At 63.9% G+C, this 114,261-nt stretch carries 102 protein-coding genes (1 of these 102 only partly in view); 56 read left to right on the forward strand and 46 right to left on the reverse strand.

All coding sequences use genetic code 11. The features are described 5' to 3' along the window. From WJU17_RS18185 to WJU17_RS18195, 3 genes are all read right to left on the reverse strand, one after another. On the reverse strand, positions 1-260 hold the start of the coding sequence (locus tag WJU17_RS18185; protein ID WP_346328806.1) for an MATE family efflux transporter. 1,141 nt of this gene lie to the left of the window's left edge; 260 of the gene's 1,401 nt are visible here — the first part of the coding sequence; the start codon lies at positions 258-260; its stop codon lies off the left edge, out of view. Beyond that, positions 257-2,023, reverse strand: coding sequence for a solute carrier family 23 protein (locus WJU17_RS18190; protein ID WP_346328807.1), 1,767 nt, complete (start codon positions 2,021-2,023; stop codon positions 257-259). The genes WJU17_RS18185 and WJU17_RS18190 overlap by 4 nt, the downstream gene beginning before the upstream one ends. Before the next feature lie 136 nt (positions 2,024-2,159). After that, positions 2,160-3,233 (reverse strand): LLM class flavin-dependent oxidoreductase, encoded by a 1,074-nt coding sequence (locus WJU17_RS18195; RefSeq protein ID WP_346328808.1) that lies wholly within the window; start codon positions 3,231-3,233, stop codon positions 2,160-2,162. Positions 3,234-3,308: 75 nt separating this feature from the next. Here WJU17_RS18195 and WJU17_RS18200 point away from each other — a divergent pair, with 75 nt between their 5' ends. Next, positions 3,309-4,319 (forward strand): LLM class flavin-dependent oxidoreductase, encoded by a 1,011-nt coding sequence (locus tag WJU17_RS18200; protein WP_346328809.1) that lies wholly within the window; start codon positions 3,309-3,311, stop codon positions 4,317-4,319. Here the strand turns inward: WJU17_RS18200 and WJU17_RS18205 are convergent, their stop codons facing one another. Next, positions 4,320-5,483, reverse strand: a complete 1,164-nt coding sequence (locus WJU17_RS18205) for a GGDEF domain-containing protein (RefSeq protein WP_346328810.1) — start codon at positions 5,481-5,483, stop codon at positions 4,320-4,322. It lies immediately after the preceding gene. 140 nt (positions 5,484-5,623) lie between these two features. Between WJU17_RS18205 and WJU17_RS18210 the strand changes: the two genes are divergently transcribed. From WJU17_RS18210 to WJU17_RS18225, 4 genes are all read left to right on the forward strand, one after another. Beyond that, a complete protein-coding gene (locus WJU17_RS18210) occupies positions 5,624-6,715 on the forward strand; it encodes an HPP family protein (RefSeq protein ID WP_346328811.1) in 1,092 nt (363 codons plus the stop codon). A 43-nt stretch (positions 6,716-6,758) separates the two neighbouring features. Further along, positions 6,759-7,463 (forward strand): phosphatase PAP2 family protein, encoded by a 705-nt coding sequence (locus tag WJU17_RS18215; protein ID WP_346328812.1) that lies wholly within the window; start codon positions 6,759-6,761, stop codon positions 7,461-7,463. A gap of 84 nt (positions 7,464-7,547) precedes the next feature. Beyond that, entirely contained in the window at positions 7,548-8,384 is an 837-nt protein-coding gene (locus WJU17_RS18220) for a hypothetical protein (RefSeq protein WP_346328813.1), read from the forward strand. An 87-nt stretch (positions 8,385-8,471) separates the two neighbouring features. Continuing rightward, on the forward strand, positions 8,472-9,668 hold the full coding sequence (locus WJU17_RS18225) for a patatin-like phospholipase family protein (RefSeq protein ID WP_346328814.1): 1,197 nt from the start codon (positions 8,472-8,474) through the stop codon (positions 9,666-9,668). Here WJU17_RS18225 and WJU17_RS18230 read toward each other — a convergent pair. Continuing rightward, positions 9,635-11,071 carry a protein adenylyltransferase SelO gene (locus WJU17_RS18230; RefSeq protein WP_346328815.1) on the reverse strand — a complete coding sequence of 479 codons (1,437 nt, stop codon included), beginning with the start codon at positions 11,069-11,071 and terminating at the stop codon, positions 9,635-9,637. The genes WJU17_RS18225 and WJU17_RS18230 overlap by 34 nt on opposite strands. A 146-nt stretch (positions 11,072-11,217) precedes the next feature. Here WJU17_RS18230 and WJU17_RS18235 point away from each other — a divergent pair, with 146 nt between their 5' ends. Further along, entirely contained in the window at positions 11,218-11,961 is a 744-nt protein-coding gene (locus tag WJU17_RS18235) for a hypothetical protein (RefSeq protein WP_346328816.1), read from the forward strand. A 92-nt stretch (positions 11,962-12,053) separates the two neighbouring features. Then, positions 12,054-12,386, forward strand: coding sequence for a hypothetical protein (locus WJU17_RS18240; protein WP_346328817.1), 333 nt, complete (start codon positions 12,054-12,056; stop codon positions 12,384-12,386). 6 nt (positions 12,387-12,392) lie between these two features. On the opposite strand, the gene WJU17_RS18245 is transcribed toward WJU17_RS18240, so the two are convergent. The 3 genes from WJU17_RS18245 to WJU17_RS18255 all read right to left on the reverse strand — a co-directional run bounded on the left by WJU17_RS18245 (position 12,393) and on the right by WJU17_RS18255 (position 14,854). Next, positions 12,393-12,596 (reverse strand): hypothetical protein, encoded by a 204-nt coding sequence (locus WJU17_RS18245; protein WP_346328818.1) that lies wholly within the window; start codon positions 12,594-12,596, stop codon positions 12,393-12,395. Positions 12,597-12,671: 75 nt separating this feature from the next. After that, positions 12,672-13,307, reverse strand: a complete 636-nt coding sequence (locus WJU17_RS18250) for an endonuclease/exonuclease/phosphatase family protein (RefSeq protein WP_346328819.1) — start codon at positions 13,305-13,307, stop codon at positions 12,672-12,674. 83 nt (positions 13,308-13,390) lie between these two features. Continuing rightward, positions 13,391-14,854, reverse strand: coding sequence for a phospholipase D-like domain-containing protein (locus WJU17_RS18255; RefSeq protein ID WP_346328820.1), 1,464 nt, complete (start codon positions 14,852-14,854; stop codon positions 13,391-13,393). A 121-nt stretch (positions 14,855-14,975) separates the two neighbouring features. Between WJU17_RS18255 and WJU17_RS18260 the strand changes: the two genes are divergently transcribed. Next, complete coding sequence (locus WJU17_RS18260) at positions 14,976-15,878, forward strand: phytanoyl-CoA dioxygenase family protein (RefSeq protein WP_346328821.1); 903 nt, start codon at positions 14,976-14,978, stop codon at positions 15,876-15,878. A gap of 21 nt (positions 15,879-15,899) precedes the next feature. On the opposite strand, the gene WJU17_RS18265 is transcribed toward WJU17_RS18260, so the two are convergent. The 5 genes from WJU17_RS18265 to WJU17_RS18285 form a co-directional block, all read right to left on the reverse strand. Then, on the reverse strand, positions 15,900-16,085 hold the full coding sequence (locus WJU17_RS18265; RefSeq protein WP_346328822.1) for a hypothetical protein: 186 nt from the start codon (positions 16,083-16,085) through the stop codon (positions 15,900-15,902). A gap of 94 nt (positions 16,086-16,179) precedes the next feature. Beyond that, positions 16,180-17,109, reverse strand: coding sequence for a tetratricopeptide repeat protein (locus WJU17_RS18270; protein WP_346328823.1), 930 nt, complete (start codon positions 17,107-17,109; stop codon positions 16,180-16,182). Positions 17,110-17,166: 57 nt separating this feature from the next. Then, on the reverse strand, positions 17,167-17,664 hold the full coding sequence (locus WJU17_RS18275) for a hypothetical protein (RefSeq protein WP_346328824.1): 498 nt from the start codon (positions 17,662-17,664) through the stop codon (positions 17,167-17,169). Between the two features lie 93 nt (positions 17,665-17,757). Then, positions 17,758-18,786: a hypothetical protein gene (locus WJU17_RS18280; RefSeq protein ID WP_346328825.1), complete on the reverse strand. Its 1,029-nt coding sequence runs from the start codon at positions 18,784-18,786 to the stop codon at positions 17,758-17,760. Positions 18,787-18,788: 2 nt separating this feature from the next. Then, positions 18,789-19,622, reverse strand: a complete 834-nt coding sequence (locus tag WJU17_RS18285) for a CsgG/HfaB family protein (RefSeq protein ID WP_346328826.1) — start codon at positions 19,620-19,622, stop codon at positions 18,789-18,791. Positions 19,623-20,124: 502 nt separating this feature from the next. Between WJU17_RS18285 and WJU17_RS18290 the strand changes: the two genes are divergently transcribed. Beyond that, complete coding sequence (locus tag WJU17_RS18290; protein WP_346328827.1) at positions 20,125-20,535, forward strand: hypothetical protein; 411 nt, start codon at positions 20,125-20,127, stop codon at positions 20,533-20,535. Between the two features lie 7 nt (positions 20,536-20,542). Here WJU17_RS18290 and WJU17_RS18295 read toward each other — a convergent pair whose 3' ends face one another. The 3 genes from WJU17_RS18295 to WJU17_RS18305 all read right to left on the reverse strand — a co-directional run bounded on the left by WJU17_RS18295 (position 20,543) and on the right by WJU17_RS18305 (position 22,617). Then, positions 20,543-21,211, reverse strand: a complete 669-nt coding sequence (locus WJU17_RS18295; protein ID WP_346328828.1) for a response regulator transcription factor — start codon at positions 21,209-21,211, stop codon at positions 20,543-20,545. Between the two features lie 596 nt (positions 21,212-21,807). Then, complete coding sequence (locus WJU17_RS18300) at positions 21,808-22,110, reverse strand: hypothetical protein (protein WP_346328829.1); 303 nt, start codon at positions 22,108-22,110, stop codon at positions 21,808-21,810. A gap of 177 nt (positions 22,111-22,287) precedes the next feature. Beyond that, entirely contained in the window at positions 22,288-22,617 is a 330-nt protein-coding gene (locus WJU17_RS18305) for a helix-turn-helix transcriptional regulator (RefSeq protein ID WP_346328830.1), read from the reverse strand. Positions 22,618-22,710: 93 nt separating this feature from the next. Between WJU17_RS18305 and WJU17_RS18310 the strand changes: the two genes are divergently transcribed. From WJU17_RS18310 to WJU17_RS18335, 6 genes are all read left to right on the forward strand, one after another. Then, entirely contained in the window at positions 22,711-23,097 is a 387-nt protein-coding gene (locus tag WJU17_RS18310; RefSeq protein ID WP_346328831.1) for a hypothetical protein, read from the forward strand. A gap of 8 nt (positions 23,098-23,105) precedes the next feature. Continuing rightward, positions 23,106-23,516 (forward strand): hypothetical protein, encoded by a 411-nt coding sequence (locus WJU17_RS18315; protein WP_346328832.1) that lies wholly within the window; start codon positions 23,106-23,108, stop codon positions 23,514-23,516. A gap of 20 nt (positions 23,517-23,536) precedes the next feature. Beyond that, the gene (locus WJU17_RS18320; protein ID WP_346328833.1) at positions 23,537-24,079 is read left to right on the forward strand and encodes a hypothetical protein; all 543 of its coding nucleotides are present in this window, start codon (positions 23,537-23,539) and stop codon (positions 24,077-24,079) included. A 114-nt stretch (positions 24,080-24,193) separates the two neighbouring features. Next, positions 24,194-25,171 carry an NADPH:quinone oxidoreductase family protein gene (locus WJU17_RS18325; protein WP_346328834.1) on the forward strand — a complete coding sequence of 326 codons (978 nt, stop codon included), beginning with the start codon at positions 24,194-24,196 and terminating at the stop codon, positions 25,169-25,171. Positions 25,172-25,187: 16 nt separating this feature from the next. Further along, a complete protein-coding gene (locus tag WJU17_RS18330) occupies positions 25,188-26,363 on the forward strand; it encodes an aromatic ring-hydroxylating dioxygenase subunit alpha (RefSeq protein ID WP_346328835.1) in 1,176 nt (391 codons plus the stop codon). Positions 26,364-26,430: 67 nt separating this feature from the next. Continuing rightward, positions 26,431-27,144 carry a 2OG-Fe(II) oxygenase gene (locus WJU17_RS18335; RefSeq protein WP_346328836.1) on the forward strand — a complete coding sequence of 238 codons (714 nt, stop codon included), beginning with the start codon at positions 26,431-26,433 and terminating at the stop codon, positions 27,142-27,144. Positions 27,145-27,147: 3 nt separating this feature from the next. Here WJU17_RS18335 and WJU17_RS18340 read toward each other — a convergent pair whose 3' ends face one another. From WJU17_RS18340 to WJU17_RS18360, 5 genes are all read right to left on the reverse strand, one after another. After that, positions 27,148-27,696, reverse strand: a complete 549-nt coding sequence (locus WJU17_RS18340; RefSeq protein WP_346328837.1) for a tetratricopeptide repeat protein — start codon at positions 27,694-27,696, stop codon at positions 27,148-27,150. Positions 27,697-27,904: 208 nt separating this feature from the next. Then, positions 27,905-28,414, reverse strand: coding sequence for a fasciclin domain-containing protein (locus tag WJU17_RS18345; RefSeq protein ID WP_346328990.1), 510 nt, complete (start codon positions 28,412-28,414; stop codon positions 27,905-27,907). A gap of 299 nt (positions 28,415-28,713) precedes the next feature. Next, complete coding sequence (locus WJU17_RS18350; RefSeq protein WP_346328838.1) at positions 28,714-29,895, reverse strand: NAD(P)/FAD-dependent oxidoreductase; 1,182 nt, start codon at positions 29,893-29,895, stop codon at positions 28,714-28,716. Between the two features lie 64 nt (positions 29,896-29,959). Then, positions 29,960-30,232, reverse strand: coding sequence for a hypothetical protein (locus WJU17_RS18355; RefSeq protein WP_346328839.1), 273 nt, complete (start codon positions 30,230-30,232; stop codon positions 29,960-29,962). An 11-nt stretch (positions 30,233-30,243) separates the two neighbouring features. Next, on the reverse strand, positions 30,244-31,236 hold the full coding sequence (locus WJU17_RS18360) for a TerC family protein (RefSeq protein ID WP_346328840.1): 993 nt from the start codon (positions 31,234-31,236) through the stop codon (positions 30,244-30,246). Between the two features lie 292 nt (positions 31,237-31,528). Here WJU17_RS18360 and WJU17_RS18365 point away from each other — a divergent pair, with 292 nt between their 5' ends. Both WJU17_RS18365 and WJU17_RS18370 read left to right on the forward strand, forming a co-directional pair. Beyond that, entirely contained in the window at positions 31,529-31,969 is a 441-nt protein-coding gene (locus WJU17_RS18365) for a DUF4112 domain-containing protein (protein ID WP_346328841.1), read from the forward strand. Beyond that, positions 31,966-32,319, forward strand: coding sequence for a hypothetical protein (locus WJU17_RS18370; protein ID WP_346328842.1), 354 nt, complete (start codon positions 31,966-31,968; stop codon positions 32,317-32,319). The genes WJU17_RS18365 and WJU17_RS18370 overlap by 4 nt, the downstream gene beginning before the upstream one ends. Positions 32,320-32,324: 5 nt before the next feature. Here the strand turns inward: WJU17_RS18370 and WJU17_RS18375 are convergent, their stop codons facing one another. Beyond that, on the reverse strand, positions 32,325-32,852 hold the full coding sequence (locus tag WJU17_RS18375) for a copper chaperone PCu(A)C (protein ID WP_346328843.1): 528 nt from the start codon (positions 32,850-32,852) through the stop codon (positions 32,325-32,327). 152 nt (positions 32,853-33,004) lie between these two features. Between WJU17_RS18375 and WJU17_RS18380 the strand changes: the two genes are divergently transcribed. Then, complete coding sequence (locus WJU17_RS18380; RefSeq protein ID WP_346328844.1) at positions 33,005-33,721, forward strand: superoxide dismutase; 717 nt, start codon at positions 33,005-33,007, stop codon at positions 33,719-33,721. A 57-nt stretch (positions 33,722-33,778) separates the two neighbouring features. Here the strand turns inward: WJU17_RS18380 and epsC are convergent, their stop codons facing one another. Further along, positions 33,779-34,783: a serine O-acetyltransferase EpsC gene (gene epsC, locus WJU17_RS18385; RefSeq protein ID WP_346328845.1), complete on the reverse strand. Its 1,005-nt coding sequence runs from the start codon at positions 34,781-34,783 to the stop codon at positions 33,779-33,781. 130 nt (positions 34,784-34,913) lie between these two features. Here epsC and WJU17_RS18390 point away from each other — a divergent pair, with 130 nt between their 5' ends. From WJU17_RS18390 to WJU17_RS18415, 6 genes are all read left to right on the forward strand, one after another. After that, the gene (locus tag WJU17_RS18390) at positions 34,914-35,102 is read left to right on the forward strand and encodes a hypothetical protein (protein WP_346328846.1); all 189 of its coding nucleotides are present in this window, start codon (positions 34,914-34,916) and stop codon (positions 35,100-35,102) included. Between the two features lie 214 nt (positions 35,103-35,316). Continuing rightward, the gene (locus tag WJU17_RS18395; protein ID WP_346328847.1) at positions 35,317-39,792 is read left to right on the forward strand and encodes an autotransporter domain-containing protein; all 4,476 of its coding nucleotides are present in this window, start codon (positions 35,317-35,319) and stop codon (positions 39,790-39,792) included. 255 nt (positions 39,793-40,047) lie between these two features. Then, on the forward strand, positions 40,048-44,913 hold the full coding sequence (locus WJU17_RS18400; protein ID WP_346328848.1) for an autotransporter outer membrane beta-barrel domain-containing protein: 4,866 nt from the start codon (positions 40,048-40,050) through the stop codon (positions 44,911-44,913). A gap of 143 nt (positions 44,914-45,056) precedes the next feature. After that, a complete protein-coding gene (locus WJU17_RS18405; protein ID WP_346328849.1) occupies positions 45,057-47,174 on the forward strand; it encodes a sulfotransferase in 2,118 nt (705 codons plus the stop codon). A gap of 1 nt (position 47,175) precedes the next feature. Beyond that, positions 47,176-47,649: a Cys-tRNA(Pro) deacylase gene (gene ybaK, locus WJU17_RS18410; protein ID WP_346328850.1), complete on the forward strand. Its 474-nt coding sequence runs from the start codon at positions 47,176-47,178 to the stop codon at positions 47,647-47,649. Between the two features lie 67 nt (positions 47,650-47,716). Next, entirely contained in the window at positions 47,717-49,078 is a 1,362-nt protein-coding gene (locus WJU17_RS18415; RefSeq protein ID WP_346328851.1) for a GH1 family beta-glucosidase, read from the forward strand. Here the strand turns inward: WJU17_RS18415 and WJU17_RS18420 are convergent. Continuing rightward, on the reverse strand, positions 49,065-50,744 hold the full coding sequence (locus WJU17_RS18420) for an ABC transporter ATP-binding protein/permease (RefSeq protein WP_346328852.1): 1,680 nt from the start codon (positions 50,742-50,744) through the stop codon (positions 49,065-49,067). The genes WJU17_RS18415 and WJU17_RS18420 overlap by 14 nt on opposite strands. 204 nt (positions 50,745-50,948) lie before the next feature. Beyond that, entirely contained in the window at positions 50,949-51,806 is an 858-nt protein-coding gene (locus WJU17_RS18425; protein ID WP_346328853.1) for a PA2169 family four-helix-bundle protein, read from the reverse strand. 198 nt (positions 51,807-52,004) lie between these two features. On the opposite strand from WJU17_RS18425, the gene WJU17_RS18430 reads away from it, so the two are divergent. Together WJU17_RS18430 and WJU17_RS18435 are read left to right on the forward strand one after the other, a co-directional pair. Then, complete coding sequence (locus WJU17_RS18430) at positions 52,005-53,174, forward strand: PepSY-associated TM helix domain-containing protein (RefSeq protein WP_346328854.1); 1,170 nt, start codon at positions 52,005-52,007, stop codon at positions 53,172-53,174. Then, on the forward strand, positions 53,171-53,362 hold the full coding sequence (locus tag WJU17_RS18435; protein WP_346328855.1) for a hypothetical protein: 192 nt from the start codon (positions 53,171-53,173) through the stop codon (positions 53,360-53,362). Before WJU17_RS18430 ends, WJU17_RS18435 begins: the two co-directional genes overlap by 4 nt. A 52-nt stretch (positions 53,363-53,414) precedes the next feature. On the opposite strand, the gene WJU17_RS18440 is transcribed toward WJU17_RS18435, so the two are convergent. The 4 genes from WJU17_RS18440 to WJU17_RS18455 all read right to left on the reverse strand — a co-directional run bounded on the left by WJU17_RS18440 (position 53,415) and on the right by WJU17_RS18455 (position 57,381). Next, positions 53,415-53,948 carry a sigma-70 family RNA polymerase sigma factor gene (locus WJU17_RS18440; protein WP_346328856.1) on the reverse strand — a complete coding sequence of 178 codons (534 nt, stop codon included), beginning with the start codon at positions 53,946-53,948 and terminating at the stop codon, positions 53,415-53,417. Positions 53,949-54,249: 301 nt separating this feature from the next. Then, on the reverse strand, positions 54,250-55,161 hold the full coding sequence (locus WJU17_RS18445; protein ID WP_346328857.1) for a tetratricopeptide repeat protein: 912 nt from the start codon (positions 55,159-55,161) through the stop codon (positions 54,250-54,252). Positions 55,162-55,321: 160 nt separating this feature from the next. Further along, a complete protein-coding gene (locus tag WJU17_RS18450; RefSeq protein WP_346328858.1) occupies positions 55,322-56,644 on the reverse strand; it encodes a hypothetical protein in 1,323 nt (440 codons plus the stop codon). Positions 56,645-56,724: 80 nt separating this feature from the next. After that, positions 56,725-57,381, reverse strand: a complete 657-nt coding sequence (locus tag WJU17_RS18455) for a TetR/AcrR family transcriptional regulator (protein ID WP_346328859.1) — start codon at positions 57,379-57,381, stop codon at positions 56,725-56,727. A 216-nt stretch (positions 57,382-57,597) separates the two neighbouring features. Here WJU17_RS18455 and WJU17_RS18460 point away from each other — a divergent pair, with 216 nt between their 5' ends. The 5 genes from WJU17_RS18460 (at position 57,598) to WJU17_RS18480 (ending at position 65,726) form a co-directional block, all read left to right on the forward strand. Then, on the forward strand, positions 57,598-59,952 hold the full coding sequence (locus WJU17_RS18460) for a TonB-dependent receptor (RefSeq protein WP_346328860.1): 2,355 nt from the start codon (positions 57,598-57,600) through the stop codon (positions 59,950-59,952). Between the two features lie 57 nt (positions 59,953-60,009). Beyond that, positions 60,010-60,792 carry a glucose 1-dehydrogenase gene (locus WJU17_RS18465; RefSeq protein WP_346328861.1) on the forward strand — a complete coding sequence of 261 codons (783 nt, stop codon included), beginning with the start codon at positions 60,010-60,012 and terminating at the stop codon, positions 60,790-60,792. A 58-nt stretch (positions 60,793-60,850) separates the two neighbouring features. Beyond that, a complete protein-coding gene (locus tag WJU17_RS18470; protein ID WP_346328862.1) occupies positions 60,851-62,107 on the forward strand; it encodes a cytochrome P450 in 1,257 nt (418 codons plus the stop codon). 101 nt (positions 62,108-62,208) lie between these two features. Beyond that, positions 62,209-63,423 (forward strand): aromatic ring-hydroxylating dioxygenase subunit alpha, encoded by a 1,215-nt coding sequence (locus tag WJU17_RS18475; protein WP_346328863.1) that lies wholly within the window; start codon positions 62,209-62,211, stop codon positions 63,421-63,423. Positions 63,424-63,788: 365 nt separating this feature from the next. Continuing rightward, positions 63,789-65,726 (forward strand): PQQ-binding-like beta-propeller repeat protein, encoded by a 1,938-nt coding sequence (locus WJU17_RS18480; RefSeq protein WP_346328864.1) that lies wholly within the window; start codon positions 63,789-63,791, stop codon positions 65,724-65,726. Here WJU17_RS18480 and WJU17_RS18485 read toward each other — a convergent pair. Continuing rightward, positions 65,723-66,571, reverse strand: coding sequence for a hypothetical protein (locus tag WJU17_RS18485; protein WP_346328865.1), 849 nt, complete (start codon positions 66,569-66,571; stop codon positions 65,723-65,725). The genes WJU17_RS18480 and WJU17_RS18485 overlap by 4 nt on opposite strands. Positions 66,572-66,694: 123 nt before the next feature. Between WJU17_RS18485 and WJU17_RS18490 the strand changes: the two genes are divergently transcribed. The 6 genes from WJU17_RS18490 (at position 66,695) to WJU17_RS18515 (ending at position 73,536) form a co-directional block, all read left to right on the forward strand. Continuing rightward, complete coding sequence (locus tag WJU17_RS18490; protein WP_346328866.1) at positions 66,695-67,309, forward strand: NAD(P)H-dependent oxidoreductase; 615 nt, start codon at positions 66,695-66,697, stop codon at positions 67,307-67,309. Between the two features lie 96 nt (positions 67,310-67,405). Beyond that, a complete protein-coding gene (locus tag WJU17_RS18495; protein WP_346328867.1) occupies positions 67,406-67,885 on the forward strand; it encodes a MarR family transcriptional regulator in 480 nt (159 codons plus the stop codon). Beyond that, the gene (locus WJU17_RS18500) at positions 67,882-69,318 is read left to right on the forward strand and encodes an efflux transporter outer membrane subunit (protein WP_346328868.1); all 1,437 of its coding nucleotides are present in this window, start codon (positions 67,882-67,884) and stop codon (positions 69,316-69,318) included. Before WJU17_RS18495 ends, WJU17_RS18500 begins: the two co-directional genes overlap by 4 nt. A gap of 3 nt (positions 69,319-69,321) precedes the next feature. After that, a complete protein-coding gene (locus WJU17_RS18505) occupies positions 69,322-70,479 on the forward strand; it encodes an HlyD family efflux transporter periplasmic adaptor subunit (protein WP_346328869.1) in 1,158 nt (385 codons plus the stop codon). Further along, entirely contained in the window at positions 70,476-72,026 is a 1,551-nt protein-coding gene (locus tag WJU17_RS18510; RefSeq protein ID WP_346328870.1) for a DHA2 family efflux MFS transporter permease subunit, read from the forward strand. Before WJU17_RS18505 ends, WJU17_RS18510 begins: the two co-directional genes overlap by 4 nt. Positions 72,027-72,153: 127 nt before the next feature. After that, a complete protein-coding gene (locus WJU17_RS18515) occupies positions 72,154-73,536 on the forward strand; it encodes an aromatic ring-hydroxylating dioxygenase subunit alpha (protein ID WP_346328871.1) in 1,383 nt (460 codons plus the stop codon). A gap of 54 nt (positions 73,537-73,590) precedes the next feature. Here WJU17_RS18515 and WJU17_RS18520 read toward each other — a convergent pair whose 3' ends face one another. Then, positions 73,591-74,229 (reverse strand): TetR/AcrR family transcriptional regulator, encoded by a 639-nt coding sequence (locus tag WJU17_RS18520; RefSeq protein WP_346328872.1) that lies wholly within the window; start codon positions 74,227-74,229, stop codon positions 73,591-73,593. Between the two features lie 201 nt (positions 74,230-74,430). Between WJU17_RS18520 and WJU17_RS18525 the strand changes: the two genes are divergently transcribed. Genes WJU17_RS18525 through WJU17_RS18535 form a run of 3 tightly spaced genes read left to right on the forward strand, consistent with a single transcriptional unit; the run spans position 74,431 to position 80,179 of the window. Continuing rightward, on the forward strand, positions 74,431-75,591 hold the full coding sequence (locus WJU17_RS18525) for an efflux RND transporter periplasmic adaptor subunit (RefSeq protein ID WP_346328873.1): 1,161 nt from the start codon (positions 74,431-74,433) through the stop codon (positions 75,589-75,591). Positions 75,592-75,627: 36 nt separating this feature from the next. After that, entirely contained in the window at positions 75,628-78,756 is a 3,129-nt protein-coding gene (locus tag WJU17_RS18530) for an efflux RND transporter permease subunit (protein WP_346328874.1), read from the forward strand. Continuing rightward, a complete protein-coding gene (locus tag WJU17_RS18535) occupies positions 78,749-80,179 on the forward strand; it encodes an efflux transporter outer membrane subunit (protein ID WP_346328875.1) in 1,431 nt (476 codons plus the stop codon). The genes WJU17_RS18530 and WJU17_RS18535 overlap by 8 nt, the downstream gene beginning before the upstream one ends. On the opposite strand, the gene WJU17_RS18540 is transcribed toward WJU17_RS18535, so the two are convergent. Genes WJU17_RS18540 through WJU17_RS18550 form a run of 3 tightly spaced genes read right to left on the reverse strand, consistent with a single transcriptional unit; the run spans position 80,146 to position 81,445 of the window. Next, complete coding sequence (locus WJU17_RS18540; protein ID WP_346328876.1) at positions 80,146-80,649, reverse strand: SRPBCC domain-containing protein; 504 nt, start codon at positions 80,647-80,649, stop codon at positions 80,146-80,148. The genes WJU17_RS18535 and WJU17_RS18540 overlap by 34 nt on opposite strands. Then, on the reverse strand, positions 80,646-80,987 hold the full coding sequence (locus WJU17_RS18545) for a metalloregulator ArsR/SmtB family transcription factor (protein WP_346328877.1): 342 nt from the start codon (positions 80,985-80,987) through the stop codon (positions 80,646-80,648). Before WJU17_RS18545 ends, WJU17_RS18540 begins: the two co-directional genes overlap by 4 nt. Next, a complete protein-coding gene (locus WJU17_RS18550; RefSeq protein WP_346328878.1) occupies positions 80,984-81,445 on the reverse strand; it encodes a VOC family protein in 462 nt (153 codons plus the stop codon). Before WJU17_RS18550 ends, WJU17_RS18545 begins: the two co-directional genes overlap by 4 nt. A gap of 138 nt (positions 81,446-81,583) precedes the next feature. Between WJU17_RS18550 and WJU17_RS18555 the strand changes: the two genes are divergently transcribed. After that, on the forward strand, positions 81,584-82,099 hold the full coding sequence (locus WJU17_RS18555) for a DUF4142 domain-containing protein (RefSeq protein WP_346328879.1): 516 nt from the start codon (positions 81,584-81,586) through the stop codon (positions 82,097-82,099). A 23-nt stretch (positions 82,100-82,122) separates the two neighbouring features. Here WJU17_RS18555 and WJU17_RS18560 read toward each other — a convergent pair whose 3' ends face one another. Then, entirely contained in the window at positions 82,123-82,647 is a 525-nt protein-coding gene (locus tag WJU17_RS18560; RefSeq protein ID WP_346328880.1) for a hypothetical protein, read from the reverse strand. 197 nt (positions 82,648-82,844) lie between these two features. Here WJU17_RS18560 and WJU17_RS18565 point away from each other — a divergent pair, with 197 nt between their 5' ends. Together WJU17_RS18565 and WJU17_RS18570 are read left to right on the forward strand one after the other, a co-directional pair. Next, entirely contained in the window at positions 82,845-83,402 is a 558-nt protein-coding gene (locus WJU17_RS18565; RefSeq protein WP_346328881.1) for a hypothetical protein, read from the forward strand. Between the two features lie 521 nt (positions 83,403-83,923). Beyond that, positions 83,924-84,241 (forward strand): hypothetical protein, encoded by a 318-nt coding sequence (locus WJU17_RS18570; RefSeq protein ID WP_346328882.1) that lies wholly within the window; start codon positions 83,924-83,926, stop codon positions 84,239-84,241. Here WJU17_RS18570 and WJU17_RS18575 read toward each other — a convergent pair. Then, complete coding sequence (locus tag WJU17_RS18575) at positions 84,238-85,506, reverse strand: cytochrome P450 (protein ID WP_346328883.1); 1,269 nt, start codon at positions 85,504-85,506, stop codon at positions 84,238-84,240. The two genes, WJU17_RS18570 and WJU17_RS18575, sit on opposite strands and share 4 nt — an antisense overlap. 126 nt (positions 85,507-85,632) lie before the next feature. Between WJU17_RS18575 and WJU17_RS18580 the strand changes: the two genes are divergently transcribed. Further along, a complete protein-coding gene (locus WJU17_RS18580; protein ID WP_346328884.1) occupies positions 85,633-86,397 on the forward strand; it encodes a LuxR C-terminal-related transcriptional regulator in 765 nt (254 codons plus the stop codon). A gap of 89 nt (positions 86,398-86,486) precedes the next feature. On the opposite strand, the gene WJU17_RS18585 is transcribed toward WJU17_RS18580, so the two are convergent. Then, entirely contained in the window at positions 86,487-89,156 is a 2,670-nt protein-coding gene (locus tag WJU17_RS18585; protein ID WP_346328885.1) for a TonB-dependent receptor, read from the reverse strand. 472 nt (positions 89,157-89,628) lie between these two features. Next, positions 89,629-90,516 carry a class A beta-lactamase gene (gene bla, locus WJU17_RS18590; RefSeq protein ID WP_346328886.1) on the reverse strand — a complete coding sequence of 296 codons (888 nt, stop codon included), beginning with the start codon at positions 90,514-90,516 and terminating at the stop codon, positions 89,629-89,631. A 576-nt stretch (positions 90,517-91,092) separates the two neighbouring features. On the opposite strand from bla, the gene WJU17_RS18595 reads away from it, so the two are divergent. Further along, positions 91,093-93,525 (forward strand): TonB-dependent receptor, encoded by a 2,433-nt coding sequence (locus WJU17_RS18595; RefSeq protein WP_346328887.1) that lies wholly within the window; start codon positions 91,093-91,095, stop codon positions 93,523-93,525. A 56-nt stretch (positions 93,526-93,581) separates the two neighbouring features. On the opposite strand, the gene WJU17_RS18600 is transcribed toward WJU17_RS18595, so the two are convergent. Continuing rightward, a complete protein-coding gene (locus tag WJU17_RS18600) occupies positions 93,582-94,598 on the reverse strand; it encodes a DNA topoisomerase IB (RefSeq protein ID WP_346328888.1) in 1,017 nt (338 codons plus the stop codon). Positions 94,599-94,914: 316 nt separating this feature from the next. Here WJU17_RS18600 and WJU17_RS18605 point away from each other — a divergent pair, with 316 nt between their 5' ends. The 3 genes from WJU17_RS18605 (at position 94,915) to WJU17_RS18615 (ending at position 99,419) form a co-directional block, all read left to right on the forward strand. Continuing rightward, complete coding sequence (locus tag WJU17_RS18605; protein ID WP_346328889.1) at positions 94,915-97,350, forward strand: TonB-dependent receptor; 2,436 nt, start codon at positions 94,915-94,917, stop codon at positions 97,348-97,350. Positions 97,351-97,470: 120 nt separating this feature from the next. Beyond that, entirely contained in the window at positions 97,471-98,850 is a 1,380-nt protein-coding gene (locus WJU17_RS18610; protein ID WP_346328890.1) for an aromatic ring-hydroxylating dioxygenase subunit alpha, read from the forward strand. Positions 98,851-99,002: 152 nt separating this feature from the next. After that, a complete protein-coding gene (locus WJU17_RS18615; protein ID WP_346328891.1) occupies positions 99,003-99,419 on the forward strand; it encodes a hypothetical protein in 417 nt (138 codons plus the stop codon). Positions 99,420-99,649: 230 nt separating this feature from the next. On the opposite strand, the gene WJU17_RS18620 is transcribed toward WJU17_RS18615, so the two are convergent. Further along, positions 99,650-101,959 carry a DEAD/DEAH box helicase gene (locus tag WJU17_RS18620; protein WP_346328892.1) on the reverse strand — a complete coding sequence of 770 codons (2,310 nt, stop codon included), beginning with the start codon at positions 101,957-101,959 and terminating at the stop codon, positions 99,650-99,652. Positions 101,960-102,213: 254 nt separating this feature from the next. On the opposite strand from WJU17_RS18620, the gene WJU17_RS18625 reads away from it, so the two are divergent. From WJU17_RS18625 to WJU17_RS18645, 5 genes are all read left to right on the forward strand, one after another. Continuing rightward, a complete protein-coding gene (locus tag WJU17_RS18625; protein ID WP_346328893.1) occupies positions 102,214-103,206 on the forward strand; it encodes an alpha/beta hydrolase in 993 nt (330 codons plus the stop codon). Between the two features lie 97 nt (positions 103,207-103,303). Further along, entirely contained in the window at positions 103,304-104,269 is a 966-nt protein-coding gene (locus WJU17_RS18630) for an IclR family transcriptional regulator (RefSeq protein ID WP_346328894.1), read from the forward strand. 12 nt (positions 104,270-104,281) lie between these two features. Continuing rightward, complete coding sequence (locus WJU17_RS18635) at positions 104,282-105,442, forward strand: acyl-CoA dehydrogenase family protein (RefSeq protein ID WP_346328895.1); 1,161 nt, start codon at positions 104,282-104,284, stop codon at positions 105,440-105,442. After that, positions 105,439-106,425: a YhdH/YhfP family quinone oxidoreductase gene (locus WJU17_RS18640; RefSeq protein WP_346328896.1), complete on the forward strand. Its 987-nt coding sequence runs from the start codon at positions 105,439-105,441 to the stop codon at positions 106,423-106,425. The genes WJU17_RS18635 and WJU17_RS18640 overlap by 4 nt, the downstream gene beginning before the upstream one ends. 8 nt (positions 106,426-106,433) lie before the next feature. Beyond that, positions 106,434-106,607, forward strand: coding sequence for a hypothetical protein (locus WJU17_RS18645; RefSeq protein ID WP_346328897.1), 174 nt, complete (start codon positions 106,434-106,436; stop codon positions 106,605-106,607). A gap of 28 nt (positions 106,608-106,635) precedes the next feature. Here the strand turns inward: WJU17_RS18645 and WJU17_RS18650 are convergent, their stop codons facing one another. The 3 genes from WJU17_RS18650 to WJU17_RS18660 form a co-directional block, all read right to left on the reverse strand. Beyond that, the gene (locus tag WJU17_RS18650; RefSeq protein ID WP_346328898.1) at positions 106,636-107,061 is read right to left on the reverse strand and encodes a hypothetical protein; all 426 of its coding nucleotides are present in this window, start codon (positions 107,059-107,061) and stop codon (positions 106,636-106,638) included. Between the two features lie 74 nt (positions 107,062-107,135). Next, a complete protein-coding gene (locus WJU17_RS18655) occupies positions 107,136-107,480 on the reverse strand; it encodes an antibiotic biosynthesis monooxygenase (RefSeq protein WP_346328899.1) in 345 nt (114 codons plus the stop codon). A 64-nt stretch (positions 107,481-107,544) separates the two neighbouring features. Next, positions 107,545-107,985 carry a VOC family protein gene (locus tag WJU17_RS18660; RefSeq protein WP_346328900.1) on the reverse strand — a complete coding sequence of 147 codons (441 nt, stop codon included), beginning with the start codon at positions 107,983-107,985 and terminating at the stop codon, positions 107,545-107,547. A gap of 303 nt (positions 107,986-108,288) precedes the next feature. Here WJU17_RS18660 and WJU17_RS18665 point away from each other — a divergent pair, with 303 nt between their 5' ends. Then, positions 108,289-109,317 (forward strand): NADP-dependent oxidoreductase, encoded by a 1,029-nt coding sequence (locus WJU17_RS18665; RefSeq protein WP_346328901.1) that lies wholly within the window; start codon positions 108,289-108,291, stop codon positions 109,315-109,317. Between the two features lie 2 nt (positions 109,318-109,319). Here the strand turns inward: WJU17_RS18665 and WJU17_RS18670 are convergent, their stop codons facing one another. Further along, the gene (locus WJU17_RS18670) at positions 109,320-110,720 is read right to left on the reverse strand and encodes a PLP-dependent aminotransferase family protein (RefSeq protein ID WP_346328902.1); all 1,401 of its coding nucleotides are present in this window, start codon (positions 110,718-110,720) and stop codon (positions 109,320-109,322) included. 92 nt (positions 110,721-110,812) lie between these two features. Between WJU17_RS18670 and WJU17_RS18675 the strand changes: the two genes are divergently transcribed. Continuing rightward, the gene (locus tag WJU17_RS18675) at positions 110,813-111,052 is read left to right on the forward strand and encodes a DUF1127 domain-containing protein (RefSeq protein ID WP_346328903.1); all 240 of its coding nucleotides are present in this window, start codon (positions 110,813-110,815) and stop codon (positions 111,050-111,052) included. Here WJU17_RS18675 and WJU17_RS18680 read toward each other — a convergent pair. Continuing rightward, positions 111,049-111,573: a hypothetical protein gene (locus WJU17_RS18680; RefSeq protein WP_346328904.1), complete on the reverse strand. Its 525-nt coding sequence runs from the start codon at positions 111,571-111,573 to the stop codon at positions 111,049-111,051. The genes WJU17_RS18675 and WJU17_RS18680 overlap by 4 nt on opposite strands. 206 nt (positions 111,574-111,779) lie before the next feature. Between WJU17_RS18680 and WJU17_RS18685 the strand changes: the two genes are divergently transcribed. Next, complete coding sequence (locus tag WJU17_RS18685) at positions 111,780-113,012, forward strand: acetyl-CoA C-acetyltransferase (RefSeq protein ID WP_346328905.1); 1,233 nt, start codon at positions 111,780-111,782, stop codon at positions 113,010-113,012. Between the two features lie 91 nt (positions 113,013-113,103). Here WJU17_RS18685 and WJU17_RS18690 read toward each other — a convergent pair whose 3' ends face one another. Beyond that, positions 113,104-114,153 (reverse strand): alkene reductase, encoded by a 1,050-nt coding sequence (locus tag WJU17_RS18690; protein ID WP_346328906.1) that lies wholly within the window; start codon positions 114,151-114,153, stop codon positions 113,104-113,106. Between the last annotated feature and the right edge of the window lie 108 nt (positions 114,154-114,261).

The raw sequence follows: 114,261 nt of genomic DNA on the forward strand, positions 1-114,261 counted from the left end.
GCGCCCACGTACTGGGCGATCAAGGTCGATCCGGCGATGGAGAAACCAGCGCCCAGGGCGAACATCAGGAAGGTGAAGGGAAAGGTCACCGCTACCGCCGCCACCGCCGCGCCGCCCAGCCGGCCCACCCAGAAGGCGTCGATCAACTGGTAGGCGACCTGAAGGGCGTTGCCCATGACGATCGGCGCCGCCAGGACCAGCAGCGACCGCAGGATGGGTCCTTCGAAAGCCGAGGCTCTCCCGGCCGCGGGCTGTATCATGTGTCTCCCGGGGTGCCTTGCGGATGGCTGAGCGCACTGTCCATTCGGATCAGCAGATAATCCGTGGTCTGGAACTGCACATGCTTTACGTCCTTGGCCAGGCCCCGGATCAGACGCAGGGACAACTGGTCATCGATATCGTCGTCGAAATTGGCCGGCGGCATGTCGGCGATCACCTGCTCGATATTGTCCGCCAGCCGCCCGGCCACGAACTCCAGTTCCGCTTCGCCATCGATATGGCGCATGACGAGCCGCAGTTTCTGTTCGGGCTGCCTGTCGCGCGTCCGCTCCGCCTGCTCGAGGAAGAACAGCAGCGCTTCCTCGACGACCAGCATCAGCCGGTTCTCGGCCTGCTGGTCCCACCCCAGACGGGCCGCGAAGCGTTTCACCGTCTGGCGGATCGGCCCGAGCGATTCCGGTTTCAACGGCACGTCGAGCCGGTCGCGGCTGCGGTGGCGCAGCGAGAGCATCGCCGTCAGCAGCATGGCGGTGAGGCCGCCGGCGGTCGTCGCGTTGCCCAGGAACACCTGCATCCACTGGGGCAGCAACTCGTTATAGAACCGGCCTTCCTGGAAACCGACGCCGACCCAGAACGACAGGCAGACGACGAGGCCGATCTCGTAGCCCATGCCTTCCTCGTTCAGCAACCGGATGCCATGACCGAACAACAGGACCAGCAGCAGCAGGATGTACGCGCCGGCGACCGGGCTGGGAATAGCGTTCAGCAGGGCGGCGATCTTGGGCGAGAACGCGAGCAGGATCAGAAGCGCGCCGCCCCACAGGCCCACGCGCCGCGCCGCCACACCCGTCAGTTCGGTGACCGCCACGCTGGTTGAATAGACCGTGTTGGGAACCGTGCCCGCGAGGCCGGAGACCATGTTGCCCATGCCATCGGCGTAGATCGCACCTTGGACGACGCGGAAGTCGATCGGCCGCTGCTTACGGTGCGCGATACGCTGGACGGCGACCGCATCGCCATAGGTCTCGATGGCGCCGACCAGCGTGACCAGGGTAAAGGCGGGAATCAGCGCCCAAAACGAGGCGTTGAAGGAGAGATCGAAGCCTGGCCACGCCCATTCCGGCAGGCCGATCCAGGCGGCCGACCAGACCGGGGACAGGTCCATCAGGCCGATGGACAGCGCCACGATGCAGCCTGTCAGCACGCCGATCAGCGGCGCCCAGAGACGGAACACGCCCCGGTCGAACAGTGAGATCAGCACGATCGGCACGAGAGTGGACGCTATGACCCAAGGAACCAGCGAGGTGCTTTCATATCCGGCAGGCAAGGTGCGCATCTGCCGCCACACGATGGGCGCGACGCTGACAGCGATCAGCATCACCACGATGCCACCGACAGCCGGGGTCAGGATGCGGCGCAGCGCGCCCAGATTGGCGGCGAAGGCGAACTGGGCGAACGACGAGATGACGATCAGGGTCATCATCATGGCCAGCCCGCCATCCGTGATCGCCTGGACGCACAGGGCGATATAGGCGGAATTGGAGCCCATGAAGAGCACGTAGCCCGATCCGAACCGGCCGATCGGCTTGGCTTGCAGCAGGGTGATCAGCCCGGATACCGCGAGGGCGAAGCACAGCATCCAGGCCGTGTCGGCGGGGCTCAGACCGGCCGAGCGGGCGACGACGATGGGCGACAGCACGATGGCCGTCAGGATGAGGGCGACGATCTGTCCGCCCATGGCGATGGACAGGAGATGGGAGGGTTTGTCGTCCGGCTCGTAGCGGACCATGGTGTTGGCGCTCATGTCGTGATCCCGTGAAAAAATGACTTACGCACGCGGAGATCGGCTCCGCGCGCGTCCTTCCATCAGGGCACGCCGCGGCAGCGCGCCGATCCGGAAAGCGCGATGGTTATTCCTCGTCTTGCACTGATCGGACCCGCTAGGCCGCCCGGCGCCAGCCTCGCACCTCCGGAAGCACCTTTTCCGCGAACAGACGCATGCTGCGTTCCGCATTCTCGGTGCTCATGCCGCCATAGCTGACCTGGACCGTCAGATCGAAATCGCCGATCGCCTTCTGACGCTTCTCCAGCTTGTCGAGGATCTGCTGCGGCGTGCCCCAGGTGTTGATGTCGACGAAGCCGTTGGCGGCGTCGGCGAGGCCGGTGTCGCGCAGGATTTCCGCGTTGGTGGCGTAGTCGCCATAGCCTTTCATGTTCTTGAAGTGATCGCCGGCCATGTCGTAGTGCTCCATGACCGTCAGGTAGTAATTGGCCATGTGCTCGCGCGCCAGTTCCTCGGCCCGCTCGCCGCTCTCGTCGCAGCACATGAAATCGACGCAGACCGGCGGCGGCGCGGCCTTGCCGTGCTCGGAGCGAAACAGGTCGCGATAGCCCTGGATGTGTCCGGCCATCTGCTCCCAGGGTTTCTGAGCGAAGCTCATCATCTGCGCGCCCAGCCGCGCCACGACCGGCACGGAGTCCGACGACATGGCAACGGCGTAGAACCGGTCCTTGAAGCTGGCGTAGGGACGGGGGCGCACTTCAGTGCGCTTGTACGGGTAGTATTTACCGTTGCCCTCGACGATGCCGGTCTCGAGCCCGCGCATGATCAGTTCGGCGGCCTCGTCGAAGCGGTCGCGGGCTTCGTTCATGTCGACGCCGAACAGTTCGTACTCTCGCTTCGCGAGGCCCCGGCCGATGCCGAACAGGGCGCGGCCCTGGCACATGTGATCGAGCAGGATCATCTTTTCGACGACGCGCAGCGGGTTGTTCCACGGCAGGATCACCGCGCCGGTGATCAGCTTGATCCGCTTTGTGCGGCCGGCCATGTAGGCCAGGAACTGCATGTTGTCGGGCGACATGGCATAGTTGAAGAAGTGATGCTCCACGCCTCCCAGCGTGTCGAAGCCCAGCGGCTCGGCCAGATCGGCCAGATGGAAATCGCGCGCATAGGCTTCCGCGTCGGTCGACCCGTCCCGGAAATTCTGGAAAACCATCAACAAACCGACCTGCATGATTCTTCTCCCCGTGTTCGTTCCCCGCGATATGATCCACCTGTCAGGTATGGATGTCCAGCGGAGGGGAACGCGATGGGACGGTCGGTGAACTTCGGGCTGTGGTACGACTTTCGCAATCCCGCGCCCTGGTCGATGCCCGCCGAGCGCTTCCACGCCCAGGCGCTCGACCAGATCGCCGCCGCCGAGGGTCTGGGCTTCGACAGCGTCTGGCTGACCGAGCACCATTTCACCGACGACGGCTACACGCCGTCGCCGCTGGTGATCGCCGCCGCCATCGGCGCGCGCACCACGCGCATGCGCATCGGCACCAATCTAATGATCCTGCCGCTGCAGGATCCGCTGCGCATCGCCGAGGACGCGGCGACCGTCTCGCTGCTGACCGGCGGACGCTTCGACCTCGGCGTGGGCGGCGGTTACCGCCAGTTGGAATTCGACCAGTTCGGCCGTGACCTGCGGCACCGGCCCAGCCTGATGGAGGAAGCGGTTGCTATTATCCGCGCGGCGTGGAGCGGCGAGCCGGTGGACTTTCACGGCAAGCGCTTCGACGTCGCGGGCCTGCGGGTGACGCCGGTGCCCGAGCATCCGCCGCGTCTGCTCCTCGGCGGGCTCAGCGCGCCGGCCATGGCGCGGGCCGCCGCCATCGGCGATGGCTTCCTCTCGACCGGCGGGATCGGGCACGACGTCTATACGGATGCCTTGCGCGCGCAGGGCAAGCGGCCGGAGGATGGCGCGATCTATGCGGGGCACTGGGGCATCATCAGCGACGATCCGGAGCGCGAGGCGGCCAGGGTAGGCCCGCATGTGCTCTATCAGGCGAACACCTATATCCGATGGGGCGCGTTCGGCCCGCCCGAGACCACCCCGGAATTTCTGGATGCGCCCGCCGCCATCGCCGGCGGGCTCTATGAATTGTGGGATGTGGAAACGGCGGTCCGCGAGCTTGGCGCGCTGCTCAAGGCCTGGCCGCAGATCAAGGACATCCATTTCTGGGCCAAGTTCCCCGGTGAACGCTTCGAGGACGGCTGGAAGCGGATCGAGTTGCTGGCGAACCGGGTGTTGCCGGCTCTCAGGGCAACCCTCTGATCAGGCGCGCGCCGAGACGACGACCTGGTCGCGGCCATTGGCCTTGGCCGCGTACAGCGCCTTGTCGGCGCGATTGACCAGCGCATCCCAATCCACATTCTCGGAAGGATAGGCCTCGGCCAGTCCAATGCTGATGCTGAGGGCGCGCTCGAATTCCCCGGGCAGGATCATGGTGGCGACGGCGCGCAAAAGCCGCTCGCTCAGCGCCTGGGCGTCGGCGACCGACGTATCGGGACAGACGACGCAGAACTCTTCGCCGCCATGGCGGCCGAGTGTGTCAGTCCCGCGGCATGTACCAGCCAGCGCTTCGGCGATCAACACCAGGGCGCGGTCGCCGGCTTCGTGACCAAGCGTATCGTTGACCGACTTGAAATGATCGATGTCGATCAGCAGCAGGGTCACGGGGGTTCCGCGCGACGCGCATGCCGCGAGCGCCTTCTTTCCTGCCTCGGTCAGCGCCCGCCGGTTATACAGCCTGGTGAGTTCGTCATGATTGGCGAGGTAATCCTTCTCGTCGATGGTCCGTTCGAAATACATCAGCAACATGCCCACCGAACTCAGCAGCCCGCCCGCCATGGGCAACAGGTACAGCATGGCGACATTCAGCGTGCTGTCGGTCAGTGGCGTCATCTGCCGCCCGGTGGCCAGCAGGATGCTCGCCCTGATGATGACCGGAGCCAGCGTGATCGCATAGGCAAAGACCACGAGACGCCGGGCGATGGTCATCGGTTTGCCGTCGCCGCGCACGATTTCGAACATGATCAGGCTGACCGCCACCGTGACGGCCACAGCAAAGCTGATGATACGCCAGACGGCTTGATCGCTGGCCATGAACAGGGCCGCGACGAAGAGGGCGTGGCCCCACGCCAGCGCCCAGCCGGACAGTTTCGGCTCACGGTCGAAGAAAACGCGGGTGCCCTGCCACATCCAGATCAGGCCCGCGACGATGGCGCTGGTGCCAAGCCAGATCGCCGCCAGGCTCAAGCCGGTCGCGATGAAGGGAAAGGGAAGGATGACGCCGATCGCCACCAGGGCGCTGGCGATGGACCAATAGCGGGTGCAGGGGTCACGGCGGGCGGCGAGGTACAGCCCGAACATGAACAGCGCGACGGCGGCTTGAGTGAGCGCAAAGGCCACGCTGCCCGTCAGTGCCTGAAATTCCACCTTGTCCCCTCCGCCTCGTGCAGAGCATACAGGCCGCCACCAATGCGCTCAACGATCATCCCTGACGGCCCCGTAAGGATGAGGCTCTTCACGCCCGGCGGGGAATGCTTATGATCCGCGCGCCTGTGGCGGAGTTTGCGATGAAGCAATGGTTGCTCGCCCTTATACCCCATCAGCCGCCGGCCTCGTTCGCCGAGCGGGCGCGTGCCGCTGTCGGGGCATTGTTCGGCCTTGCGCTCGCTTCGGTGGTGACTCTGCTTGTCGCCGGTCGGACGGACGGCATGGCGCTCCTGATCGCGCCCATGGGCGCCTCGGCGGTCCTGCTTTTCGCCGTACCGGCCAGCCCGCTGGCACAGCCCTGGTCCATGTTGGGGGGCAATGCGGTGTCGGCGATCATGGGGGTCAGCTGCGCGCTGCTGATCGCCGACCCCCTGTGGGCGGCGCCGGCCGCCGTCGCGGCCGCCATCGCGGCCATGTCGCTCCTGCGCTGCATGCATCCACCGGGCGGAGCGGTCGCGCTGACGGCGGTGATCGGCGGTCCGGGCATCCTGGCGGCCGGCTATGGGTTCGTCCTGAACCCGGTCCTGCTCAATTCCGCCCTGCTGCTCGGGGCCGCGCTGGCCTACAACAACCTGACCCGCCGGCCGTATCCTCACGTGACGCCGGTACCGGCCGCGCACCGGACCGGCGATCCGCCGGCCCAGGACAGGGTCGGCTACACGCCGGCGGATATCGACGAGGCCCTGAAACACTTCGGACAGCTGCTCGACGTCGATCGGGATGATCTGGACGCCCTGTTTCGGGAGGTGGAGGCGCAGGCGCACCGGCGTCTGCACGGCGAGATTGCCTGTTCAGCGATCATGTCGCGCGACGTGGTGACGGTCTCGCCCGACAGCACCACCGCCCTGGCGCTGGCGCTGCTCCGGGCGCATGCCCTGAACGTCCTGCCCGTTGTGGATGCCGAAGGCCGGCTCGTCGGGCGTATCGGCTACGCCGAACTGGCGGAGTCCACGGGCGATGTCCTGCACGCCATGAGCCACCACATCGAACGGACGGCGCCGGAGACGGCGATCGACCGTCTGCTGCCCCTGCTGTCGCGCGGCCATGTCCACGAGGTCATGATCGAGGATGGCACCGGACGGCTTGTCGGCGTGGTCACGCAGACCGATCTCCTCGCCGCGCTTTATCGCTCCCATGTGGTCGAGGCCGTCGCGGGCAGCACGCGGCGCTGACGCTGGACATTGAATTCGGTCGGGATCGGTGCGAATTGTAGGCATGATCAATATCATGGCCAAACTGCGCCGGATCCTGCCCGGTGAACTCGGTGAACTTTCGGTGCTGGCCGGCATCTCGCTCGTCGCTGGTTCCCTGCTGGGCGTGATGCTGCTGACGGACGAGGTGCTGGAAGGTGAAACTCACGCCTTCGACCGTGCTGTGCTGCTCGCCTTGCGTGAACCGGACAACGTGGCCCTCCCCATCGGCCCGGACTGGCTCGCCAGCGTGGTGCGGGATCTCACCAGCCTGGGCAGTACCGCGGTTCTGAGCCTGATCGTCGCGGCAGCGGCGCTTTACCTGCTGCTGGACGGAAAGCGCCTGTCGGCTGCCCTTGTGTTGGTCTCGACCCTCGGCGGGTGGGCGATGGGCAATGGCCTGAAGCTTCTCATGGGGCGCGAGCGGCCCGACGTGGTGCCCCATCTCATGCATGAGATCACCTTGAGCTATCCGAGCGGCCATGCGCTCATGTCCGCCGTGATCTATTTGACCTTGGGCGCCTTGCTGGCCCGCGCCGAACGGCGGCCGGCCTTCAAGGTCTACCTGTTCGGCGTAGCCGTATTCGTGGCCTTCATCGTCGGGCTGACGCGCCTTTATCTCGGCGTGCATTGGCCTACCGACGTGCTCGCGGGATGGGGGTTGGGCGCTGCCTGGGCCATGGGCTGTTTGTTGGTCGCCGGGTGGTTGGAGCGCCGCTGGCGGCGCTGAGTTTTCCGGAACAAATCGAACCTGGGTTGGTTGGAAGCAATGACGGGGTCGTTGATTTTCGATCAACCAGGAAAGGAAGACTCAATGGTTGGGTATCGCGAACATCTGGAACGGCGCGAGCGGGAGCGTTCGGAAAGCGGACGGCGTCCGTGGGAAGGCTATCGCGGCAGCGACGACAAGCAGGTCGAGGACTACGGCAGTGCCGGTGGGCAATACAGCACGCCGAACGGTCCCGACCAAAATCCCTACAATGACGAGGAAGAGGACCGTCGTCGCTTTTCGCGCGACCAGGGCGAGCAATACAGCCGCAGCTGGGAAGAGGAACGGGCACCGCGATACCGTGGCGACCGCGACTATGATCAGCGCCAGCAATGGTCCGACCGGGGGCAGGGCGCCGGTGGCTACACGGCGGGTGGCCAGTATGGCCAAGTCGGCTCGGTGCGCGAGGAACCCCGAGACCGGGGCGGTTACAGCAAGGCCAGTCATTACAACGAAGGCGGCAATCGTCGGGGCTATGGACAGGGCGGGTTCCAGCAGAGCCGCTATGGCCAGGAGATGGACCAGAGCGGCGGCTATGGCGCTGGTGGCTATGCCGGATACGGCAGTCCCGCGCAGGACCAGGCCTCGGGCCAGCAGCATGATCCGGAATATGCCCAGTGGCGTCGGGATCAGGGCCGCAAATATGATGATGACTACAAGTCCTGGCGCGAAGCGCAGCTGAAAAGCCACGACGATGATTACGAGAACTGGCGCAAGGAGCGGCACGAGCAGTTCGGCCAGTCATTCAACGAATGGCGTCAGAAGCGTGAGACCACCGAAGCCGGGGGACAGTCCAGGGACGAGCCGTCTGGGCAATCCTCCGCCAAGCAAAGTCCACCCTCGGGGTCGCCTGTCCTGCGCGCGGAAAAGTCGCAGGGCTGATCCATCCGCGATCCGTAAAGGCCGTCCCGTCGGGGCGGCCTTTTTGCGTTGGGCGAGGAGATGGCGGCTGGATTATAGTGCCGCTTCATGGAGATGGCTGCGTCACCACGATCCGAACCACTCCCCCGCACGGGTCTCATTCTCGCGGGCGGCGGCGCGCGCGGCGCGTATCAAGTGGGCGTGCTGAAGGCTATCGCCGAGCTGTTTCCGGGCGTCGCCAATCCGTTCCCGGTGATCTGCGGCGTTTCGGTCGGCTCGATCAACGCCGCCTTCGTGGCCAGCCAGGCCCATGATTTTCCCAGCGCCATCGAGCGCCTGGAACAATTGTGGCTGGCGCTGCGAAGCGACAAGGTATTCCGCACCGATGTCGCGACCGTGACGACGACGGCGATGCATTGGCTGCTGACCCTGACGGTGGGCGGCATCGGTGGCGGGAACCCCATGGCGCTGCTGCACAACACGCCACTTTACCATCTGCTGGTCCGGGACATCGACTTCGCGGGCATCGAACGCCGCCTCGACGAGGGCGCCCTGGATGCGCTCGCGATCACGGCGTCGAGCTATGCCAATGGTCGGGCGATGACCTTCTTTCAGGCGGCGGACGGTCTGCCGGACTGGCGCCGCGCCCGGCGCGACGGCGTGCATTGTCGTGTCGGCGCCGACCATCTGATGGCCTCGGCGGCGCTGCCGATCATCTTTCCGCCCTGGAAGGTGGACGGCGATTACTATGGCGATGGCTCGCTGCGCCTTACCGCGCCGCTCAGCCCGGCGATCCATCTGGGCGCCGAGCGGATTCTGGTTGTCGGCACGCGCGACCGGCTGGTGGAAACGGCGCAGGGAGGCGAGCGACACCAGCGTCCGCCAACGCTCGGCGATATCGCGGGCCATCTCCTCGATCTGCTTTTCAACGACAATCTGAACGAGGATGTGGAGCGGCTACGCCGGATCAACCGAACCCTGTCGCTGGTGCCCGGCGACAAGGCGCGGGACAGCATGCTGCGCAATATCGAGGTCCTCATCGTCCAGCCGTCGAAGAATATCGGCGAGATCGCGCGCAAGCACGTCCGCGAGATTCCGTGGACCATCCGCGGCCTGTTGCGCGGCGCCGGCGCTTGGGGCTCGGGCTGGCGGGTGCCCAGTTATCTGCTGTTCGAGCCCGGCTTCTGTGGCGAACTCATCGAACTGGGCTATACCGACGCCATGACGCGGCGTGACGAGATCGCCGCGTTCCTCGCCGGAGAGGCGCCCGTTCAGTCGGCCGACACGGACGCCAGCCCGGTGTAACAGTCCCCGGCCAGCCGGATCTCCTCGATCTTCTCGTGCAGCCCCGACCAGTCGTCCCGGTTGGCGATATCCGCCCACAGTGCCTCGACTTCCTCGATGAGCAACGTCGACGGCGCGCCGCGCTGCAAATAGGCGTGCGATAGCGCCCGGTCGGCCCCAGGCGCTGGCCGGGCGGCACGCAGCCGCTCCACAATGGGCACCCACTCCGGGGCGCCATACACGTCCCGATGCGGGCTGGCGGCGACGCGGTTCGCCCGCGCGCCGCCGACGAGATCGAAAAACGCCCGTTCATAAGGCACGCCGGTTTTGTGCAGGGCGTCGTAGAAGCCCTGCACCAGTTCACGGTCGGCGTCTTCCCCCGAAGGCGCGAGTGCCAGCTTGGCATGGGTACGCAGCGCCAGTCGGCTCCAGAAGCGGGTCTGAAACTGGTTGAGGCCGTCGACCAGGGCGGTCTGGCTGGACAGGTCGAGGAGGCACCCGGCCAGGCGCTCACAGTTCCAGAAAAGGGCGCCGGCCTGCCTGCCGAAGGCGTACAGGCCGCTGTGATCAAAGTATGCGGCGGTGAAATTCGGGTCCAGCGTGGGCAGAAAGCGCCACGGGCCATAGTCGAAGCTTTCGCCGGTGATGGTGGTGTTGTCGGTATTGAGGACGCCGTGCACGAAACCGGCGACCCACCAGTCCGCCGCCATGTCGGCGATGGCGCCGACGGCCAGGGCGAAGAACGCGGCGACCGGATCGGCCGCTTCTCGCGCCTGGGGCCAATACTGCTCGATGCAGTAGTCGACGAGCCGTTTGAGATCGTCCTGCTTGTCCAAGGCGGAGAGGCGCTGGAACGTGCCGATCCGCACATGGCCGTGGCTGAGGCGCACCATCACGCTGGAGCGGGTTGGCGAGGGTTCGTCGCCGCGCACCAGAGCTTCCCCCGTTTCGATCAGGCTGAACGTCTTCGAGGTGTAGACGCCCTGGGCCTCGAGCATTTCGGTCGCCAGGATTTCCCGGACGCCGCCCTTCAGCGTCAGGCGTCCGTCGGCGGTGCGCGACCAGGGTGTCTTGCCTGATCCCTTGGTGCCGAGATCGAGCAGGCGACCATCCTTCGCATCGCGCATCTGAGCGAACAGAAAACCGCGCCCGTCGCCAAGGTCCGGATTGTAGCTGCGGAACTGATGACCGTGATAACGCAGCGCCAGTGGGCGGGGAAAATTGCCGGGCAGCGGCTCGAACCGGCCAAAATGGCTGATCCATTCCGCGTCGCTCAAGGTCTCCAGCCCGACCCGGGCCGCCCAGCGGTCGTTGCGGAACCTGAGGATCGTCTGCGGAAAGTCCGCCGGGGCGACGGGGTCAAAGAATTCGGCGCCCAGGCGGTCGTGGCGCGGATCGGGCAGGTAGCTTGTCGAAACGGGCACCGGTCATTCCTTCTCTTGGTCTGTCTGTGTGCGGGATGAGGGGTGGCGAGTCAACGCCTGCCAGGGTCCAAGTCTGCGCGCCCCAATGACTTGCGCTTTTGTCCGCGCGCGCGGTGCCGTATGATGGAGGTCGGCTGGGGGCTGACATGCGACTGAAGAAGATGTTCCGTTTGGTGGCGGAGGGCTTGCGGCGCGGCCTGACGGGCGAGCGCGTCAGCATCGCCATGTCCGGCGACGCGGTGGCGCGGTCCGTGTTCGAAGAGTGGTCCGCGCCGCATCCGCGCTTCCGTTTTATCGCCAAGAAGCAGTGGGGTCCCGCGCTGATCTCGCTGGCGGCGGAGGGCGAGACCTATCTGAAGGGCAGCCGGTACGCGGATGCCCGCCGTAAGGCGCGACGGGCCGAGAAGGCCGGTTTTGTCGTTCGCTCGTGTGTTGCGGCTCATCACCGCGCTGAAATCCTCGCCATTCATCAGTCCGCGCCCAAGCGTCAGGGCAAGGCGGTATGGGATGACTTCGTATCCGAAGCCGACGTATCGGCCTATTGCGACAAGCCGTTCATGTGTACCGGCGTGTTCGACGCCGCCGGCCGGCTGCATGGTTATGTGCAGTGGGCCGAAGCGGGTGACATCATCGTCTTCTGCCGGTTGATGGGGCATCATGACAGCCTGAAGCTGGGGATCATGTATCTGCTGCTGACCACGCTGATCAAGGATGCAGTGGCCGACGCGCGGCTGCCTGGCCGCCCGCGCTGGCTGCAATACGCGATTTACTGGGATGGCACCGATGGTTTGCGCCAGTTCAAGCGGGAACTGGGCTTTCGTCCATACCGGGTGAAATGGCGCTGGCGTCCGCAAGCGGACCAGACACCGTTACTAAAGATGGCAGCCTGACCATAAAAACTTCACGAAACCGTCGCTCGCGCCCCGGAGCATTAGGCCTATATCCAAATCCACGGCGCAACTCGGTGGACTGGAGGTCGCTCATGACTACGCTGTATCATCTCACGTCCCGCAGCAACCTTCGCAGCATTCTGGCTGAAGGCTTCCGCGACAGCGGCTACAGGTCGCGCGCGGGCCATGCCGGAGTACGCTTTTGCGACCGTCGCGGCGCGCTTTCCATGACCGGCGCGTTGGCCGCCGTCGAGGTTGAGGTGCTGTTGTCCGACGAGGAACTTTCCGCTTTCGAGTGGGTTGACGGAACATCGGGACAGCGTGAGTTCGTCATTCCGGCGAAGCGGGTCAACGATCATTGCCTTCTCCACGTGATCAGCGAGGCCGAGGCGCGCGCTCTGGCACTTTCCTCGGCCCTACGCTGAACCCGTCTAGTGAAGCGGCGGAACCTGTGCGCCGTCCGCGGCCGACGTCGGTGAGATGCCTTCCTGCGGCGCGGTGCCGGTGATCGGGGCCGTGCGCTTGGAGGGTGCGGTCTGGGGAGCAGCGTCGGCGTTGTTGCTGGATTTACTGCGGGCAACAAGTCCGGCGGCGAGGGTAGCGCCGGCCAGCGCGGTGAGCAGTCCGATCTTCATGTCATGGGTCCTTTCTAACTAACGGGATATGGCATGAACCATGCCGCTTACCGTTAGTTCCGCTGCCGCCTGATTTTACTCGGCGGCCACCGGCCAGGCCTGGTGATGATGCTCGGGCCGCAAGTGAAGCACGATAGGATGGTGGTCCGATGCGCCGCGCGCCAGCGTCGTCGCGGAAACGCAGCGTATGCTTCTGGCAAGGCACCGGTCGAGACGGAGCGGAATCATCCGTCCGCACATGTGGGTGCGCTCGCGGGGGCCGATGTCACGGAAGCCGGGAAGTATCGTAGGCCCGACCGCATTATAGTCGCCGATGATGGCGGCGGGTCCGGTCAGCGAGGTGCACAGTCGATGCAGCTGCCAGCGGTTGAGCCACTGGCCATGAGACAGATGCACGTTGGCGAAGGTGATTTCCCCAACATGAAGAATCTGGGCAATGCGCGGCGGCAGGCGCCCGGGCATGCGTGATACCGGCAGGGTGAATGTTTCGCCCGGGGTGACCTCGTGAGGGCTCCATGCGGCCAACCCGTAGATCCGGCGATCCATAGGCTCGTGAAACAGTGTACCCCCGGCGAGATCGGGAAGCCGGATCACCTGAGACGTTGCCTCCTGCATCAGAACCAGATCGGGCTTTTCCTGTTGGATCAGTTCCGCCACATCCTTTACGGCGGCGCCTGTACGGCGCAGGAGATTCCAGCTGATGATTTTCAACGTGACGATCCTTGGTCGCGAGTATTCAAGCGGGATAAGCCCCAAATGGGAACGTAAGTTCCCCGACGCAAGGAGATAGTCGGTTAAAGATAGGGCAGCAGCAGACGGGCCGCGGCGTCGCGGAACTGCCGCAGCGGCGGTCGACCGGAGATTTCCTCGAGCGTCAGCGGACGCGACTTCGCAATCTTGCGGTCGATCAGCGCGTCCATGGTGCTGGTGATGTCCTCGCCGTAACATTCCAGATTGAACTCGAAGTTGAGCCGCAGGCTGCGGACGTCCCAGTTGGCGCTGCCGAGCAGGCACCACTGGCTGTCGACCGTGACGAGCTTCGAGTGGTCGAACGGCGCGGGCGTAAGGAAGCAGGCGACGCCGCGCTGTAGAAAATTGGCAAGATGCGCCCGCATCGCCCAGTCCAGCAGGATATGATCCGACGCCTCGGGCAGGATCAGCTCGACGCGGACGCCGCGCAGTGCGGCGAGCACGATGGCCGATGACAGTTCGCTGTCCGGCAGGAAATAAGGTGACACGATCCTGAGGCGCTGCTTGGCCTCGCACGCGGCGACACCCATGACGGCCTCGAGCTTGCCCAGGTCTTCGTCCGGGCCGGAACTGATGCCGCGCGCCGGCATATCGCCCGCCGCCTTGAGCGCCGGCCACCATGCCGGTCCGTCCAGCGTCTCGCCCCGTGTGAAATGCCAGTCCTCGGCGAAGGTCAGCATGAGTTGGCCGACGACGGGGCCGCGTACCCGGAAGTGCACATCCTCCACCTGGCGCGGCCGATGCAGGACGCGGGTGTTCTCGGCGCCCAGATTCAGGCCACCGGTGAAGCCCAGTTCGCCGTCGACGACCAGGATTTTCTTGTGGCTGCGCATGTTCAGGAACGGCATCCGCCACGGCAGGACATGATGCATGAAACGGGCGACCGGGATTCCGGCGGCGCGCAAGCGGCGGACCGCGGGTGACCAGATGTAGCCGCTGCCGATGCCGTCGACGATGACCCTGACATCGACGCCGCGCTTGTGCGCCTCTGCCAGTGCCTCGATGAAAGACTCGCCCACCCGATCCGCTCGGAAGATATACGAGGCGACCGCGATGGTGGAGTGCGCGGCGCGGATGGCACCCAGCATGATCGGGTAGGCGGCGTCGCCATTGCCCAGCATGTCGATCTGGTTTCCCAGCGAGAGCGGGCGCTCTGTTACCCGCGCCGCCACGGCGGCGATGGTGGCGATCTGTTCGCTGAGACGTTCGCCAATCAGGTCCCTGTCGGCCGCCCCGGGATCCACCTCCGCCGACTCGCTGCTCGCGGCCCGCGCGCCGCGGCTGGTTTGCCCGGGCCGATCAGGCAGGGCGAGCCGCATGGCGCGGCGGGTGACCCGATTGATGCCAAAGGCGTAGTAGAGGAACGGGCCGAGCAGGGGAGACAGCCACGCAATGCCGATCCAGCCGATGGCCGCGCGCACGTTGCGCTTGCTCAGCAGGGCATGCCCCGTCACCAGCAGCGCGGCGATGATATGAGCGGCGATGAGAAACAGCTTCATGAACGCCATGGTAATTCCATACCAGGGATTGGCGACATGAATAACGTTGCTGAATGGCCTTCGGTTCGAGGCACCCATTGACCGCGCATGTCGGCTCGGCCAGCATGAACGGGTAAACGGGGAGGTTTGCATGGGCGAAGTCGCTGCGAGAGAGTACACCGATCCTGTCGTCGCCGCGTCCACAGGGACTGATTGGCGCGGCCTGATCACGCCGGAGGTCCGGGAACAGTACCGGCGCGACGGGGTGATTTTCCTCCGACAGGCGCTTCATCCTGAATGGCTGTTGCTGATCGAGCTGGGGTTGCAGCGGATCCTGTCCAATAGCGCGCAGACCAAGCACAAATTCTTCCAGGGTGAATCGGGCGAGTTCATCGAAACCGTCCGCAATTTCGAGCACAGTTTCGAGCTGCAGCGACTGATGTATGATTCCCCCATCGCCGACATGATGTCCGTGTTGTTGGGCTCCGAGCGCATCTGGCTCTATTCGGACGAATTCTTCCTCAAGGAAGGTCTGGGCAAGCGCACGCCCTGGCACCAGGACATGCCGTACTGGCCACTGGAAGGCGAGCAGATCGCCTCCATGTGGATCAGCCTCGATCCGCTGCCCAGGGAACAGTGTCTGGAGATGATTCCCGGTTCGCACCGGACGACCCGATATGACGGCTTCAGCCCGCGCGACGTCTCGGTCGATCCGACGCTGCCATATTATGGCGAGGACTTGCCCCCTCTGCCGAATATCGAGGCGGAACGGGACAAGTGGAACATAACGGCCTTCGACATCGAGCCGGGCGACGTGATCCTGCTCCACCCCGGTGTCCTTCATGGCGGCGGATGGACGCCCGAGGGCGGTCGGCGGCGCACGATCACCATCCGGTGCTATGGCGAGGATGTGGTCTACGCCAAACGGCCGGCCTCACGGCCGACCGTACCCCTGACGCCGGGGCTGTCGCTGCAACTCAAGCCGGGAGAGCCGCTGCGTTCCGCCTGGTATCCGCAGCTCAGACCGTTGCCGGCGCATCAGATCGCCCGCTGATCTCAGCGGGGGTTCGCAGGTTCAGTCGAAAGCATCGCGGCGGCGCGGCGTCATGACGCGTTCGACGTCTTCGCCGACGGCGTGCGCGACAGGCAGCACCAGCTTGAACAGAAGTCCGACCGCGCCCAGGAAGACGAACAGCAGGCCGATCGGGGACGAGAGCGCGATCAGGATGAAGCCGCAGAGAATGAGAAAGACAGGGGTCATGTTCGGTCTCGTTTGAAGGGCACCACGGGTGCGTGTTCTGGTTGCTCAACGCGGCGCCGAGACGTCAGTTCCGGTGGCTGGACCGTGGCGGTCTCTATTGGGTCTTGACCTGCTGCCATTGGCGTTTCGTCAGCCATTGCTTCGACAGTTCCCCGGCGTCGATGACAGCGGCGTTGCCGATTGTCGGCGTCAGGCGCTTGACGGTTTCACGCGCCTGGCTGGCCAGCGGCCGGTCCGCGCCGACGGCGGCGATCAGCAGCCACTTCATGCCTTCGCGCGGGTCGGCGGCGATGAATTTTCCCGTCACCAGATGCAGCCCGTATTCGTACTGGGCCCGCTGATTGCCGGCCTCCGCCGCCTGCGAGAACAGGGCCTGCGCCTTTGTGGGGTCCGCCGGGACGCCTTCACCGGCGGCGTAGGCGGCGGCGAGGTTGTACTGGGCGCCGGGCAACCCGGCGTCCGCGGCTTTCGTCAGCAGCGCCAGGCCTTTCCCGGCATCCTGTTGCACGCCGTCGCCGCGCAGGTACATCAGTCCCAGATTGGTTTGCGCGACCCCTGATCCCTTGTCCGCCGCCTTCTGAAACCATGTCGCCGCGGCCTGCCTGTCGCGCGACAACCCATTGCCGTCATACAGTGCCCGGGCCAGCGCGATCTGCGACTGGATGTGACCGGCTTGCGCCCCCCTCGTAAAAAGGGCGGCGGCGCGGACCGGGTCCGCCGGCATATTCCAGCCCTTGAGCTGCAGCGTTCCCAGAAGAAATATTGCTTCCCGATGGCCCCGACCGGCGGCCGACGACAGCAGCCGAATGACAGATGCCGGCTCCTGCTTTCCCAGTTTGCCGGTAAGACCCAGCACCGCGAGCGTGTACTGGGCGTCCGGATCCTGCTCCTTCGCGCGTTGCACCAGCAGATCGATCGCGGGCGCGGATGGGGGCCCACCGGAAGCCGCTGCAGCCGTTTCATCCGCTTGGGCGGGCGCGATGACGGCTTCCGGTGGCAGGACCGCCAATAGGCTGGCGGTCAAAAGAAGGGCGAGGGTGCGGGTCGGGGAAAATGCTGAGGTCGGCATGAGGGCCTCCGATCAGAAGTTGTCGCTGGCTGCTGGCTGTTGATTTTCGGCGCCGAACCAGCTGCCTCTCGTGAAGGCGGCGCTCGGCGCCTGCTCGGTCTTCGAGGCGGTCGCGGAATTGACGCTTCGACCCTTGCCGGTCACGGCGACATTGTCGCTGCCGTTGGACGTTTCGTTGCCGGCGGTGCTCGATTCCGAACCCTGGGTGCCGCTGTTGCTCTGTTCCGCATTCTGCGTCACCGAGCCGGTCGCGCCATCGCCCAGGTTCTGGACGACCTCGGTGTAGTTGCCGATGGAGGTCGAGCTGGAATTGTAGTTGGTGACATACTGGGTCAGTGCGCCCATGCCGCCGCTGCCGCCGCTCATCTGGCGCTGAAACTGGAATTGTGCGGAGAGGCTGGCAGAACGGGCCGAGTCCCAGGGTGTCTTGCCGATCTGCTGCGCGCTCGCCGGAGCGACGCCGGTGATGACGGCGACAGCCATGACGCAGATGGGAAAAGAAGCCTTCATCGGAAATCATCCTGTGCAAGAGGCTGTGGGGGGAGCCGCCGGGGAAGAGAGGGGGTCTTCCCCGGCGAAACCCGTTGGCTCGTCGTCGAGGCGTTACTCGCCGCCGCCCGTGTCGCCGCCCGGGTTGACCGAGGGAACATTGACGCTGATCGACTTGTTGTTGCCCACCGCGGTCGCAACCGAGTTCACCAGCGGGCGGTCGAGCGCGCCCATGTTGGTGTAGTTGTAGACGTTGATGTCGTAGACGTCCGACTTGGCGCTGACGTCGGCGATTGCGATCTGCTTCACGTCCGCGATGGCAAGCCGATCGTCGCCGGTGGCTTCGATATCGACGGTCAGGTTGTTGCCAACGGCGGTGGCCGAGCTGTCGACCGACGCGTTCAGGATGTCATAGACTTCCGACGTCGCCTTCACCTTGGCCGGCTCGACACTGCCGAGAGAACCCAGGCTCAGACCGTCCGAGGCGCTGTTTTCTCCGCCCAGCGTGATATCGCCAACGGCCCACTGCTCTTCATGAAGCTGGAGAGCCGTGTCGCCGCTGATGCTGGTGTTGTTGGCGACCGCGGTCGCGGCGCTGATCACTTCCGGCAGTTCGGTCAGGGCGTCCAGCGGTTCGGATTCGCCGGGCTCCATCTCGACGGTGATGCTGCCCAGATCGATCGTGGTGGAAACGCTGCCATTGACGCCATCGGCGGGAATGTCGGTCTCGTTGACATTGCCGTTTTCGATGGTGCCGGTGACCACGTCGCCGGTCGCGGTGCCGCCGGGGAGGAAATCGCCGCCGAGGCCATATTGAGCGTCGACGTCGATCGAACCCAGATCGACTTCCATCGGGCCGCCTTCACCGGGGCCAGAAGGTTGGTGGTTGTAGATGCCGCTCACGGTGGAATTCGCGGTCACGTCACCGATCGAAATCTGGAGATCTTCGAGCATGACCATGCCCGTGGGTTCCAGGGTGAAGTTGATGACGCCGGTTTTGGTGATCGTCTCGTTGATCTGGGCGTCCCAGCGCCAGTTGACGTCGTCGAACGCCTTGGCGGGCAGAGCGCCCATGGTCGCGAAACCCAGCACGGCGGCGGATACGCCGGCCAGAAGCCCTGCCTTATTGATGTTGATCGACATGATCAGAGTCCCTTTCTTTTTTCGAGGTAAGTGTTCATGAAATCGGTCCGCTCCAGCGCGCACTCCGGCGACGCGGGAAGACCGAGATATTCCGTCATGAATTGGTACACGGACATTTCCACGACGGACCGTACGCCGAGTTGCAGCGGTTCGTTCTTGATACGACCCGCGTCGAACTCGACGAGTTGAGAGCCGAAGAAACGGAAAACGTTTGCTTCGATCTCAAATCCATAAATCTGTTTCTGAAGAGAACTGACGTAAATGACGTCGAAGGTCTGCGCGTTTATCATGCGCAGATCGAGTCCGACATTGATGATGACTGTCCGCCCCTTGGCGCCGGCGCCCTGAATGAACAGTCCCGCCCCTTCGCTCAAGATGTTGTAGTTGAGCTCGGTGAGTGCGCCGAGGACCACGAAGTCACTGGCCCGGACCGGACCGACCGGCTGGCTTGCCTGCTGCGTGATCATCTTGGTTTCGGTCATCTTGTTTTCGGCCAGCGGAATCCGCAGATCGAAGCGTTCGACCATCCGTGTCTTGCCGGACTTGTAGAAGGCGCTCATCACCATCTCGCTGATGCCCTGGCTGGCGACGGAGCTTTCGCCCAGGCCTTCGCGCTGTCCGGTCTTGTCGGCGACCTCGCCGACCGAAATCACCGGCAGTCTGTTACCCGGCTGGCTCGCCAGCGCGGCGAGGCAGCGCGTGTACGGCGTGTCGTTGTTGGTGACGGGGAAACTGAGGGTCGGCTCAACACCTTTGCTGCCGTAGATCTGGGTTGCGCCACAACCGGCCAGCGTCGCGCCGAGCAAGGTTGTGATGACTAGTCTTGCGATAAACATAGGCCCTCCCGTTTGACAAAGTGCCAAACGCCTAACAGTGATTGTGAATTCAGGATCCGTTGGCTCAAGACCCATTCTGGGTAGCTGGAAGATCGCTTCGTAAACTCGATTTAGGCAAGATAGAGGCAAATAAAGGCGGATAGTAAGGGCTGCATTGTGGGTATTACATTTGATATTTATTGAGATGATATTTTCCCTAAAGGGTAAAAATGGATATTTTTTGGATTTTATGATCCGCTAGGCGGCAAAATTATCGCCGCCGCGCCCGCATTGGAAAAGCCGCGCCGCAAATTCCACACGGATTGTGATGTTTCATGATTCAGGAAGCCGTTTCGGCGGTGGTTGGAGCTTTTCCAGACTCCGGCGGCGGCAAGACCGCTCTAGTCCTCGTCCGGGCTAAGAAGCGGAAATTACGAGGTAGACGGCTTGCATGTCTTCAAAGCGGGCTCCAGGTGAGGCAATTAGCATTTCGGTGCACGGCACCGTCACTGGAGGTATGAAGATGTTGAGGTTAGGGCTGGTTTTGGGCTTTGCGGTCTTTGCGCCGGTTTCCAGCGGCTTCGCCGGAGAACCTATCGCGGATGTCACGTCCATCGACGCACCCGAAGGGGTGCGACCGCAGCCTGTTCGTCCCACCGTGGGTATCAGGCCGCCCCAGTCAGGCGTGCCTGGGCAACTCGATTCCTCGGCTCCGCCGGCAAGCGTGCCTGCGGAGGGGCCGCGTCCAGGCGACGAGACGGCGATCCCTATCGAAAAAGTGGCGGCCTCCAGGGACGATGCCCCCGATGATCGTCAATCGAGCAGCGCTCCCGTCGATGGCTGGACCGGATTATTGAACGGGGATGATGCCGAAGCGGCGGAAGGGGCGAAACCGGAGGACCATCAGGATGACTGGACGGCGGAGTTTCGCTAGCGGATCCTCAGGAGGCGCATGAGCTGTCGTGGCCATAGCCATGATTGAGGGCCCAGATCGCCGCTTCGGTGCGATTTCTCGCACGGATCTTCTTGAACACGGTCTTGATGTGAACCTTAACGGTTCCCTCGGCGATATTCAGCCGCTTGGCGATGATCTTGTTGGGATAACCGTGGGCAAGGCAATTGAGGATGCACTGCTCGCGCGCCGACAAATCCGGGGGAAGATCGTTCGCCGGCTCGGCCATCCGCAATGACCGACCCGATACCAGGACATCGACGAGGTCGCTGGGCAACACTTTCTCGCCGGTGATGACGAGCATCAGCGACTGCTTGAGCGCATCAGGCGTGATATCGCGCAGCAGATAACCGTTGGCCCCGGCCTTCATGGCGGCCTTGAGCTGCTGCAGTGACATCTGGTCCGACAGCACCACGACTGGGGTCTCGGTGGAACTGCAGAGATGCGTCAACTGCTGTTCCTCCTCGCTGGCTTGTTCGAGTTGCGTGGTGAGCGCGACCAGGATGAGGGAAGGCTGCTGCTCGGCCGTCAGGTCTTCGGTCTGACTGATGTCCGGCGCTTCAAGCGTCACGGTGAAAACAGAATCGCGAAGCAGCATTTTGAGCCCTTCGCGAAAGAGTTTGCTTCGGTCGACAAGCCATATGGCATGTTGCCCCATTCGTCCCCTCTTGGATCGAATTCACATTAAACTTTAAGCAGTTGCTCAGGCGATAATCCCGCCTGTCCAACGCTCTGGAACTAACCCAAGGTGCCCATCACATCCTTGTGATGCCGGAGAAGTTTGGTTCGATTGTGTCAGAATAATGGTTTGAATGCGCTCCTTGTTGCGAAAATCGTGGGCGCGAGACTTTCTGCCTCCTGAAGAGAAGAACTAATCTAGATCAGTCTTTGATATGTTCTATATTGAATCGGTATCATGATACAGACAGTGTGCTGCGAGAAAATGTCTTCAGCGGTGCTGCTGGAATGAAATCCATCAATACTGCCTACAATCTTGCATTCAGTGAGAGACTTTGCCCTTTATCGGCAGGCTGTGTGACGCGGGATTTCGTCCTGCGGCTGTAGCGGCGGTCCCGCGCTCAGGGCCCAAGCAAGCCGAAAATTTTTTGATGGGCCCAGGAACTCAGCCGGAAAGATCGCGTTTCAACAATATCCCTCCCCCGGGGATACCGCTTCTGCGGTGACTTCCTAGACTTCCGACCTCCGCCACATGCGGGGACGGCAGGGCGCCCGGATCCCCCCTCCCGGGCGCCCTCATTTTTTCTCGCGTTCCGTTGCGTCGTACTGCAAGGCGGTGGCCATTCGCCAGCCGGCCTGATCGGTCAGAAACGCGAAATCATTCCCCAGCTCCACCGTTTTCCAGAACCTGCAGGCTCTCGGCGCGGCGCTCCCGGTTGGGCGGATCACAACGTCGAATGCATGGCCATCCCGATCCGTCCAGGCAAACCCGCCGCGCTGACCGTCTGGACCCGACTCCGACCATGGCTCGATCCCGCCGGTCAGGTCGCGCAGGCGGTATACGACATCAAGCATCATTTCCGACCGCATCGCATGCATTCTCGATTCCCTCACGCTGCGTGAGCCCCATCCTTTGTCGGACTATGGCTCTTGGGCAAGAAAGAATAACTTTTAGTGATGTGGTTTGACCGGTGAAGATTGAGGGCGATATAGTATGTTCATGAAATGTTCCTATAGGCGGCGTGCTTTGGACCGGTGGCAAAATCCCTCTTCGAACTACCCCTCCATTAACTGGATCCGGCGATAAAGCGCCAGGGGAAGCCCTGATACGTCGCCGAAGTAGAGGTAGTCGGCGGTTGCGCCGGTAAGCTGGCGAATGCGGCCGAGAGTCTCCGGATGGGGATAGCTTTCGCCCCGCTCGTACTTGCCGTAAGCGCCTTCCGCCACGCCCAGGGCCTCGGCGAACGCACGCCGCGTCGCATATGAACTCGCCTCTCGAACGGATTGGAGGCGCCGGGAAAAGTCAGCGAGATGGGGCGAAAGGAGTTTGGGCATTGCCAACCTGAGCGTAAGCGACGGAGACATATGGCGGAATTCGTTCGCCATTGGAAATATAACCAAAAGTAATATTACTGGATAGCGGCGTGAAGTGACGACGCCATCGTCCTGGCCGCCCCGTGCATCACGAAAGGACCGAACATGCCCATGATGGCCGTTCCGCCGGAGTCCCGTGAAGTTCTTCTTCACCGGGAGGCGGTTGATCTGCTGACCTTCCTGGAGCGTCAGGAACGACTCACCTTTCTCCATCCCGCGGATGGTCAGGCGCTGGCAGGAAGTCCGCGTGAGCGGGACGCCGCCATCTCGCGCTTCCGCCGTCTCGGTATGCGGGGCGGCGTTCCCGACCTGATTGTCGCCGCGCCCGGCGGCATGACCGGCTGGGTCGAGCTCAAAACGGGTGGCGGATGCCTCTCGGCGGCGCAGGCGGGCTGGCGCGAGAGCCTTCGTGGGCTCGGCCACAATCACAAGGTGGTGCGTGACATGGACGGTCTGGTCGCCATGCTGCGCGGCCTGGGCATCATGGCCTGAGCGCGCCCATGACGGCGAAACGAAACATGAGCCCGGAATACCGCCGCTATCTGGCGGGAAAGCTGATGCAGATGGCCGGTTCGGGCCGCACGCAGGGACAAGCCGGCCGCGCGCTCGGCATCGCGCCGCGCGTGACGGGACAGATCTGCCGCGAGAACGGCATCGAGTTCCTCGCCATCGGCCTGCGCCGCCGCACCGAAACCGGCCCGCCGGTTCTGGTGCCCGAGTTGCAGGAGGCCGTCGATGAGTTACGGCGGCATCACGCGCCCGTCTGCGCCGAAAACACCATTCGCCGGCCCCACATGATCCCGCGCCCTTACACGGCGCGAACACTCTTTCGTGTAGGCGAGCGATGGGGCGTGACGGCGGAGGAGGTGTTGGCGCTCGCACGTGAACGCCGATCGAGCCGCGCATCCTGACCCTGACGGAGTAGAATAGAATGGCAAGACGCGGCAGGCCGCGAAATCCCCAGGCCAAACGGCGACAGACCACGCTGGCGGGCCGGGCGCCGGACCGCGATCACGGCACGCTGCAGCAGCAGATGCGACGTGCCGAAATGGTCGGCGCGCGATTGGTCCTGATCGAGAACGGTCGTGTTCTCGCGGACCGGGACGCGGACCTCTCCTACTCGCGGCTCGCGATTCTACTCGCGGGCGGTGCGATCACGCGCCGCCAGTTCGAGGCGGGCGAGAAGTACCAGCACCTGGCATGGACCGCCCATGGCCGTCCCTTCGTGCGCGGATTGGACATCGCGAGGCCGCGCGACGGTGCGCGGTCGATGGCGGAACCCGACATGCTCGATGGCGACGACCGTCGCCGCACCGTGGCGCGGCGACTGCTGGCGAAGGTGGACGACTATGTGAAGGCGCTCGACAGAGAGGCCGCGGACTCGGTGAAGCGCGCCTGCCAGTTCGACCGGGACGCCGATGTCGCCTCGCTCCGGCTGGGTCTGACGGCGCTGGCGGCCTGGTGGGGTCTGTAGCGCCGTTCGTCTTCCAATCCCCTTGCCCGTGCCGCGTCCGCCGTCCTACCCTGCGCGCCGGATAGACCGGACGGTAACGTCCGGCTGGACTCAGGATTTGTAAAGGGGATCGAGATGCGGGCATGGCGGGCCGAGACGTTCGGCGAGGCGATTGATGTTCTGAAGCTGGTCGATGCACCGGTGCCGGAGCCGAAGGGCAATCAGATTCAGGTGAAGGTGACCGCCGCTGGCGTGGGTCTGCCGGATGTGCTGATGATCCGCGGCAACTACCCGGCCGTCGCCGCGCCGCCGGTGACCCCTGGCCAGGAAGTGGTCGGCGTGGTGACCGCCGCCGGTCCAGAGGCGGATGTGAAGATCGGTCAGAAGGTCATGACCTCGACCCAGTTCGCCAGCGGCGCGGGCGGCTTCGCCGAATACTGCCTCGCCTCGACCAATTCGGCGATGACCATCCCGAAGAACATGAGCGACGAGGAAGCCGCCGGTTTCTTCGTGCCCTATCACACCGGCTATGTCGGCCTGGTGCAGCGCGGCCAGATCAAGGCGGGCGAGACGCTGCTGGTTCTGGGCGGCGCCGGCTCGTCCGGCTCGGCGGCGATCATGCTGGGCAAGGCCATGGGCGCGACCGTCATCGCGACGGCGAGCAGCGCCGACAAGGCCGAGTTCTGCCGCAAGCTCGGCGCGGATCACGTGATCAACTACAGCGAACAGCCGATTCACAAGGCCGTGCGGGAACTCACCGGTGGCGCTGGCGCCCAGATCGTCTACGACCCGGTTGGCGGCAGCGCCTACGAGGCAGCGACCAAGTGCATTGCCCAGCATGGCCGCATCGTGTTCATCGGCTATGGCAGCGGGACGTGGCCCAAGGTCGATCCGCTGCATGTCGTGCTGAAGTCCTACACGCTGATCGGCGCCTTCGCCGGCGCCCGGACGACGGAAGAAACCCGCGCCCACCACGCGCATCTGGTCGAGCTTGCCGAGGCCGGCAAGATCGGCGTGCCCGTGGACAAGGTATTCGATTTCGATCATGTGCCGCAGGCCATCGACCGCCTTGCCAGGGGCGAGATGCTCGGCAAGGTCGTGGTCAAGCTGTAACGGGGGGAAGAGCGGGATGGACCGGTTCGAGGACTATAACCAGATCGCTGACCGGCTCGCCGATCACGCGCGGGACGGCACCACCGATTCCGCGCCGGACATCCTGCGCATTCCGGCCTCGTACTATCTCGATCCCGAGCTCTGGAAGATCGAGGTCGAGCGGATTTTCAAGCGGGTGCCGCTGCTGCTCGCCTTCACGGGCGAGCTGCGTCAGCCTGGCCGGTACAAGGCGATGAAGGCGGCCGGCGTGCCGGTGGTGATGATCCGTGGCCGCGACGGCGTGGTGAGGGCCTTCCTGAACGCGTGCCGTCATCGCGGCGCGCGGGTCATGGAGGAGGGGACTGGCAAGTGCGTGCGGATGGTCTGCCCGTATCACGCCTGGGCCTATGACGAACGCGGCGCGCTGGTGAAGGTGGCCGATCCGGAGAAGTTCGGCGATTTCGACACGGCGGGCGAAGGCCTGACCGAGCTGCCCTGCGCCGAAGTGGCCGGCCTGATCTTCGTCAGCCTGACGCCGGGCGCCGCAATGGACATCGACGCGTGGCTGGGCGGCTTCCGCGAGGAACTGGAGAAGCTGGAGATGGCGGACTGGGAAGTCTGCGCCACCCAATCTCTGGAGACGGCCAACTGGAAGCTGGCTCATGACGGTTATGTGGACGGCTATCACATCGCCTCGCTCCATCCCAAGACCATCGCGGCGTTCTCCCAGTCCAATGTGCTGACCTATGATGCCTTCGGCCCGCATCAGCGGATCGGCTTCGCGCATCACAACATCCTGCCGGTAACCGAAAAGCCGCCGGCGGAGCGGACGCTGAATGACGGCCTTACCGTGATCCGCACCATCTTCCCGCATGTCTCGCTGGCGGTGCGCCATGGCGAGGGCGGCGTGGTGTCCCAGCTGTTTCCCGGCCCGACCCACGATACGTCCTACACGATCCAGGCCTTCCTGGCGCCCAAGGTGCCGGAAACCGAGGAAGAGAAGGCCATGTTCGGCATGCGCACCAAGATGCTCTACGAGGTGGTGCGGGACGAGGACTACAAGACCGTGGACGGCGTGCAGGAAGGCCTGGCCTCGGGCGCGATCCCGGATGTGATTTTCGGCCGCAACGAGATCGGCAACCAGCGGCTGCACAAGTGGATCGCCTATTACTGCCAGGAAACGCCCGACCCATCGGCGAGGCCCGATCTCTAGGCGCAAGCAACGGGATGATGTCCGGTCTTGGCGGCGGTAGACTGGCGGCTTCAGCATTGGAGCGCCCATGACATCCTCTCTCGCCCATCGGATTGAGGCCATCGACTGGCAGGCAATTGCCACCGACCTGGACGGGCAGGGCTGGGCGCTGGTGCCCGGCTTGCTGTCGGTCTTGGAGTGCACCGGGCTCATCGGTCTTTATGACCGCGAGGATGGGTTCCGCAAGCAGGTGGTCATGGAGCGCCACGGCTATGGGCGCGGCGACTACAAGTACTTGTCCTATCCGCTTCCCGGGCCGGTCGCGGCGCTTCGCGAAAACCTCTATCCGCCGCTGGCGCGCATCGCCAATGGCTGGAATGGCGCGCTGGGGGTCGACGTGCGGTTTCCGGACGTCCATGCCGACTTCCTGCGCCGGTGCCATGAGGCGGGCCAGCGGCGACCGACACCGCTCCTGCTGCGATATGGCGCGGGCGACTACAATCATCTCCATCAGGACCTTTACGGCGAACAGGTGTTCCCGCTGCAGGCGGCGTTCCTGCTGTCCTCGCCCCAGGACGATTTCACCGGCGGGGAATTCGTGCTGACCGAACAGCGGGCGCGCATGCAGTCACGCGTCGAGGTCGTGCCGTTGCGGCAGGGAGACGGAGTGATCTTTCCGGTCAACCAGCGTCCCGTCAGAGGCGTGCGCGGCATCTCCCGCGCGGTCATGCGTCACGGCGTCAGCCGGTTGCGCTCGGGCGCGCGGTTCACGCTGGGTGTCATCTTCCATGACGCCGCCTGACGTTCAGTTGAGCAGGCCGCCCAGCTTCTGGTTAAGGTCGGCGACCGCGTCGCGCATGCTGTCCAGGTGCGGGTGGATGCGCAGCGCTTCCTCGAAGGCGATCAGAGCGCCGGCTTCATCACCCCGGCGCAGGCAGATCTGTCCATAGCCGGACAGCGCCCCGAAATGGCGCGGCTCGAGCCGCAACGTCTGGACGATGTCGGCGACGCTGTCTTCGTCACGGTCCATCAGGAAAAGAACGGTGGCCCGCTTGTTCCAGCCTTCCGCCCACATGGGAAAAGTGGCCACGACACGGTCTAGCTCGCGTTCCGCCACTTCATAGGATCCGGCGCGCATCATACGCAGCGCCCGCGCCATGCCGTCGGCGGCGTTCGGGTGAGGATGCGACGTCCATACGCTCCAGATCATGGATTCGGTTTCGTCGACGGGACGGGGCGGATGCGGGGCCGCCAATTCAGCAAACAGCGAGTCCAGCATGCGGGGCACGCCGCCAGCCGGTTTGCGATCCGGCGCTGTGACGATCAGGTCGATGACCTGGCGGTAGACATCCATGACTGCGCCTCCCTGCGCGTGACGCGTAGGCCGAACCTACGCCCGATCCGCGGCCGAGGGAAGAAGCCGCTTGCGGCGGCGCCGGAACAATTGCGTATTTATCGTTGAAATCGCATGGAAATCCGGCGAGGAGCTTGTGCTGTCATGAAAACGGCGGCGCCATTGGCGCCGCCGTCTCTTGCATGTCGTCTGGTCTCTGACCGACGGATTACGGCATCAGCACCGTATCGATGACGTGAACGACGCCATTGGACTGGTCAACATCGGCGATGGTGATCTTGGCCTTGTTACCCTTGGTATCCTTGACCCACCAGCCGCCGTCCTTTTCCATCAAGGTGATCTTGCCGCCTTGAACGGTGGTGAACTCGGCCTTGCCGCCATTGGCCTTGGCCGCTGCCGCGATACTGGCGGCGTCATGATCGCCAGCCACAACGTGGTAGGTCAGAATGCCGGTCAGCTTTTCCTTGTTCTCGGGCTTCACCAGCGTGTCCACCGTGCCGGCGGGCAGCTTGGCGAAGGCGGCGTCGGTCGGCGCGAAGACCGTGAACGGGCCAGGACCCTGCAGCGTCTCGACCAGACCGGCGGCCTTTACAGCCGCCACGAGAGTGGTGTGATCCTTCGAGGCGCTGGCGTTCTCGACAATGTTCTTTGACGGCGACATGGCGGCGCCGCCGACCATCTTCGTCGCGGACGAGGCCTGCGCCGCGGGAGCGCCCATGCTTTCCGCGAGAACAGCGGTCGGCGCGGCGGTCAGGGCAACAGCGGCGGCCAGCATCAGGGCGCGATGAGTGGTGTGAATACGCATGAGTGTCTCCTATAGACCTTCCAGTTCCTCCCTATAGAGGAATGTATAAGTTACGGGGGGTGAGCGATTATGGATGACCGAGTGTCCCAATAATTTTCTAATATTAAAATATTTTGCTGAATTTTATATTTGTCGGAACTTTAGTCGATCATGGTGGTTTGTGTCTGTTGGCCAATAAGATCCCCACTATACGGCGGGTATGCGCCGCAGGATCACGCGGCCTGTCCCGCGCTCCACCCCGACGACCAGGCCCACTGGAAATTGTAGCCGCCCAGCCAGCCGGTTACGTCGACCACTTCCCCGATGAAGAACAGCCCCGGCACGTCGCGCGCCTGCATGGTTCGAGAGTCCAGATTCTGCGTATCGACGCCACCGGCCGTGACCTCAGCGGTCCGATACCCTTCCGTGCCCGCCGGGACGATACGCCAGTCATTGACCGCGGCCTCGATGGTGCGCAGCCGCTTGTCCGACAGATCGCCCATGGTGCCGGTGATGGCCTGACGTTCCACAACCGCTTGCGCCAGGCGCTTGGGCAGCAGCGTAGACAGGGCGGTTTGCGGCGCCTGCCGTCCATTGTCGGCCCTGGCTTGCCGCAGGGTGGCGTAGACATCTGTCTGGGGCAGCATCGATACGGCGATTTCCTCGCCGCCGCGCCAGAACGAGGAAATCTGCAGGATTGCAGGCCCGCTCAGGCCGCGGTGGGTGAACAGGATCGCTTCCTGGAAACGGGTCTTGCCGCAGCGTACCGCCGCGCCATCGACGGAAACGCCTGCCAGAGGCTTCAGGCTTTCCAGCATTTCCGGCGTGAATGTCAGCGGGACGAGCGCGGGGCGGGGCTGGACGATCCGCAGGCCGAACTGGCGGGCGATATCGTAGCCGAAGCCCGTCGCGCCCATCTTGGGAATGGACAGACCGCCGCAGGCGACCACCAGTGATTGCGCTCGCCATTGGCCCACGGGGCCGGTCAGGATGAATTCCGCGTCGCGGCGTTCGACCGTGTCGATTTTTGTACCCAGGCGAAGCACGGCGCCGTGGCGCTTCATCTCGGTCACCAGCATGTCGACGATCTGGGTCGCCGAACCGTCGCAGAAAAGTTGCCCCAGCGTCTTCTCGTGCCAGGCGATGCCGTGACGCTCGACCATGGCGATGAAGTCGCGCTGTGTATAGCGCTTGAGCGCCGAGATGCAGAAGCGGGGATTCTCCGACAGATAATTGGCCGGCCCCGCGCCCAGATTGGTGAAGTTGCATCGGCCGCCGCCGGAAATGCGAATCTTCTCGCCCGGCGCGAAGCCGTGTTCGATGACCAGGACCGAACGACCCCGCCGCGCCGCCTCGATCGCGCACATCATGCCGGCGGCGCCGGCGCCGATCACCACTACGTCGAAAGAGTCCAAGGCCGCCTGCGTCTCCGATTACCGCTGCGCGGTTCATAGCACGGCTTCACAAGCGGCGCGCGGCTCAACCCATATAGGGCCGCGCCGCGGCGATGGCCGGCCCGCAGGACGGGACAACTTCGGCCACCACGCTCTCGGCGCTGGTCATGCCGAACGCCACGCCCAGCGCGGTCGCGGCGCTCCAGCCCCACCGTTCCGACACGCGTTCCGACAGGGCGGCGGGCGCCTCACCGAGGCACGTGGTGACCTGAGCGATCACCTCGCGCGGGGCAGAGGCCAAGGTTTCGCTGAGTTCGGCCTGAAATGGCTCGAGGACGAAAATGCTCAGCATCGACATGAGGAATTCGTTCACGGGACGGCCTTTTCATGAGGGGGCGGCGCGTTACGCGTTTTCCAGAGACTGTACGCGACGCCCGAAGCGAGGATGGCGAGGGTGATGCCCAGCGACGCGGCCGCCGGGAATTTTTCCATGCCCAGCAGGTCCGCGACGAAGACCTTGCCGCCGATGAAGATCAGCAGGATGGCCAACGCGGTCTTCAGGTAGTGGAACCGGTCGACGATGGCCGCCAGGGCGAAATACAGCGCGCGCAGTCCGAGGATGGCGAAGATGTTCGACGTGTACACGATGAAGGGATCGGTCGTGATCGCGAAGATCGCCGGGACGGAGTCGACCGCGAAGATGACGTCGGCGATCTCGATCAACACCAGCGCGAGGAAGAGGGGCGTCGCGAACCAGACCGCCTTGCCGCTGACAGGGTGGGGCTTGCGCACGAAGAAGTGCTGGTCGTGCAGCTCGTCCGTCACATTGAAGCGGCGGCGGATGAACTTGAGCAGTGGGTTGTCGCCAATGGATCGGGGCTTGTCGTCGAACATCAGCATCTTGATGCCCGTCAGGATCAGGAATGCCGCGAACAGGTACAGCACCCACGAAAATTCCGAGACGATCGCTGCGCCGAAGCCGATCATGATGGCGCGCAGGACGATGACGCCCAGAATGCCCCAGAAGAGCACGCGGTGCTGATAGAGGCGCGGAATGGCGAAATAGGTGAAGATCAGGGCGATGACAAAGACGTTATCCATCGCCAGGGTCTTCTCGACCGCGAAACCGGTGAGATAATTCATCCCGGCTTCCGCGCCGAGATACCACCATACCCAGGCGCCAAACGTGATGCCAAGGCTGATGTAGACGCCGGACATCAAGAGGCTTTCCCGCACGCCGATCTCCCGCTCCTTACGGTGCAGGATACCAAGATCAATCACGAGAAGGCTGATGACGATGCCGATGAACGACAACCACATCCACAGCGGCTTGCCGAGCCAGTCGGCAAACAGAAACTCCATGTCCAAAATGGGCACTCCCTCTGCTGTCGGCTTGCGATATCGAAGAAGGTCCGACATCGCGGGAGCGCCGACAAATCCCGCCAGAGGGGCCCGGACCACGGGTTGAGCGCGAATTGGGGATGCGAGCGGCCGTCGTCAAGGGCGTGCGGTAGATTTTTTTCGCACCTTGAATTTGTCTCCGGAATCGCCACTTGAACGGCACTGGGTCCGGGCCCCTCTGGCGGCGGTTGCCGCGATGTCGGACTCTTCCACCTGACGGGCGCTTGTGGCGTCTGAATTCTGGGAGTTTCCCATGGCTTATGCCGGATCGACGACTTTCGAAAACTATCAGCCCGCTGACGAGACTCACGCCGCGGCACGCGTTCGCCTCGACGCCATTGCGCGATTCTTCGACAGCGCCTTCACCCTACCCGGAACCAACATTCGTTTTGGCGCGGATGCCCTGCTGAACCTGTTCCCGGGTGCCGGCACGTTGCTGTCCAGCGGCGTGTCGGCCTATCTGGTCTGGGAGGCCCGGCGCCTCGGGGCGCCCAAGATTCTGATCGGGCGGATGCTGGCGAATGTCGGCGTCGACACGGTCATCAGCGCCGTTCCCTTGGTGGGCTGGGTCGGCGATGTGTTCTTCCGGGCCAATCTGCGCAATATGAAACTGCTGCGTGACCATCTGGACAAGGTGGCGCGCAACCGGGTCGAGGAAGAGTCGATCACGACCACGTGGAGGGTCGTGCGTTGAAAGCGTTTCTCTGGATCGTGACGTCGATCTTCATTGCGTTCTGGACGATCTCGGCGTGGGTCGCCTATGCCGTCATCGATGTCTCGGGCAACTGGGCGTCGGGGAACGCCGACGCCGTCACGTCGCACCCCGAAACGGTCGAGACCCTTTCCTGGTTGGCCCGCGTACTGGCAGGCACCGGTGAATTCATCGTCATCGCTGTCTGGGCCGTGGGTACGCTGATAATGGCGGCGGTGCCGTGGCTGCTGGGCAAGCTGATCGATCGCGCTCGTCCGAAGCCGGTGTTGCAGTGGCATCCGGACGACCCGCGCGCGGCCCCGCGTAACCCCGGTTCGCAGCGGATACCCTGATCCGTTCAGTGACCCATGTGATCGTGCGCGTCATGGTGTTCGGCGGGCATGGTCGGCGCGGTCGCGCCGGCGCCCTCGACACTGAACACCACGTCAACAGTGCCGGCGTCTCGAAATGTCAGCGTACCGGGAAAGGATTCACCCTCTTTGAGGGGCCGTTTCAGATTCATCAGCATCAGGTGGTACGAACCCGGCTTCAGAGCGACCGTAGCGCCCGGCGCCAGTTCAATGCCATTCATGAGATGACGCATGCCCATCACGCCATCCCTCATGGTGGATTCGTGAATCTCGACCTTCTCGGCGATGTCGGCTGTCGCCGAAATCAGCCGGTCGGCCTTGTCGCCGCGATTGACGACGTCCAAGTAGCCACCGGCTACCTTGGCGCCGCCGGGCGTGGCCCGCGACCAGGGATGGATGATTTCCAGGTCGCCCGCCGCGGTTGCATGCGCGTGCGGCTCGGCGGCGATGGCCGGCGCGGCGGCGAGAAGAACCAACGCGGCGAGAGCCGAACGAATCCTGCTGTAGCGAAACATGACACCTCCTGGGCTGGTTCGGGCGGAGTTTCCATGCCCCCATGCGCAGGGTCAAGCCGCAAGGGGGTCGTCAATCCCATGATGGCTTCCTATGATACCGCCGCGCGGTGGCGCCGGAGCATCGCGGGCACTTACATCCAAGGAGAACATCCATGAATCCCAAAATGTTGGCTGTTTCGCTGTCGCTGGCCTTCGCTGCAGCCGTGCCATTTGGCGTCATGGCGGCGGAAACCGCCGCGACGACCGCGCCGTCGGCGGCGTTCGAGCAAGCGCCTTTGCCCTATGCCTTCGACGCGCTCGAGCCGGTCATTGACCGGCAGACCATGGAAATCCACCATGGCCGCCATCATGCCGCGTATGTGAAGGCCCTGAACGCAGCGATCACCGACACGCCCGCCCTGCAGGGCAAGACCCTTGATGAGATCCTGGCGTCCGTTTCATCCGCCTCTCCGGCGGTGCGGAACAACGCGGGTGGCCACTATAACCATACGCTTTTCTGGACGCTGATGGCCCCGGCCGATCAGCGCGGCGCGCCGTCCGATGCCTTGAAAGCCCAGATCGACAAGGATTTCGGCTCCTGGGACAACTTTAGCAAGGCCTTCGAGGAAGCGGGGACCAAACGCTTCGGCTCGGGCTGGGCGTGGCTGATCTGGTCGGACGGGAAGTTGAGGGTCATCTCGACACCGAACCAGGACAATCCCCTGATGGACATCGCCGAGGTCAAGGGCACGCCGATCCTTGCGAACGATGTCTGGGAGCACGCCTACTATCTGAAATATCAGAACAAGCGCGCCGACTATCTGAAGGCGTGGTGGCAGGTCGTGAACTGGGCCAAGGTGAACGAGCTGTTCGCCGCCGCGACGGAGTAAGATCCAGAGGCATTCCGGCCCGGGCCGGAATGCCTCGTTCTCTCGGGGCTGGCCGGCTCAGCCCAGCGCGCCGTCCTCGTCCTTGCGGGAGCAGATTTCGTAGAGCATGGCGCAATCGTTGCGCATCTGTGCCTGGGTGACATTGCTTCCCGGCGGCACGCTTTGCGTCAGCCAGACATTGCCGCCGATGGTCGATCCGGCGCCAATGGTGATGCGACCCAGAATGGTGGCGCCGGAATAGATAACGACGTCGTCCTCGACGATGGGATGACGGGCGATGCCCTTGATCAGGGTGCCGTTCTCGTCGGCGGGGAAGCTCTTCGCGCCCAGGGTCACGGCCTGATACAGCCGCACCCGGTCGCCGATGATCGCGGTCTGGCCGACCACGACCCCGGTGCCGTGATCGATGAAGAAAGCTTCGCCGATCTCTGCCGCCGGATGGATGTCGATACCCGTGCTGGAATGAGCGATCTCTGAAATCAGCCGGGCCGGCAGCGTGGCGCCCAGCTTGTATAAGGCGTGCGCCACGCGGTAGTGGATGACAGCCGTCATTCCGGGGAAGCAGATCAGGATTTCCGAAATGCTCGTGGCCGAGGGGTCGCCCTTGTAAGCCGCATGCAGGTCGCTGACCAGCATGTCCCGGATCGCCGGCAGTTGCTCGCCAAAGGCCCGCACGATCCGCGTCGCCCGTGCGCGAATGTCGCTATCGCTGTCATTATCGGAATCCGCCGAGAACATCAGGCCGCGCCGGACCTGTTCGGTCAGCGCGTTGAGCGCCGTGTTCAGGGTGCTGCCGACGAAATAGTCGATGCTGTCGTGGTTGAGATCGGGACGACCATAATGCGTGGGAAACAGCGCCGCCGAGATCAAATCCATGATGCGGGAAATGGTATCCCGCTCCGGGAGTTCGCTGATCCGGCCGCGAAACCGGATATTGTGCTTGATCTCGCGCGATTGGCGCAGGCCATCGACGATACCATCAAGGTTCCAGTCGGTCTGGTGGGCCTGGTCGTGACTGGCCGGCGCCTGGGCGTCAAAAGTCGGCTTTATCTGGACTGACATTTCGGCTTCCGAGAATGAAGAAAGCCCGGCTTTCCGAGGTCCGCCAGGCGCATTGTTGGCGTCAGTGTACCGGAGATAGCCCGATACGGGCTAGAGACAATTGCCGATCAGCGGCTTGGCGCGCCGCCGCATGCTTCTGCTGCTGGGCCAGCTGCAACCGGAGTTGCGCCGCGCCGACGCGCCCATACTTCCTCCACGTCTTTCGCAGGCGGTTGGCGACGACGTATTTCCGCCGCATCGCGGACACAAAACGGCGTTGATCGGCCTGCATCATTTTTTTACCGGATGGCCGGAACAATTTGTCGCGCGCATCGTTTGAAGGCCTTCGGAAGGTTGTGCGAGTGGCCTGTTTTGCCGCTAACGTTAATTTAATAATATAAAATGTTACGGTAACGAATTGATAAAATTCACAAATCTTTACTGCGTGGGTTCATTTTTTTCTGGCGCTGGACGCTCGCATGGCTATTTCTTGTGAAAATGCCGTTTAGACGGTTTTACGAATCCATTGGGTCAAATTAGCAAAGGGAGCTCCCATGAAGCGCTTGGACAACAAGCTCAAGCTATCGGTGTCGCTGCTTGCATTGATGAGCGGCGGCGCGTTGCTTGCTTCAACCGCGCAGGCTGTCACCATCAGTGATGCGCAGAATTCCGTCGTCATCACCACCGATGCTTCCGACCTCACCGTCGAGGAAACTGGCGACGTGTCGCCGGGTGGCATCCTGGTTCAGGGTGGCGTGGACGGTGATGTCCTCAACGACGGGTCCATCGAATTCGTCGACAGCCCCATCGCGTCGGACAGCAACAGTGTCATCGCCGATGCCGTCGCCCTCGAGATCCTGGGTAACGTGGGTGGAGACGTCACCAACAACGGCGCGATGATCGCCACGTCCGATGCGGGCGTGAGTGTCATTTCCGATTTCTCGGACACCATCGCCATCGATGAAGATAGCTCGTCCAGCGCCATGTCCTACGCGACCGGCCTCTGGTTGAACACGGTCGACGGCGACGTCACCAACAATGGCGACATCACCGCGACGGCGACGGCCGACGCCTCTTCCGACATCAGCGCCGATTCCGATCTGGATTCGGCCCTGGGCGGCGGTTCGTACTCCGAAGCCGAAGCCTACGGTGTCGATGTGACCCTGGGCGAGGATAGCGGCTTCACCAATGCCACCGACGCGACCATCGTCGCCGACGCCAGCGCCTCGAGCGACGTGGTCGCCGATGTGACCGGCGACAATGCCTCGCTGTTCGACAGCGAAGGCGGCGACGCTGTTCAGTCTTATGCTTACGCGTACGGTGTTGATCTTCTGGGCGGCGGCGACATCGTCAACGATGGCAGCATCGAAGCCATCGCCGAGGCCAGCGCCGTTCTCGACGGCACGGTCACCGCGACAGCCGGCTCGGCGACGCTGGTGGATGTCACCGACTCCTACGCCGAGGCGACGGGCGTGTGGTCGGAAGGCGACATCGACGTCTTCGACAACACCGGCACGATCTCGGCCACGTCCACCGCGACCAGCACGGCCACGGCCGATGCGATGGCGACGGATGGCACGGCGACGATCATCGGCGAAAACTCGGCCCATGCCTATGCGGGCGGCGTCGATCTCGACACGACCGGCGCGTTCCTCAACGATGGCGACATCTCGGCCGACAGCGCCGCGGTTGTCGATGTCGATGGCATCGCGACCGGCGAACTCGGTTCGGCGGTTTCGCTCGGCAACTTCGCCGAGGGCGAATCGTGGGGCGTGTACATCGAGGATCTCGATGGAGATTTCGACAACAATGGTTCGATCAGCTCGGTTTCCAGCGCTGACGTGACCGCTATCCTGGATGCGGATTCCGCCGACACGGGTACTGGTGTGGTCTCCACCGGCGGCGGCGCCATTGCCAGTGCGTGGGGCGTGCAGGTCCAGAACCTGGACGGTGAATTCAACAACGGTGCCGATGGCGAAATCTCCGCCGACGCCACTGCTTCCACGTCATACGACATTGCCGCGAACGGCGTGTCGTCCGGTACCTTGAACGAAACCACCACCCAGGCGAATGCCGTGGGCGTTTATGTCGCTGGTCTCAGCGACGGCGAAGAGGGCGACACCGACGTCAACATGATCACCAACGCGGGGACCATTTCCGCGACGGCGAGCGCGACGTCCGACCTGATCACCTCCTCGACGGCCGAAACGACCGCCGGTGCTGGCGGCATCTCCAGCTATAATGGGACCGGCGCTCTCGCGGCGGGTCTGTTGAGCGAAGGCAACACGACCGGCTTCGACAATTCCGGCGACATCTCGGCGTCCGCGACCGCGGCCTCGACCGTGACGCAGGACGTTGCCGGCGACGATGGTGCCATGGGCGGCAGCTCCAACATCCTGTATGCCGCTGCCATTGGCACGGCCTTCACCTCGCCCGTCGATGGCGACATCGTCAATTCCGGCACGATCGACGCCACCGCGTCGGGCACGCTGGACATCGGCATGACGGCCACTGACCCCAGCGAAACCGGTTCGCAGAACCTCGGCGGCGTCGTCGCTGTCGGCCTCTACGCCGACGTCGAAGCGCCGAGCGATGACGAGGATACCGCGAACACCTTCACCAACAGCGGCACCATCAGCGCCACGGGTGATCTCACCATCGACGTCACCCAGCCGACCTCGTCGGATACGGTTGGCACCTTCCAGCAGACCTACGGCGTTCTCGGCGTCGCGGGCGCGGTCGTCGCCGGCGATGCCAGCGTGATCGACAACAGCGGCGACATCACTGCCACTGGCTCGCTGAACACCACCGGCATTACCGGTGAAGACAGCCTGACGGCCGCCGCGGCCATCGGCCTGTGGTTGCCGGAAGCCAATGACGGTCTGGTCGTCAACAACAGCGGCGACATCACCGCCGAACTCACCGGCAACGCGGACGAGTCCGTGGCTGTTGGCCTGATGCTGGGTCCGGTTCCGGATGGCCTGCTCGACGGACTGATCGGTGGCGAAGGCGGTCTCGGCGATCTGCCGATCGGTGGAATTCTGCCGGGCGAAGGTGAAGGCGACGATATCCAGGTCCTCGCGGCCGGCGTCATCACCGTCAACAATACCGGCAACATCTCCGGAAACAACGAGACGGAAGGCGGCTACGGCTACGGCATCTTCGCCGAAACCGCGCCGGTTCCGGTCGTGATCAACCAGATGGGCGGCTCGATCTCCGGCTCCACGGCGGCCATCGCCATGGATCAGGGCGCGGCTGACGTGCTCAACTGGTCGGGTGGCTCGATCAGCGGTCTGGTCGACGCCGACTCCGCCGATGTGGTCAACGTCATCCAGAATGGCGAGAACGCGACCACCGTCACGGCGGGCACGGACTTCGTTCTCGAAGGCGCCGGCCAGCTGAATATCGGTGCCGAAGACGCGCCGGTGACCTTCGTGATGAATGGTACCGTCAACAATGTCGGCGAAGCCAATCTGAACACCGATGGCACGCTGGTCGTCGGTCCGACGGGTGAAATCAACGTCGGCACCTACAACCAGGATCCGGACAGCACCCTGATCGTCCAGTTCGGCCCCACCGGCGGCGGTCTGATCACCACCGTGGGCGATGCCAACATCGACGGCAACTTCCAGGCCCAGGCCGTGGCCGGCCTGTACGGCGACAGCGGCAGCTACGTCGTCATCGACGCCGGCGGTGCCGTGGTCGGTGAGTTCGACAGCATCGACAATGTCGGCGATACGCTTCTGCTGGACTTCACCACCGAGGTGAATCCGTCGGACGTGACCGTCACGTGGAACCGCAACGCCTTCGACGAAGTCGATGGTCTCAGCGACAATTCCGCTTCGGTCGCCGGTGCGCTGGAAGACGGCTACGACCCGACCCGTCCTCCGTCGGGCAACACTCCCGAGCTGAACGACCAGATCGGCGGCCTGTTCACCCTGACCGACCCGGTCCTCTATGACCGTGTTCTGAACTCCTGGTCAGGTGCCGAACATGCCCAGGTCATGCGGGCGGCGACCAATCTGTCCGAGCCGTACCTGATGGCCCTGACCGAGCACCTGAACGACAACCGCAATACCGGCTTCAAGCAGCAGCGCGTCGTGATGCTGCGTCCGGACGGTTCGTCCAACTCGATCGCGCCGGCGTCGTCGGTCGGTCAATCGGGCGCCGAAGAAAGTGGCATCGCGTTCTGGGGCCGTGGTTTCGGTCGCTGGACGGATGTGCGCGGCGATCTGAACGCCGGTGGGTATGAAGAAGATACCTATGGCGCGGTCCTGGGTATGGACTTTCGGGTTGCCCCGACCGTCCTGCTGGGTGTCCTTGGTTCGTACATCGACAACGACATCGACTTCGACGATGGCGACTTCGGTTCGATCCGTCGCTGGAGCGTTGGCGGTTACGCGTCGGCCCAGTTCGATGCCTTCTATCTCGATGGCTCGTTCACCTACGCCAAGGACAAGTACCGTGTGGACCGCACCATCATCACGGGTGGCATCGCCAACCCGCTGTATGACGGCACGGTCGGCGCCTCGTCCCGCTACAAGGGTGATGGCTGGATCGCTCATGCCGAAACCGGTTTCAACTGGGATCTCGGCGAGAGCGCCAAGCTGCAGCCTTTCGCTGGCATCAACTACACCAGCCTCGACAGCGACGGCGTCACCGAAACGGGTGCGGGCGATCTTGGCCTGAACGTTCTGGATGGCACCGGCAAGTCGCTGCAGTCCCGCCTCGGCGCTCGTCTGAGCGGCGAATGGGGTTCGGGCGACGTGGTATGGGTCCCCGAGCTGCGCGGCGAATGGCGCCACGAGTTCAAGGACAATCCGGCGTGGATCGAAGCCTCGCTCATCGGTCTTCCGGGCCAGCCGTTCCAGACGGTCGGTTCCAAGATCAGCCGTGACCTCGCGGTCATCGGTGCGGGTATCTCGGCCCAGTTCGCTGGTGGTTGGGGTCTCTACGTCGACTATCAGGGCGCGTTTGCTTCTGGCTACAAGAGCCACATCGCGCAAGCCGGGGTCCGCGTTAAGTTCTGACGCGGTCAACATGGGGTTAAGGCGGGCACCCTCGGCTCCCGCCCGCCGACACCCCAACAGCAGCAGCAAGGGCACGGCGTACCGTTATTTACGGTGCGCCGTGTTCGCGTTTGGCGCCGGTTGAGGTTCGACACGGCGCGCGCAACTTTTACAGACCGCACGTTTTACAGGTGCGAACAGGTCGTTCCGGCTCTAGAATGTTTTACAATGTCGCCCAATAAAGGCGGCTCTAACTCATTTCCTTTGGGGGAAACATTGATCAATCGCTTTAACGGCAGGCTTCGGCTGTCCGTATCCATTCTTGCTCTGGCCGCCGGCGGCACCTCGTTACCGATGACCGCGCAGGCCTTGACGATCACCGGCAGTCAGACCGAGGTCAATCTGGGTCCGCTGGTCGAAAACGTCACGATCGCGACGGGCGCCACCGTCACGCCGGACGGTGTGGGAATCTTGTCCATTGATGGATTCCTGGTCAATAACGGCACCGTGACAGGGTCGGACAGCGATCTGCTCGCCGAGGATTTCAGCGCGGTCACCAACGTTACCGGGCTCTTCGTGTCGGGTGCCGTCACGGACGGCGTCACCAACGCCGGAGCGATTTCGGCCAACGCCAATTCGTCGGTGAACGCCGACTACGAAGCCGTGGTCGATGGAAGCGTCAGCGGCAGCGGTTCGGCGGGCGCGTCGTCGCTGGCCAACGCTGTTCTGCTGAGCACGGTCGAGGGCAATTTCACCAATTCCGGCGATATCGCCGCCGACGCCAGTTCCTCAATCTCCGGCGACGTGGTGCTTGATGCGACCGGCTCGATCGACGTGTCGGCCGGCGCCGAGCTGTTCAGCCAGGCCTATGGCGTGGCGATCTACAGCATCGACGGCTCGTTCCTCAACGCGGTGGACAGCACGATTTCGGCCGAGGCCATGAATCAGGTCGCCTTGACCCTTGATGCGACGGCGCTGAGCAGCGACGCCGATCAACTGGCCATCGACTCGCTCGTCGTCGCCTCGGGCGTGCAGATCACCGAGGCCGATGCCGTCATCAATGCCGGCACGGTCACCGTTTCAGCCGCCCATGACATCGACGTTGTCGGGAGCCTTGAGGCCACCGACGGCGCCGGCGTTCTTTCTCTCGGCAACGACGTCGATCAAAGCGTCACCGCCGTGGGCATTGCTGCCGCTTTCACTACCGAGCTTTCCAATAGCGGCGCGATCACCGTGAGTGCCGATGCCAATACAAACGTCGCGCTCGAGACCAGCGCGTCGCTGACCTCCTATGCCGGCGTCTATGGTCATACCGTTTCCGCCGGGTCGGTCGGCGTCCTTGGCGTCGTCGATGGCGATGCGGCCAATTCCGGCGCGATCACGGCGACGGCGTCTTCGGTTCTCGATATCGAGTTGGACGCGACCGGTGACGAAGGCGATGTCACCTCCCAGGTTTATGGCGGTCTGGTAACGGCCGACACGAGCGGTATCGCCCTCGACGGCGATATCGACAGTTTCTCCAATTCCGCGGCGGTCACCGCCACGGCCACGGCCATGCTGACCTTCGATGGGACGTCCACCGACATCGACGGCGAAAGCAGCGACTGGAGTTGGGTTCACCATGATGAAACCTCGGTCGCGGCCAGCGCCGCCGGCATAGAGCTGGGCGGTGATGAGGAAGGCTTGATCGGCGATGTCTCCAACAGCAGCGACATCAGCGCTCAGGCGACCGCGAGCCTGACGAACACGGGCGTCGCGCTCGGCGATTCGGGCTGGGTGACCTCGACCAATGGCGTCCTGGCCGAGGCCATCGGCCTGTTCGCCAAGAACGTGAATGGCGATGTCTCCAACACGGGGACGATTTCCTCGACCGCATCAGCCAGCAGCCTCACGGACTCCACCACCGGCGCAACCGGAACCGAAGTCTGGGGCTTGGCCACGGCCGACGAGAATGTGGTCGCGAGCGCCTGGGGTGTCCAGGTGGATGGTTTGGAAGGCACGTTCAGCAACGCCGCCGATGCGGCCATCGCCGCCACGGCCAGCGCCGTTCTGGATGTTGACCTGAATGCCTTCGGCGAAACGGCCTATGCGACGGCCTTCACAGCGGAAACGCTCGCCATCGCCCAAGGTGTCCTGCTCACCGGTGGCGTTTCCTCGCTTGAGAATACGGGCGCGATTTCGGCGACCGCGACGGGGACCTCGACCATCGATGCCTCGGCCGTCGGCGAGGTCGGTGCCTATGCCGAATCGGACCGGTTCCAGGGGGTCTATGCGGCCGGCATCTACGTGGATGGCGTCTCTTCGGGTCTCGACAACGCGGGCGATGTCACGGCCACCGCGACGTCCTCGGTCCTGCAGACCCTGTCGACGACGGGCGCTGACGTCAACGATGTCAGGGTGACCAACGAGCTGTACGCGACCGCCGAAGGCATCATTTTCGATGCCCCCATCTCGGGCGATGTCGTGAATTCCGGGACCGTTGCCGCCACCGCCGCGCTGACCCTCGACCTGACCGTCGTCTCCGGCACCGCCGAAGATCCGGGCGTGGTCCTGGTCGATAATTTCGTCGGTGTCTATGCTGCCGGCGTCTCCGGAATCTTCGCCGCGCCGCCGGTCGAGGAAGACGACGAAGAAGACGAGCAGAGCGAAGCCGCCGTACCGGTTCCCTATAGCTTTACCAATAGTGGCGATATCACCGCGGCGGGCACCCTCACGCTCGACCTTTCGGTCCCGGCGGGTACGGAAGAGTCCTACCACGTCACGACCGCCTTGCTCAGCGTGGTCGGCGCCGATATCGGCGGCGATGTGGGCGTCGTCACCAACAGCGGCACCATCTCGGCGGCTGGAACGGTCAACGCCGTCGGCGCGGGCGACAATATCGTGTCCGCCAGCGTTGTCGGCCTCTGGCTGCCCGACGCGGATGCGGGTCTGGACGTGATCAACAGCGGTACCATCTCGGCCAGCCTGGCGGGTACCGGCGCGACCGATACGGGCGCCGCGGCGATTGTCCTCGGCGGTATCACGGTGGTCGAGGAGCCGGACCCCGATGACGAAGGGGGCGAGGACGACCCGGACCAGGGCGAAGGCACGATCGAACTGTCCGTGTTGGCCATCGACGAAGGCGAGGGCGACGGCGGCGAGGAGACCGCTGGCGAAACCGGCCTGCCGACCGATACGCTGATCTACACCACCGCCGCGACCGACGTGATCACGCTGACCAACAGCGGCACCATCTCCGCGACCAACGCCCAAGGCATCTCCTATGGCGTGTATGCCGAGAACGCGCCCGCGCCGGTTGTCATCAACCAGCAGGGCGGCACCATTTCGGCCGAGGTCGCGCTGGCCCTGTTCCAGGGTAACGCGGATACGGTCAACTGGACCGGCGGCACCATCGCAGGCATCGTCGATGCCGACGAGTTCGACGTGGTCAATGTGTTCGACGGCACCGGTACGCCCGCGAACAAGACCATCGTGGCGCCGGAAGACTTCCTGCTGCTCGGCGGCGCGGCGCTGAACATCGGCGGCGAGGACGCCCCGGTCACCTTCATCCTGGATGGCGGCGTCATCGGCACCGAAGTGGTGAACGTCAATGCCGATGCCAATCTGGTCATGGGTCCGACCTCGGGCATGGTGATCGGCACGTTCAACATGGACGAAGACTCCACCCTGACCTTCGAAATCCTGCCCGACACGGCCGGCTTCATCGGCACGGTCGGCGACGCCAACATCGACGGGACGCTGGTGGTTTCGGCCCTGCCGGGCCTCTATGGCGACGAGGGTAGCCATCTGGTGATCGAGAGCCTTGGTCTCGTCAACGGCACGTTCGACAACGTCAACGTTCTCGGCGACACCCTGCTGCTCGACTTCGCCGCTGTCATCGGCGAACAGGATGTCACCATCGTGTGGGAACGCACGCCTTTCGATGGCGTGCCAGGCCTGACGATCAACGCATCGTCCGTCGCGGGAGCGCTCGAAGCCGGCTACGACCCGCTCCGGCCGTCCTCGACCAACGATCCGGAACTGAACGACATCCTGGCCGGCCTGTTCACCCTGACCAATGGCGCGACCTATGACCGGGTGCTCAACTCCTGGTCGGGTTCCGAACATGCCCAGGTGATGCGTGCCGCGGCCAATCTCTCCGAGCCCTATCACATGGCGGTTTCCGAGCATCTGAACGACATTCGCCGTTCAGGCGCGCCGGACGGTCAGGTGGTGATGCTGCGTCCGAATGGATCGTCCACTTCGATCGCTCCGGCGTCGGCGGCGGGTGCCTCGGGCGCCGAGGAAAGCGGCATCGCGTTCTGGGGCCGTGCCTACGGCCGCTGGGCGGATACGCGCGGCGACATCGAAGCCGATGGCTACGATGAAGAGACGTTCGGCGCGGTACTGGGCGCTGACTTCCATCTCGGTCCGAACGTGGTGCTCGGTGTCGTCGGTGGCTATGGCGATGACAGCATCGATTTCGACGATGGCGACGAAGGCAAGATCAAGCGCTGGAGCATCGGCGGCTATGTGTCGGCGACCATGGACCGGTTCTACATCGATGGCTCGCTGACCTATGCCAGCGACAGCTACAAGGTGAACCGGACCATCGTCTATGGCGACACCAGCTGCCTCGCTTTCAACTGCACCGACGGCGCGTCGTCCAAGTATGATGGCGACGGCTGGTTGGCGCATGCCGAGGTCGGCTATGTCTTCGCCATGGGCGAAGGCACGAGCCTCCAGCCTTTCGCGGGCCTGAACTACTCGACCGTCAGCCTCGATCCGTTCTCGGAAGCGGGCGGCGGCGATCTGGGCCTCGACGTGCTGGCCGGCAAGGGCAAATCCCTGCAGTCCCGGCTCGGCGCGCGCCTGACCGGCGAATGGGGCAGCGGCTCGACCAAGTGGGTGCCGGAGCTGCGGGTGGAATGGCGTCATGAGTTCGAGGACCAGCCGGCGTGGATCGGTGCCAGCCTGAACGGTCTCTCGGGCAATCCGTTCACCACCATCGGTTCGGAAGTCACGGAAGACCTGGCTGTCATCGGAGCGGGTGTCACCGCGATCATGAGCAACGGCGTCGGGATCTTTTTCGATTACCAGGCGGCGTTCGGTTCTGGATATAACAGCCATATCTTCCAGGGCGGTGTCAGGGTAAAGTTCTAAACTGGCGACAACCGGCGCCGGGCGGCCATAACCAGCTCCACTGGATCCAACCGGAACCGGTACAGGACGCAGACACGGCGCCTCCGCGAGGAGGCGCCGTGTTCGCGTTTCGACCGCGCTATACTTCAGACTGGTTGACACCCATGGCCGAGCAAAGCCCTCCCCGCAAGCCGCTGACCCGCGACCAGGCGATCGCCATGGCCATCGATCTGGCCGACAAGGGGCGTCTGCCGGCGGCGGAAGATCTGTCGAGGCAGGTGATCGCGCGTTTCCCTGACGATCCCGACGCGGTCGCCATGCGCGCCTATGTGTTGCATCGTCAGGGCAGGCTGGAAGATGCTATCGCGGTGCTGGAGCAGGCTGTTCAGGGCGATGCGGCACTGCCCGTGTTTCACGGCAATCTGTGCGAGATGCATCGCCAGGCCAAACGCCTCGATAAAGCCCTCGCTCACGGCCTGCGGGCGATCCGCCTGGCGCCGGATTACGCCGATGCGCACAGCAATCTGGGCATCGTCCAGTTCGAACTCGGCCGGCATGACGACGCGGAAGCGTCGTACCGCCGGGCGCTCGCCCTCAACCCCGGCTTCGCCGAGGCACACAACAATCTCGGCAATCTGCTTCGTCTGCGCGAAGACTATGGTGCGAGCCTCGCCAGCTACCAGGAGGCGATCCGACTCCGGCCGTCCTATGTCGAGGCGCTCGCCAACGCGGGCAAGGCTTACCTGTCGCAGCACGAATTCGCCGCGGCCGAGGCCTTGTTCCGGCGCGCGGCGGCCTTGCGCCCCGACTACATGGATGCGCTGACCGGCACCGCCGCCGCCGCGCATGGCCAGGGCAAGTCGGATTACGCCATGGCCGTGGCCTCGCGCCTCACCGCCCAGTACCCCGGGCGCATCGAACCGTTTCTGTTGCTGGCACAGCTGCTGCTGGATGATCACAAGCTGCAGGGCGCGCTGGCGGCGGCCGAGCAGGCGCTCGCGAACGATGGGCGGGATCAGCGGGCCATCGCCCTGATGGGCCGTCTCATGCGTGAACTGGGCCGGGCCGAGGACGCGGTAACGTGGTTCGAGAAGGCGCTGGCGATCGATCCCGGGGGCGCCGAGCACCATAACCAGCTGGGCGTGTCGCTGATGGAACTGGGGCGCATGGACGACGCCCGCGCCGCCTTCGAACGCGCCATCGCCCTGTCACCGGAGACACTGCGCCTGTACACCAACTTGGCGGCAGCGGGTCGTACGCGCCGTGAGGACCCGCATTATTCGAGATTCGTCGAGGCGGCGGGCAGGATCGAGAGCCTGTCGCCGCGCGACCGCACCGGCGTCTACTATGCGCTGGGCAAGATGCATGACGATGTGGGCGAACATGCCCTGGCCATCGATGCGTTCATGGCCGGCGCGCGGCTCAAGCGCGCGTCGCTGGACTATAACAGATCCTCGAGCCTGTTCCTGTTCGACCGCATCCGCGAGGCGTTCACCCGCGAGACGATCGAGGCGCGCCGCGCCTTGGTCACGGGGGCGGAGACGGCTGCTCCGATCTTCATCGTCGGGATGCCGCGTTCGGGCAGCACCCTCACCGAACAGATCCTGTCGAGCCATTCGCAAGTGTTCGGCGCTGGCGAAATCCGGACCTTTCATGATGCCATGGCCGGAGTGTTCTCGCGCGATTTCGGCACATCGATCCGGTTTCCCGAAGTGTTCCGCTTCCTCTCGGCGGGACATGCCGGACGCATCGTCGCTGACTACCTGGCAAATGTGCCGAACCGTGACGGCGCGCCGCGGTTCACCGACAAGATGTTGACCAACTTCATGTATGTGGGCCTGATCCACGTCATCATGCCCCACGCGCGGATCATCCATATCCGGCGCAACCCGATCGACACCTGCCTGTCCTGCTTCACGCGGCTGTTCCGGGAGGATCTGCCCTATACCTACGACTTCGACGATCTGGCCGACTATTATCGGAAGTACGCGGAACTGATGGCGCACTGGCGTGCCGTTCTGCCGTCCGGATCATTGCATGAAGTCAGCTACGAGGATCTGGTCAACCACACCGAAGCAACGACGCGCGGCTTGCTCGCCTATCTGGGCCTGCCTTGGGAGGATCGCTGCATGTCCTTCCACGAGAGCCGGCGCGCGGTCCGCACGGCGAGTGTCTCGCAGGTGCGCGAGCCCATTTATACCGGCTCGCTCGATCGCTGGAAGAAGTATGGCGCCGCGATCCAGCCGCTCGTCGATCGGCTTGCGGATCTCGAGCAGGCCTGACATGTCGAGAACGACCCGGGCGACACAGGCCCTGCAACACGCCGGCGTCCCGTTCACTGTCCATACCTACGCCTACGATTCCGGCGCCGAGAGGATCGGTCTCCAGGCGGCCGAGGCGTTGGGCGCGCCGCCGCAAACCGTGCTCAAGACCCTGATGACCCTGGTGGACGGCAAACCCGTCTGCGTGGTCCTGGCCTCCGACCGGGAGGTCAGCATGAAGAAACTGGCGGCCCTGTTCGGCGGCAAGGCGGCGCAGATGATGAAGCCCGCCGACGCCGAACGCCTGACCGGCTATGTGGTGGGAGGCATCAGCCCGTTCGGACAGAAACGCGCGGTGCCGGTGGCGCTGGACGAAGCGGCCCTCGCCGAAGCGCAGGTCTTCATCAATGGCGGCCAGCGCGGCGTACAGGTCCGCCTTGATCCGCGGGATGCAATGGCCGTGCTCGGGGCGAGAACGGGCTCTATCGCCGTCTAGCCTTTCGCAAGGCCGGGGTCGGGGTGGTATGGTGCTATGACTGATGAAGCCTGGGGACCGAGCCGCCATGACCTCACCCGCCGAATTGGAGTTCCCCGACCACTTTCTCTGGGGTGTTTCCACCTCCAGCTACCAGATCGAGGGCGCGGCGCGCGAGGACGGGCGCGGCGCGAGCATCTGGGACACGCGCTGCCTGATGAAGGATCGGGTCGCCAATGGCGATACCGGCGATGTGGCTTGCGATCACTATCACCGGTATCCGGAGGATATCGCCCTGATGCAGCGGCTGGGTGTCGGCGCCTACCGCTTCTCGGTGGCGTGGCCGCGAGTGCTTCCGGCGGGCAAGGGCGTCGTCAACGAGCAAGGGCTGGCCTTCTACGACAAGCTCATCGACGGCGTGCTCGAAGCCGGCATAGAGCCTTGGCTGTGCCTCTATCACTGGGATCTGCCGCAGGCCTTGGACGATCTCGGCGGCTGGACATCGCGCGACAGCGCCGGCTGGTTCGCCGACTATACGGCGCTGATCGCCCGCCGTTACGGCGACCGCGTCAAACGCTGGGCGACATTCAACGAATTCGGCGTGTTCACCCTGTTCGGGTACGGCTTCGACTGGGGTGCTCCGGGAAGTACCGACCGTGATGCTCACCTGAAGGCGATGCACCACGCCAACCTCGCTCATGGCGATGCGGTGGCCGTGCTGCGCGCGACCGTGTCCGGCGCGTCCATCGGCGCGGTCCACAACTATCAGCTCATTGTGCCGGAAAGCCAGACGCCCGAGAACATCGCCGCCGCGGCGCTGCTCGACGAGCACTGGAACCTGGCGTTTCCGGACCCGCAGCTGCGCGGCCATTATCCACCGATGACCGCGCAGGCGCTGGATCATTTCGTCCAGCCCGGAGACCTGGCCCGGATTTGCCAGCCGCTCGACTGGTTCGGTCTCAATCACTATGGGCCGATCTTCGCCAAGGCTGACCCGTCCATGGTCTGGGGCTACGCGTGGGGCAGCGCGCCCGCAGACATGCCGTCGACGGATATCGGCTGGTCCATTCACCCGGAGGCGTTCCGCGACACCCTGCTGACCCTGACCGAACGCTACAGGCTGCCGATTTTCGTGACCGAGAATGGCTGCGGGGGCAAGGATCCGGTGGCGGCGGATGGCACGATCGACGATGCCGGACGCGTCGCCTATCTGGACGCCTATATCCGCGCCATGCACGACGCCATCGTCCGGGGAGCCGACGTCCGGGGCTACTTCGTCTGGTCGCTGCTCGACAATTTCGAGTGGGGCGCCGGATACAGCAACCGCTTCGGCATCGTGCATGTCGACTTCGCCACCCAGAAGCGGACGCCCAAATCCTCCTACGACTGGTACGCCACGTTGGCGAGAACCGGTCGTCTGCCGGTCAAGGCCGTCGTCAGGGACCGTTGACGGCGACGATCCGTGTCATTCTGTCCTCCAGCGCCGGACGGTGCCCGATGATCAGCACCCCGGCTCGCGGGCATGACGCATCAATGAGATCCATCATGTCGCGCTCCTGCGCGCTGTCGAGGCCGGTCGCCGCGTTGTAGAGCACGATCCAGGCAGGGCTCTGCAGCATCAGGCGGGCAAAGGCCAGGCGCTGCTGGTCCCCGAAGGACAGGGTATCCTCCCAGGCGGCGTTCTCCTCCAGATGGTCACTCAGGCGAGCAAGGCCGGCGCGGTCGAGCGCGCCGATGATCGCGACCAGGCCATGTGCCTCGCGGCTGTCCGGATAGCAGAGCGCGTCGTGCAGAATCCCTTGCGGGATATAGGGCTGTTCGGGCATGAGGCGTATCTCATCGGACGGCGGCACCATGATCCGCCCGCTGCCCCAGGGCCAGAGCCCGGCGATCGCGTGGAACAAGGGACCGAGCGCGGCGTCGTCGCCGGTCAGCATCATGCGCTCGCCGGGGTGTAGCGTCAGGTCGAGATGTCCCGTCACCGGCGTCCCGGCGGCGTCGGTCAGCGCCAGGTGGCGAAACCCCAGCTCCCTGGTGCGCGCCTGTGTGAGCGTGATGCGTCCGGCCTTTCCGGGCTGGCGCAGGCTGTTCAGTGCCTCGTCCAGTTGCCCGACCCGCTGGGCCGACGCCCGCCACTCGGCCGCCTTCGCCAGATTGTCGATGGGCCAGGAAAGGGCGGCGACGACCTGCCCGAACGCCTGCGCCGATTGCATCAGCACCCCGAGCGAGATCGTGCCGGCGATGTAGCGGGGCGCGGCGAGGAGGATGGGAAAAATCTGACTCACCAGAGGCCAGCTCGACAGGTAGTAGAAGAATTGCCGCAGGGCTTTCGTCTGGCCGTCCCAGGCACGGACCACCCGATGAAACAGCCGCGTGAACCGCCGGCGTTCGTCACCTTCGCCCCGCATCAGTGCGATCGCCAGCCCGTGGGAGCGGGCACGGGCCATGCTGAAGCGGAAATCCGCCTCGCTCGCCTGACGCCGGTTCGCCGCCCTCGTCAGCGGCCGCCCGAGACGAAGCGCGATCCAGGCGCCGACCACGGTATAGATCAGGGCCGTCCAGACGAGATAGCCCGGCAGGTCGCCGTCGAGGCCGATCCCGGACAGCGGCACCGTGCCGGAGATCGACCACAGGATATTGATGAAGCTCACGAGGAGAATGGTCGAATAAAGCCCCGAGTGGCCGATATCGACGGCATATTCGGTGGCGACCCGGATGTCCTCCGCGATGCGCGCGTCTGGATTGTCCTGACGGCCCGGCGCGAATGACACCATGTAGTGACGTCCCCCGCCCATCCAGCCGCGCAGCATCTGCCGCGTCATCCAGCGGCGCCAGCTCACCTGAAGGCGGCGCTTGATCTGCAGATGGGCGACGGTTACCCCGATATTCGCCGCCAGGATGAGGGAAAAAGCGCCGATCAGGGCGAGGAACCGATCCATCGCCCTTTGTTCCAGGGCATCGAAGAGGCGCAGGTTCCAGAAATTCAGCGCCACGGCGATCGCCACCTGCATGGCGGTGAGAGAGACCAGCGCCGCCGTCAGAGTCGCCGCCTTCCAGCGCTCGGACGACCGCCACCAGCCACCGGCGAAGGCGATGAAGAACTTCAGGAAATTCAACCAGCCCGCGATCCCGTCCGCGGCCGTTCGTGATGAGAATGGTTTCGGCGACATGCGCGCGGCCCGGCAAAGCTGTGCTGGTTGGCCCAGCGGACCCCGCGATCATACGTTGTTTCGCGCCTCAAACGAACGGCCGTCCGAGAGCGCGGCGGCCATGGAAAAACCGCCCGGCTTTGCGGCCGGGCGGTTCTGGATAAAAGGGGCTTAGCGGTGGCGGCGGAAGAAGTCGCCGAAGCGCGGCTTGGGCTGAGGCCGGAGCCGTTCGATCAGCGCGGTGGCGGCCGCGGTCGTTGCCGCCAGCGATGGCAGCGAGGCATTGGACAGGGCCGGCAGGCTGGGCGCCGCCGAGGCGACCTGACGTGCCGACGGCAGCTGCTCCAGCGCCCGGTCGATCGCCTTGCGTGCGTTGCGCATGGCGGTGGAGACGGCGCCGGTGCGGCGCTGCTGGACCACGGCGGCGCCGATCACTGCGGCGGCACCCACGGCGATCAGGGCGATGAGGGCAGGCTTGCGATATTCCATGGCCTTGTCCTTCACGGCTTTGAGCCTGCTTTCGCGGCTGATCTCGCCGCTGAAGCGGTCGATGGCGCTCTGGATCTGCCGCTTTTGACGATCCAGCGCGCCGCGCAGCGTGGCGGGCAGGGGCTGGCGCAGCGCCTTTTCGATGGCGTCGGCGAACTGGGTTTCGCCCCGCACGACCTCGGCGATGACCGCCTTGGCGTCACCATTGACGAGACGCGCCTTTAATTCGGTGAAATGGCGATTCATGGCGCCGCTCATGCCCTCGTCCGGCGCGACGTCGAGACCCAGCGAGCGCAGGCTGAGCTCGAGCTGTCCGGCCATGGCGCTACGGCGCCGGGCCAGACCGAAAAACCGGGCTTTCATGCTGCCATCCGAGGCGTCGTCGGCTGCGTCCCGGTACCCCCTGGCGCTGTCGCGCGCCCGCACATACAGATCGTGCAACAGGTTTCCCGCCTCCGCCGATACGGAGCTGATGTCTTCCCCTTTGGGATATTTGTTCTCGGCGGAAGAAAGGACCGTCACTTTGTCGGATCGGCTCATCGATACCTCCTTGAGCTATGGGTTGTGCTCCATAAAGGCTGGCGCCAAGGCAATGTTCCCTTTCTTCCGCGAGCGAAACCACTTATCCGGCGGATCGGACAAGCCGATTGTTGCGAACGTGTCGCAACGATGGTATCCGTTGCGTGCAATTGAAACTGATTCACATATTTGGACGCCGCGCCGCGGCGGGAGACCAGAATGACGAGCGGAAAAATCCGGGCCTGGTACCTGGTACACAAATGGTCCAGCATTATCTGCACGCTGTTCCTGCTGATGCTGTGCATTACGGGCCTGCCGCTGGTTTTCCACGAGGAGATCGACGAGCTCCTCGGCAGCCATCCCGCCGCCGCGCCCATGCCGGACGACACGCCGTTGGCCAGCTTGGATGCAGTCGTCGCCAACGCGCTGGCCAACCGGCCGGGCGAGGTCATGACGTTCCTGAGCTTCGACGATCACGAACCGCTCGTTTACGCGACGACCGCTCCAGCCGTCGATTCCCAGGACTTTCATCTGGCGGTGTTCGACGCCCGTACCGCCGAAAAGGTCGAGGCGCCGCCCTTCGACGAGGGCTTTCTCTACGTCATGGCGCGGTTGCACATCGACATGTTCGCCGGCTTGCCCGGCACGCTGTTCCTCGGCGTCATGGGCCTGCTGTTCTGCGTCGCGGTGATCTCGGGCGTGGTGCTTTACAGCCCGTTCATGCGCAAGCTGGACTTCGGTACGGTGCGCGCGAACCGCAGCACCCGGCTCAAATGGCTCGATCTCCACAACCTGCTCGGCGTCACGACGATCGCCTGGGTCTTCGTCGTCGGCTTCACCGGTGTCATCAACACGCTGGGAGAGCCGATCATCAAGCTCTGGCAGCATGATCAGCTATCGCGGCTCGTCGCCCCTTACGCCGGTCTGCCCCCTGTCTCCGAACTGGGGTCCGTCGACGCCGCACTGAAGACGGCGCGGAACGCGGCGCCCGATATGCGCCCACAATTCATCGCCTATCCGGGTACCGCGTTTTCCAGCCAGCATCATTATGGGGTCTTTCTGCAGGGGACCACGCCGCTGACGTCCAAACTGCTGACACCGGCGCTTGTCGACGCCAGGAACGGTTCGCTGACGGCGCTCGAGGAGATGCCGTGGTACGTGCAGGGCCTGTCGCTGTCCCAGCCCCTGCATTTCGGGGACTATGGCGGGCTTGCCATGAAGATCATCTGGGGCTTGCTCGATGTCGCCACCATCATCGTGCTGGGCAGCGGACTTTATCTGTGGCTCGGCCGCCGCCGGTCATCTCTTGAGGTCCGCCTCGCGGAACTCGAGCGCGGAGGCGTCTTGCCGGACGGCATGGCGGCGGCGCGCACGGGCGGTGCATCGTGAGGGCGCGCCCGTCGGGAAAGCGTTCCTTTGGACAGGTATGGGGCGCGCCCATCGCGCTCGGCGTCCTCGGGAGCATCGGCCTGGTGTCGGCGCTCATCGGCGACGGGTTCTATGATGCCGCCTCCTGGGCGACGCTGGGTTTGCCGGTCCTTGTCATCATCTGGGCGATCATGCGCCGGACCCGCTAACGAAAAAGGGGCGGACCAAAGTCCGCCCCTTTTGGGTATCTGTCGAACGCGCTCAGGCGGCCATACGGGTTTCCGGGCCGTCGATCAGCTCACGCAGCCGTTCGCGGGCGCGGAAGACGCGGGATTTGACCGTGCCGATCTCCAGCTTCAGCCGAGCTCCGGCGCTCGCATAGGAGCGGCCTTCGACACCGACCATCTGCAGGATTTCACGGTCCCGGGGCGCCAGCGCGTTGAAGGCGCGGTTGAACTCGTGCATTTCGATCGCTTCTTCCTGACCGCCGCGTACGCCAGGGTCCAGCCAGTCTTCCAGGGGCACCGAGTTGCCGCGGCGGGAGCGGCGGCGAATTTCGCTGATGAATTCGTTATGAAGGATAGTGAACAGCCAGCTGCGCAGATTGGTTCCCTCCTGGAACATATGGAAGTTGCGCAGAGCGCGCTCGAGACAGGTCTGAACGATGTCAGCCGCATCATCGGGATCGTGAGCTAGCTTCTGGGCATAACGGCGCAGTGCCGGGATGTGTTCTTCGAGGCCGGAAACATCGCGGAGACCGGAAACATCGCGCTGAATGTTGGCAGTGCTCGACATTGAACCCTCATTTTTTTTGGCCGAAGCGAATTCTCACAGCGTGCTTCGGAAGGTTGCTGATGTGAGGGACAACGTGCCAATTGTGTCCGGAATCTGGCAAACGCCCGGTATTCTGGTGTTCCGAGCATTTTTTTCCGCAATCAGGCAACTTTTCTCGTGCGGTAGCTGATTAACGCAACCGGTAGGTTCAACGTGTGCTCGTTTCCACAACCGGTCCCGTTAAATAAGAAACCCCGCCCGGGACGTGGCGTCCGGGGCGGGGTGATGGCCGTCAGCGGGACGGCCCGTCCGTTACTCTGGATCAGTTGTTGGCGCTGGACGTCTGCAGGCGCATCTTGTCGCTGTTGTCGGACTTCCACTCGCGCGCCTTGGCTTCCGCCTTGGCGATCTGTTTGGGCTTCATACGCTCGGCGACCAGCGCCCGGGCATCAGCGGCGGCCTGCGACCCTTGGTCGGCGGCCAGCGTGTACCACATGTAGGCGGCGACATCGTCCTGATCGACACCCATGCCCACACGGTATGCCTCGCCCAGCGCGGCCTGGCCAGCAGGGCTGCCGTTCTTGGCCGCCTTCTTGTACCATTTGACCGCCTTTTCAGGATCGGGCGCCGCGGCCGCCTGCGAGACCGAACGCGGCTCGGCCAGAATGGGGCCACTCGGTTCGCCACTGCTGCCCGCCGTGCTGCCGGCACTCGCCTCTGCCAGTTCATTGCTCGGCGAGGTGTCCACGTACAGGGTGCCCAAGGCAACCTGCGCGCCCTTGTGCCCCGCTTCGGCGGCCTTGCCGAGCCACTTCGCCGCCTGTTCCGGATCCTGCGCGACGGCCTCACCCTTAAGGTACATGCCGCCGAGGAGCGCGGCAGCCGCGATGTTGCCATCATCAGCGGCGGCATTAATCCAGCGCGCGGCTTCGTTATCGTTCTTGGGGAGACCCTTTCCGTGCAGGTACATCCATCCAAGGGCAGCCTGCGAGCCGGTATCGCCGTCCTGCGCCGCTGCGGCACAATTCATGGCCGCCTTGTTGTAGGCATGCGACTGGAAATATTTCTTGCATAGATCCGAGGAACTGGAAGCGGCGAATACGGGGGCCGACGACATCAGGTAAACGGTCGCGATCGCCGCGCCCGCAGCCAATGCCCCGAGCATGCGCAGGTTGCGGCGCGCCTTGCGGGCTTCAGGATCGAGAGAAGAAAAAACCAGGGTGCGGTCGTTCATTGTCGTGTCCTCTTGAGAGTCTTCAGGCGATACGGGTGCCTGTAATTTCTTGAGGGCTTCCGCGGTCTTCAGCAGTGGCGCCTCTGATCATGAAAACTCTGACGCGACGTGATTAGTTCCTGTTGTCAAGGGAAAATTAAAAAATATAAATCTTTTTTGGTCATCTTTCTCCGCGCGCATACTCCAACCAGCGTGATGGCGACTGGGTAGCGGCGAGGGTGGCGCCGTCCGTGCGTAAACGGGAGTCCCAGACCGCCAGTTCCTCCAGCGCGGCGCGGCTCTCGTGAAAAGTGGCAGCCGCCTGTGCGTCCTCGAAAATCACGGCGCCGCGCCAGTCTACCTCGTAGCGGCCGCTCTGCGCGGCCAGAACACCCAGGATGGCCTGCAGCTTCTCGCGTGCCCGGGTCAGCAGCTGGATGCGCGCCCGGTAGTGGCTCCGATAAGACTCCGTCTCCTGGGCAAAACGGGTCGCGACCCTGGACCGCATGGGCTGTGGCAGGTCAGCGATGATCCGCTCGCGCTCGACCGTGAATTGGTCAAGAAGCAGATCCAGGTCATGGATCGCGTCGCGCGCGGCGGTACCAGTCTGGGCCGTCCGAAGCCGAGTAGACGCGACGGCGTCGGGATCGACGACCCTGGCGGGGCCTAGCACCGTCATGAGCGGGAAAGGCGAGACGCCGAGGGTGCGTGCTTCGGCCCGTTCGATGAAACGGTCGCGCGCGTCCCGCAACGCCTTGGTCAGGCGGCCGGCGTCGCTTGGCATGCGCTGCAGCGACAGGGTGAATCCCGGGCGGTCGGCGAGCGGCGTATCGCGGAGGGCGTCGGCGAGCGGCCGCCAGTCGCGCAGCTGCTGGATGGTCGGGAGGCTTGCCACGATCAGCCCGGCGGCGACGGCAAGGGGCAGGAACGACCAGCGCAGGGGTACGCGGCCCTTGCGCGCGGCCACGAAGCCGATGACCACCACGAACAGGGCCGCGATCCCCGCTTGCGCGCCCATCACCGCGAGCACATCGCCGGAAAGGCGGTCGATAAACCAACCGAGGCACAGAATGGTGGCGGCCAGCACGCCGAGCGAGATCGCCATGGGCCACGGCGTCCTGTCGGTCTGTGCCGCCCGCACGGCCCTGACTTTCGGGGACATCAGCAAAGACCACAGGCCGTAGGCGCCCCCCGCCAGCATCGCCAGGCTCATGGGCAGGGTCGCGACAACAGGGCGGATGCCGGCCAGCGCCCAGTCCAGCAGTGGCTCGATGCCGGCGACAAGGCCGCCCGCGAAAATCAGCACCGAGGCGAACCAGGCGAGGCGGGAGCCTTTCAGCAAGCCAAAGGCGGCGGCGAGGAAGCCGCCGTAGAGCAGGGCCTCCAGCCACCAGCCGGGCCGGACAAGGCTTCTGCCCAGATCGATGGCCAGCCACAGCAGGCTGACCCCGGCGAAAGCCGCGATCATCACGGCCGTATTGCGCAGATGCCGCTGGCCCGACATGGCTCCTCCGATCGCTGTGTAAAAGGATTTGCGATCATAAGCCCCCCGATCCGGAGCGTCACCACTCCGCGTGCCTCGGGTCAGTCGGCTGACATGATCTCCTCGATCATCCGCTCGGTATCCTCACGGGTAAAGCCGAACGCCAGCAGCAGGTGGAAGAAAAAATCGCTGATCAGGCTGGCGACGGGACGTTCACTGCCCTCGACGATCCGGGCCATGGTGAAATACATGGACCCGATGAAGAAATCGTAGATGGCATCGACGGATCGGTAGGCGATGAAGCCGGACTCGCCAAGCCTGGTCATGAACGAGAAAAAGATCTCGGGATCGTGGGTTCCCATGAACGGACGCTCCGCGCGCTCCGAGGCGAACACTTCGTTGATCAACCTGCCCCAGTCCGGCTTCTCGTGGGCTTTGCGCAGGAAACGATTCTGGCACCGAAGATATGCGACGAGGTTTTCGCGCATGCCGGCGTCCTCATCGACCTGAAACGGCATTTCCCCGAGCATGTCGTGAAATCGGTCCGCCATGTCGGTGATCAGCGCGCCGCGATCCGGGTAGTAATTGTAAAACGACCCCCGTGAGATGCCGGCTTCGGTCACCACATCGTCGATGGAAAAGTGATCCAGGCCCTTGTCGGCGATCACGCGCAGGGCGGCATCGACGATACGGCCATTGGTCCTGTGGCGCTTCAGGCGGCCGATCTCGGCTCGTCGCTGCGGATTTATCCGTGCCATCAATGTTTGTGCTGTCCGTTGGCTGGGCCTGTTATCGCGCCGGTTTCATGGACTTGTCAATTCTGACAGGGGAGTGTTCCCGTTAGTTCAAATTAGACATAATTATCAATTTGACAATAACGTCACTCCGGATCACCGTCGAGACATCTCTGGGGAGAGGTGCGGTGCGGCGGCGAAAGTCCGGCACCGATGAAACAAGGGAAGGGGAAACTGCTCATGAGAGTACTTCCGGCAGCTGCGTCGCGCGCGGCGGTCATCGCGACGGTGCTTGTATCCATCGCGCCGGGCGCCGTTTGGGCGGCCGAGATCGAAAACGTCGTGGTGACGGCCCGAAAGCGCGAGGAACCGGTACAGGAGGTGCCGCTCGCCATCACCGCCATTTCCGGAATCCAGATGGAGAAGGCAGGCATCGACGATCTGAGCGACCTGCAGTACCAGACGGCGAGTCTGTTCCTGCGGCCGGCGTCCGCGGCGTCATCGTCGCTGTTCCTGATCATTCGCGGCCAGTCCCAGGCGGATACGCTGCTCACGACCGACAGTTCGGTGGGTGTCTATATCGACAACGTCTATGTCCCGCGTCAGCTGGGGCTCAAGGCCGCGCTCTACGATATCGAACGGGTCGAGGTCATCAAGGGACCGCAGGGCACGCTCTTTGGCCGAAACACCACGGGCGGCGCCATCAACATCACCACGCGCCGGCCGCACTACGATGGTGTCGACGGCTTTATCGAAGGCGAGTATGGCCGCTTCGACCGGACCGTGCTGGGAGGCGCCGTCAATATTCCTGTGGTCCAGGACAAGTTCGCCGTGCGCCTGACCGGCAAGTTCGATCAGCGCGACGGCTACGGCAGATCGCTCATCGACGGCAGCGACCGTGCCGATAACGAGGAGTATCTCGGCCGCATCGGCATCACCATCGACCCGACCGAGAACGTCAATATCTCGATCACTGGCGACTACCAGCACCTCAAAGGCCGAGGCGCGGTGCACCAGCTTGTCTATCCAGGCCAGTTCAATCCGGGCGCGGGTATCATTCCCGCCGGCATTCTGGCCGCGGGCATCGACGTGGGCGGCCTGAACCCGGCGGACATTCCGAACGGGCCCACCTTCCTGCCGGGCGTCACGGCAGGGTACAACTACCTGAACAGCATTTCCGTGGGGCAGCGCGGCCTGTCCTATGACAATTACGCCCAGCCCTTCGAAGGTGTCGGATTCGAGACGTGGGGGATAGGCGGTACCGTCACGGTCGATCTGGGCTGGAGCGAGTTCAAGTCGATCACCGGCTATCGGGAATTCAACCGCTTCAGCCGGCTCGATCTGGATGCCTCGCCGGTGAACCTCTTCCGCGGCGACAACTTCACCAGGGCGCACTTCTTCTCGCAGGAACTGCAGCTGCTCGGCACCGCGTTCGATGACAGTCTGGAATGGGTATTCGGCGGGTTCTACAGCGACGAGGGCGGTAACGACGTCAACACCAACTATGCGCTCAACGCCGTCAATGCGTTCAATCCCAACATCAGCGACGGCCTTGTGACGAACAAGAGCTGGGCTCTGTTCGCGCAGACCACCTACCATTTGACCGACGCGCTAAGCCTGACGGCCGGCGGGCGCTATACGAAGGAGAAGAAGAGCCTGATCGCGCGGAACCGTTTCTATAACGGCGCCGGTGGCTTCAATTGCAACATTCCGAACGATCCGGCGATCAAGCCGGACCCGAATGTGTGCGAAGGCTACTTCTCCAACACCTTTGATGGCTGGTCGTGGTTGTTCAGCATGGACTACAAACTGAACGACGATGCGCTTGTCTACGCCAAGACCTCGCGGAGTTTTCGGGGCGGCGGGCAGAACCTGCGCGGCACCACGGACCCGACCTCGTTCACGCCCTTCGCGCCCGAATTCGCGCAGGACTACGAGATCGGCGTGAAGGCGGACTTCCTCGACAATCGGGTCCGCCTCAACCTGGCCGGATACATCACCGACTACTCCGATATCCAGCGCAGCGTCATCAAGTCGACGCCTCAGGGCGGCATTGTCACGCTGCTGCAGAACGCGGCCAAGGGCATCATCAAGGGTGTGGAGTTCGAGGCGACGGCGGTCCCGACCGATGGCCTGACGCTGAAGAGCTCGCTGGCCCTGACCGATGCCAAGTACAAGGAATTCACCGACATCAACCCGTTGACGGGCCTGCCGCGTGACCGGTCGGCAGAACCTTTCGTGATCCCTAAATGGACTTACAGCGTCGGCGCCCGTTACGACGTGCCGGTCGGCGATAACACGCTGGGCTTCCAGGTGGACTGGTACTACCAGTCGGGCATCAACTTTCTGCCATCCAAGAACGCGGCGATCCCGGCGAATACGGGCTTCCAGAACGGCTACGGACTTCTGAATGCCCGCATCGATTTCCAGATCGAGGCGTGGGACCTGGAAATCGCCGTCTACGGCAAGAACCTGACCAACGAGAAATATCTGGTCGACGCGGTGGACTTCACCAATTCGGCACTGAGCCACGCCTCTGGCGTGATCGGCGAGCCGCGCATCTGGGGTATCCAGTTCAAGAAGCGGTTCAACTAAACCGGACCACGGCCGTCGCCTGGAGCCGGGCGGCGGCCGGTCCGTCGGAGGATGATCATGCAGGGTCTGTTGCAGGACAAGGTCGCGCTCGTCACGGGGGGTGCGCGGGGGCAGGGCGAGGCGACGGTCAAGACATTCGTCGAGGCGGGCGCCCGGGTGGTTTTCGTCGATGTGCTCGAGGAAGGTCATGACACGGCGCGGCGCATTGGCGGCGATGCCGAATTCCGCCATATGGATGTCACCGATGAACGCGGCTGGCGCCAGACGGTGGAGTATGTGGTCGCCCAGCATGGACGTCTCGACATCCTGGTGAACAACGCGGCCATCACCTTCATCCGGCTGATGATGGAAACCTCGCACGATGAGTTGCAGAAGGTGCTGTCGATCAATCTGGCGGGTCCCTATCTGGGGATGCAGGCCGTGGTGCCGCATATGGTGCGTCAGGGGAAAGGATCGATCGTCAATGTGGCGTCTGTGAACGGGTTTCGCGGCACGACCCGCATGACGGCGTACGATGCCAGCAAATGGGGGCTGCGCGGGCTCAGCAAGGCGGCGGCGCTGGAGCTGGCGCCCAACGGCATTCGAGTGAATTCGGTGCATCCCGGTGCCATCGACACACCCATGCTCAATCCCGAGGGTGTGGATCCCGAAGAATTCGGTTTCCTGCGCATTGGTCTCGGGCGTGTGGGACGTCCCGAGGAAGTGGCGCGCGCGTCGGCATTTCTTGCCAGCGATCAGGCCTCCTACATCTCGGGCGCCGAACTGGCGGTGGACGGGACGTGGTCGGCCGGCGTCTATCTGGATGGCGACCCGCACCCCTATTACAGCGCGTCATTATGACTCTGGCACGGCGGGGCAGGCGCGTTATCATGCGGCTGAATAATGGGGAGACTTATTCATGACCACGCAGCCGGCCGGGCAGGTGATGCCCTTCAATCTGATGGACCGCGAGGTGCAGCAGTGTCCCTATCAGGCCTATCGCTGGCTGCTGGAAAACGCGCCGGTCTACCGTGATCCCAACACGGGCATGGTGATGGTGACCGGATACGAGCTCCTTCGTGAAATCGTGCGTGATCCCGTCACCTATTCAAGCGATCTGGACTGGATTTCGCTGCGGCCGGGTGGGGTGCCGGAGCGCAGCGAGGCGCTGTTCCGCGAAAAGGGGTTCAAGACCTATCCCTCGCTGTCGCGCATGGATGATCCCATTCACAAGTCCAAGCGCTCGTTGGTGGACGCGGTCTTTGCCTCCTCGCGCATCAGGAAGATGACCCCGGACATCGACCGGATCGCGCACGACCTGATCGATGCCTTCATCGACCGCGGCGCGTGCGAGTTCATGCATGAATTCGCCTTTCCGTTGCCATGCATCGTCATAGCCGGCCAGATCGGTGTGCCGCGAGAGGACATCCACCTGTTCAAGGTTTGGTCCGACGCCTCCATGTCGCGCATCTCGAACATGCTGAGCGACGACGAGGACTTCAAGGCGGCCGAGCTCCTGGTCGACGCGCAGTACTATCTCAAGTCCATCGTCGACAAGCGCCGCGCCGCGCCCGAGGACGACATCGTTTCCGGTCTGATCCACACACCGCTGCCGGAAGGCCGCTTCCTGGACGACGCGGAAATCCTGTCCATGCTGAGCGAGATCCTCGTCGGCGGCAACGAGACCACCACCAGCGCCATCGGCGCCGGCATGAAGATCATGCTCGACCGTCCTGACGTGGTTGACCAGATGCGCGCCGAGCCGGCCCTGATGAAGAACTTCGTCGAGGAAGTGCTGCGCCTGGAGACGCCGATTCAGGGTCTCTATCGCGTGACGACCAGGGATGTGGTGCTGGGCGGCGTGCCGCTCCCGAAGGGGACGCCCATCAACATGCGCTGGGCGGCGGGCAACCGGGACGAGGCCATGTTCCCCGACGCGGAAGAAATCGACCTGAAGCGCAAGAACGCCGGCGCGCATGTCACGTTCGGCTCCGGCATTCATCACTGCCTTGGCGCGACCCTGGCGCGGGTGGAGATGGCGGCTTCTTTCACCGCGATCATCGGGCGCATGCGGGATTTCCGCTATCCGGCGGCTTTCGAGGGCGTAACCTATTTGCCCAGTCTGCTGCAGCGGACGATCATCAGGCTGCCGATGACGTTCCGGAAGACGGAGTGACGCCGTCAATCCAACACCCGTTACATTGACATTTCGGCCTTCAACGCCGATGATCTTTTTCTTCGCGGGGAAGGCGAAACGGAATTTGCAGGAGATGCACCATGGATAGAGCCACGCTGATCGAAATGACCCAGGACGCGCTTGCGCACGGCAAGGCGGGCACCATGCGCCTGGCGCCGGAAGTCATGAAGGTGAAGGCGGATATCTATACCGACGAGGAACGCTTCGAGCGCGAGAAGAAGCTGATCTTCCGCCGCATGCCCCTGATGCTGGCGCCGACGGCCGAGCTGCCGAATCCGGGCGACTACAAGGCCATGGAAGCGGTCGGCGTGCCGGTTCTGCTGACCCGCGGCAAGGACGGCAAGGTCCGTGCGTTCCTGAACTCCTGCACCCATCGCGGCACCGCCGTGGCGCTGGGCACGGGCAACACGTCGCGTTTCATCTGCGGTTATCATGGCTGGACGTTCAACCGCGAAGGCAAGCTGATCGGCGTCGCCTCGCGCGATGATTTCGGCGATGTGAACACGGACGAGCTGGGCCTGCAGCCTTTCCCGGTGCTCGAGAAGGCCGGCCTGATCTGGGCGATCCTCGACCCCAATTCCACGCTGGACATCAGCAGCTTCCTGTCGGGCTATGACCAACTGCTCGAGGGCTTCGGCTTCGAGAGCTGGAAGTTCTTCGAGAGCCGCACCCTGCGCGGTCCGAACTGGAAGATCGCCTATGATGGCTATCTGGACTTCTATCATCTGCCGGTGCTGCACTCCGAGACGTTCGGCCGCAATATCCCGAACCGGGCCCTGTTCTATCCGTTCGGCCCGCATACGCGGGTGATGGCGCCGTCGACCGTTCTGCCCATGCCGGCTGGCCTCGACTTCGCCGATCTCGAACAGCAGGACAGCAGCGAGTGGCCGACCGAGGCACTGATGAACGGGGTGTGGACCATCTTTCCGCACATCTCCATCGCCACCTTCTATGGCGGCCAGCGCGGCGTGATGATTTCGCAGCTGTTCCCCGGCGACAATGTGAGCGAGAGCTTCACCACCCAGATCTACCTTTCGGAAAAGCCGCTGACCGAGGAGAGCCGCGCCGGGCTGCATGACCAGTTCAAGCTGCTGGAATATGTGGTGCAGCACGAGGATTACGGCACCGGCCTGCGTCAGCAGCGGGCGCTGGATGCGGGCATGACCGAGTATGTCTATTTCGGCCGCAACGAGGGCGGCGGCCAGGTCTTCCACGGCTGGGTGCAGAAGCTGCTCGACACCAGCAATGACGATCTGCACGGCCTCTTCGGCGAGCACAAGCAGGCTGCCGAATAGAGCGTTCCATAGCTGTTGAGACGGCGCTGGCGAGAGATCGCCGGCGCCGTTTTCATTTGTGGGATCTGCGGGGATCAGTAGGCCTGATCCGTGGTCCGGACAAAATAATATCCCGGCCGCGGGACAGGATTGGGCTTGGGGGCTACATTCCTTATCGCGCGACCGGGATGACGAGGCCAACACTCAGATAGTCGTGCCGGATTAAGGCGGGATTGGGGCGCGAATGGGACATTACGGCGACGCATCGATTTTCGTTCGCCGTCACTGCTGGTTAATTCAGCCAGCTTCGTCAAAATGGGCGATGCGGCTGTGGACGGCGCGGTCGGCAGGTGATTATGATCCCGGCAACTAAAAAACGGGGACCCATGATGATCGATCCGCGCGCGCTTCTGACGCGAAGTGCTTTTGCCGCCGTATTTTTTCTCGCCGCGTGCGGCCAGGATCCCGAGAAGCCCGCAGAGCCGGCCCCGGCCGTCAAGAGCGCCGAGGCGCCGTCCAAGGCCTATCGCGGCGACTTCGAGGTTCTCGACGCGGAAACCGCCGGGCGCGGCGGCGAGATCTACACCACGGTCTGCGCGGCCTGCCACGATCAGGGCCTGAACCGGGCGCCGCAGCGCGCGATGCTCTCGTTGATGACCCCCGAATCCGTGCACCGGGCGCTGACCGAAGGCGTCATGCAGATACAGGCCGAGGGCCTGTCGGACGAGGACAAGGTGAAGGTCGCCGAGTACGTCTCTGGCCGGAAGATGGGCGCGGCGGGGACCGTCGCGCCGCCGCTGATGTGCGAGGCCAAGCCCGACTGGTTCGACGCGGACCGACCGCCGGCGCTCGCCGGCTGGGGCATGACGCCGCAGAGCACCCATTTCATCGACAGCAAGACCGCGGGCATCACGCCCGCGAATGTGAGCAGCCTGACGCTGAAATGGTCGCTGGCCTTCCCCAACGCGGTCCGCGCCAGGTCGCAGGCGGCGATGGCGGGCGGCGCCATCTTCGTCGGCAGCCATGACGGCACCGTGTTCGCGCTGGACCGGGACACCGGGTGCGCGCGCTGGACGTTCCATGCCGGCGCCGAAGTGCGGACCGGTATTGTGGTCGCGCCGTGGAAGGCTGGCGATGTCAAGGCCGACCCGCTGCTCTATTTCGGCGACCTGATCGGCAACGTCTACGCGGTGAAGGCGAAGACCGGCGAGCTGGCGTGGAAGATCAAGCCGGACGAGCATCCGAACGTCACCATCACGGCGGCACCAAGCCTGCACGAGGGCACGTTGTATGTTTCAGTCTCGTCGCTGGAAGTGGCGGCTGTGACCAATCCCGATCACCCATGCTGCACGTTCCGCGGTTCTGTCGTGGCCGTCGATGCCCAGACCGGCAAGACCAAATGGCAGAGCTACACGATCGACGAGCCCGCCGCGGTGACCGGCAAGACCGCGCGCGGCAACGACCGGTTCGGCCCGTCGGGCGCGCCGATCTGGAACACGCCCGCCATCGATGAAAAGCGCGGGCAGCTCTATGTCGGGACCGGCGAGAACTACTCGTCGCCCGCGACGGGGACCAGCGATTCCATCATCGCCTTCGATCTCGCGACCGGAAAGAAGAACTGGGTCTTCCAGGCCACGCCCAACGATGCCTGGAATGGCGCGTGCGAGGCCGCCGACAAGACCAATTGCCCGGCCGAGGAGGGACCCGATTTCGACTTCGGCGCCGGCAGCATGCTGGTCAGCGCCAGCTCAGGCCGCGACTACGTGGTGGCGGGGCAGAAATCCGGCATGCTTCACGCGGTCGATCCCGACACGGGCAAGCTGGCGTGGCAGACGAAAGTTGGCCGGGGCGGCGTTGTCGCCGGTATCCATTTCGGCATCGCGGCGAGCGGTGACACGGTGTTCGCGCCAGTGAGCGACGTGCCGGATGGCCGGCAGAAGGAAGCAGACGCCCGGCCCGGGCTCTATGGCATCGACGTCAAGACGGGCGACTATGTCTGGCAGGCGCCGTCGGCCAATGTGTGCGGTGACAAGAAGTTCTGTCATCCCGGGTATTCCGGGGCGATCACCGCCACCGATGATCTGGTGGTGGCGGGCGCCAATGACGGCTTCCTGCGGATCTATGATGCCAAAAGTGGCAAGGTCCTCTGGGAACACGACACGGTAAAGGACTTCCAAACCGTCAATGGTACCACCGCGCGCGGCGGATCCATGGGCGGCGGCGCGGCGCCGTTGCTTCAGGACGGCTTGCTGGTGATGAACTCGGGCTACGGCTTCGCGGGAAAGATGCCCGGCAACGTCCTGCTGGTGTTCGAGGCCCGCTAAGCCGGCTGTCCCACGACCCTCGCGGCGGCCGGTAGCGGCCGCCGTACGGAGTCGTTGGCAGCCTGCACGCGGCGCGTCACTGGAGCGGCTTTCTCGATCGGCGGGCGACTGTAATGTCGTAGGGAATTGGTGCTCGAGGCCAACGGCAGGTGACCCAGGATCATGTCGCAGATGCGGCTTTCCGCCTCGCGATTGCAGTCGTTGACCAAGATCGCACCCTGAGGAGCGACAAGCCGCCGCGCCGCGTGGATGCTCTGGACCCGGCCAGGACTTTCCCGCGTGTAGGCGGCCGGTCCATCCACGAGAATCAAATCCCATGGATGGGCGGTCAGACGCTGCGGCAGGATCAGTGAAGTTGGGTTAACGGCATCCCTGCGCCAATCGATGGCTCGGGTGCCGTACACCACCGGCACGGACTGCAGCGACGGGTGCCGATCGTGGATCATCTTGGTCCAGTAGGGATCATCCTCTACGAACACGGTATCGCCGCCCCGGTTCGCCTCGAACCAGAGAATGCTGTCGTTGCCCATCCCGAACACGAGTAACGCACATGGACGGCGGCGCTCCAGTGTCTCGAGGACATGGGCCAGTTCACGGTCGGCCATCTGGATGTTCAGTCCCCGACGCAAGACGCGGATGGCTGACAGGGTACCTGTCTCCCGCCAGGCGCGCAGGCATTCCGCCACGAAACGCCGTTCCCAATTGCGGTGGCGTACCAGCGTTGAATGAGCTCGGCCGCCAAGCCTGCCGGCGATACCGGGCCGGTTGCCGAAGCGCACCGCGATACGTGCCAGACGCAGCATCGGGTTGGTCAAGGCCGTCTCTGGAGTGGAGTGATCGGTCACTGCGCATGTCCTTGCCTGTGGGTTCCCCCGCAAGGTGAACTGCCGATTCAACCTGAAGGTTCCCGGAACAATCGAGGCAGCCTCTAGTTCTCCCGGCATTGGTCCAGAACAAGGAGACAGTCCATGAGCCTGAAACTTCTCGCTATCAACTGCACGTTGAAGCCGTCTTCCGCCAAGGAGAAATCATCGACCGATGCGCTGCTCGATTTGCTGATGGAGGCGTTCGCGGCGCATGACGTCAAGGGTGAGGTGATCCGGGCCGCCGATCATGACATCAGACCCGGCGTATCAGCGGATGAGGGCAAGGGAGACGCCTGGCCCGCGATCCGCAAAAAGGTTCTGGCGGCGGATATCCTTCTCATGGGAACGCCAATCTGGCTGGGCCAGCCCTCGAGCATTTGCAAGCGGGTGCTGGAGCGGCTTAACGCTTTTCTCGACGAGACCGACGATGCCGGTCGGATGCTGACCTTCGGCCGGGTGGCCTGTGTCGCCGTGGTCGGCAACGAGGATGGCGCCCATCACGTATCAGCCGAACTTTATCAGGGCCTGAACGACGTCGGATTTACCATACCGGCAGGCGCGGTCAGCTACTGGGTCGGCGAAGCCATGGGCAGCACGAATTTCGTCGACCTGAAAAAGACGCCGCCAAAGGTGAAGGAGGCCGTCGATACCATGGCCCGTAATGCGTCTCACCTGGCCAACCTGCTGAAGCAGAACGAATATCCCGCGGCGGAATAAAAGCAGGGCGCACCGTCGTCAGCATCACGGACACCGTTGCATGTAATCCGTGAGCGGAGTATATAACTGCTTCGGCAGTTATTGTGCAGGCAGACAATGGCGGTGCGCCATTTCCAGTACGACGATTTCAGCGCCCGCAAATCCGTGGGCTATCTGCTGCGCCAGACGCTCAACCTGATGCAGCCGCGCCTCGAGGCGGTGTTCGCCGATCACGAATTCACGTTCGTCCAGTGGTGCGTGCTGATGCAGTTGCGCGATGGACTGGCGAACCGAGCGGCGGATATATCGCGCAATCTCAATCATGATAGCGGCGCCCTGACACGGGTCATCGACCAGCTGGACGCGCGCGGCATGATCGAGCGTACCCGGAGCACGGAAGACCGCCGGATCGTGGAACTGGCCCTGACCGCGCAAGGCAGCGACGCCGTGGAAAGCCTGATCCCGCTGGTCGTGGATTCGCTGAACGATCTCTTCGCGGATTTCAGCCGGGATGAGATGAACCAGCTCAGCGGCCTTCTTCACCGTGTTCTGTCGAAGTTGCAGGACGACTCGTCCAGTCAGGGAGGCATTCCATGAATCGGGTGATGCGGACGGTGGCGCTCGGGCTCGTCCTGACCGGTTGCGCCATTCCAGACCAGGGCCCCGAGGGTGCCTTGCTGAATGGGCCGGCGCTGGGCCTCTCGGGTCCGGCGGCACCAGCGGCGACCGAGTGGTGGCGGGCCTGGGGGGATCCGCAGTTCGATGCCCTTGTAGAACGCGCGCTCGCCAGCAATCCGAAGCTGGCAGAGGCGATGGCGCGGGTGGAAGCAGCGCGGTCCGCAGCGTCCATGGCGAAGGCGGACAGCCTGCCCCGGGTCAGCCTGGACGGTGAAGGCCAGTACCAGCGTTTCAGCAACCGGTTCATCTACCCGCCGCCGCTCGGCGGCGGGCACTATTTCATGGGGTCGGTTCAGGGCAATCTGTCCTGGGACCTGGATTTCTGGGGGCGCCAGAAAGCCCTGATCGATCAGGGCCGGCTGGGACTGGATGCGGCGGCGCTTGATGCGCAGGCCGCGCGGCTGGCGCTGACGGCCACACTGGCCGAGGCCTATGTGGGCCTGCATCACGCCTATTCCATGATCGAGATCGCCGACCGCACGGTGGCGCAGCGCGAGCGGCTGTTCACGCTGGCCGGAAAGCGTGTCAGAGCGGGCCTCGACAGCCGGATCGAGGAAAAGCAGGCCGAAGGACTTCTCGCGCAGGCAAGGGTGGTCCGCCAACAAGCGCTCAACGACCGGGAGATGGCTGTTCACGCCATTGCCGCGCTGACCGGGCAAGGCGCCAATGCCTATGAGAGCATCGTGCGACCCGCGCTGGAAACCGCGTCCATGCTGCCGCTGCCCGAGGCACTACCCGCCGATTTGCTGGCCCGGCGCCCCGATGTGCTGGCGGCGCGTCTTCGCGTCGATGCGGCGACCGCTGGACAAACCGCCGCGCGCGCCGCCTTTTATCCTAACGTCAACCTGGCGGCTTTCGCCGGGTGGCAGGCGATCGGCCTCGGCCATCTGCTCGATCCATCCGCGAGAGCCTACGGGGCGGGACCGGCGGTGCATCTCCCCTTGTTCGACGCGCGGTTGAAGCCAAACTACTCGGCCGCGACCGCAGAAATCGATATCGCCATTGCGTCCTACAATGGCGCGGTGGTCTCGGCGGTCCAGCAGGTCGCGGACCGCCTGTCAGGTATTTCATCACTGCGCCTCGAGATCGCGGATCAGGCCAAGGCGCGTCTTGCCGCCGAACAGGCCTTCGCGCTTGCCGAGCGGCGGTATGGCGGCGGCCTTTCCACCTATCTGGCGGTACTGAGCGCCGAGACCCAGTTGCTCGACGCGCGCCGCCAGGAAGCGTCTCTCGACGCACAATATGCCATTGAGCGGATCAAGCTGCTCGTCGCCATGGGCGGCGATTTCGTGGCTCGGTCGGGTCCGGAAGAAACCAAGTCGGCGGCGCTTGATCGCCCCGCCAAGGAGTAGCGTATGTCGACTCCCGCTGAAACCAACCGCCGGCGCGGCCTGACGGCCATCGGGGTGATCGTCCTTCTGGGCGCGCTTGCCTATGGCGCGTATTGGCTGATCTATCTGGCGCATTACGAAACCACGAACGATGCCTATGTCAGCGGCGACGTCATCGCGGTCACGTCGCTGGAGAATGGCACCGTGATGGCCATCCATGCCGACAGCACGCAAACGGTGAAGCGCGGACAACTGCTCGTGGAGCTGGATCCGGCGCGCGCGCAGATCGCCATGGCGAGCGCCCGGGCGGAACTGGCAAGGGCCGTCCGCGACACAAAGGCGTTGTTCGTGCGCGCCGACGAGCTGCGCGCGCTGATCGCCCAGCGCCAGGTTCAAGTATCCCGTGCCGAGGACAATTACCGGCGCCGCGCGGAACTGGGCGCCGATGGCGCGGTGGCGGGCGAGGATATTTCCAATGCACGCGATGACGTGGCCGAGTTGCGGGCACAGGTCACCATCGCGCGCGAACAGCTGAACAGCACGCTGGCGCAGATCGGCGGGTCTGGCGTCTCGGACAATCCGGCCGTGCTTGCCGCGGCCGCCAATGTACGGAACGCCGCGCTCAACTTGGCGCATATGCGCATCGTCGCGCCCGTGGATGGGACGGTGGCCCAGCGCTCGGTACAGATCGGACAGCATGTGAAGGCGGGTACGCCACTGCTGGCGGTGGTTCCGCTTTCGGATGTCTGGGTCGACGCCAACTTCAAGGAAGTACAGCTTTCGGACATGCGCGTGGGCCAGCCGGTCACCCTGACAGCGGATATCTATGGCGGAGACGTGACCTATCGCGGCACGATCGCCGGCTTCGGCGCCGGCAGCGGCAGCGCCTTCGCCCTGCTGCCGCCGCAAAATGCGTCGGGTAACTGGATCAAGATCGTCCAGCGCGTGCCGGTGAGGATCGTGCTCGATCCGGAGGAGGTGAAGAAGCATCCCCTGCGCATCGGCCTGTCCATGGATGTGACGGTGGATATCGCGGACACCTCCGGCGCAGTCATGTCGTCGCGGGTCCGCGCGACGCCGATTCCGTCCAAGCCGAAGGATAGCGTGGGCATCGACGTCGAAGCGATGATCGCGGAAACCATCGCCGCCAATGGCGGCGCCGGGTCGGGCAGCAAGCTGTGAGCAGCGCGGCCTCGGCCGCGCCCGCGCCGCTTACCGGCGCGAAACTAGCGGTGACGTCGATTGCCCTCGCGCTGGGCACCTTCATGCAGGTGCTCGACACCACTATCGCCAACGTCTCGATTCCGACCATCGCGGGCGATCTCGGGGCCAGCGCCGACCAGGGCACCTGGGTCATTACCTCGTTCGCCATCGCCAATGGCATCGCGGTGCCGCTGACCGGATGGCTGATGGGACGTTATGGCGCGGTGAAGGTGTTCGTCGCCTCTGTGCTGGCCTTCACGGCCGCGTCGCTGCTCTGCGGCCTCGCATGGTCACTGAGCGGACTGGTGATTTTCCGCATCCTGCAGGGTGCGGTCTCGGGCCCGCTGGTGCCCGGGTCGCAGGCTTTGCTACTCATGATCTTTCCGCCGCAGAAGCGGGCGACGGCGCTGGCCATCTGGTCCATGACGACCCTGGTCGCGCCCATTTTCGGGCCGATCCTGGGCGGCATCATTTCGGACAATTATCACTGGGCGTGGATTTTCCTGATCAACGTACCCGTCGGGCTGCTGTGCGCCTTCATCGTCTGGCGCAATCTGGGGGATTACGAAACAGCCACACGCAAGCTGCCGATCGACAAGGTCGGCTTGGTGCTGCTGATCGTCTGGGTCGGCGCGCTCCAGTTGATGCTGGATACGGGCAAGAACGACGACTGGTTCTCGTCGAATTTCATCATTACCCTGGCCATCGTTTCTGGGATTGCCTGCGCCGCGTGGCTGGTGTGGGAATTTACCGACAAGCATCCGATCGTCGACGTTCACCTGTTCGCCGGTCGTAATTTCAGCCTCGGGACGCTGGCGTTCTGCCTCGGCTATGCGCTGTTCTTCGCCAACATCGTGATCCTGCCACTGTGGTTGCAGACGCAGGAGGGCTACAACGCCACCTATGCGGGCCTCGTCGCCGCCCCGAGCGGCATCGTCGCGGTTATCCTTACACCGCTGGCGGCCCGCATCATGAACCGCATCGATCCCCGCTGGTCGGCCAGTTTCGCCTTCTTCATGTTCGCCATCTCGTTCTTCATGCGGGCCAACTACACCGCGGACGCCAGTTTCTATGACTTCGCGCTTCCCATCGCGGTGCAGGGGGTGGCTCTCAGCACCTACATGGTGTCCATGGTCACCATCGCCATCCAGGGGCTGCCACCGGAGAAAATCCCGTCCGCTTCGGGAATCATGAACTTTGCCCGGATCACCGGCGGCGGCTTCGCCGCCTCGCTGGGCGTGACACTGTGGGATCGGCGGGAAGCATTCCATCAGAGCCGGCTCGCCGAATCCTCCAGCATGTTCGATCCGGCGGCGCGCGAGGCGATGGCGATTCTCCAGAATTTCGGCTTCACGGACACTCAGGCGGCGGGAATTCTCGTCCGGGAGATGACGGCGCAGGCGTATCTGCTGGCCTCGACCGAGATCTTCTGGGCCTCCGGCTGGATCAGCCTCGCGCTTATCGGATTGATCTGGCTGTCGAAACGACCTGTCAGCCAGGCGCCTCCGATCGTCGTCGCGGACTGAGGTGGGAATAACTATATCGCGATATACTTGATGGCTTGTCGCCCCGTGCCGATGATGCTAGCGTTTCACCGTCGTCCGGTATGCGGCCGCAGGATTCCGGACCGATCAGCCACGGGGAGACGGTTCGATGAATATTCAGGTTAAAAATCAGCTACCGGTATGTCCGGACGCGCCCTCCTTCCAGGAGATCATGCGCAGCGACGGCGGGCCGGTGAATGAAGTCCTCACCCGCAAATCAAACCCGCCCCAGAGCCGCGAGGATATTCCGTTTCATCAGTACACGTCCCAGGAGTTCTTCAACCTGGAGATGGAGAAGATGTGGCGCAAGGTCTGGCAGTATGTCTGCCGTGCCGATCAGGTCGAGGAGTCGGGAGACTATCTGGTCTACGATATCGGTCGCCATTCCATCGTCGTGGTCCGCACCGATGAGGGGCTGAAGGCCTATCATAATTCCTGCCTCCATCGCGGGACCAAGCTGAAGCCCTCGGGCAGCACGGGTTGGTCGGCGCAGCTGCAGTGTCCGTACCATGGCTGGACCTGGAACCTGGACGGCACGCTGAACGAGGTACCATGCTCGTGGGATTTTCCCCATCTGGACTACGAGGCCAATCGCCTGCCCGAGGTGCGCGTCGATGTCTGGAACGGCCTCGTGTTCATCAATATGGACAGGGACGCCCAGCCGCTCGAGGCCTATCTCGGGGTACTGCCGGAGCATTTCAGCAACTGGCCTTGGACGGACTGGTACCTGTACATGCATCTGGAGAAGGAGCTGGCCTGTAACTGGAAGACGGCGCAGGAAGCCTTCATGGAAGCCTATCATACGCCGCTGGTGCATCCGGAGCTGACGCAGGTCGTCGGTGACTGGAACATGCAACACGACGTGTTCGACGACCACGTGTCGCGCGACCTGTGCGCGCTGGCCGTACCGAGCCCGGCGGCGAAGCAGAAGATCAGCGAACAGGCCCGTATTGACCGGGTGCTGCTGGGCGGCCGCTCCACCGACGGGAAGACCGTGCAGCTGGCGGAGGGGCAGTCGGCGCGAAATGCCATGGCGGTCCAGGTTCGCAAGGGCCTCGAAACCCAGTACGGCATGGAGACATCGACGTTCACCGATGCCGAGCTGGTTGATTCCATCAAGTACAATCTGTTCCCTAACATCTTCCTCTACACGGGGCTCAGCATGCGCTCGATCCACCGGGTCAAGCCGATCGGCAACGATCCGAACCGCTGCACGTTCGAAGTGCTGATGATGCGGCCGGTGCCAAAAGGCCAGCCACGCCCCGATCCGGCGCAGGTGGTACGGATTCCCGAAGAGATGTCCTACACGGACGTCCCGGAACTGGCGGCGTTTCCGCTGTCGGCGATCACCTTCGATCAGGATACCGGCAACCTCCGTGCCCAGCACGAAGGCATGCTCGCGAGCGAAAAGGGTGCCGAGACGCTTTCGGTGTATCAGGAATCGCGCATCCGGTGGCTGCACGAGACGCTGGACAAGTATCTCAGCAAATAACCGGTCCTCGGCCCAATGACGAACGGGCGGCTTCGGCCGCCCGTTTTTCGTTGTCTAACGCTGATAGTAGGCCAGGAAAACGGCGACCGCCTGCTGGGCCTCGCGCAGATCCGGTTCCTCGGAACATTGCGTGGGGCCGCGATAGATCGCGCGGACATGCAGGTCGTGCAGGATCAGGCTGATGAACTGGCGCGCCGCCAGTTCCGGGTCCGTAACTTTCAGCACGCCCTGATCGTTCCAGTCACGGAACAGGCTGGCATACCGATCGATGAAAATCAGATGAACGCTCTGGAAGAACCGCTCGCCAAATTCGGGGGATCGCAGGCTTTCGCCGATCACGAACCGCATGAAACGGATCATCTCCGGATTGGTCAGATAGCGCTGCGTGCCCAGAGCGATCTCCAGCAGCACCTCGTCAGGATGGCCGCCACGGCTGAGGAGCCCTTCGAACTCCTGCATGTCGCGCTCGAACTGGCTGGTCATCACGGCCTGAAGCAGGCCGCGCTTGTTGCCGAAGACGTCGTAAAGGGTGCTGAGCGAACCACCGGAGCGGGCGACGACATCCGAAAGGCTGACAGCGTCGTATCCCTGTTCGAGGAACATGTCGCGGGCCGCCGCGAGCATGGCTTGCCCACGGCGTCTGCGCCGGTCGTCTCCGTCTATCTGGGGCAAGGAGCCCCCGGTTTTCGTCATGGCTGTTCCTCGTCTGAATCAATCATAGGACGGATTGACAAGAAGTGTAATCACTATTACACATATTGCAGTTGCGAAATCAGATTGGGTCCATTAACCCGCCCACGTCGTAAACCTCGAAATCGCCGCCGGTATCCGGTTCTCACCCGCCATGGATTGGGTGTGGGCCGCTTTCGGCATTGACCGACCCAGGAGAACCCAGTGATCAAACAGGCATTCAAGAGCCGGGTCACACCATTCGCATTCCTGATCGCTGGCCTGGTTGCCGGCTGCGGAGAAGACGCGCCGCCCGCGCCGCCGCCGCCGGAGGTTGGCGTCTATGTGGTCCAGCCGACCCAGATTGCCAACATCGTCGAGTTGCCGGGCCGTGTTCAGGCGGTGCGGACGGCCGAGGTCCGGGCGAGGGTCGATGGCATCATCGAACGCCGCCTTTATTCCGAAGGCACCGATGTGGCGGCCGGAACGCCGTTGTTCCAGATCGACGCGCGTGAAAAGCAGGCCGAGTACGATGCCGCCGTCGGCGCCCTGAGCCGTGCCCAGGCCGCCGCGAAGAACGCGGCGCAGGTGGTGGAGCGGTACGCGCCGCTGGTCGACAAGGAAGCGATCAGCCGACAGGAATTCGACGCGGCCGTCTCCGCCGCCGCCCAGGCCGAAGCCGACGTGCTCTCGGCACAGGCCCAGGTCGAGCGCGCGGAGCTGGATCTCGACTACACCATCGTCTCGGCGCCGCTGGCCGGCCGCGCCGGCCGCGCCCAGGTGACGGAAGGCGCGCTGGTCAAGGCGTCGGAGGCCACTCTGCTGACGACGATCGAGCAACTTGACCCGGTCTACGTGAACTTTTCGCAGTCGGCGACCGATCTCCTCAAGCTGCGGCGCGACATCGCGGAAGGACGCGTCAAGTCGCTGCCGCTGAACCGCATCAAGGTAACCCTGGTGCTCGAGGACGGCAGCGTCTATGAGCGGCCGGGTCATCTCAACTTCCTCGATATGTCGGTGGATTCCTCGACGGGGACCGTTTCCCTGCGCTCGGAATTCCAGAACCCGAACCGTTTGCTGCTGCCGGGGACGTTCGTGCGGGCGCGGGTCGAGGGCGGTATCATCGAAAACGGCATCGCCGTGCCGCCACGGGCGGTGCAGGTCAAACCGGAAGGCGCGGTCGTCATGGTGGTCGGCGACGACAACATGGTGTCCGCGCGCCCGGTCAAGCTCGGCGACCTCCAGGGCGACAAGTGGGTGATCACCGATGGGCTGAAGCCGGGCGACCGGGTGGTCGTCGACGGTATCCAGCATATCCGGCCCGGCGCGCCCGTCCGTATCCAGGGCGCCAAGCCCGTCGCGCCCGCCGCGACCCCCGCCGGCTGACGCTCGCGTCCCGCACCCAGAAACGCAGAGAACCAGATGCCCCGCTTTTTCATCGACCGGCCGATCTTCGCCTGGGTGATCGCCTTCAGCATCCTGCTGGGCGGGTTGCTGGCGCTGCGCTCGCTGCCCATCGAGCAGTATCCGTCCATCGCGCCCCCTTCGCTGACCATCTCGACCAGCTACCCGGGCGCCGATGCGTCGACGCTGGAGAAGAACGTCACGTCCGTCATCGAGCAGGAGCTCAACGGCGTCGAGGGCTTTCTCTACATGTCGTCGACGAGCCAGTCGGACGGATCGGCGTCGATCTCGGTCACCTTCCGCTCGGGAACTGACATCGACGTGGCGCAGATGGAGGTTCAGAACCGCCTGAGCCGGGTCGAGCCTCGTCTGCCGGAGGAGGTTCGCCAGCAAGGCGTGCAGGTCAACCAGGAAGACCAGGGCTTCCTGATGGTGCTGGCGCTGACATCCCCCAGCAATGAGCAGACCGAGCTGGAGATGGGCAATTATGCGTCCAACCGGCTTGTCGACGAGCTCAAGCGGGTGCCAGGCGTCGGCGACATCCAGCTGTTCGGCTCGCCCTATTCCATGCGTATCTGGCTCGATCCGGAGAAGCTGGCCGGCTACAACATGTCGCCCGCCGAGGCGCTTGCCGCCGTGCGCGAGCAGAACAGCCAGACGGCGGGCGGCCAGATCGGCGATCAGCCGACGGTGCCGGGTACCGAGATGAACGCGGTGGTGGTGACCCAGAACCGGTTCACCAATCCGGAGCAGTTCGCCCAGATCATCCTGCGCGCCAATCCCGACGGCTCGACAATCCGCCTCGGCGATATCGCGCGCATCGAACTGGGCGCGCAGAACTATGTCTCCAAGGCGACGCTGAACGGCAAGCCCATGGCCGGCATGGCGGTGCAGCTGCAGACCGGGTCCAACGCGCTCGCGACCGCCAAGGCGGTCAAGCAGCGGATGGAGGAGCTGTCCCGCGACTTCCCCGGCGACATGGTCTGGAGCGTGCCCTACGACACGTCGCCGTTCATCCAGATTTCCGTCGAGGAAGTGGCGATCACCCTGGTCGAGGCCGTGGTCCTGGTCTTCCTGGTGATGTACCTGTTCCTCCAGAACATCCGTGCGACGATCATCCCGACGGTCGTGGTTCCCGTGGCGCTGGCGGGCGCGTGCCTCGGGCTGTCGCTGTTCGGGTTCTCGATCAACGTGCTGACCCTGTTCGGCATGGTGCTGGCCATCGGCATCCTGGTCGATGACGCCATCGTCGTGATCGAGAACGTCGAGCGGCTCATGCGCGAGGAGAAGCTGTCACCGCGCGATGCCACGATCAAGGCCATGGAGCAAATCACCGGCGCGTTGATCGGCATCACGCTGGTGCTCGTGGCGGTGTTCATTCCCATGGCGTTCTTTCCGGGCTCGACCGGCGGGATCTATCGTCAGTTCTCGGTGACCCTGGCCATTTCCATGGCGTTCTCGGCGCTGATGGCGCTGACGCTGACGCCCGCCTTGTGCGCGACACTGCTGAAACCTCATAAGGAAGGTGACCGTCGTTCCGGTTGGCTCGGGCCATTCTTTCACCGCTTCAACACGGTTTTTGGCAAGGCAACCGACCGGTATGAAGGTGTCGTCAGCCGGATGATCTCGCGGCCCGTGCGGTGGCTCGCGGTGTTCGTGGTGCTCGTCGGGATCGTCGGCCTGATGTTCGTGAACCTGCCGTCGAGCTTCCTGCCGGACGAGGACCAGGGCTTCGTGGTCGGTATCGTGCAGGCGCCGCCGGGTGCCACCTTCGAACGTCTGGAAGGCGCGGTGGAGCAGGCGCAGCAATTTCTTCAGGCGCAGCCTGAGGTCGAGAGCGTCGTCGTGATCCGCGGCTTCAGCTTCTTCGGTAATGGCCAGAACGCGGCGATGATGTTCATCAGTTTCCATCCTTGGGACGACCGAACGAAAGCAGAGAGCAAGGCGAATGCGCTGGTCATGCGCTTCATGGGCGGCCTGATGCAGGTGAAGGGGGCGCAGGTGTTCGTGCTCAACCCGCCGCCGATCCCGTCACTCGGCAATGCGAGCGGCTTCAGCTTCCGGCTCCAGGACCGAGGCGGGCAGGACTATGAAGCGCTGCTGGCGGCGCGGAACCAGTTGCTGGGGCTGGCATCCCAGAGCGAGGTGCTGACGGGTGTTCGCCCGGAAGGCATGGAGGATGCGCCACAGCTGAAGGTCCAGGTCGACCGGGTCAAGGCCCGGGCGCTCGGGCTGCAGATCGCCGATATCAACAACACGCTGTCGATCGCGTTCGGCTCGTCCTATGCCAATGATTTCAACTACCAGGGACGCGTGCTGCGGGTTCTGTTGCAGGCGGAAGCCTCTGCGCGCATGACGCCGCAGGACATTCTGAATCTGCGCGTCAGGAACGATCAGGGACAGATGGTGCCGTTCTCGGCCTTCACCACCGCGGAATGGACGGCCGGTCCCCCGCAGCTGAAACGCTACAATGGCTATCCAGCCATGAGCATTTCCGGCGATGCGGCGCCCGGCCGGTCCACCGGCGAGGCGATGGCCGAGATGGCGAGCCTCATGAGCCAGCTTCCCGATGGCTTTGGCTACGAATGGACCGGCATTTCCTATGAGGAGCAGCAGTCGCAGGGGCAGGTCCTTTCACTGATGCTGCTGTCGCTGTTGGTGGTCTTCATGGTTCTGGCGGCGCTTTACGAGAGCTGGACCATTCCGGTGGCCGTCCTTCTGATCGTGCCTCTCGGCGTGCTGGGCGCCCTGATCCTGACCTGGGCGCGCGGCCTTTCGCTGGATGTGTACTTTAATGTCGGCATGATCACGATCATCGGCCTTGCCGCCAAGAATGCGATCCTGATCGTCGAATTCGCCAAGGATCTGGAGGCGGAAGGCAAGGGGACCGTGGAGGCGACCCTCGAGGCGGTCCGTCTGCGGTTGCGACCGATCATCATGACGTCGCTGGCCTTCATCCTCGGCGTGATGCCGCTGGCGCTGTCCTCGGGCGCCGGTTCGGCGAGCCGGGTCGCCGTCGGCACCGGCGTCGTCGGCGGCATGGTCGCGGCCACCGTGTTCGGCATTTTCTTCGTGCCCGTATTCTATCTGTCCGTACGGCGCTGGCTGAGCCGGCGCAAGGACCGGGAGGAAATCCGTCATGTCTGATCGCGCTTCGCTGCGTCTTCCTTCGGCGGCGCTTGCCGGTCTGCTGCTGGCGGGCTGCACCATGGCGCCGCCCTATGAGCAGCCGATCGCGCCGGTGGCCGCCGTCTATCCCGCCGAGGGACAGCCGGAGAAGGATGTCATCCCGGCGAGTTCACTGGGGTGGCGGGCATTCTTCGGCGATCCTCGCCTCGAGGTCCTGATCGATGCGGCGCTGGCCAACAATCGCGACCTGCGTATCTCGGTCGCCAGGATCGAGGAAGCCCGTGGCCAGTACAGGATCCAGCGCGCCGACCTGTTGCCAACGGTCAATGTCCAGGGATCCGCGCTGCGGGCGCGGAGCCTGTCATCCACCGGCGGCACCGCCACCGGCGGTCTCGGCAATGCGGGGACCGTCGAGACGTACTCGATCGGCGGCGGCATCAGCAGTTTCGAACTGGATTTCTGGGGACGCGTGCGCAGCCTGAGCGACGCGGCGCGCGCCAGCTACCTGGCAACGGTGCAGGCCGAGCGGGCGTTCCGGATCAGCCTGATCGCGGATGTGGCGAGCACTTATCTGGCGCTGCTCGAGGCCGATGAGCGCATCTCCCGCGCCGAAGCGACCGTCGACAGCCGCAACACGGGTCTCGACATCGCGCGAATGCGCCGTGAGGCGGGGGTGACGTCGGCGCTTGACTACCGGCAGTCCGAAACACTGCTGACCCAGGCGCAGACCCAACTCGCGGCATTGCGCCGCACGCGCGCGAGCCTGCGCAATCAGCTGGACGTCCTGATCGGTGGTCCGCTCGAGGCGCCGCTGCCCGACCCGCTGCCGCTCAGCGATCAGCGTCTGACCTCGCAACTGGGCGCAGGATTGCCATCGGACCTGCTGCTCAACCGCCCGGATGTCCTGGAAGCGGAACAAGGAATCCGCGCCGCCAGGGGCAATATCGGCGCGGCGCGGGCGGCATTCTTTCCGCGTATCACCCTGACGGGATCGGGCGGTTACGAGTCCATAGAATTGCAGAACGGGCTTGGTCAGGATGGGGTGAGCTGGAGTCTGGGCCCAGCGTCACTGACCTTGCCCATCTTCGATTTTGGCCGCAACCGCGGCAATCTGGACGTGGCCAAGGCGCGCGACAACATCGCCGTCGCGACCTACGAGAAAACCGTGCAGAACGCGTTCCGCGAGGTCGCGGACGCGTTGGCGGCACGGCGGTATCTCGCTGACCAGGTGGCCGCGCAGGAGCGGGCGCTCGTTGCCCAGCGCAACAGCGCCGAACTGGCCCAGATGCGCTACCAGAACGGGGTCGCCAGTTATCTGGAGGTCCTCGACGCCGAGCGCAATCTATTCGATGCGGAGCAATCGCTGGTCGCCGTCCGGCGGGAGCAACTCGATAATCTGGTCTCGCTCTACGTGGCGCTGGGTGGCGGCGTTACTGACTGATCCGCGTCAAGGCGGCCCGCCAGCGCGGCGAGGCCCACCTGCCATCGCTCGGCGAGCCGTAGCTGGAACGGCGCCAGAGGAAAGCCGTGGCGGGCGGCATGGTTGCGCGGAATGGCGTCCCAGCCACTGTGCTCCACGGTAACGCGGGTCTCGCTCCCCAAAGCCTCGAAACGGACGTCGACCCGGGTGGTCTGGTCGGGCGCGAAATCGGCCTGCCGCCATGTCAGGGACAGACGCGCGCCCGGCTCCCATACCAGAATGCGTCCGATCTCGAAAACGGCGCCGTCTGGGTAGGTTTCGAGCAGCCGCCCGCCGGCACCGCCCTGGAACGCAAGACGGCCCGGCTCGCGACGCGCGGTGACGAACAATGGGCTCGGGCGCCACCAAAGGCCGATCTGCTCGGTGAAGACCTCGAACGTTCGCTCCGGGGAGGCGCTCACGCGCAGGGAGACGATGACGCGCGATGTCATTGTCCATTCTCTACATGGCGTTTGAAGGCGGTGAGCTGGTCGCTCCACAGCCGTTCGGTTTCCTCGAGCCATGCGCGCACCTGCGCCATTGGTTCCTGCCGCAAGGCATAGATGCGGACGCGGGCATCGAACTCGGGGTGGGACTCCGCAACGAGTCCGGCTTCCCTCAAGGTCCGAAGATGCCGGCTCATGGCCGGAGGACTGAGGCCGGTCGCATCGGCGAGGTCACCGGCCCGCAGGGGTCCATACCGAAGCAGGTCGATCACCCGCCGCCTATGCGGGTCGGCGAGGGCGGCGAGCGTGTCGTCGAGAGCTGTGCGGGGCAGCGCGTGCGTCACGCCCAACCCTCGATGGTCAGCCCGCTGGCGTCTTCCGCCTCTTCCCGCGAGACGGTGCGCACCGTCTGGCCGAAACTCCAGACGTGCCCTTCAGGATCCCGCACCGAATAGGTCCTGTCGCCATAGAACTGTTCCTCCAGTTCTCGCACGATCACCGCGCCCGCTTCGAGAGCCCGGGCACGATGGGCCTCGATGCCATCGGCCAGTTGGATATGCAGCGACTGGGTGTTACGGTTTCCAACGCTGGCAGGACTCGCGACATGGTCCGCCCACTCCGCCCCGACCATGATGTAGCCGTCGCCAAAGCGCATCTCGGCATGGGCGAGGGCGCCGTGCTCGTCGGTAATGACCATGGTCCGATCAAACCCGAACGCGGTTTCGATGAAGTCCAGAGCCGCGAGCGGATCCTTGTAGAAGAGCGCTGATCCGATAACGGCACGCCTGAATGGGTCTTGCACGGCATTCCCTTTCCGCATTCATTAATATTTATCAATTATGGAAAATAATTGGTGAGGCGCCGTATGGCAAGTCAGTTCGACGCGGAACCATGCCGCCCTTTTAGCGTTTCCATCCGGTATCATCATCAGGAGAAGACCATGCGCCGTCTCGCAATTCTTGCGCTGACAGGGAGTCTGCTGTTGCCGGTCGTCGTTCACGCGGAAACCGGCGAACTTCCCACCGCGGCGATCGCGCCCACGATGTCATTGTCTTCGGAAACGTTCGCCCGCAATGCCAGTCTCGCGGGCCTGTTCGACCTGCAGTCCGCGGAACTGGCGCTGGAACGGGCCAAGGATGCCGACATTCTGAAGCTGGCTAGGGAAATCGTCGAGGAACAGTCCCTCGCCAATTCCCGCCTGCGTGCGTTCGCGCCGAGACATTCGGTTACTGAGTTGAGCGGTGAGTACGCGGCGAGCCTAGAGCGTCTGAAGGCGGCCAAGGCCGAGGAGTTCGACGCCGTGTTTCTGGAGCTCCAGAAGGCCTCCCACAGGAAGACCGTTGCTCTTCTCGAGCGCTATCAGCAGACCGGTGAAGACGACATGCTCAAGGCGTATGCCTCGGAAACGCTGCCGTTTTTGAAACTGCACCAATCCCGTGTCGAGAGCCTGCGATAGTCTGAGCCCGACCCGACTGGTAATCAGATGGCTGTGACCACGGCCGGCAACAGAACGGCTTGGGGCGTCAAAACACATTCGCTTTCCGGCAGCACGGGCGTTGGATAGTCCGAGACAGCTGCACATCTGTAGACGTCAGGGTCCCCGGTCGGCGTGGCGACGCGGAAGTATATGAGCCAACCGCCCGCCGTCCTCTTATATGCCCGCGCATTGGCCTCCAGCGTTGCATGCCGATTCCTCAGAAGCGCGGCCGTATCCAGATTGTCGCACTCGCCTGCGGCACCGGGCGTGGCAAAGGCGAGGCAGTCCCAAGGGCCGAGGGTCAGCGGCACCGACGTATCCGGCGGTAGCTCCGTATAACCTTGGGCCGCGACGAACCGTTCGGCGCGCTGGACAGCGTCCCGGGCGTCAGGATCGTGCACAGGGCCGACGCGCGGCTCGTTCGCGTGCACGCAGCCTGCAAGAAGAACGGCCAGAACCAAGACAGCTCCGCGCAGCAGACCCGGTCGGATGCTGGCCTTGGTCGTCATGGCGTCGGGTAGGCTCACGGTTTCTCCCTGCGTGCGCTTGTCGGGACGGTGCATCATAATGTACCCGAACCCTGCTTCGCCAGTCTCGCGGTAGAGGGCAGCCTGAGGGCGGCGAAACGGCCTATTCTCGGGTGGGTTCGAATTGTTTGACGTGGCTGACCGCTCCCGGATCGGGCATTGTTGCGACAAGAGGCCGATTACGAAAGGGGCGCCAGATGGATCATGGCGAGTACGATAAGCCGGTCGTGGAGGGCACCGCGCACGGCAAGATCTCGGGGCGGCGGGTGCGCCGACGCCGGCTCAAGCTGGCGGGGCCGGAGGAGTTTTCCGACAAGTCGCGCGTCTTCATGTACCAGATGTCGGAGATGTTGTGCCGTATCCTGCCTGCCTATAACAACTATTTTCAGGGCGACATGGCCAAGTTCCTATTGGTCAACGCCTTGGCCGCCGCCAATGTGCAACGGCTGATGAGTTCGCCTCTGAGCCAGGACTACGAGAGTATCGGGACCCGAGTGCCGGCGGATCTTCAGGTGCCCGCCAATGCCTTGTCCCTGGCTGAGTCGACAGGCATGCCCCGGGAGACCGTGCGCAGGAAGCTGAAGGAACTGCTGGCCAGCGGCATGCTGGTAGAAGATGAACGCGGCGGATACCGGTTGCGGCCAGGCGCTCTCCAGGCAGAAGCATTGCTCGGTATCTATTTCGCCAATTTCAAAGCCATGGCGGACGTGATGGAGGCTTGTCTGGAGGCCGGCCTGATCGACGGCGACCTTTAGCGGCATGCCCAAATTGGGTAGAGGCGGGGCCGAAACGGTCGCAGTGTATAATAGGATTTCTTCATCAACTTGAGGTTGAGGGGGCTGTGTGCTGGTAACAGCGCACAGGGAGCGGGCGAGGTCGTTCCAAGTAGCAGCGGTGAACGGCCTCGTTTCTCTTGATCCGAATTTCCCGAATTTTCCAGCAGCCCAGACCATTGCCGAAAGCATCCGCAACCCCGGATGCTTTCGGTTCTTTTGGCCGCACTGGAACCAGCCCGCGCGCGAGCCGTTCCTATCATCATGATGTACCGAAGAAAATCCCTATCCGGTGAGTCCATTCGAGACCGACGAATGGGTCAAAATCTAGCGCTCATGGGCGTATTCGCCGCAGGGGTCGTGGTGCTCTACTTCTGGGGGCTCGTTTCCACGGTCAATCGCACCTTCGGTTCCGACAAATAGCGTTTCTGGAAACCCGGAAACATGTCCACCCTTGAGGCGTGGTCTATGACGAGGCTCCCCTATCACCAAGGAGAAGCTCAATGAGAACAGGACGTATCGCGCTCATCACCGCCACCGTTTTGGCCGGTTCCACCGGGTTCGCCTGGGCGGGAGAGAAAGGCGCGCAGGGGATGGCACAATGGTGCACCAACGACCAGGTCATGGCCACGAAGGACAAAGTCTACGATCCCAACTGTCCGGGAACCGAGGTGAAACGCAATGCGGATGGCACATGGGGCAGCGCGCCCTCCGCCATGGGTACACCCGGCGGTGCCGACATGAATTCCAACACTCCCAAGGAAGGGACCGGTACGAAGCCGCCCACTGGCGCCTCAGGGACGAGAGGAACCAGCAACTAACGGGGCCTGAAGCGAACGGGCAGTGATTTGAGCCGGCGATGCAGCAGGCTGGGATGATGTTCCAGCGTATCGTCGGCGACTGCCAACTGGATGTCGTACAGCCGTTCGAGAAGTTGGGTGAATGCGCTGGTCATTTCCTGCCTGCCCAGCATGGCGCCAGGGCAAAAGTGAGCGCCCGCGCCGAATGCCAGATGCGCGCCGGAATTTGTGCGCATTACATCGAAGCGCTCGCCATCCAGGAATTTTTCCTCGTCCCTGTTGGCCGACGCATACCGGGCGATGACGACCGCGCCTTCCGGGATGACCGTGCCCCCCAGTTCCACGGTCCTGGTGGCCACGCGCAGCAATCCCTGAACGGGTGATTCCACGCGTAATACCTCCTCGACAAAGTTTCGAACGAGCGATGGGTCACGGCGAAGCGCGTCCTGCTGTTCAGGGTGTCGCAGCAGCAGCAGCAAGCCTTCCGCGATCGCACCGGTGGTGGTGTCATTGCCGCCGGTAAGCAGCTGCATCATCATGTCGAGCAGTTCGTTCATGGACAGGGGCTCGGCACCCTCGGGTACGGCAACCAGATCCGACAGCATGTCTCCGCGCGGTCTAGTCCGCCGCTCCTCGAAGGCCGCGGCGAAGTAGGTTTGAGCCTCAAGGATGAGACGTGCGACCTCTTGTTCCCTCTCGGGTGTCATCAACATGCCAAAGCTGTCCATCAGCGCATCCGACCAAAGCTTGAGCTTCCCCACATCCTCGCGCGGAAGGCCGAACTGGTCGGCGATGACGAGACAGGGCAGTGGAACCGCAAAGCTGGTCACAAAGTCCACTGTCGCGCCGGCCCGTCCCTCATCAAGCAATTTGTCGACCAGATCAGCGACGATGCCATCGATATAGGGGGTCATCTCGCGAACACGGGAGGCGGTAAACGTCCGGTCGATCGGGCGCCGATAGCGTCCATGGAGCGGCGGATCGGTCCGCTGAAGGGTCGGTACGGTCACCCAGCCTCGGGTGCGGTACATCTCGTCGATGGTCGGATTGATCCGGCCAAGGGAGCGATCCCTCGCGGCAGCCGAGTTGTTCGAGAAGGTCACGGTGTCCTTGAGAACCGTCTGCAGATCCCGGTAGCGGCTGATCACATAGAAGCCGGTTTCGGGCATCCGGTAGACCGGACAGTCGCGGCGCATGGCCGCATAGAACGGGTAGGGACATTCGCGCACAGCCGGATCCATCAGGCTGTAGGCGTCAACGGGAAGGCGTTCTGACAGATCGGTCAACGGTGGCTCCGTACGGGTGCGGCAATGGACATTACCGCCCTCGCCATTATACTTCCCGCAGGCGGGCCTACGGGAACTCTCGATCCTGCTAGATTTTGGGGAGGGGGTTAGTGGGGAAAAATTATTATGAAACGAGCGCTTAGGGCCGCGGTCGCACAGCTGCGCGCGGCAGAAACCCTCGAAGAAGCCATCCCTGTCCTGAAGGGGGCCGGCGAGTTGCTCGGCCTGCCCATGGTCACGGTGAATGGCGACTATTCATCCAACCGCCTGCTGGGGGACGGCACGGGGGGCACCCTTGCCGCGGCGCTTGGCTGGTCTCCGGATATCCTCACCGGCTGGTCCTCGGAGGAACTGACGCCGTTCAGTCCGGTCGGCGCGGCCTGCAGGCTGTCGTCGCTGCCCTTCGCCTGGCGCAGCGACAGCTTCGCCTGTCCGGTGCCGACGCGGATCGAGGCGCCGCAGGAACGGGTGCTGGATTTTCTCGCCGAACTGGGCGTCACCGGCGGTATCACGACGCCCGTGCATCTGCCGTTCAGCCGGATCGGATCGGTCACCTGGTTCAGCTTCGACCGGAAGTTCAATTTCGACCGGGTTCTGGAGGCACACAAGGACAGTTTCATTCTGCTGGGCCACTACTTCATGGCGCTCGCCGACAGCGAGATGGAAAGCCTGGCGGCAGAACGGGCGTTCAGCCTGAGCCGCCGGGAGATCGAATGCCTGACCTGGGTGGCGCTGGGAAAGACGGATACGGAGATTGCCGCGATCATCGGCCGTTCCATGTCGACTGCCCGCTTTCATGTCGACAAGGCGGTGGCGAAGCTGAATGCCGTCAGCCGGACGCAGGCGGTCGCCAAGGCCGCGCAGCTGGGCATGATCGGCGCCGTCATCTGAGAGCAAAAGAAATCCCCCGCCCGCGACATGCGGACGGGGGAAGTGAAGGGGAGTGACCGGCGCACGAGACGCCGGCTCTCCGATGAATTCTAGAAGTGGAAGCCGACCTCGATGCCGATCTCGCGCGGGGCGCCGTACATGGTGTAGGCCCACAGACCGCCGACAGAATTGCCGGCATTGCGCTTGATCTGGTTCAGCAGATTCTTGGCATAGAGGGTGACGCGGTAGCGCTCCTCAAGATCGCGCCAGGTCAGGTTGGCATCCCACAGGGTCCGCGCCTCGAGCTGGGTGTAGAGCGAGTTGTAGACCAGCGTCTCGGACACCGACGAATAGTTGACGGTGGTGTTGGCGGTCAGCGTACCGCTGTTGCCAAGCAGCATGTCGTAGGTGATGCCGCCGCTGAGCTTCCAGCGCGGCGAGAACGGCACCGTGAGATAGGCGATGTCCTCGGTGACCGGATCAAGGATTTCGTCGCCGTTCAGGTCGAGGACGAATTCCTTGTAGTCATGATCCAAGTAACCGGCGCTGAAGTTGAAGCGCAGGTTGTCGGTCGGCACCCAGGTGGTCTCCAGTTCGACGCCCCAGGCGCGCGACTTGCCGGCGTTGACGTTGATGACTTCCTGCGTGGTGACGCCGGCGCGGTTGGTGAACGGCACGGACTGGGCCCGCAGCAGGTCGCTGAAGCGGGTGTAGAAGACGGCCAGGTTCGTGCGCAGCGTGTTGTCGAAGAAATCCGCCTTCAGGCCCGCTTCCAGGTTCCAGTTGGTTTCCGGATCGTAAGGGCGGCAGGTCTTGACGCTGGAGCACTGCTCGGTGAAGCCGCCGGACATGTAGCCGGTCGAATAGCTGACATACGCCATGGCCGTATCGGCCAGCTTGTAATCGACGACCGCGCGCCAGGTGATCTTGTCCCAGGTGCCCTTCACATCATCCAGCACCAAGTCGAAGGCCGAGTCCGGCAGGGGCACGGTGAACGGATCGATCTCGTTGATGCTCATGCCCGAGCGCGACACGGCGTTGGAGCGTGCATCGAACAGGCAGTTCGACAGGCTCGGCGGCTGGGTGGCGTCAAGCGGCCGGATGTCCTTGTAGGGCGTCAGCGCGGTGCAGGGGCCGCCCGGGTTCTGGCGCCGCGAGAACAGCTTGCGGTCGTAGGTGTAACGGACGCCGCCGGTCAGCTTGAGCCGGTCGGTGACGTTGTAGGAGCCGTCCAGATAGAAGGCATAGCTCGACTGCTTCTGGCCCACGGCGGTGACCGCGGCGTCGGTCATGGGGTCGAGGTCGAGGTTGATGAAGCCCCGATCGTCAAGGAAGGGATTGCCGTTGGTGGGACGGCCGAAATAGGCATCGGTCTGCGGCAGCAGGCCGGTCAGGCCAGCCAGCGAATAGGCCACATAGTTGAGGTTGTCCTCGCTGTAGACGCCGCCGGCAACGAAGTTGAGCGGGCCGTCGAAGGTGGTGGCGGCGCGCAGCTCCAGCTGGAGCTGGTTGCGCTTGCTGTTGCGGCTGGCGTCGAACAGGGTCGCGAACGCTTCTCCCGAATAAGTGCTGGGCAGGATTTCGGTCATCTCGCGATAGCCGGTGATCAGCTTGAACGTCACGTCGTCCAGATCCAGGCTCTGGTGCAGGTGGTAGCCCTGCACGTCGACCCGGTGACCGGCGGGCACGCAGATGCCGCGAGGGTTGCCGCCGATACAGTTGTTGCTGATGCCGGTGCTGAGGCGTTCCTTGCGGCTGAGACCGACGGTGTTGACGCCATCGAAGCCAAGGCGCGGCAGCAGCATGTTCTGCGGCCCGCTGAAGGGATCGATTTCGCCGATGGCGGGCGATTCATTGACCACGGGCGGGCTGTCCGACCGGTCGCGCAGGAACTCGAAGATGAAATAGGCTTCGTAATTGTCGCTGGGCGTGAACAGCGCCTTCACCTTGCCGGCGAAGACGTCCGTGCCGTTCAGGTGTTCGCCCGCGCGCTGGGCGGTGGTATCCAGCTCGGGCGGCAGAGGCGGATTGACCGTGGGCAGGCCGTAGGCCGCGTAGATCGGGATGTTGTTCGGGAAACCGCTGGCCGGTTTGTTGTTGCGGTAATAGCCATCGTCATAGTCGTAGATGGCGGACATGCGGATGGCCAGCTTGTCCTCGACGATGGGGACGTTGATGGCCACCTTGCCCGATGCCAGCTTGGCGCCGTTGACCGAATAGAAGCCGGTCTTCAGCTCGATGTCGCCGGAGAACTCGTTGATCACGGGCCGCTTGGTTTCGATGACGATCGCGCCGCCCGTGGCGTTCTTGCCGAACAGGGTGCCCTGCGGTCCGCGGAAGATTTCGATCTGTTCAATGTCGAACAGGTTGACGAACTGCGATTGCACGCTGTTGAGGCCGAATTCATCGACCAGAACGGCGACCGACGAATTACTGGTGACCAGGATCTGGTTGCCGCCCGTACCGCGGATGCCGCCCGCGACGGCGCGGAAGCCCGCCACCGGATTCAAGGTGACGTTCGGCGCCAACTGGCTCACGGCGGTGATGTCGGTCTTGAACGTGTTCGCCAGTTGCTGGTCGGTGATGGTCGACACGGCGAGAGGTGTTTCCTGCTGGTCGGTTTCGCGCTTCGTGCCCTTGACCGTGATGCTTTCGAGCGCGCCGATGGACGCCCTTTCCGGCGCTGCCGCCGGGGCGTCTTGCGAATGAGCCGGCAGGGCAAGCATCGCGCCCGCGACACCGGCCGAAAGCAGGCCTGTCCAATGTCTGGCATGTCTCATCTGTATCTCCCCATGGGTGGCGGATCCTTGATGGACCCATTTTTTGGCCTTCTTCGAGGCATCCGCTCTGCGTAGCATGGGGTAAATCGGAGTGGCCACTGGCGATTCCGTCAGTTCGGACGCTTTTGTGAGGAAAGCCTAAGAATTTGATTTCTTTGTTGAAATCTCTGGCTTGACCGATGCCTTCCGGATGGTCGAGGCGAATTTTTCTTCGTGTATGAATTTTATCAATTGCGCGGGAACCGTGGCCGCAACACGGCGTTTAAGGCGGGTCAAGAGGCCAGCACACCGCCTCTTTCTTGGAACGAACCTGTTCGCCCATTCCAAAGGCTGTTCACAGCTCCCAGCCGGGATCGAGGGTTTGAAGGGCGCCGCGGATCACCCAGTCCGGGCGCCTTTTCCTTTTCCGCCCTCGAGATATGCCTAGCTCAGCCCGAACGTGAGAGACACTCGCGAGGGTTTTGGCGATCCCTTACGGGTGAGGCCACCCCTCCTTAGAGATTGTTCGAGCAACCTGCGCGATGGTGGCTTCCCGGTCAGCCGCGGCGGCGTTGGTTTCCGTCAGATAGACGGCGAGCAGAACCGGCGCCCGGCCCTGTGGCCACAGAATGGAGATGTCGTTCGTGGTGCCATAGGCGCCGCCGCCGGTCTTGTCGCCGACCTTCCATGCGGCGGGCACGCCGGCCCTGATGCGGTTGTCGCCTGTCTGGTTGGCGACCAGCCAGTGGGTGAGCATGCGGCGGGAGGCCGGGGAAAGGGCGTCGCCCAGCAGGAGGCGGTGCATGGTCGCGAGCATGGCCGCAGGCGAGGTCGTGTCGCGCGGGTCGCCCGGCGTCGCCTCGTTCAGTGCGGGCTCGATCCGGTCGAGGCGGGTGATGTCGTCGCCCAGGGACCGCAGATAGCGTGTCAGACCTTCCGGCCCGCCGAAGGTCGCGAGAAGCAGGTTGGCTGCGGTGTTGTCGCTCAAGGTCATGGTAGCTTCGCAGAGCGCGCCGATGGTCATGCCAGTGCCCAGCCGCGGCGCGGTCGCCGGCGAGTGGGCGACGATGTCGCCCTTGCCATAGGTCAGCACACGGTCAAGCGTCTCGTCGCCTGCGTCGACACGGGCCAGCACATAGGCGGCGGCGAGGAACTTGAATGTGCTGCACAAGGGAAAGCGTTCATCGGCCCGGTGGTCGATCCGCGATCCGGTTGCCGTGTCCAGCGCCGCGACGCCCAGCCTCCCGCCTTGGGTGGCCTCCAGCTTGGCCAAGACAGTGGACCCGTCAAAAGCGGCGGTGCCTGCGAGACCATTCCTCGCGATCAGGCCGGTGACGGACAGCGACAGACCGGCGCGCAGGAACGAACGACGAGATAGCATCAGAAGCTCCTTTCAGGGGAGCGGAGGCGTTGAGATGAGATCGGGTGCATGGAGACTATGTCGGGCAGGCGCTGATTGAATGCAACGTCTCGCGCCTTCTCAAAGCTCGATGGACCCGGAAAACGCATACGTTCCCACTCCAGCGGGGCAAGTCACCGACGATATTGGCTGTTACGCCGGAGTGGCAATGATGCTTCCGAGAGAGCATAAAAAATCAGACAAGATTGACTGTAAAAATCTTGTAATATCGTTAATATTGTATATAAATCAATATCTTATAAATAAAAATTCTCCGCAGATGTAAAAATTAATCATTGATTAATGCAATTTTTGCGGGTTACCCTTGCGTTTATGGACGCTGGAGTGAGCCTTGTAGACGAGCGCTTGCGGGAACGGAGCGCCGATCAATCCACGACTCATGGATCCACCGTCCGCTAAACGGGGGAGGGACGTATGGTTACCGGGTCTTTCGCGCGGTTGATCAGGCCGCGTGTGTTTCACTCACTAGTGGTTGCTTTGCCAGCCCTGTTGCCCTTCGGAGGGGCGGCGATTGCTCAGGACGAGGCGCCGACGCAGATGGCGCAGGCAACCGCCGCCGACGTGTCGCGAAAGGCGGGGCCAAGGCTCGAGACGGTGCTGGTGACGGCGCGCAAGCAGGAGGAGTCGGCGCAGGACGTGCCGGTGGCAATGACCGCCCTGACCCAGGAACTGGAGCAGGCGACGGTGCGCGACCTGCGCGATCTGAACGGCTATTCCGCCAACGTGCGCATCGACAACGATCCATCGCGCGCCGGTGCGGCCGCGATCACCATTCGCGGCATCAGCCCGACGCGCACGGACGACAATTCGTTCGACTCCCCGATCGCCATCATGATCGACGGCATCTATCTGGGGTCGCTGTCGGGGCAGATCATCGAGAATTTCGACATCGAACGCATCGAGATCCTGCGCGGCCCGCAAGGGACGCTTTACGGCCGCAATACGGTGGGCGGCGTGCTGAACGCGGTGCGCAGCCGGCCGACCGGCGAGTTCGGCGCCAAGCTGCAATACACATTCGGGCGCTGGAACCAGCATGAATTCAGGGGCGTCTTCAACGCGCCGATCGTTCGCGACAAGCTGGCGGTGAAGGGCTTCTTCACCAACTTGCAGCGCGACGGCTACTACAAGAATGAGTATCTGAATTCGACCCAGCCGCAGCGCGACTACATGAACTACGGCCTGACGCTGCTCGCCACGCCGAACGAATGGCTGGAGGTCAAGCTGACCGTCGAGCGGTTCGAGGACCACAGCCAGGGCGGCGCCTATCTGACCAACTGGAACTTCGCGCCCGGCGTGCTGCCGGCGACGGGGCGGCCGGAAGATCCCAACTATGCGGGCGGTTTCCTGTCATGCTTCCTGCCGGGCCTGATCAGCGCCGTCCCGAGCGTGCCGTGCCGGACCCAGGTGGATTTTCCGCGCAAGACCATCGCGACCGACCTGCCCAATCCGGGCCGTGTTAACACCAATGCCTACACGCTTGATGTTTCCGCGAGCCTCAGCGAGGAGATGAAGCTGGTCGGGTTGTTCGGCTACCGGGACATGAAGGAGTACCGCAAGTACGACTTCGACGGCACGAGCGTCGATCACATCACCATCGAGCGCGATAACGAGTTCGAGCAGTTCAGCGGAGAGTTGCGCCTGGAAGGCAGCTGGGACACGTCGATCGGCAAGATCAACGCGCTGGTCGGCACCTATTACTGGAACAGCAAGTTCAACCAGAACTGGGTTACCGGCGGCGATTTCTGGACGTTCATCGGCGCCTTGAGCGGGTACTCGCTTGCGGCCAACAGCTGGCTCGATCCGTCGCTGGCCGGCTTCACAGGGTACAGTACTCCGGTCGAGGCCTGTCTTGCGCCGCGTCCCGACGGGTCGAACGTGAAGGCGCTGTTCGGCCAGGTGGAGTGCGACAGGGGCGCGGGCGTGCGTGCCTATGGTCCCAAGCTGGTGCAAAAGCTGTTCGAGGACCAGAAGACCACGTCGCAGGCCGCGTTCGCCCATGCCGACTGGGAGTTCATGCCCGGCTGGACGCTGGAAGCGGGTATCCGCTGGACCTACGAGAAGAAACACTTCATCGCGGCCCAGGCCTATCTGGCGCCGCTCGACCGGGTGGATGAGGTCGGTTATCCGGCCTATGCGGACCTGAAGAACAGCTGGAAGGACATTTCGCCGAAGGTCGGCCTGTCCTGGAAGGCGACCGACAATGTCATGCTCTACGGTTCCTATTCGGAAGGCTGGCATTCGGGCGGCTTCTTTGGCGTGAACCAGAACGTGGCCGACTTCGAGCGTGACCAGTACGATCCCGAGCACTCCCAGTCCATCGAACTGGGCCTCAAGGCGCAATGGTTCGACAACCGATTGCAGACGAACATCGCGCTGTTCCGCAACACGTTCAAGAACAAGCAGGAACAGGCGGTCCAGTTCGACGACTCCACCAACACGGTGGCCACGGTGTTCAGCAATGTGGCGAACGTCGTCTATCAGGGCATCGAGGGCGAAATTCAGGCCGCGGTCACCGAGAATTTGAGCCTCTTCGGATCGGTGGGGTATCTGGATGCCAAGTACAAGAACTTCTTTACCGATGTAAACCCGAACGACAATTGCACGGGCGCGCCGGAATGCATCGTCGATGCCAGCTATCTCAGCCCGCGCAATGCACCCAAGCTGACCGTGGGCATTGGCGGTGCTTTCACGATACCGCTGGGGCCGGGCGATCTGCAGATCAATGCCAAGTACAGCTATATCAGCAAGGTGGAAGGCAATCTGCTGAACCAGACGCTGGGTCGGGTACCGCCGCGCGACGATCTGAGCGCATCGGTCTCCTATATGTGGGAGCGCTACAAGGTGACTGTGTTCGGCCGGAACCTGACCAATGAACGCTACGAGACGCCGTCGATCATCGCGCCGCTCTTTGCGGCGGGCACGGTGGGCGAGGGTTGGAGCTGGGGTATCGAGGTGAGCGGGGAGTTTTGAGCCCCACGACCCGAGGGCGCGTCGCCGCCGGGCGGCGCGCCTCTTCAGCCATTGCTTTAGCCGGCGAAGAGACGCGCCAGCGCGACTTCCCGGCGGGACATGAAGCGGGCCGATTTCGCGGCTTCGTAAATACCGGAAAGTGTTTCCGCCTCGAACGCGTCGAGGACCTTGCCGTGGACATAGCTCTTGCGGACGATGGTGGGGGTATTGCCCAGCATGTCGGCAATTTCGCTCATCACCGCCTTGATCTGCCTGCGGCGGGCCGTTGGCGAGGATGCCGGTTCGCACAAGCCAAGCTTCTCCGTCGCGGCGGCGCTGGCGGCCATGGTCCGGAAGGTCTTCGCCGTGATGGGAACGCCGGAGATTTCCTGGAGATAGGCATTGGTGTCGCCAGCATTCACCCGGCAAACCTTGCCATCCTGGTTGCGATACTGAAAAAGCCGCGTTCCCGGCAGATCGAGCCAGTCCGGTATGGCCCGGGCGAGCAAGGGGATACGGGCGGAAAAGGCGAAAGCCTTGCCGCCCTTGCCGCGAAAAGACACATCGAGCCATTCTTCCCGGTGCTGGACGTTGCGCTTGAGCAGTGTCGATGCGCCGCGGCTGCGGCCCGAATGGACATAGTTCTCGCAGCCGATGCGGATGTGGGTGCGGTCGATCAGCATGACAATGCCAGCGAGCGCCTTGCGCGCGCAGGTGTCGGGCAGCGCGAGATCGGCACGGATACGCCGCCTGATGCGCGGCAGAACGGCGCAGATCGCGGCGAGTTGGCCCGCCTTGTTTTCCTCGCGAACGTGTTCCCAGTCGGGATGATAGCGATATTGCACGCGCCCTGCTTGATCGCGGCCGATGGCCTGAAGGTGGGCCTTGGCGTGGGCCGCGATACGGACGTCTTCATATGCGGGCGGGATGGCCAGCCGCCGGATGCGATCGAGAATGGCGGGATCGTTCACACGGCATCCCGAGGCATCGAAATAGAGGTAACCGCGCCCGCACCGGCGCCGGAGGATAGGCAACGAGTCACTCGCGACGAGCTTCAGTCCCTTGGGAATCGAGGCGGCGATCGTGGCGTCCATGCGGGAGTCTCCAGAGGCGCTGAAGGAACGACCCGTCAGGGTCACCGGTTCCACACTCGACAGCTCGGCGCAAAAGACGGTCTGTCTTGCTTTTATTCGTCAATAGAGACTTTTTAAAACTGTTGTTTTATATAGAGATAGCGGGTTAGATAGAATTTGAAATATAAATTAATCATTGATTAATGCGTTTTGACCGGGCTACCGTCATGCCATTCCGCTGGCAGTGTCGGCCAGGCGAGACCGCGCCGTAGAATGCGGGTCCGCTATTCCCGGCAGTCGCTGTAGGGCGGTCATCCCTGGGGAGGGAAAATAATTCATGAAACTAACAAGTAGCCGTCAGGGCTATCGGCCATTTACATCCTCGCGTGGGCTGTTGCTGTCGGTAGCCGCCATAGCAATCGTGGGATGGGATGCCGCGCCCGCTTTTGCCGCAGATCCGGAAACAGTCATCGTCAGCGCGCGTAAGCGCGAGGAAGATGCCCAGGACGTGCCGGTCGCGATGCAGACCTTTACCGCGGCCGATGTCGAACAATATCGCGCCGTCGATCTCTCGAAGATCGGTGAAATGGCCAGTCAGGTGATCATGGTGCCGGCCGGTTCCGGCGCCGGTGCGTCTTTCCACATCCGCGGCTTGGGATCTTCTTCAGGCGATCCGGGTATCGATTCCAGCGTGACCGTCAATATGGACGGCATGCAGATCAATCGCGGGCATATCATTCGCGCCGGCATGTTCGACGTCGGTAGCGTGGAAGTGTTGAAGGGGCCGCAGGCCCTGTTTTTCGGAAAGAACAGCCCTGCGGGCGTCATTTCGCTGACCAGTAACGGTCCGGGTGACGAGTGGGAGTTCATCGGCCGCCTGTCCTACGAAATCGAAGCCGACGAAATCATCGGCGAGGCGATCGCGTCCGGTCCGATCAACGACAAGGTAGGCCTTCGCGTCGCCTATCGCGGACGTACTCAGAAGGGCTGGCTGAAGAATGTCGCGGGTCCGGTCACGGCGCCGCTCCCGTTCACGCCGGGCAATCCCTACGCCAACGAGCCCTACGATTTCCCCGGCACTACCGATCCGCGCCGTGGTTCGCAGGAAGAACATATCGGTCGTATCACGTTCGCGGTGGAGCCGAGCGACAATTTCGACGCGACGCTCAAGGTTCTGGGCGCCAAGTACAGCGATGACGGCTCATCCACCAACGAGGTCATCTCATGTTCGGGCCCGAAGCCAATCACCATTCCGCTGCTTAGCGGGATCACGCTCGTCGATCCCTATGGCGATTGCGAACAGAACGGCGTCATGTCCCAGGGACAGTTGCCCGACGAGATCATCGCCGGGTACGAGGGAACGGAAAAGAAGGGCGGTCAGACCTACACGACTGTGGATACCGTCCTGACGACCCTCAATATGAACTACACGACGGACAACTTCACACTGACGTCCCAGACCGGCCTGTACTATTACGATTACGTCCGTTGGGACAATTTCGATGGCACGTCTCAGATCCAGTTCATGGGTATCCAGCTCGAGAAGAGCACGACCTGGAGCCAGGAGTTGCGCCTGCTGAGCACGTTCGACGGGCCTTTCAACTTCATGCTCGGGGCGTTCTACGAACACGTATCGCGCGATTCCGACAACCGCGGCAAGATCGCGGCCATCGGTCCCGATCCGGTGACGGGCAATACCAATAACTGGGGCGGCGAATCCACGATCAAGGGCGATACCTATTCGGCATTCGCGCAAGCGATCTGGGATGTGACGCCGGAACTGGAACTGGCGGCTGGGGCGCGCTACACCAAGGAAAGCAAGTCCTCGGTGCAGGTCAATACTTTCGTCAATCCGTTGATGGAGTTCTTCTTCGGTAATCCCGCGCTCCCCTTCATGAAGGCGGAGAACGATCCGATCTTCAGCGAGTTTAAAGATGACGACATTTCGCCGGAAGTAACGCTGACCTGGACGCCGATTCCGGAAGTGACGCTCTACGGCGCGTATAAGACCGGCTACAAGTCAGGCGGCTTCTCGACCAACACGGTTATCGCCTGGAACGCCGACAGTGATTCTGTCCGTTTCGACGCTGAATCATCCGAGGGTTTCGAAGTGGGCCTGAAGAGCACCCTGCTCGATGGAAGACTTCGCCTGAACCTTACGGGCTATCGGTACAGTTTCAGCAATCTGCAGGTCAGCGCATTCGATTCCGCCACCACGTCGTTCCAGATCCGGAACGCCGCGAGCGCCCGGACCACTGGTCTGGAACTGGAGACCAACTTCCAGGTCACGGATGAACTGATCCTACGCGGACAGGCCGGCTACAACCGCGCCCGCTATTCCGAGTTCCCTGGCGCGCCTTGCTATCGCGGTCAGTCGGTCGCGGATGGCTGCGTGGGCGGGGTACAGGACCTGACCGGGCGTCCTCTGGTGTTCGCGCCGGACTGGTCGGGCAGTGTCGGCATCTCTTATGACGTGCCGGTGTTCAATGGCTGGAGCCTGGGTCTGAGCAGCGATCTGGTCTTCTCAAGCGGTTACTACACGGCGCTGGCCAACGACGACCGTGCCCGTCAGGGCTCGTATCAGAAGATCAACGCCAGCATCCGGCTCTATTCGGATGATGACCGTTGGGACTTTGCCATCATCGGCCGCAATCTGGCCAACGAGCGCATCCTCGGTGGTACCGCGGATAAGCCGGGTGGTCTGTCCGGCGATATCTTCGGCAACTCGCTGCGGGCGCGTGAGATCACCTTCCAGGTCACCTCACGCTTCTAAGCGTGCACATAAAGGAAGGGCGTGGGAGGTTCCCACGCCCTTCGCCCGTGATACACTATCTGTTCAGCGGCCCGCCAGCGGACGTCGAAGATCCGGGGCCGTCAGCTCGGGGAGATGACAGTGCCGCAAACGAACACCTACATCGATTTTGGAGCGGGCTCGCTGGCGGTTCCATCCAAGCGGGCGACGTTGGACGCATTCCGCTACACGTCTCACGCATTCATGATGCAGGAATGGAATGCCATCTGGACTCGCACATGGCTTCTTGCCGGTCTTGCGCTGGACGTAGCCGAACCGGGCGATTACTTCGTCTTCGATATTGGAGCGGAATCGATCATCGTCAGCCGAGCGGAGAACGGCACGGTGGCGGCGTTCTACAATGCCTGCCAGCACCGGGGAAACCGCATCGTCACCGCTGAACGGGGAGCCGCCGCAGCGATCACTTGCCCCTATCATGGCTGGACGTATCATCTGGACGGCACGCTCAAGCTCGTCCCGGACGAGGAACGTTTTTCTCAGGGCCTTCCGGTGGAACGGTTATCGCTGAAACCGGTCAAGGCCGAGGTGTGGGCCGGGCTGGTCTGGATCAACATGGATCCAGACGCCGCGCCGCTGGGCGATTTTCTCGGGCTGGTGCAGGGGCAACTGGCGCCGTACCGGTTCGAGGACATGGTGCTGGTCAAGGACCAGACAGTGGCGCTTGATGCCAACTGGAAAACCTGCGTCGACAATTTCAACGAACAGTACCATGTGGATTTCATCCACCCGCAGCACGCCAGTTTCGTGGACTGCCGCGATGCCGCCAACGAGTTGTGGCCCTTCGGTCATCGCCGCGTGCTGGTCGAGGGCTATGTCACCAATCCGCGTTACGGCGTGCCCGAGGAGTTGCCGTCGTTGCTTCAGGCGGCGATCCGGCCTTTGGGACTGGACGCGGAAGATTTCAGGGGCAAGGTGCCGACCCTGCGCAAGGCGGTCCAGCAGCGCAAGCGCGAGGTGGGCAGGGAACTGGGCTTCGACTATTCGGGCTTCACGGACGATCAGGTGTCCGACGTGCTGCAGTACGATCTGTTCCCGAACATCATCATGACCATCAAGCCGGAGGAATTGTGGGTGATGCGGCCGCGGCCGCATCCGACCGATCCGGACAAGTGCTTCTTCGACAAGTGGACCCTGAGAATCCATGTGCCCGCCGACGCCGGGCGCGGATTGAGCCTGGTCGGTGATCCGAACGCGGCGCCGCTAGACAGCTCGGAGCGTCCCGAGCATGAGGTGTTCACGCGCGAGGACGTGATCGCGGGCAGACACTCGATGACCATCACCATCGATCAGGACATCCACTACCTGAAAGACATGCAGGCCGGGATGCACTCGCGTGGGTTCACCCGGGCCTGGCTCAACGAAGACGAGGCACGCGTCCAGCATTTCCACGATTGGGTGGATGTATGGCTGGAGCAGAATCCGCTGCGTCCGGAAGCACGCCTGTCCCGCGCGGCGGAATAGCGATCCACTGCCGAGCAATAGCCGGTGCAACTTTCCGGCTGACCCGCCGTATATGCCAAACCTCTAGTTGCTGTCCCGCGAAGGTTTTCCGGTAATGGAGACGTTCAAGGGCAAGAGGCTGACGTTCAACGTTTCCGCATGAGGAGAGTGTCATGAAACGTTTGGCATATGGTTTGATTGTTGGCGCGGTAGCGTCGATGGCTTTTGCTTTTCCGGCTTCCGCCCGTGACCGTGACGACAATCCGCCCGGTCCGGCAGGAGGTCCCGGGACGAATTGGGAAAATCCGCCCGGCCCGCGCGGCGGCCCCGGCGCATCGCCCGACCGTGTGCGCCGGATTCAGGGAACGGACTACACGTTCGTGGTCCGCGACAACGGCTATTACTTCAATGAACGTTTCGGGTACTGGCATCCTGAGCGTGGCTACTGGAACCAGGCGAAGCGCTGTTGGAATGACCGGGACGATAACCCGCCCGGTCCCGCCGGTGGCCGGGGCACCAACTGGGAGAATCCGCCCGGCCCGCGCGGGGGCCCGGGGGCATCGCCGGACAAGTTCGGCAAGTGCCGCTAGAAGGCATGCTGGTTACAAGGGGAGGCCGGAGTGATCCGGCCTCTTTTTTATTGTCTCAACTTCACCCCGAGGCGGACGTAATCCAGCCACAGTCAGGGGCGACTATCCGATTGTTGGCCTCGTCAGTCGGGCCGCCGCGATCGGATCTGTAGCCCCCAAGCCCATTCCGATCCTGGCGGCCCGACTTCTATTTCGGGCCGGCGTTCACAGAACCAACTCCAGTCCCAGGTTTACCTCGGTTTACGCCGCAGCGGCCGGTCGCCCGACGCGGTCTTGCTGTCGTCGCGCTTGGGGTTAAAGCGCTTGGGACGCTCGGCGCCCGGCTTGGCCTTGGCGAACTTTCCCTTGGCGAACGGCTTGTCCTTCGCCGCGCCGCGATCACGGAAAGACTTCTCCGGGCCGGCATCCTCGGTCCTTGGGCGGCGAAGCGAGATGGTGGGGTCCGTCCGCGCCGGCGCGTCGGCGCGGGGGCCTTGCTTCCATGGCTTCGGCGCGTAGGAGCCCGACTTCTCGGGACGCTCGGGAGCGCCCTTGTCCCGGTATGTCCTGGTTCGCGCGGGCTTGTCGGCGACAGGCCGCTCCGCGCGGGGTTCGCTTGCCGCCGCCGCGCGATCCGTATAGTCGCGGCGCACCTTGGCGTCGCGGCGCTTGGCGCCGTCCCAGCGCTCTTTCTTGCGGGCGGGCTTCTCGCCGCCGAATGGATCGAAGGGCGCGCGTTCCTCGCGGGCATAGTCGGCGGGAGGCGCCGCAGGCGTCTCAACGGGCGCCTGAGAAGGCTCGGGAGCCGCGGCAGGTGCCGGTTCGGGGGCGGCCGCTGCGACTTCCGCAGGCCGTTCACGCCATTCGCGGCGTTCGGGACGCGGCGCGCGTTCGCCGCCATCGCGGTCCTGGAAACGCTCGCGCGGGGCGGGCGCCTCGGCGGGCTGGATGGTGAATTCCTTCTCCTCGGATTTGGCCAGCGCCGACTGGAAGCGCTCCGCCATGTCCTTGGAGATTTCGAACTTGGTCTCCCGGTCGAAGATGCGAATGGCGCCGATGTCGCGCTTGGTCACGTGACCCAAACGGCAGAGCAGCGGCAGGATCCATTTCGGATCGGCGTTCTTCTGGCGGCCGACGTTGAGGCGGAACCAAGTGGTTTCGCCGACGGGCCCTTTGTCGTCGAAGCGGCGCTCGCGCGGCTCGCGGGCGTCACGCGGCGCGCGATCATCGCGGCGCGGCTCGCGGGAGCCGCCATTGTCGAACAGGTCCTCGGGCTCGGGCAGACGCGAGCGCTGGATGCGGGCGAGGGCGAGGGCGAGCTGTTCGGGCGTGCGGCCTTCGAGCAGGGGCTGAACCAGGCTGAGGTCTTCATCCGGGCCGGCGTCGTTGAAGATGGGGTCGAGCAGGAAGCGCTCGTTATCGCGCTTGCGGATTTCCTCGGCGGTGGGCGGGCCGGCCCAGACGGCCTCGACACCGGCCAACGACAAAAGTTGCTGGGCGCGGCGGCCGCGCGTGTAGGTGACCAACAGGACGCAGACGCCCTTGCGTCCGGCGCGGCCCGTGCGGCCGCTGCGGTGCAGGAGGGTTTCCTTGTTGTTCGGCAGATCGGCGTGGATGACCAGATCAAGCTGCGGCAGGTCGAGGCCGCGGGCGGCGACGTCGGTGGCGACGCAAATCTTGGTGCGGCCATCGCGCAGCGATTGCAGGGCGTTGTTGCGCTCGTTCTGGGTCAGCTCACCGGACAGGGCGACGGCGGCGAAGCCGCGCTCGACCAGGCTCGCGTGGAGATGACGGACTGCCTCGCGGGTCGAGCAGAAGACCAGGGCGGCACCGGCATCGAACAGGCGCAGGACGTTGACGACGCCCAACTCGACCTCGTTCGGCGCGACGCGGATGGCGCGGTACTCGATATCGGCGTGAGGACGGTTTCGCTGGACGGTGTCGATACGCAGCGCATCTCGCTGGTAGCCGCGCGCCAAGGCCGCGATCTCGCGGGCGATGGTGGCGGAGAACAGCAGAGTGCGGCGCTCGGACGGCGTCGCGTCGAGGATGAACTCCAGGTCCTCGCGGAAGCCGAGGTCGAGCATCTCATCGGCTTCGTCGAGGACCACGGCGCGCAGTGCGGACGTGTCGAGACGGCCGCGCTCGAGATGGTCGCGCAGACGGCCCGGGGTGCCGACGACGATGTGGCAGCCCTGGTTGAGCGCGCGGGCTTCCTGCCGGGGGTCCATGCCGCCGACGCAGGTGACGATTTTCGCGCCGGTGTCCTCGTAGAGCCAGCTCAGCTCGCGGTGGACCTGCAAGGCCAGTTCCCGGGTGGGGGCGATGATCAGGGCCAGCGGCTCGGCGGAGAAGCCGAAGCGTTCCTCGTCGCCCATGAGGGTCGGCGCCATGGCAAGGCCGAAGGCCACGGTCTTGCCCGAACCGGTCTGCGCCGATACCAGAAGGTCGCGTCCTGCTGCCTCGTCCGCGAGCACGGCAAGCTGAACCGACGTCGGTTCATTGTAGTCGCGCGCGGTCAGAGCACGAGCAAGAGCAGGATGGGTCGCAGGAAACGGCATATTCTCGATCTCAATGACAAAAGGACCGGATCCGACGGGAATCCGGCAAGGGCGCGTTCATGCGCCGAACGACCGGCAAGCGCAACCGGTTAGTGCCTCTTTGTTATGCAGCGCGTGCGTGGCAGGCCAGTGAGACCGGGTCTGCGCGGCAGACGAAAGGCGGTGAAGGCCGTATCATAGCACAACTGACAGGGGATCACCGCATGCGATTGGACGCGGCGCAGGCCGCCGACGAGACCAAAGGGAAGACTATCATGAAAGCGATCGCCATCCTCATGATGACTGGGACGCTCCTGGCGACCGGCGCGGCGCGTGCCGAAGCGATGCTGGAGGACTTCTCCTATCCGTTCGAGGTGAAGCGCCTGGTCCTGCATTCGCAGCGTCAGTCCCTTTCCATGGCCTATATGGACGTCAAACCCGAGACGCCGAACGGCAGGACGATTGTCCTGCTGCATGGCAAGAATTTCTGCGGCGCTACCTGGGAGCGGACCATCGGCGCCTTGCGCGACGCAGGCTACCGGGTGGTCGTGCCGGACCAGATCGGGTTCTGCAAGTCGAGCAAGCCCGAGGCCTACCAGTTCAGCCTGACGCAGTTGGCCGCCAACACGCGGCGTCTGCTGTCGGAACTCAAGATCGAAAAGCCGGTCATGATCGGCCACTCCATGGGCGGCATGCTGGCGGCCCGGTATGCACTGGCCTATCCGAGGCAGTTGGCGGGATTGGTGCTGGTCAATCCCATCGGCCTGGAGGACTGGCAGGCCAAGGGCGTGCCGCCGGCGACGGTGGACGAGCTCTACCGGAGCGAGCTGAAGACCGATGCCGAGCGGATCAAGGCCTATCAGATGAAGGTGTATTACGACGGCAAGTGGCGGCCCGACTATGACCGCTGGGTCGACATGCTGGCGGGGATGTATGCGGGAGCGGACGGCGCCAGGGTCGCCTGGAATCAGGCGCTGACCAGCGACATGGTGTTCTCGCAGCCGGTGATACACGAGTTCGGACGGATCCGGGTGCCGACGACGCTGATGATCGGCATGAGGGACAAGACGGCCATCGGCCGGGACAGGGCGCCGCCCGAGGTCGCGGCGGTCTTGGGGAATTATCCCGAGTTGGCGCGTGAGGCGGCGCAACAGATTCCCAATGCGCGCCTGCTGAGTTTCAGCGATCTGGGTCATTCGCCGCAGGTCGAGGATCCTGAGCGGTTCAATGCCCGTCTGCTGGAAGGCCTGACGCTGATGGGGTATTAAGCGTCTTATTACGATTTGAGAAAGTAATTGTCGCTAAATTTCATCCTGGAGAAGCCGGCCCATTGACGGCGATGCCAGTTTGGCGCTTCTAGCGCCCATGACACAGGTATCTCCAAAGGGCTCGTATCATCTCCAGACCGTCTCCCGGGCGCTGGACGCGCTGCGTCTGCTGGAGGAATCGGGTGCGCCACTTTCGCAAACAGAAATCGCGGAAGCGCTGGGCGAGCCGGTGCCGGTGGTATTCCGCATCCTGCACACGCTCGAAGGACACGGCGTCGTCAAGCGCGGCCGGGACAAGCGCTACGTACCTCGCGGCAGGGTGGAGGCGGACGGGCTGGGGCGGCCCCTCGATATTCTGAGAGTATTGTCGGCGGCCGGGAGCGCGGGGGCGCGCAGCGAGGAGATCGCCGCGCGACTGGGCCTTGAAACCCGTCTCGTGGGGGAGGCGCTGGTGGTGCTGGCGTCGCGGCAGCTCGCCGCGGTTTCCGAAGGCGGGACCTGGACATTGGGTTTCGGCCTGATCGAGCTGGCGAGACCGCTGCTGCGCGGCACGCTCCGTTCTGCCGTGCGACCGCTGATGGAGCGTCTGCGGGACGAGAGCGGTGAAACGGCGACCCTGTTCGTGACCTCGGGGGATCGACAGGTCGTCCTCGACATCGCGGCAAGCCGGCAACCCCTAAGATACGAGTTGGAGATCGGCGCGGTGTTCGTTCTCCATCGAGGCGCGGCCGGGAAGGCGGCGCTGTCGGCCATGGAGGATGCGGATGTGAAGCGTATCCTGGAAGGCTCGGACCTCAAGAACGCCGAGCGCCGGCGTGTCCTTGCGGATGTGATGGACGCGCGGCGTCGCGGGTTCGCCACCTCGCTGGGGGAGCGCTTGCCGGGTGGCGCGGCGGTCGCCGCTCCGGTCCGCGACGAGAGTGGCCGTGCCGTGGGCGTCCTGGGATTGATGCTGCCGGCATTCCGCAACGAACCCGACCGTCTGCCGCATCTGGGCAAGGTCCTGGCGGGGCATCTGGCCCAGCTGGTGTTGCCCGACACACTCGCGCCTGCCAATTCATAGGAGGACCTTATCGTGATCAGAAACCCCGAGGCGTTTGACCATTTCCTCTCTCATGTTCGCGAGTGGGTGCGCGGCTATGCCATTCCCAACGAGGAACGCGTTGCGCAGGGCGAGTTCATGCCCAAGGACATCTCACAGGAGATGGCGCGGCAGGGATTCTTCGGCTGGAGCATTCCCGAGGAGTATGGCGGCGCCGGGCTGACGGCCGAAGAACTGGTGCTGGGCGCGCTGGAAATCTCGCAGTGCTCGGTGGCGTTCCGCGCCCATGTGGGAACCAATACGGGGATCGGGTCCGAGGCGCTGGTGGTCGATGGGACGCCGGAGCAGAAGCGGCGCTATCTGCCGAAGATGGCCAGGGGCGAGCTGATCGGCTGCCTCGCCGCCACGGAACCGGAGGCTGGTTCGGATCTGACGGCGCTTCAGACGACGGCGCGGCGGGATGGCGAGCACTACGTTCTGAACGGCACCAAGGCGTTCATCACCAATGCGCCGGTCGCCGACCTGTTCACGGTGATGGCCCGGACCGAGGAAGGCACGAAAGGCGCGGGCGGTGTCAGCGCGTTCATCGTCGAACGGGAGTCGCCAGGCCTGAGCACGGGCAAGCCCTACCGCAAGATGGGCCAGGAAGGCGCCCCGGTATCGGAAGTGTATTTCGAGGATTGCCGCATTCCCGCCTCGGCGCTGATCGGCGGAGTGGAGAACGTCGGCTTCAAGACGACCATGAAGGTTCTCAACAAACAGCGGCTGCATCTGTCGGCGCTGTCCACCGGCCCGGCGATCCGCATGCTGGACGAGGCGGTGCGGCATGCGCTGACCCGCAAGCAGTTCGGCCAGGCCATCGGCGAGTTCCAGCTGGTGCAGGGGCTGATCGCCGATTGTCAGACCGAAATCCACGCGGCCAAGGCGCTGATCCTCGACACCGCGCGCAAGCGCGACCGGGGCGAGGACACCAGCATGGAAGCGTCCATGTCCAAATACTTCGCCACGGAGATGTGCGGACGGGTGGCGGATCGCGCGGTACAGATTTTCGGCGGTTCCGGATATATCGCCGACTACAGCTGCATCGAGCGGTTCTACCGGGACGTTCGGCCGTTCCGACTCTATGAGGGCACCAGCCAGATTCACCAGACGACCATCGCCCGGATGACGATGAAGCGGGCGATGGCGCAATGAGCGGGACGTTCGACGCCTACCGGATTTTCGAAGACGGCAAGGCGGGGCGGGGCGCGATCATCCCGGTGTCGCCTGGCGAGCTGGACGAGGGCGACGTGCTGGTCCGGACGCTCTATGCGGGCGTGAACTACAAGGATGCGCTCGCGGGAACAGGCCGGGGTCGGATCGTGCGGCGCTATCCATGCATCGGCGGCATCGAGGCGGTGGGGATCGTGGAGCAGTCGGAGACGCCGGCCGTACCGGTGGGCGCCACGGTCATTCTTCATGGCTACGGCATGGGCGTCGATCGGGACGGCGGCCTGTCGCCCTGGGTCCGTGTGCCGGGCGCGTTCGCGACGCTGCTGCCCGAGGGGCTGAACCCGCTGCACGCGGCGGCGATTGGCGTGGCGGGGCATACGTCTGCGCTGGCCCTCGAGCTGATGGAGCTGAACGGGTTGAGGCCGGGCAACGGACCGGTCGCGGTGACCGGCGCCACGGGTGGGACGGGCAGCCTGGCCGTCGCCTTGCTGGCGGGGGCCGGTTACGAGGTGGTCGCGGTCTCCCGCAAGGCGGATGCGGCCGATTATCTGCGGCGGATCGGCGCGGCCGCAGTGATGGCGCCGCCTGAGCGCCTGGAGACGGCGAAACCGCTGGAGTCGGCGCGCTGGGCCGGCGCGGTCGACACGGCGGGCGGATGGCTGCTGGACTGGCTGATCAGAACGATGCGGAACGATGGCGTGATCGGAGCGTTTGGCAACACGGCGGGGCTCGATCTCCAAACATCGATATTGCCATTCATCCTGCGCGGTGTGCGCTTGCTGGGGGTGAATGCCGATACGCGGCCGCCGCAGCGGGAGAAAATCTGGGACAGGCTGGCAACAGGCCTTAATCCCCGGTTCATCGATGACATGGTACACGTCATCTCATTGCACGATCTGCCGGCGTTCATGGAAGACATGGTCGCCGGAACAACCAAGGGACGAACACTCGTCCAATTCGCCTGAGCCCAGAAATGCAGACCAAGACCATGAAGAACGTCGTGACCAAAATGCTGATTTCGCTGAGGAAGGTGCCGCTGCTGCCGACCGGCGAGAGGTACCAGCCCGAGAAACATTACATGCGCGGGCCGGGGCCCGCCTGCGCCGCCAAGGCGCGCCTGAGCCAGGGAGCGCCCCAGTCCGGCTGACCCCGGCTGTGATGCGACCGCCGCGCGGCTACGCGGCATCCCCAGGGGCTTCGTCTTGCACGAGGCCCTTTTTTGGTGCGCGCCGGCTGGCGAGGAATTGCCGCACCTCGCTGGAGAAGGCGACCACCCAGAACGGGTAGGCGCCGATGGCTAGCGCCGTCACGCCGAGCGCGCAGCCGACGGGGCTGAACGATGAGATGATGCTGTAGACGAGGATGACGCCACCGGCGACGGTGATGAGGCCGAACAGCGCCGTGGCGAGGATGCGGGCGAGGCGGTTGCCCCGTGCCAGGCCGATCGCGAGGAACAGGCCGGACAGGGCGATGGCGAGCTGTCCCCAGCTGATGTCCACAGCCGGCGACAGCGAGATGAGCAGTATCTGGGCAGCGACGCCAAAGGCGGCGAAACCACCCAGGATGAACAGAACATTCCTAAGATGCCAAGCGCCGTCCATCATCCGCCCCCAAAGCCGATCATGCCGCGCCCCGAGGATAATGCCCAAAGCACGCGGCCGGAACGGTTACCGGATCAGGCGGTGAAGAAATCGGCGCGAGGCGTGCCGGACGGGTCGTACACCGGCTCGATCAGATCGACGCGAAACTTGCGGATTTGCGACCCCTTGCGCGGATACTTGCGCAGGTGGCCCCCCATGTCCTTGTACCAGTGATTGTCGAAATGATACTGGAGATCGGCGGTCTCAGCCCATTCCTCGTAGACATGGATGCGGCCGGGCACGAAGACGTCCTTTGTCCAGATGTAGTGGATGCAGCCGTTCTCGGTGTAGGCGCCGTCGATATGCGCCTTGGCGGTCGCGATGATATCGGTCACGTCCTCGACGTCGAGATCGATCCAACCTGCGATGATGATGGCCATGAACTTCCCTTTCGTGTGCGCGCGGCCATCCTATCGGCCGCGCGCGAGATGGATGGTGCCGACGCTAGTTTTTGACTTCCACCAATTCGATGATGTTGCCTTCCGGGTCGGCGAAGAAACAAAGACGCAGCGGCCGGTCGGCGGCGATGAGCGCGCGTTCCGACTTGAGAACGGCGCCGGCGGCTTCGGCGGCGGCGAGGGTCGTGTCGAGGTCGTCGCAGTAGAATGTCAGGTAGGCAATGCCGGTGCGATTACTCATCCATTCCGGCGTGGCGGGAATCTGCGGCGCGACGGGCGGGCGGACCAGCTTGATGACTTCGTTGCCGGGGGTCTTGAGCCAGATGTTGATGTAGCCGTCGGGCGCGACGCCGAGGCCGCGGCTGAGCTCGCCGGGAATGTCGGCACGCCGTGCTTCGGTGCAGGACAGCACCTGGGTGTAGAACGCATACATGCGGTCGAGATCGACGACCGGTATTCCGACTTCCAGCGGCATGGTCTGACGCACGATATTCCCCTTTTCTTGCAGCTGGCCGGACGGGTTGGCCCGAGCCGGGCCGAACCCACGGCATGGTTCGCCGGGCATGTTAGTCGCGATGGGACGACGATCCAACAGGAACCCTCTTCCGATACTGATCCAGTGGCATCGGTGCGCCCGTACCTTCGCGCGGCGCGCCATGGCATTCCGGTGGTTCGCCGCCGAGGCCGTGTCCGGCAGGTTTGACGCGGGAAACGGATGCTCTATGGTTCTGCGCTGAACGTGTCGCCGGGATTCTCCGGCGGCGCTTAATCTTGCAAAGGGGATGCGGATATGAGCACGGAAAATCGTCAGTGGGTACTGAAGTCGCGTCCGCCGGGGATCGTCGGGCCGGAACATTTCGAGCTGAAGAACACCTCGGTTCCCGAACCGGGCGACGGCGAAATCCTGGTGCGGACGCTTTATCTTTCGTTCGATCCGACGCAGCGCGGCTGGCTGAACGAAGGTCCCGGCTACATGGACCCGCTGAAGATCGGCGCACCGATGTTCGGCTCGGGTCTCGGCCAGGTCCTGAAGTCGAACGATCCGGCCTTCAAGGAAGGCGATGTGGTCAACGGCATGATGGCGTGGCAGGACTATTCGACCCTGAAGAACGGGACCGGCCTGATGCCGCTGCAGAAGGTGTCGCGGGATCATCCGCTGACCTGGGCGTTCTCGGTCTTCGGCATCACGACGCTGACGGCCTATTTCGGCCTGCAGGAAGTGGGTCAGGTCAAGGAAGGCGACGTGGTCCTGATTTCCGGCGCGGCGGGCGCGACGGGTTCGGCCGTGGCCGAGATCGCCAAGATTCGCGGTGCCAGCAAGGTCATCGGCGTGGCCGGCGGCGCGGAGAAGTGCAAGTGGGTGGTCGAGGAAGGCGCATGTGACGCGGCCATCGATTACAAGAGCGACGACATGGAGGCCAAGCTGCGCGAGCTGGCCCCGAATGGCGTGAACGTGTTCTACGACAACACGGGCGGCCCGATCCTAGATGCGGCGCTGGCCAATCTGGCGCAGGGGGCGCGCGTGGTGATCTGCGGCGGTATCGCTTCGGGCTATTCCGGCTGGGGGATGCCCGACGGGCCGAAGAACTACCTGTTCCTCATCCTCAAGAGCGCGCGCATGGAAGGCTTCCTGCTGTTCAACTATGCGAGCAAGTTCCCGCAGGCCATCGCCGACATCGGCAAGTGGGTCAAGGAAGGCAAGCTCAAGGTCCACGAGACCGTGTCCGAAGGCCTGGAGAACGCGCCGCTGGCGCTGCAGGGCCTGTTCACCGGCAAGAACAAGGGCAAGACGATCCTGAAGGTCGCCGACCCGACCTGATGTCAGCCTGACGCGAAGTCGAGATGGGGCTTGCCGTCGAGCAGTGACGCCAGACGCGCAAGCCCCGCCGACAGACTGGCGCGGTCCGGCGGGCAGCCAATGCAGAGCCGGATGGCTTGCGGCGGTTGTGCCTTGCCGGCCGCGAAGGTCTCGGCGGGCAGGACGACGACGCCGGCCTCGCCGGCCTGGGCGGTAATATCCGCCGCGCGCCATGGCTCGGGCAGACGCAGCCAGGCGTGGTAGCCGCCAATGCGGCACGCATCCCCAAATGTTTCCGAAAGCAGACCCGCTCTTGCCGCCGCTTCCCGGCGATGCCAGTCGGAGAGCGCAAGAGCCGTGCCGTCGGTCATCCAGCGCGCGGCGATTTCCCCCACCAGCGGCGGCGCCATCCACATGGTGGCGCGCAGCGCGGACTGGACGGCCTGAAGGCGGTCTGGTGGAACGCGCAGCAGGCCGATCCGCAAGCCCGGCCCGAGCACTTTCATTCCGGTCAGATAACAGGTCCGTTCGGGGGCAATGGCAGCGATGGGGGGTGTACCGTCCGCAGCAAGGAGGCCGTAGACATCGTCCTCGAGCAACAGCAGATCATGGCGCGCGGCGACGGCGGCGATCTCGCGCCGCCGATGCTCTGGCATGCTCGCGGTAGTGGGGTTCTGCAGCGACGGCATGAGGTAGAGCAACCGGGCGTTTGCGGTCTTGCAGGCGGCATCCAGCGCGTCCGGCCTTAGTCCGTGCTCGTCCATGGCCACACCCTGCAGCCGGAGCCCGAGAAGAGCGGCGAGGCCGCGAAAGCCCGGATAGGTGAGGTCTTCGGTCAGGACGACATCGCCGGCCCGGCAGAACGCCATCAGCGCGATGGTCAGGCCGTGCTGACTGCCGCCCGTGATGAGCGTGGTTTCGGGCGAGGCCGGCGCGCCCATATGGGTGATCCAGTTCGCCGCGGCCTGCCGATGCCTGAGCATCCCTCCGGTCGGCTGGTAGGTCAGCAATTCGCCCAGCATGCTCTCGCTGGACAATGCGGCCATGGTGGCCGAAAGGGCCTCGGCCGCCGCGGGGCAAGAGGCGGGTTCGTTCCGGGAGAGGTCCACGACCCTGTCCGCCAGGCCTGGGGAGGCGGTGTCGGCGACCGCCATGGGCTGGAGCAGGGAGGATGGCGTTGGGCCCGCGCGAACATAGGTACCGCGGCCGACTTCGCCGACCAGCAACCCGAGCCGTTCGGCCTCGCGGTAGGCGCGGGTCACCGTGCCCGTGGTGACGCCGAGGCGCCATGCGAGGTCACGGTGGGTAGGAAGTTTATCGCCCGCGCGCAGCAGGCCGCGGCCGATATCGCGGCGAACAGCCTCGGCAATGGCCGTGTATCGCGGGCCAGGCAGGTCAGAAAGGTCGGGGAGCCACATTGTCATGATGACAATGATTACATTGACCATAACATAGGGTCAATTATGTCTAGGAAACCCTGACAATGTGGCCAGACCTTGCTTTCTTCGGGAATTGTATGCTTACAATCGATCAGTCGGTGTCCGCTTCCGCTCCTAACTGGCGCGGTTGGTTCATCATGGGGTTTTCGCTGGCGTGGCGCGACCTGAGCGCACTGGCCGCGCGGATTGAAGTGGCATGGGAGCGCCAGAGCGAAAGGCGGCGCCTTGGCGCGCTGGATGACCGGGCGTTGAAGGACATGGGGTTCAGTCGCGCGGATGCCTGGCGCGAGGCGTCCAAGCCGGCATGGCGGGATTAGGCCGCCGGTCCGGCGGTAGGGGGAAGTCGTGATCCGTCCAGTGTGAAGCGAAGGAATTCGACCATGAATTCCTCGTCCTCCTCGGCCATTTTCCGCGCCAGTTTCAGCCAGCCGAAGGCGAAGAGAGCCATGAAAGCGGGCACGATGGCGGCCGGCCACAGGGGCCGGCCAGCCTGTTCATCGAGTCCGAAGAGGTCGAAGGCGACAACGAAGCCGATACCCACACCGATCAGGACAAAGGTGAACCAGACGATCAGAAAGCCGACCGCGAGTGGATGCATGCCGAAGCGGCAAGCGAGCCGCGTGCCACCCGAGTCGGTGGAGAAGGTGCCGAAGAGATAGGTCTGGAACGAGTTCCGGTAGGCGATCCGGCGGCGCAGTCGGACGCCTGCTTCGGTAATGGTTCCAATCAGCGGATTGCCGTCCCGGAAGCGGCGGCGCAGATCCGTCACGGCACGCAGGCGTCTGACGCACTCGTCAATGCCGTAGGGTGACTGGATATGGACAGTTTCAGATGCCACTGGTCGTTCCTCTCCACCTGTGTCGAGGTCGCCGACGGTAAGCCTCGGTAAAGCATAGAGTTCCGGGCCATGCTTTGGCCAGAGGAAGTCGTGACCCGCCTTCTGCGTCCTTGCCACGTTCCCGCGCGGTAAATTCCACTGGCGAAGGGGCAATCTCCATGCTCTAACATCGGCCATCCAAGAGTCAGACAAACGGGAGCAGTTTCTTGAGCGAAGCATGGATCATCGATACCGCGCGCACCCCGCGCGGCATTGGCAAGGTCGGCAAGGGAGCCCTGGCCGACGTTCACCCGCAGCGCCTGCTGTCCACGGTCCTCAAGGCCCTGGAACAGCGCAACAACCTGAACACCGATGAAGTGGACGACGTGATCGCCGGCTGCGGCTCGCAGGTCGGCAAGCAGGGCGCGTGCATCGCCCGTATGTCGGCGCTGGACGCGGGCTGGAGCAATCTGGCGACCGGCTTCTCGCTCGACCGCTTCTGCGGCTCGGCCCTGACGGCCGTGCAGCTGGGCGCCATGGGCATCATGTCCGGCATGCAGCATCTGGTGGTCTCGGGCGGCGTCGAGTCGATGTCCTATGCCTCGACCCAGCGGGGCGGCCTGCCGACCATGGACCGCGACAATCTGCACCTGCGTGCGATGCATCCGCAGCCGCACCAGGGCGTGTGCGCCGACCTGATCGCGACGCTGGAAGGCATCACCCGCGAAGACACCGAGAAGCTGGCGGTCGAATCCCAGCGGCGCGCCGACATCGCCATCAAGAACGGCTATTTCGACAACAGTGTCGTGCCGGTCTATCACGAGGATGGCACCGTGGCGCTGGACCGGGAAGAATTCCCACGGCCGCAGACCACGCTGGAAGGCCTGGCGCAGCTGAAGCCGGCGTTCACCGAGCTGTATCAGTATCCGCTGAACGAGGAAGGGCTGACCTACCGAAAGCTGGTCGAGCAGGCCTATCCGGACGTGAAGATCGACTTCATCCACCATGCGGGCAACTCGTCGGGCGTCGTCGACGGCGCCAGCGGCGTGGTTCTGGCTTCGCCGGAATATGCCAAGGCGCATGGCCTGAAGCCGCGGGCGCGCATCGTCACGGTCGCGACCTCGGGCGACTCGCCCGAGCTGATGCTGAACGCGCCGGTGCCGGCCGCGAAGAAGGCCCTGAAGCAGGCGGGCATGACGCTCAACGACATCGATCTGTTCGAAGTGAACGAGGCGTTCGCGGTGGTGCCGCTGAAGTTCATGCGCGACCTGAACGTGGACCCGGAAAAGGTCAACGTGAATGGCGGCGCGATGGCGCTGGGCCATCCGATCGGCGCGACCGGCGCGATGTTGCTGGGCACGCTGCTCGACGAACTGGAGCGCCGTAACCTGGCGACCGGCCTGGTGACAATGTGCACGGGCGGCGGCATGGCGCCCTGCACGATCATCGAGCGCATGTAGGATCATTGAGCCCGCCTCGGCGCTTTGGTGGCGCTGAGGCGGGCAGAAGACCTAAAACCCCGTCCTGCCGTTGCAGGGCGGGGTTTTTTCTTTAGAGCGACGGGTAGTCGGTGTAACCGGCGGCACCGCCCGAATAGTAGGTCTTGAAGTCGGGTTCGTTGAGCGGGGCGTTCTCGGCGAACCGGCGCGGCAGGTCGGGGTTGCAGATGAACAGCTGACCAAAGGCAATGGCGTCGGCTTCGCCGGCAGCCAGCGCCTGCTGCGCCGTTTCCAGGGTGAAGCGTTCGTTGGCGATGTAGACGCCGCCGAACTGCTGCTTCAGTTGCGGGCCGATCCTGTTCTCGCCGACATATTCGCGGGCGCAGAGATAGGCGAGGCCGCGCTTGCCCAGTTCGGTCGCCACATAGCCGAAGGTCGCGGCGGGATCGGCATCGCCCATGGAGTGGGCATCGCCGCGCGGGGCGAGGTGCATGCCGACGCGGTCGGCGCCCCAGACGGACGCGCAGGCGTCGGCCACTTCCAGCATCAGGCGGGCGCGGTTCTCGATGGAGCCGCCGTAACCATCATCGCGCTGGTTGGAGGCGGTCTGCAGGAACTGGTCGACCAGATAGCCATTGGCGCCGTGGATCTCGACGCCGTCGAACCCGGCGCGCTGCGCGTTCTCGGCGCCGCGGCGGAAAGCCTCGATGATGCCGGCGATTTCGGCGGTCTCGAGCGCACGCGGGGTCGGGAACTCGACTTTGGGCCGGACGTGGCTGACGTGGCCTTCGGCCGCGATGGCGCTCGCGCTGACCGGTGGCAGGCCGTCGAGAAACATGGGATGGGAGATGCGGCCCACATGCCAGAGCTGGAGGGCGATATGGCCGCCGGCCTTGTGGACGGCGTCGGTAATGCGCTTCCAGCCTTCGACCTGATCATCGGACCAGATGCCGGGCGTGTCGGCGTAACCGACGCCCATGGGTTCGACGGAGGTGGCTTCGGTGAGGATGAGGCCGGCGGAGGCGCGCTGGACGTAATAGTCGCGCATCAGATCGTTCGGAACGCGGCCTTCACTGGCCCGGCTGCGGGTCAGCGGCGCCATGATGATGCGGTTGGGCAGGTGGAGCGGGCCGATCTGGATGGGGTCGAAAAGTGTTGGCATGGATGAGGCCTTCGAAAGGATGGCGGTGAGGGGAATACCCCAGCGTTGCCGCCAAGGTAATGGCTCGGCGGACGATGGCAAGAGGCTGGTCGTGCTATGCCGTGGTGA

It is taken from the genome of Iodidimonas sp. SYSU 1G8, from assembly GCF_039655775.1.
Classification (GTDB): Bacteria; Pseudomonadota; Alphaproteobacteria; order SMXS01; family SMXS01; genus RI-34.

What these genes read in the sequence shown, in the direction of transcription:
- WJU17_RS18295 (WP_346328828.1), bottom strand. Translation starts at nt 21,211, where the DNA reads ATGGGGCAACATGCCATATGGCTTGTCGACCGAAGCAAACTCTTTCGC.
- WJU17_RS18235 (WP_346328816.1), top strand. Translation starts at nt 11,218, where the DNA reads ATGCGACTGAAGAAGATGTTCCGTTTGGTGGCGGAGGGCTTGCGGCGC.
- WJU17_RS18655 (WP_346328899.1), bottom strand. Translation starts at nt 107,480, where the DNA reads ATGGCCATCATCATCGCAGGTTGGATCGATCTCGACGTCGAGGACGTG.
- WJU17_RS18320 (WP_346328833.1), top strand. Translation starts at nt 23,537, where the DNA reads ATGGCAAGACGCGGCAGGCCGCGAAATCCCCAGGCCAAACGGCGACAG.
- WJU17_RS18690 (WP_346328906.1), bottom strand. Translation starts at nt 114,153, where the DNA reads ATGCCAACACTTTTCGACCCCATCCAGATCGGCCCGCTCCACCTGCCC.
- WJU17_RS18290 (WP_346328827.1), top strand. Translation starts at nt 20,125, where the DNA reads ATGTTGAGGTTAGGGCTGGTTTTGGGCTTTGCGGTCTTTGCGCCGGTT.
- WJU17_RS18380 (WP_346328844.1), top strand. Translation starts at nt 33,005, where the DNA reads ATGAATCCCAAAATGTTGGCTGTTTCGCTGTCGCTGGCCTTCGCTGCA.
- WJU17_RS18530 (WP_346328874.1), top strand. Translation starts at nt 75,628, where the DNA reads ATGCCCCGCTTTTTCATCGACCGGCCGATCTTCGCCTGGGTGATCGCC.
- WJU17_RS18355 (WP_346328839.1), bottom strand. Translation starts at nt 30,232, where the DNA reads ATGTCGATGCTGAGCATTTTCGTCCTCGAGCCATTTCAGGCCGAACTC.
- WJU17_RS18345 (WP_346328990.1), bottom strand. Translation starts at nt 28,414, where the DNA reads ATGGGCGCTCCCGCGGCGCAGGCCTCGTCCGCGACGAAGATGGTCGGC.
- WJU17_RS18335 (WP_346328836.1), top strand. Translation starts at nt 26,431, where the DNA reads ATGACATCCTCTCTCGCCCATCGGATTGAGGCCATCGACTGGCAGGCA.
- WJU17_RS18255 (WP_346328820.1), bottom strand. Translation starts at nt 14,854, where the DNA reads ATGGCGTTCATGAAGCTGTTTCTCATCGCCGCTCATATCATCGCCGCG.
- WJU17_RS18640 (WP_346328896.1), top strand. Translation starts at nt 105,439, where the DNA reads ATGAGCGGGACGTTCGACGCCTACCGGATTTTCGAAGACGGCAAGGCG.
- WJU17_RS18360 (WP_346328840.1), bottom strand. Translation starts at nt 31,236, where the DNA reads ATGGAGTTTCTGTTTGCCGACTGGCTCGGCAAGCCGCTGTGGATGTGG.
- WJU17_RS18630 (WP_346328894.1), top strand. Translation starts at nt 103,304, where the DNA reads ATGACACAGGTATCTCCAAAGGGCTCGTATCATCTCCAGACCGTCTCC.
- WJU17_RS18340 (WP_346328837.1), bottom strand. Translation starts at nt 27,696, where the DNA reads ATGGATGTCTACCGCCAGGTCATCGACCTGATCGTCACAGCGCCGGAT.
- WJU17_RS18490 (WP_346328866.1), top strand. Translation starts at nt 66,695, where the DNA reads ATGAGCCTGAAACTTCTCGCTATCAACTGCACGTTGAAGCCGTCTTCC.
- WJU17_RS18620 (WP_346328892.1), bottom strand. Translation starts at nt 101,959, where the DNA reads ATGCCGTTTCCTGCGACCCATCCTGCTCTTGCTCGTGCTCTGACCGCG.
- WJU17_RS18500 (WP_346328868.1), top strand. Translation starts at nt 67,882, where the DNA reads ATGAATCGGGTGATGCGGACGGTGGCGCTCGGGCTCGTCCTGACCGGT.
- bla (WP_346328886.1), bottom strand. Translation starts at nt 90,516, where the DNA reads ATGCTATCTCGTCGTTCGTTCCTGCGCGCCGGTCTGTCGCTGTCCGTC.
- WJU17_RS18580 (WP_346328884.1), top strand. Translation starts at nt 85,633, where the DNA reads ATGAAACGAGCGCTTAGGGCCGCGGTCGCACAGCTGCGCGCGGCAGAA.
- WJU17_RS18440 (WP_346328856.1), bottom strand. Translation starts at nt 53,948, where the DNA reads ATGTCGAGCACTGCCAACATTCAGCGCGATGTTTCCGGTCTCCGCGAT.
- WJU17_RS18315 (WP_346328832.1), top strand. Translation starts at nt 23,106, where the DNA reads ATGACGGCGAAACGAAACATGAGCCCGGAATACCGCCGCTATCTGGCG.
- WJU17_RS18225 (WP_346328814.1), top strand. Translation starts at nt 8,472, where the DNA reads ATGGAGATGGCTGCGTCACCACGATCCGAACCACTCCCCCGCACGGGT.
- WJU17_RS18245 (WP_346328818.1), bottom strand. Translation starts at nt 12,596, where the DNA reads ATGAAGATCGGACTGCTCACCGCGCTGGCCGGCGCTACCCTCGCCGCC.
- WJU17_RS18450 (WP_346328858.1), bottom strand. Translation starts at nt 56,644, where the DNA reads ATGTCGGGCCAGCGGCATCTGCGCAATACGGCCGTGATGATCGCGGCT.
- WJU17_RS18460 (WP_346328860.1), top strand. Translation starts at nt 57,598, where the DNA reads ATGAGAGTACTTCCGGCAGCTGCGTCGCGCGCGGCGGTCATCGCGACG.
- WJU17_RS18555 (WP_346328879.1), top strand. Translation starts at nt 81,584, where the DNA reads ATGCGCCGTCTCGCAATTCTTGCGCTGACAGGGAGTCTGCTGTTGCCG.
- WJU17_RS18595 (WP_346328887.1), top strand. Translation starts at nt 91,093, where the DNA reads ATGGCGCAGGCAACCGCCGCCGACGTGTCGCGAAAGGCGGGGCCAAGG.
- epsC (WP_346328845.1), bottom strand. Translation starts at nt 34,783, where the DNA reads ATGTCAGTCCAGATAAAGCCGACTTTTGACGCCCAGGCGCCGGCCAGT.
- WJU17_RS18605 (WP_346328889.1), top strand. Translation starts at nt 94,915, where the DNA reads ATGAAACTAACAAGTAGCCGTCAGGGCTATCGGCCATTTACATCCTCG.
- WJU17_RS18375 (WP_346328843.1), bottom strand. Translation starts at nt 32,852, where the DNA reads ATGTTTCGCTACAGCAGGATTCGTTCGGCTCTCGCCGCGTTGGTTCTT.
- WJU17_RS18210 (WP_346328811.1), top strand. Translation starts at nt 5,624, where the DNA reads ATGAAGCAATGGTTGCTCGCCCTTATACCCCATCAGCCGCCGGCCTCG.
- WJU17_RS18305 (WP_346328830.1), bottom strand. Translation starts at nt 22,617, where the DNA reads ATGGCGAACGAATTCCGCCATATGTCTCCGTCGCTTACGCTCAGGTTG.
- WJU17_RS18280 (WP_346328825.1), bottom strand. Translation starts at nt 18,786, where the DNA reads ATGTCGATCAACATCAATAAGGCAGGGCTTCTGGCCGGCGTATCCGCC.
- WJU17_RS18405 (WP_346328849.1), top strand. Translation starts at nt 45,057, where the DNA reads ATGGCCGAGCAAAGCCCTCCCCGCAAGCCGCTGACCCGCGACCAGGCG.
- WJU17_RS18570 (WP_346328882.1), top strand. Translation starts at nt 83,924, where the DNA reads ATGAGAACAGGACGTATCGCGCTCATCACCGCCACCGTTTTGGCCGGT.
- WJU17_RS18480 (WP_346328864.1), top strand. Translation starts at nt 63,789, where the DNA reads ATGATGATCGATCCGCGCGCGCTTCTGACGCGAAGTGCTTTTGCCGCC.
- WJU17_RS18395 (WP_346328847.1), top strand. Translation starts at nt 35,317, where the DNA reads ATGAAGCGCTTGGACAACAAGCTCAAGCTATCGGTGTCGCTGCTTGCA.
- WJU17_RS18645 (WP_346328897.1), top strand. Translation starts at nt 106,434, where the DNA reads ATGCAGACCAAGACCATGAAGAACGTCGTGACCAAAATGCTGATTTCG.
- WJU17_RS18240 (WP_346328817.1), top strand. Translation starts at nt 12,054, where the DNA reads ATGACTACGCTGTATCATCTCACGTCCCGCAGCAACCTTCGCAGCATT.
- WJU17_RS18535 (WP_346328875.1), top strand. Translation starts at nt 78,749, where the DNA reads ATGTCTGATCGCGCTTCGCTGCGTCTTCCTTCGGCGGCGCTTGCCGGT.
- WJU17_RS18585 (WP_346328885.1), bottom strand. Translation starts at nt 89,156, where the DNA reads ATGAGACATGCCAGACATTGGACAGGCCTGCTTTCGGCCGGTGTCGCG.
- WJU17_RS18300 (WP_346328829.1), bottom strand. Translation starts at nt 22,110, where the DNA reads ATGCATGCGATGCGGTCGGAAATGATGCTTGATGTCGTATACCGCCTG.
- WJU17_RS18190 (WP_346328807.1), bottom strand. Translation starts at nt 2,023, where the DNA reads ATGAGCGCCAACACCATGGTCCGCTACGAGCCGGACGACAAACCCTCC.
- WJU17_RS18470 (WP_346328862.1), top strand. Translation starts at nt 60,851, where the DNA reads ATGACCACGCAGCCGGCCGGGCAGGTGATGCCCTTCAATCTGATGGAC.
- WJU17_RS18520 (WP_346328872.1), bottom strand. Translation starts at nt 74,229, where the DNA reads ATGACGAAAACCGGGGGCTCCTTGCCCCAGATAGACGGAGACGACCGG.
- WJU17_RS18600 (WP_346328888.1), bottom strand. Translation starts at nt 94,598, where the DNA reads ATGGACGCCACGATCGCCGCCTCGATTCCCAAGGGACTGAAGCTCGTC.
- ybaK (WP_346328850.1), top strand. Translation starts at nt 47,176, where the DNA reads ATGTCGAGAACGACCCGGGCGACACAGGCCCTGCAACACGCCGGCGTC.
- WJU17_RS18430 (WP_346328854.1), top strand. Translation starts at nt 52,005, where the DNA reads ATGACGAGCGGAAAAATCCGGGCCTGGTACCTGGTACACAAATGGTCC.
- WJU17_RS18650 (WP_346328898.1), bottom strand. Translation starts at nt 107,061, where the DNA reads ATGGACGGCGCTTGGCATCTTAGGAATGTTCTGTTCATCCTGGGTGGT.
- WJU17_RS18365 (WP_346328841.1), top strand. Translation starts at nt 31,529, where the DNA reads ATGGCTTATGCCGGATCGACGACTTTCGAAAACTATCAGCCCGCTGAC.
- WJU17_RS18565 (WP_346328881.1), top strand. Translation starts at nt 82,845, where the DNA reads ATGGATCATGGCGAGTACGATAAGCCGGTCGTGGAGGGCACCGCGCAC.
- WJU17_RS18275 (WP_346328824.1), bottom strand. Translation starts at nt 17,664, where the DNA reads ATGAAGGCTTCTTTTCCCATCTGCGTCATGGCTGTCGCCGTCATCACC.
- WJU17_RS18475 (WP_346328863.1), top strand. Translation starts at nt 62,209, where the DNA reads ATGGATAGAGCCACGCTGATCGAAATGACCCAGGACGCGCTTGCGCAC.
- WJU17_RS18445 (WP_346328857.1), bottom strand. Translation starts at nt 55,161, where the DNA reads ATGAACGACCGCACCCTGGTTTTTTCTTCTCTCGATCCTGAAGCCCGC.
- WJU17_RS18425 (WP_346328853.1), bottom strand. Translation starts at nt 51,806, where the DNA reads ATGAGCCGATCCGACAAAGTGACGGTCCTTTCTTCCGCCGAGAACAAA.
- WJU17_RS18415 (WP_346328851.1), top strand. Translation starts at nt 47,717, where the DNA reads ATGACCTCACCCGCCGAATTGGAGTTCCCCGACCACTTTCTCTGGGGT.
- WJU17_RS18615 (WP_346328891.1), top strand. Translation starts at nt 99,003, where the DNA reads ATGAAACGTTTGGCATATGGTTTGATTGTTGGCGCGGTAGCGTCGATG.
- WJU17_RS18540 (WP_346328876.1), bottom strand. Translation starts at nt 80,649, where the DNA reads ATGACATCGCGCGTCATCGTCTCCCTGCGCGTGAGCGCCTCCCCGGAG.
- WJU17_RS18330 (WP_346328835.1), top strand. Translation starts at nt 25,188, where the DNA reads ATGGACCGGTTCGAGGACTATAACCAGATCGCTGACCGGCTCGCCGAT.
- WJU17_RS18390 (WP_346328846.1), top strand. Translation starts at nt 34,914, where the DNA reads ATGCTTCTGCTGCTGGGCCAGCTGCAACCGGAGTTGCGCCGCGCCGAC.
- WJU17_RS18495 (WP_346328867.1), top strand. Translation starts at nt 67,406, where the DNA reads ATGGCGGTGCGCCATTTCCAGTACGACGATTTCAGCGCCCGCAAATCC.
- WJU17_RS18215 (WP_346328812.1), top strand. Translation starts at nt 6,759, where the DNA reads ATGATCAATATCATGGCCAAACTGCGCCGGATCCTGCCCGGTGAACTC.
- WJU17_RS18200 (WP_346328809.1), top strand. Translation starts at nt 3,309, where the DNA reads ATGGGACGGTCGGTGAACTTCGGGCTGTGGTACGACTTTCGCAATCCC.
- WJU17_RS18220 (WP_346328813.1), top strand. Translation starts at nt 7,548, where the DNA reads ATGGTTGGGTATCGCGAACATCTGGAACGGCGCGAGCGGGAGCGTTCG.
- WJU17_RS18625 (WP_346328893.1), top strand. Translation starts at nt 102,214, where the DNA reads ATGAAAGCGATCGCCATCCTCATGATGACTGGGACGCTCCTGGCGACC.
- WJU17_RS18310 (WP_346328831.1), top strand. Translation starts at nt 22,711, where the DNA reads ATGCCCATGATGGCCGTTCCGCCGGAGTCCCGTGAAGTTCTTCTTCAC.
- WJU17_RS18265 (WP_346328822.1), bottom strand. Translation starts at nt 16,085, where the DNA reads ATGACCCCTGTCTTTCTCATTCTCTGCGGCTTCATCCTGATCGCGCTC.
- WJU17_RS18665 (WP_346328901.1), top strand. Translation starts at nt 108,289, where the DNA reads ATGAGCACGGAAAATCGTCAGTGGGTACTGAAGTCGCGTCCGCCGGGG.
- WJU17_RS18285 (WP_346328826.1), bottom strand. Translation starts at nt 19,622, where the DNA reads ATGTTTATCGCAAGACTAGTCATCACAACCTTGCTCGGCGCGACGCTG.
- WJU17_RS18260 (WP_346328821.1), top strand. Translation starts at nt 14,976, where the DNA reads ATGGGCGAAGTCGCTGCGAGAGAGTACACCGATCCTGTCGTCGCCGCG.
- WJU17_RS18325 (WP_346328834.1), top strand. Translation starts at nt 24,194, where the DNA reads ATGCGGGCATGGCGGGCCGAGACGTTCGGCGAGGCGATTGATGTTCTG.
- WJU17_RS18465 (WP_346328861.1), top strand. Translation starts at nt 60,010, where the DNA reads ATGCAGGGTCTGTTGCAGGACAAGGTCGCGCTCGTCACGGGGGGTGCG.
- WJU17_RS18670 (WP_346328902.1), bottom strand. Translation starts at nt 110,720, where the DNA reads ATGACAATGTGGCTCCCCGACCTTTCTGACCTGCCTGGCCCGCGATAC.
- WJU17_RS18505 (WP_346328869.1), top strand. Translation starts at nt 69,322, where the DNA reads ATGTCGACTCCCGCTGAAACCAACCGCCGGCGCGGCCTGACGGCCATC.
- WJU17_RS18675 (WP_346328903.1), top strand. Translation starts at nt 110,813, where the DNA reads ATGCTTACAATCGATCAGTCGGTGTCCGCTTCCGCTCCTAACTGGCGC.
- WJU17_RS18515 (WP_346328871.1), top strand. Translation starts at nt 72,154, where the DNA reads ATGAATATTCAGGTTAAAAATCAGCTACCGGTATGTCCGGACGCGCCC.
- WJU17_RS18455 (WP_346328859.1), bottom strand. Translation starts at nt 57,381, where the DNA reads ATGGCACGGATAAATCCGCAGCGACGAGCCGAGATCGGCCGCCTGAAG.
- WJU17_RS18195 (WP_346328808.1), bottom strand. Translation starts at nt 3,233, where the DNA reads ATGCAGGTCGGTTTGTTGATGGTTTTCCAGAATTTCCGGGACGGGTCG.